Origin of the sequence: Nostoc sp. PA-18-2419, assembly GCF_005869855.1 — a bacterium.
Lineage (GTDB): Bacteria > Cyanobacteriota > Cyanobacteriia > Cyanobacteriales > Nostocaceae > Nostoc.
In genome coordinates this window covers 57,672-165,642 of the sequence record NZ_SZNH01000013.1, presented here as the reverse complement: position 1 = coordinate 165,642, position 107,971 = coordinate 57,672, and the positions used below count along the sequence as shown (strand labels likewise).

The 107,971-nt window shown below is 40.2% G+C and carries 96 protein-coding genes, 5 tRNA genes and 3 pseudogenes (1 of these 104 running past the window's edge); 59 read left to right on the top strand and 45 right to left on the bottom strand.

All coding sequences use genetic code 11. The annotated features are described in order from the left end of the window. A partial coding sequence (locus FCR06_RS15925; RefSeq protein ID WP_317616825.1) for a CARDB domain-containing protein occupies positions 1-744 on the bottom strand: 744 nt, incomplete at its 3' end. A gap of 429 nt (positions 745-1,173) precedes the next feature. Further along, complete coding sequence (locus FCR06_RS15920) at positions 1,174-1,779, bottom strand: metal-binding protein (protein ID WP_138501302.1); 606 nt, start codon at positions 1,777-1,779, stop codon at positions 1,174-1,176. 503 nt (positions 1,780-2,282) lie between these two features. On the opposite strand from FCR06_RS15920, the gene FCR06_RS15915 reads away from it, so the two are divergent. Together FCR06_RS15915 and FCR06_RS15910 are read left to right on the top strand one after the other, a co-directional pair. After that, positions 2,283-2,355: transfer RNA gene (locus tag FCR06_RS15915), tRNA-Val, on the top strand. Between the two features lie 130 nt (positions 2,356-2,485). Then, complete coding sequence (locus tag FCR06_RS15910; RefSeq protein ID WP_138501300.1) at positions 2,486-4,546, top strand: potassium channel family protein; 2,061 nt, start codon at positions 2,486-2,488, stop codon at positions 4,544-4,546. Between the two features lie 41 nt (positions 4,547-4,587). Here FCR06_RS15910 and FCR06_RS15905 read toward each other — a convergent pair whose 3' ends face one another. Beyond that, a complete protein-coding gene (locus FCR06_RS15905) occupies positions 4,588-5,031 on the bottom strand; it encodes a hypothetical protein (RefSeq protein ID WP_138501298.1) in 444 nt (147 codons plus the stop codon). A gap of 10 nt (positions 5,032-5,041) precedes the next feature. Between FCR06_RS15905 and leuC the strand changes: the two genes are divergently transcribed. From leuC to FCR06_RS15890, 3 genes are all read left to right on the top strand, one after another. Further along, positions 5,042-6,445: a 3-isopropylmalate dehydratase large subunit gene (gene leuC, locus FCR06_RS15900; protein ID WP_138501296.1), complete on the top strand. Its 1,404-nt coding sequence runs from the start codon at positions 5,042-5,044 to the stop codon at positions 6,443-6,445. Positions 6,446-6,602: 157 nt separating this feature from the next. Continuing rightward, positions 6,603-7,211 (top strand): 3-isopropylmalate dehydratase small subunit, encoded by a 609-nt coding sequence (leuD, locus tag FCR06_RS15895; RefSeq protein ID WP_138501294.1) that lies wholly within the window; start codon positions 6,603-6,605, stop codon positions 7,209-7,211. A gap of 104 nt (positions 7,212-7,315) precedes the next feature. Further along, positions 7,316-7,666, top strand: coding sequence for a hypothetical protein (locus FCR06_RS15890; RefSeq protein ID WP_138501292.1), 351 nt, complete (start codon positions 7,316-7,318; stop codon positions 7,664-7,666). Positions 7,667-7,861: 195 nt separating this feature from the next. On the opposite strand, the gene FCR06_RS15885 is transcribed toward FCR06_RS15890, so the two are convergent. Further along, positions 7,862-8,920, bottom strand: a complete 1,059-nt coding sequence (locus FCR06_RS15885; RefSeq protein WP_138501290.1) for a serine/threonine protein kinase — start codon at positions 8,918-8,920, stop codon at positions 7,862-7,864. Between the two features lie 213 nt (positions 8,921-9,133). Continuing rightward, positions 9,134-10,024 (bottom strand): alpha/beta fold hydrolase, encoded by an 891-nt coding sequence (locus FCR06_RS15880; protein WP_138501288.1) that lies wholly within the window; start codon positions 10,022-10,024, stop codon positions 9,134-9,136. A gap of 286 nt (positions 10,025-10,310) precedes the next feature. Here FCR06_RS15880 and FCR06_RS15875 point away from each other — a divergent pair, with 286 nt between their 5' ends. Further along, positions 10,311-11,225, top strand: coding sequence for a hypothetical protein (locus FCR06_RS15875; RefSeq protein WP_189523446.1), 915 nt, complete (start codon positions 10,311-10,313; stop codon positions 11,223-11,225). Positions 11,226-11,421: 196 nt separating this feature from the next. After that, positions 11,422-12,201 carry an MBL fold metallo-hydrolase gene (locus FCR06_RS15870; RefSeq protein WP_138501286.1) on the top strand — a complete coding sequence of 260 codons (780 nt, stop codon included), beginning with the start codon at positions 11,422-11,424 and terminating at the stop codon, positions 12,199-12,201. Between the two features lie 383 nt (positions 12,202-12,584). On the opposite strand, the gene FCR06_RS15865 is transcribed toward FCR06_RS15870, so the two are convergent. Continuing rightward, positions 12,585-13,622: a mechanosensitive ion channel family protein gene (locus FCR06_RS15865; protein WP_138501319.1), complete on the bottom strand. Its 1,038-nt coding sequence runs from the start codon at positions 13,620-13,622 to the stop codon at positions 12,585-12,587. Between the two features lie 352 nt (positions 13,623-13,974). Beyond that, on the bottom strand, positions 13,975-14,124 hold the full coding sequence (locus tag FCR06_RS32690; RefSeq protein WP_189523445.1) for a hypothetical protein: 150 nt from the start codon (positions 14,122-14,124) through the stop codon (positions 13,975-13,977). A gap of 104 nt (positions 14,125-14,228) precedes the next feature. Between FCR06_RS32690 and FCR06_RS15860 the strand changes: the two genes are divergently transcribed. The 5 genes from FCR06_RS15860 to FCR06_RS15840 all read left to right on the top strand — a co-directional run bounded on the left by FCR06_RS15860 (position 14,229) and on the right by FCR06_RS15840 (position 23,907). Further along, a complete protein-coding gene (locus FCR06_RS15860) occupies positions 14,229-15,146 on the top strand; it encodes a histone deacetylase (RefSeq protein WP_138501285.1) in 918 nt (305 codons plus the stop codon). Positions 15,147-15,189: 43 nt separating this feature from the next. Beyond that, positions 15,190-19,671, top strand: coding sequence for a translation initiation factor IF-2 N-terminal domain-containing protein (locus FCR06_RS15855; protein ID WP_138501283.1), 4,482 nt, complete (start codon positions 15,190-15,192; stop codon positions 19,669-19,671). A 953-nt stretch (positions 19,672-20,624) separates the two neighbouring features. Continuing rightward, on the top strand, positions 20,625-21,854 hold the full coding sequence (locus FCR06_RS15850; RefSeq protein WP_138501281.1) for a trypsin-like serine peptidase: 1,230 nt from the start codon (positions 20,625-20,627) through the stop codon (positions 21,852-21,854). Positions 21,855-22,141: 287 nt separating this feature from the next. Continuing rightward, positions 22,142-22,663, top strand: a complete 522-nt coding sequence (locus tag FCR06_RS15845; RefSeq protein WP_138501279.1) for an META domain-containing protein — start codon at positions 22,142-22,144, stop codon at positions 22,661-22,663. A 377-nt stretch (positions 22,664-23,040) separates the two neighbouring features. Continuing rightward, the gene (locus tag FCR06_RS15840; protein ID WP_189523444.1) at positions 23,041-23,907 is read left to right on the top strand and encodes a hypothetical protein; all 867 of its coding nucleotides are present in this window, start codon (positions 23,041-23,043) and stop codon (positions 23,905-23,907) included. A gap of 231 nt (positions 23,908-24,138) precedes the next feature. Here FCR06_RS15840 and FCR06_RS15835 read toward each other — a convergent pair. Next, a tRNA-Arg gene (locus FCR06_RS15835) sits at positions 24,139-24,211 on the bottom strand. 360 nt (positions 24,212-24,571) lie between these two features. Between FCR06_RS15835 and FCR06_RS15830 the strand changes: the two genes are divergently transcribed. The 3 genes from FCR06_RS15830 (at position 24,572) to FCR06_RS32685 (ending at position 27,243) form a co-directional block, all read left to right on the top strand. After that, complete coding sequence (locus FCR06_RS15830; RefSeq protein ID WP_138501277.1) at positions 24,572-25,234, top strand: Npun_F0813 family protein; 663 nt, start codon at positions 24,572-24,574, stop codon at positions 25,232-25,234. Between the two features lie 137 nt (positions 25,235-25,371). Next, on the top strand, positions 25,372-26,223 hold the full coding sequence (locus FCR06_RS15825; RefSeq protein ID WP_138501275.1) for a hypothetical protein: 852 nt from the start codon (positions 25,372-25,374) through the stop codon (positions 26,221-26,223). A gap of 21 nt (positions 26,224-26,244) precedes the next feature. Next, entirely contained in the window at positions 26,245-27,243 is a 999-nt protein-coding gene (locus FCR06_RS32685; protein ID WP_189523443.1) for a transposase, read from the top strand. Positions 27,244-27,347: 104 nt separating this feature from the next. On the opposite strand, the gene FCR06_RS15810 is transcribed toward FCR06_RS32685, so the two are convergent. Next, entirely contained in the window at positions 27,348-28,295 is a 948-nt protein-coding gene (locus FCR06_RS15810; RefSeq protein WP_138501270.1) for an ADP-ribosylglycohydrolase family protein, read from the bottom strand. 388 nt (positions 28,296-28,683) lie between these two features. Here FCR06_RS15810 and FCR06_RS15805 point away from each other — a divergent pair, with 388 nt between their 5' ends. From FCR06_RS15805 to FCR06_RS34795, 8 genes and pseudogenes are all read left to right on the top strand, one after another. Then, complete coding sequence (locus tag FCR06_RS15805; protein WP_138501268.1) at positions 28,684-29,223, top strand: porin family protein; 540 nt, start codon at positions 28,684-28,686, stop codon at positions 29,221-29,223. A gap of 465 nt (positions 29,224-29,688) precedes the next feature. Beyond that, positions 29,689-31,605 carry a sulfite reductase, ferredoxin dependent gene (gene sir, locus FCR06_RS15800; protein ID WP_138501266.1) on the top strand — a complete coding sequence of 639 codons (1,917 nt, stop codon included), beginning with the start codon at positions 29,689-29,691 and terminating at the stop codon, positions 31,603-31,605. Between the two features lie 84 nt (positions 31,606-31,689). Next, a pseudogene (locus tag FCR06_RS15795) lies at positions 31,690-31,998 on the top strand (Uma2 family endonuclease); the annotation flags it as partial. A gap of 30 nt (positions 31,999-32,028) precedes the next feature. Next, a complete protein-coding gene (locus FCR06_RS15790; RefSeq protein ID WP_138501264.1) occupies positions 32,029-32,214 on the top strand; it encodes a hypothetical protein in 186 nt (61 codons plus the stop codon). Positions 32,215-32,251: 37 nt separating this feature from the next. Continuing rightward, positions 32,252-32,980, top strand: a complete 729-nt coding sequence (locus FCR06_RS15785; protein ID WP_138501262.1) for a 16S rRNA (uracil(1498)-N(3))-methyltransferase — start codon at positions 32,252-32,254, stop codon at positions 32,978-32,980. Between the two features lie 53 nt (positions 32,981-33,033). Then, on the top strand, positions 33,034-34,098 hold the full coding sequence (locus FCR06_RS15780) for a tetratricopeptide repeat protein (RefSeq protein ID WP_138501260.1): 1,065 nt from the start codon (positions 33,034-33,036) through the stop codon (positions 34,096-34,098). Positions 34,099-34,116: 18 nt separating this feature from the next. Further along, positions 34,117-34,323 carry a hypothetical protein gene (locus FCR06_RS15775; protein WP_138501258.1) on the top strand — a complete coding sequence of 69 codons (207 nt, stop codon included), beginning with the start codon at positions 34,117-34,119 and terminating at the stop codon, positions 34,321-34,323. 91 nt (positions 34,324-34,414) lie between these two features. Next, positions 34,415-34,531: pseudogene (locus tag FCR06_RS34795) on the top strand (hypothetical protein); the annotation flags it as partial. A gap of 32 nt (positions 34,532-34,563) precedes the next feature. Here FCR06_RS34795 and FCR06_RS15770 read toward each other — a convergent pair. Next, on the bottom strand, positions 34,564-35,136 hold the full coding sequence (locus tag FCR06_RS15770; RefSeq protein WP_138501256.1) for a hypothetical protein: 573 nt from the start codon (positions 35,134-35,136) through the stop codon (positions 34,564-34,566). Positions 35,137-35,632: 496 nt separating this feature from the next. Between FCR06_RS15770 and FCR06_RS15765 the strand changes: the two genes are divergently transcribed. Then, positions 35,633-36,268 carry an esterase/lipase family protein gene (locus FCR06_RS15765; RefSeq protein ID WP_138501254.1) on the top strand — a complete coding sequence of 212 codons (636 nt, stop codon included), beginning with the start codon at positions 35,633-35,635 and terminating at the stop codon, positions 36,266-36,268. A gap of 90 nt (positions 36,269-36,358) precedes the next feature. Here FCR06_RS15765 and FCR06_RS15760 read toward each other — a convergent pair whose 3' ends face one another. Continuing rightward, on the bottom strand, positions 36,359-36,790 hold the full coding sequence (locus tag FCR06_RS15760; RefSeq protein WP_138501252.1) for a VOC family protein: 432 nt from the start codon (positions 36,788-36,790) through the stop codon (positions 36,359-36,361). 336 nt (positions 36,791-37,126) lie between these two features. Between FCR06_RS15760 and FCR06_RS15755 the strand changes: the two genes are divergently transcribed. Continuing rightward, positions 37,127-37,921 carry a TIGR00297 family protein gene (locus FCR06_RS15755; protein WP_138501250.1) on the top strand — a complete coding sequence of 265 codons (795 nt, stop codon included), beginning with the start codon at positions 37,127-37,129 and terminating at the stop codon, positions 37,919-37,921. A gap of 109 nt (positions 37,922-38,030) precedes the next feature. Here the strand turns inward: FCR06_RS15755 and FCR06_RS32680 are convergent, their stop codons facing one another. Next, positions 38,031-38,192, bottom strand: coding sequence for a hypothetical protein (locus tag FCR06_RS32680; protein WP_189523442.1), 162 nt, complete (start codon positions 38,190-38,192; stop codon positions 38,031-38,033). A gap of 296 nt (positions 38,193-38,488) precedes the next feature. Here FCR06_RS32680 and FCR06_RS15750 point away from each other — a divergent pair, with 296 nt between their 5' ends. From FCR06_RS15750 to mazG, 3 genes are all read left to right on the top strand, one after another. After that, positions 38,489-39,271, top strand: a complete 783-nt coding sequence (locus FCR06_RS15750) for a peptidylprolyl isomerase (RefSeq protein ID WP_138501248.1) — start codon at positions 38,489-38,491, stop codon at positions 39,269-39,271. Next, a complete protein-coding gene (locus tag FCR06_RS15745; RefSeq protein ID WP_138501246.1) occupies positions 39,220-41,949 on the top strand; it encodes a peptidase domain-containing ABC transporter in 2,730 nt (909 codons plus the stop codon). The genes FCR06_RS15750 and FCR06_RS15745 overlap by 52 nt, the downstream gene beginning before the upstream one ends. Positions 41,950-42,414: 465 nt before the next feature. Continuing rightward, positions 42,415-43,248: a nucleoside triphosphate pyrophosphohydrolase gene (gene mazG, locus FCR06_RS15740; protein WP_138501244.1), complete on the top strand. Its 834-nt coding sequence runs from the start codon at positions 42,415-42,417 to the stop codon at positions 43,246-43,248. Positions 43,249-43,321: 73 nt separating this feature from the next. Here the strand turns inward: mazG and FCR06_RS15735 are convergent, their stop codons facing one another. Continuing rightward, the gene (locus FCR06_RS15735; protein WP_138501242.1) at positions 43,322-44,521 is read right to left on the bottom strand and encodes a transporter substrate-binding domain-containing protein; all 1,200 of its coding nucleotides are present in this window, start codon (positions 44,519-44,521) and stop codon (positions 43,322-43,324) included. Between FCR06_RS15735 and FCR06_RS32675 the strand changes: the two genes are divergently transcribed. From FCR06_RS32675 to FCR06_RS15725, 4 genes are all read left to right on the top strand, one after another. Further along, entirely contained in the window at positions 44,444-44,659 is a 216-nt protein-coding gene (locus FCR06_RS32675; protein WP_189523448.1) for a hypothetical protein, read from the top strand. The genes FCR06_RS15735 and FCR06_RS32675 overlap by 78 nt on opposite strands. Positions 44,660-44,812: 153 nt before the next feature. Then, a complete protein-coding gene (locus FCR06_RS32670; protein WP_189523441.1) occupies positions 44,813-44,956 on the top strand; it encodes a hypothetical protein in 144 nt (47 codons plus the stop codon). A 399-nt stretch (positions 44,957-45,355) separates the two neighbouring features. Beyond that, positions 45,356-47,605: a S8 family serine peptidase gene (locus tag FCR06_RS15730; protein ID WP_138501240.1), complete on the top strand. Its 2,250-nt coding sequence runs from the start codon at positions 45,356-45,358 to the stop codon at positions 47,603-47,605. A 121-nt stretch (positions 47,606-47,726) separates the two neighbouring features. Next, on the top strand, positions 47,727-49,034 hold the full coding sequence (locus FCR06_RS15725) for a glutamate-5-semialdehyde dehydrogenase (RefSeq protein WP_138501238.1): 1,308 nt from the start codon (positions 47,727-47,729) through the stop codon (positions 49,032-49,034). A gap of 19 nt (positions 49,035-49,053) precedes the next feature. On the opposite strand, the gene FCR06_RS15720 is transcribed toward FCR06_RS15725, so the two are convergent. Next, on the bottom strand, positions 49,054-50,466 hold the full coding sequence (locus FCR06_RS15720) for an isochorismate synthase MenF (RefSeq protein WP_138501236.1): 1,413 nt from the start codon (positions 50,464-50,466) through the stop codon (positions 49,054-49,056). Positions 50,467-50,829: 363 nt separating this feature from the next. Here FCR06_RS15720 and menA point away from each other — a divergent pair, with 363 nt between their 5' ends. The 3 genes from menA to FCR06_RS15705 are packed head-to-tail and all read left to right on the top strand — an operon-like array spanning position 50,830 to position 54,216. Next, positions 50,830-51,726 carry a 2-carboxy-1,4-naphthoquinone phytyltransferase gene (gene menA, locus FCR06_RS15715; protein ID WP_138501234.1) on the top strand — a complete coding sequence of 299 codons (897 nt, stop codon included), beginning with the start codon at positions 50,830-50,832 and terminating at the stop codon, positions 51,724-51,726. 31 nt (positions 51,727-51,757) lie between these two features. Further along, complete coding sequence (locus FCR06_RS15710; RefSeq protein ID WP_223280159.1) at positions 51,758-52,780, top strand: o-succinylbenzoate synthase; 1,023 nt, start codon at positions 51,758-51,760, stop codon at positions 52,778-52,780. Beyond that, complete coding sequence (locus FCR06_RS15705) at positions 52,765-54,216, top strand: 2-succinylbenzoate--CoA ligase (RefSeq protein ID WP_138501232.1); 1,452 nt, start codon at positions 52,765-52,767, stop codon at positions 54,214-54,216. The genes FCR06_RS15710 and FCR06_RS15705 overlap by 16 nt, the downstream gene beginning before the upstream one ends. Here FCR06_RS15705 and FCR06_RS15700 read toward each other — a convergent pair. The 3 genes from FCR06_RS15700 to FCR06_RS15690 all read right to left on the bottom strand — a co-directional run bounded on the left by FCR06_RS15700 (position 54,209) and on the right by FCR06_RS15690 (position 55,363). Further along, positions 54,209-54,655: an acyl-CoA thioesterase gene (locus FCR06_RS15700; protein WP_138501230.1), complete on the bottom strand. Its 447-nt coding sequence runs from the start codon at positions 54,653-54,655 to the stop codon at positions 54,209-54,211. The two genes, FCR06_RS15705 and FCR06_RS15700, sit on opposite strands and share 8 nt — an antisense overlap. Before the next feature lie 87 nt (positions 54,656-54,742). Then, complete coding sequence (locus tag FCR06_RS15695) at positions 54,743-54,895, bottom strand: type II toxin-antitoxin system VapC family toxin (protein ID WP_223280158.1); 153 nt, start codon at positions 54,893-54,895, stop codon at positions 54,743-54,745. Positions 54,896-54,982: 87 nt separating this feature from the next. Continuing rightward, on the bottom strand, positions 54,983-55,363 hold the full coding sequence (locus FCR06_RS15690) for a hypothetical protein (RefSeq protein WP_138501228.1): 381 nt from the start codon (positions 55,361-55,363) through the stop codon (positions 54,983-54,985). Between the two features lie 102 nt (positions 55,364-55,465). Between FCR06_RS15690 and FCR06_RS15685 the strand changes: the two genes are divergently transcribed. The 4 genes from FCR06_RS15685 (at position 55,466) to FCR06_RS15675 (ending at position 57,639) form a co-directional block, all read left to right on the top strand. Then, positions 55,466-55,693: a hypothetical protein gene (locus FCR06_RS15685; RefSeq protein ID WP_317616824.1), complete on the top strand. Its 228-nt coding sequence runs from the start codon at positions 55,466-55,468 to the stop codon at positions 55,691-55,693. A 249-nt stretch (positions 55,694-55,942) separates the two neighbouring features. Further along, positions 55,943-56,707 (top strand): XRE family transcriptional regulator, encoded by a 765-nt coding sequence (locus FCR06_RS15680; protein ID WP_223280157.1) that lies wholly within the window; start codon positions 55,943-55,945, stop codon positions 56,705-56,707. Between the two features lie 105 nt (positions 56,708-56,812). After that, positions 56,813-57,112: a hypothetical protein gene (locus tag FCR06_RS33580; protein WP_223280156.1), complete on the top strand. Its 300-nt coding sequence runs from the start codon at positions 56,813-56,815 to the stop codon at positions 57,110-57,112. Continuing rightward, the gene (locus FCR06_RS15675) at positions 57,109-57,639 is read left to right on the top strand and encodes a hypothetical protein (RefSeq protein ID WP_138501226.1); all 531 of its coding nucleotides are present in this window, start codon (positions 57,109-57,111) and stop codon (positions 57,637-57,639) included. The genes FCR06_RS33580 and FCR06_RS15675 overlap by 4 nt, the downstream gene beginning before the upstream one ends. A gap of 144 nt (positions 57,640-57,783) precedes the next feature. Here FCR06_RS15675 and FCR06_RS15670 read toward each other — a convergent pair whose 3' ends face one another. The 4 genes from FCR06_RS15670 to FCR06_RS15655 form a co-directional block, all read right to left on the bottom strand. Then, a complete protein-coding gene (locus tag FCR06_RS15670) occupies positions 57,784-58,002 on the bottom strand; it encodes a type II toxin-antitoxin system RelE/ParE family toxin (RefSeq protein WP_223280155.1) in 219 nt (72 codons plus the stop codon). Then, positions 57,999-58,187: a hypothetical protein gene (locus tag FCR06_RS15665; protein WP_138501225.1), complete on the bottom strand. Its 189-nt coding sequence runs from the start codon at positions 58,185-58,187 to the stop codon at positions 57,999-58,001. Before FCR06_RS15665 ends, FCR06_RS15670 begins: the two co-directional genes overlap by 4 nt. A gap of 87 nt (positions 58,188-58,274) precedes the next feature. Beyond that, positions 58,275-58,359 (bottom strand) — tRNA-Ser (locus FCR06_RS15660). Positions 58,360-58,435: 76 nt separating this feature from the next. Next, positions 58,436-59,362, bottom strand: coding sequence for a TIGR04168 family protein (locus tag FCR06_RS15655; RefSeq protein WP_138501223.1), 927 nt, complete (start codon positions 59,360-59,362; stop codon positions 58,436-58,438). Between the two features lie 149 nt (positions 59,363-59,511). On the opposite strand from FCR06_RS15655, the gene nadA reads away from it, so the two are divergent. The 3 genes from nadA (at position 59,512) to FCR06_RS15640 (ending at position 60,968) form a co-directional block, all read left to right on the top strand. Continuing rightward, on the top strand, positions 59,512-60,486 hold the full coding sequence (gene nadA / locus FCR06_RS15650; protein ID WP_138501221.1) for a quinolinate synthase NadA: 975 nt from the start codon (positions 59,512-59,514) through the stop codon (positions 60,484-60,486). Positions 60,487-60,730: 244 nt separating this feature from the next. Next, positions 60,731-60,816: transfer RNA gene (locus FCR06_RS15645), tRNA-Tyr, on the top strand. Positions 60,817-60,896: 80 nt separating this feature from the next. Then, a tRNA-Thr gene (locus FCR06_RS15640) sits at positions 60,897-60,968 on the top strand. Between the two features lie 150 nt (positions 60,969-61,118). On the opposite strand, the gene FCR06_RS15635 is transcribed toward FCR06_RS15640, so the two are convergent. Next, positions 61,119-61,496, bottom strand: a complete 378-nt coding sequence (locus tag FCR06_RS15635; protein ID WP_223280154.1) for an RNA-guided endonuclease InsQ/TnpB family protein — start codon at positions 61,494-61,496, stop codon at positions 61,119-61,121. Further along, a complete protein-coding gene (locus FCR06_RS15630) occupies positions 61,497-61,751 on the bottom strand; it encodes a transposase (RefSeq protein WP_262984676.1) in 255 nt (84 codons plus the stop codon). A gap of 417 nt (positions 61,752-62,168) precedes the next feature. Between FCR06_RS15630 and gshA the strand changes: the two genes are divergently transcribed. The 3 genes from gshA (at position 62,169) to FCR06_RS15615 (ending at position 67,216) form a co-directional block, all read left to right on the top strand. Further along, the gene (gshA, locus tag FCR06_RS15625) at positions 62,169-63,308 is read left to right on the top strand and encodes a glutamate--cysteine ligase (protein WP_138501219.1); all 1,140 of its coding nucleotides are present in this window, start codon (positions 62,169-62,171) and stop codon (positions 63,306-63,308) included. A 368-nt stretch (positions 63,309-63,676) separates the two neighbouring features. Then, entirely contained in the window at positions 63,677-64,138 is a 462-nt protein-coding gene (locus tag FCR06_RS15620; RefSeq protein ID WP_138501217.1) for a tRNA (cytidine(34)-2'-O)-methyltransferase, read from the top strand. 795 nt (positions 64,139-64,933) lie between these two features. Beyond that, positions 64,934-67,216 (top strand): peptidoglycan DD-metalloendopeptidase family protein, encoded by a 2,283-nt coding sequence (locus tag FCR06_RS15615; RefSeq protein WP_138501215.1) that lies wholly within the window; start codon positions 64,934-64,936, stop codon positions 67,214-67,216. A 369-nt stretch (positions 67,217-67,585) separates the two neighbouring features. Here the strand turns inward: FCR06_RS15615 and FCR06_RS15610 are convergent, their stop codons facing one another. Next, entirely contained in the window at positions 67,586-68,773 is a 1,188-nt protein-coding gene (locus tag FCR06_RS15610) for an FAD-dependent oxidoreductase (protein ID WP_138501213.1), read from the bottom strand. A gap of 526 nt (positions 68,774-69,299) precedes the next feature. Here FCR06_RS15610 and FCR06_RS15605 point away from each other — a divergent pair. The 4 genes from FCR06_RS15605 to FCR06_RS15590 all read left to right on the top strand — a co-directional run bounded on the left by FCR06_RS15605 (position 69,300) and on the right by FCR06_RS15590 (position 74,722). Beyond that, positions 69,300-69,848 (top strand): (2Fe-2S)-binding protein, encoded by a 549-nt coding sequence (locus FCR06_RS15605; RefSeq protein ID WP_138501211.1) that lies wholly within the window; start codon positions 69,300-69,302, stop codon positions 69,846-69,848. Beyond that, the gene (locus FCR06_RS15600; RefSeq protein WP_138501209.1) at positions 69,835-70,812 is read left to right on the top strand and encodes an FAD binding domain-containing protein; all 978 of its coding nucleotides are present in this window, start codon (positions 69,835-69,837) and stop codon (positions 70,810-70,812) included. The genes FCR06_RS15605 and FCR06_RS15600 overlap by 14 nt, the downstream gene beginning before the upstream one ends. Next, positions 70,809-72,998, top strand: a complete 2,190-nt coding sequence (locus tag FCR06_RS15595) for a xanthine dehydrogenase family protein molybdopterin-binding subunit (protein WP_138501207.1) — start codon at positions 70,809-70,811, stop codon at positions 72,996-72,998. Before FCR06_RS15600 ends, FCR06_RS15595 begins: the two co-directional genes overlap by 4 nt. A 326-nt stretch (positions 72,999-73,324) precedes the next feature. Then, entirely contained in the window at positions 73,325-74,722 is a 1,398-nt protein-coding gene (locus tag FCR06_RS15590) for a Rieske 2Fe-2S domain-containing protein (RefSeq protein WP_138501205.1), read from the top strand. A 160-nt stretch (positions 74,723-74,882) separates the two neighbouring features. Here the strand turns inward: FCR06_RS15590 and FCR06_RS32665 are convergent, their stop codons facing one another. Then, entirely contained in the window at positions 74,883-75,053 is a 171-nt protein-coding gene (locus FCR06_RS32665) for a hypothetical protein (RefSeq protein WP_189523440.1), read from the bottom strand. A 334-nt stretch (positions 75,054-75,387) separates the two neighbouring features. On the opposite strand from FCR06_RS32665, the gene FCR06_RS15585 reads away from it, so the two are divergent. Next, on the top strand, positions 75,388-75,612 hold the full coding sequence (locus FCR06_RS15585) for a hypothetical protein (protein WP_138501203.1): 225 nt from the start codon (positions 75,388-75,390) through the stop codon (positions 75,610-75,612). Between the two features lie 358 nt (positions 75,613-75,970). Here FCR06_RS15585 and FCR06_RS15580 read toward each other — a convergent pair whose 3' ends face one another. The 7 genes from FCR06_RS15580 to ureC form a co-directional block, all read right to left on the bottom strand. Continuing rightward, a complete protein-coding gene (locus FCR06_RS15580; protein WP_138501201.1) occupies positions 75,971-77,326 on the bottom strand; it encodes a (Fe-S)-binding protein in 1,356 nt (451 codons plus the stop codon). Between the two features lie 76 nt (positions 77,327-77,402). Then, positions 77,403-78,761 carry an FAD-binding oxidoreductase gene (locus FCR06_RS15575; protein ID WP_138501199.1) on the bottom strand — a complete coding sequence of 453 codons (1,359 nt, stop codon included), beginning with the start codon at positions 78,759-78,761 and terminating at the stop codon, positions 77,403-77,405. A gap of 405 nt (positions 78,762-79,166) precedes the next feature. After that, positions 79,167-80,948 (bottom strand): P-loop NTPase fold protein, encoded by a 1,782-nt coding sequence (locus FCR06_RS15570; protein ID WP_138501197.1) that lies wholly within the window; start codon positions 80,946-80,948, stop codon positions 79,167-79,169. A gap of 686 nt (positions 80,949-81,634) precedes the next feature. After that, the gene (gene ssuE / locus FCR06_RS15565; RefSeq protein ID WP_138501195.1) at positions 81,635-82,201 is read right to left on the bottom strand and encodes an NADPH-dependent FMN reductase; all 567 of its coding nucleotides are present in this window, start codon (positions 82,199-82,201) and stop codon (positions 81,635-81,637) included. Between the two features lie 115 nt (positions 82,202-82,316). Further along, positions 82,317-83,477, bottom strand: a complete 1,161-nt coding sequence (gene ssuD, locus FCR06_RS15560; protein WP_138501193.1) for an FMNH2-dependent alkanesulfonate monooxygenase — start codon at positions 83,475-83,477, stop codon at positions 82,317-82,319. 172 nt (positions 83,478-83,649) lie between these two features. Next, the gene (locus FCR06_RS15555; protein ID WP_138501191.1) at positions 83,650-83,838 is read right to left on the bottom strand and encodes a hypothetical protein; all 189 of its coding nucleotides are present in this window, start codon (positions 83,836-83,838) and stop codon (positions 83,650-83,652) included. 22 nt (positions 83,839-83,860) lie between these two features. After that, a complete protein-coding gene (gene ureC / locus FCR06_RS15550; RefSeq protein WP_138501189.1) occupies positions 83,861-85,576 on the bottom strand; it encodes an urease subunit alpha in 1,716 nt (571 codons plus the stop codon). A 121-nt stretch (positions 85,577-85,697) separates the two neighbouring features. Here ureC and FCR06_RS15545 point away from each other — a divergent pair, with 121 nt between their 5' ends. Further along, complete coding sequence (locus FCR06_RS15545) at positions 85,698-86,075, top strand: GxxExxY protein (RefSeq protein ID WP_138501187.1); 378 nt, start codon at positions 85,698-85,700, stop codon at positions 86,073-86,075. A 96-nt stretch (positions 86,076-86,171) separates the two neighbouring features. Here the strand turns inward: FCR06_RS15545 and FCR06_RS15540 are convergent, their stop codons facing one another. The 4 genes from FCR06_RS15540 to FCR06_RS15525 form a co-directional block, all read right to left on the bottom strand. Then, a complete protein-coding gene (locus tag FCR06_RS15540) occupies positions 86,172-86,477 on the bottom strand; it encodes an urease subunit beta (protein WP_138501185.1) in 306 nt (101 codons plus the stop codon). A gap of 194 nt (positions 86,478-86,671) precedes the next feature. After that, on the bottom strand, positions 86,672-86,974 hold the full coding sequence (gene ureA, locus FCR06_RS15535; RefSeq protein ID WP_138501183.1) for an urease subunit gamma: 303 nt from the start codon (positions 86,972-86,974) through the stop codon (positions 86,672-86,674). 22 nt (positions 86,975-86,996) lie between these two features. After that, positions 86,997-87,836 (bottom strand): urease accessory protein UreD, encoded by an 840-nt coding sequence (locus FCR06_RS15530; RefSeq protein WP_138501181.1) that lies wholly within the window; start codon positions 87,834-87,836, stop codon positions 86,997-86,999. Next, a complete protein-coding gene (locus tag FCR06_RS15525) occupies positions 87,837-88,619 on the bottom strand; it encodes a class I SAM-dependent methyltransferase (protein ID WP_138501179.1) in 783 nt (260 codons plus the stop codon). Positions 88,620-88,753: 134 nt separating this feature from the next. On the opposite strand from FCR06_RS15525, the gene FCR06_RS34275 reads away from it, so the two are divergent. Then, positions 88,754-88,876: a hypothetical protein gene (locus FCR06_RS34275; protein WP_262984674.1), complete on the top strand. Its 123-nt coding sequence runs from the start codon at positions 88,754-88,756 to the stop codon at positions 88,874-88,876. Positions 88,877-89,324: 448 nt separating this feature from the next. Here the strand turns inward: FCR06_RS34275 and groL are convergent, their stop codons facing one another. After that, positions 89,325-90,959 (bottom strand): chaperonin GroEL, encoded by a 1,635-nt coding sequence (gene groL / locus FCR06_RS15520; RefSeq protein ID WP_138501177.1) that lies wholly within the window; start codon positions 90,957-90,959, stop codon positions 89,325-89,327. 125 nt (positions 90,960-91,084) lie between these two features. After that, positions 91,085-91,396, bottom strand: a complete 312-nt coding sequence (gene groES, locus FCR06_RS15515; RefSeq protein WP_138501175.1) for a co-chaperone GroES — start codon at positions 91,394-91,396, stop codon at positions 91,085-91,087. A 398-nt stretch (positions 91,397-91,794) separates the two neighbouring features. Here groES and FCR06_RS15510 point away from each other — a divergent pair, with 398 nt between their 5' ends. Continuing rightward, positions 91,795-92,268, top strand: coding sequence for a (2Fe-2S) ferredoxin domain-containing protein (locus FCR06_RS15510; RefSeq protein WP_223280153.1), 474 nt, complete (start codon positions 91,795-91,797; stop codon positions 92,266-92,268). Positions 92,269-92,596: 328 nt separating this feature from the next. Then, positions 92,597-93,274, top strand: coding sequence for a response regulator transcription factor (locus tag FCR06_RS15505; RefSeq protein ID WP_012407592.1), 678 nt, complete (start codon positions 92,597-92,599; stop codon positions 93,272-93,274). A gap of 811 nt (positions 93,275-94,085) precedes the next feature. Here the strand turns inward: FCR06_RS15505 and asnS are convergent. Beyond that, positions 94,086-95,477, bottom strand: a complete 1,392-nt coding sequence (gene asnS, locus FCR06_RS15495) for an asparagine--tRNA ligase (protein WP_138501173.1) — start codon at positions 95,475-95,477, stop codon at positions 94,086-94,088. A 2-nt stretch (positions 95,478-95,479) separates the two neighbouring features. Beyond that, positions 95,480-95,842 carry a hypothetical protein gene (locus tag FCR06_RS15490; protein ID WP_138501171.1) on the bottom strand — a complete coding sequence of 121 codons (363 nt, stop codon included), beginning with the start codon at positions 95,840-95,842 and terminating at the stop codon, positions 95,480-95,482. A 267-nt stretch (positions 95,843-96,109) separates the two neighbouring features. Here FCR06_RS15490 and FCR06_RS15485 point away from each other — a divergent pair, with 267 nt between their 5' ends. After that, the gene (locus FCR06_RS15485) at positions 96,110-96,391 is read left to right on the top strand and encodes a DUF6439 family protein (protein ID WP_138501169.1); all 282 of its coding nucleotides are present in this window, start codon (positions 96,110-96,112) and stop codon (positions 96,389-96,391) included. A gap of 91 nt (positions 96,392-96,482) precedes the next feature. Here FCR06_RS15485 and FCR06_RS15480 read toward each other — a convergent pair whose 3' ends face one another. Together FCR06_RS15480 and rlmD are read right to left on the bottom strand one after the other, a co-directional pair. Further along, complete coding sequence (locus tag FCR06_RS15480) at positions 96,483-96,932, bottom strand: ATP-binding protein (RefSeq protein ID WP_138501167.1); 450 nt, start codon at positions 96,930-96,932, stop codon at positions 96,483-96,485. Positions 96,933-97,356: 424 nt separating this feature from the next. Further along, entirely contained in the window at positions 97,357-98,730 is a 1,374-nt protein-coding gene (gene rlmD / locus FCR06_RS15475) for a 23S rRNA (uracil(1939)-C(5))-methyltransferase RlmD (protein WP_138501165.1), read from the bottom strand. Between the two features lie 253 nt (positions 98,731-98,983). Here rlmD and FCR06_RS15470 point away from each other — a divergent pair, with 253 nt between their 5' ends. Then, entirely contained in the window at positions 98,984-99,469 is a 486-nt protein-coding gene (locus FCR06_RS15470; RefSeq protein ID WP_138501163.1) for an allophycocyanin subunit alpha-B, read from the top strand. 546 nt (positions 99,470-100,015) lie between these two features. Here FCR06_RS15470 and FCR06_RS15465 read toward each other — a convergent pair. Beyond that, complete coding sequence (locus FCR06_RS15465; protein ID WP_138501161.1) at positions 100,016-101,746, bottom strand: hypothetical protein; 1,731 nt, start codon at positions 101,744-101,746, stop codon at positions 100,016-100,018. A gap of 276 nt (positions 101,747-102,022) precedes the next feature. On the opposite strand from FCR06_RS15465, the gene purL reads away from it, so the two are divergent. From purL to FCR06_RS15450, 3 genes and pseudogenes are all read left to right on the top strand, one after another. After that, complete coding sequence (gene purL, locus FCR06_RS15460; RefSeq protein WP_138501159.1) at positions 102,023-104,395, top strand: phosphoribosylformylglycinamidine synthase subunit PurL; 2,373 nt, start codon at positions 102,023-102,025, stop codon at positions 104,393-104,395. A gap of 436 nt (positions 104,396-104,831) precedes the next feature. Then, the gene (gene purF / locus FCR06_RS15455; protein ID WP_138501157.1) at positions 104,832-106,337 is read left to right on the top strand and encodes an amidophosphoribosyltransferase; all 1,506 of its coding nucleotides are present in this window, start codon (positions 104,832-104,834) and stop codon (positions 106,335-106,337) included. A 124-nt stretch (positions 106,338-106,461) separates the two neighbouring features. Beyond that, positions 106,462-107,028 (top strand): annotated as a pseudogene (locus tag FCR06_RS15450) (Uma2 family endonuclease). A 204-nt stretch (positions 107,029-107,232) separates the two neighbouring features. Here the strand turns inward: FCR06_RS15450 and FCR06_RS15445 are convergent. Both FCR06_RS15445 and FCR06_RS15440 read right to left on the bottom strand, forming a co-directional pair. Continuing rightward, positions 107,233-107,514 carry a hypothetical protein gene (locus FCR06_RS15445; RefSeq protein WP_138501155.1) on the bottom strand — a complete coding sequence of 94 codons (282 nt, stop codon included), beginning with the start codon at positions 107,512-107,514 and terminating at the stop codon, positions 107,233-107,235. A 234-nt stretch (positions 107,515-107,748) separates the two neighbouring features. Next, positions 107,749-107,971: the 3' portion of an ABC transporter permease gene (locus FCR06_RS15440; protein ID WP_223280152.1), read on the bottom strand. 830 nt of this gene lie beyond the right edge of the window; the window shows 223 of its 1,053 coding nt (coding positions 831-1,053); its start codon lies beyond the right edge, outside the window; the stop codon is at positions 107,749-107,751.

The window sequence follows — 107,971 nt, the reverse complement described above, 5'->3', positions numbered from 1 at the left end:
ACCTTGATTTTTGACTTGATAGCTGACTTGAATGCTACCACCCACTGACCCAACACTGGGATTGACGGCATTTTGAATAATTAAATCAGCTTTATTAATGGTTATCGCTTTGGCAAAAACATTGTTAGTTTCATTACTTTCGACAATATCCCCATCGCCATCAGCTTGATACAGTAGGTAATAATTACCTGTGGCAATGCTATTGCTGATGCTGAGTGTGGTGGACTCAGAACTATAAGCACCCGCAGCAATGCCACTGATGTATTCATAACCTAAATAAGTGTCTTCATCACTGAGGGTTGTATTTTTTGACAGAAAAAACTTAGTTTGTTGATAGCCAGCACTACCTGTACCTTGATTYTTRACTTGATAGCTGACTTGAATGCTACCACCCACTGACCCAACACTGGGATTGACGGCATTTTGGATTATTAGGTCTGGTTGAACAGCACCAGCAACAGCGTTCGTCCTTGACGTTGCTGGAGGCATCGCTTGTGTAACACTTTTGTTGCTTTCATTACTGTTATTAACATAGTTATACGTTTTATTTTTTACTTCATAAGTAGAATTTTTTTGAGAATTATAATTACTGCGATCGCTGGCTTTAAAAGTATTGCCACTACTCAAACTAGAACTATAGTAATTATTAGCATCATCAAAAATATTAGAGGTTTTTGATAATATTAAATTAACTTTTATATCAGTAGTTTTATTAATTGAGTTCTGGTCTTTGGTAAAAAGCATGAGTAATTTCACCTCTTAGTATTCAAGTAAATTTGCACAATAACAAGTACTCAACTCATAGAGATATAAGAATTGAGCTAAAATATATTTAGTTGTAATATAGTGCTGCAAATATACTTAACTATAAAATCATTCAATTAGCAAGCAATATTACAGTTTTGTACACACTTATAAAAAATTGTTTTATACCAGACTATTTTCTGCTATTGTTTTTTGGAAAAATCATTAGCAGTCTTACCTCACATATTCAAGAAAATTTACATTATTTAACTACTCGAATCCTTTTATTTTAAGAACTTTAAACTGAAAAGTGTATTAGTACAAAACAGTTACTACAAATACATTTGACTATAAAATAATATAACTTTGTTATTAATATCGCAGGTTACTAAATTCATGATTCAGATTAAAATTGGGGGTAAAACTCAATTAAGAACGGCTTTTAGTATTTCTGGGTTTAGACCGACGCTTAGGACGACTTGTAACTTGACGCTTCTTAATTTTGGTGGTGGGAAGCAACCCACGAATTCCCTGTTTTTGAAACCGTTTGTATGCCGAACCGCTCCAATCGCTAAGAGAATGACTCATGGCGCCGAGTTCTAAACCCAAGTAAAGAGCAACATATTCACTATCGTAATCAATGAGCGATCGCCCCACAGTTCTCCCCAAATCTTGCCAAGTGAAACTAAGATTGCAGAGCTTTTGGGCAATTGCCAAAGTGAAAATTGCCAAAATAGCTAACAAGCATCCCAAATAAAGCACGCGTAGCGTCGTACCAATAATCGGCCCGTGGGATAAAAAAGAGCGATGACGCAGACTTTTTTGATAAGGTAACCAAATCCAGCGTAAGAAACCCCAACGTTGGTATTGCACAGAATAAATATCTAAATCCGGGCCAAACATCAATCCGCCGAAGAGAAAGCCGCCTGCAACCAACAAAGTCGCATTGCTACTGCCAGTCTGCCAAAAAGTTATACCCGCCACGAACGGCAGAGCATATAGAGTAATGCGATCGTGCGTCCGACCAGAGGGCATTTTGAGTCCTGTTAACGATAGCGGCGCGTTGAGCCAGTGCTGAATACTGAGAGATTATAAGCTAATACTGTTGGGTTAAACATTTTTGCTTTTGTGCGTATCCTCTAACTTGAAAATAAAAACTGAAGACAAGGCAGACAAAGAACATGCAAAAAACCATTACAGCAGTTTTCGTCTATTTAGACTACATACTTATCTTCCTCTGTGTGACTTTGTCTTAGAAAGTTCTGCTCGAAGGAAACCTCTGCTCAGACTTTCCGCTGCACCTGGAGCGTGATCAAAAAAGCCGTGGTTGATTTACCTGAAAATAGCTGTAAATATTATCTTTGTGTATCCGTGTCATCTTTTCTATGCTCTTGTCATGTGATTTATCATATCAGTGTCTAGTTTGAAAACTTTTAATACTTGCGGTAAGGCGCAAAGCGTTGATATAAAAAAATATTTTTTTTAAACACTAGCCCAATCAGAAATCTTTTGCTATACTAAATAATTGTGAGACAAAAGGGCGGTTAGCTCAGTTGGTAGAGCGCCTGCCTTACAAGCAGGATGTCATCAGTTCGAGTCTGGTACTGCCCATATATCAAAAAACACGGAAAGCTGTCTTAAGTAGGCGGCTTTTTTAATGGAGCTGTAACCAGCGTAAAATGAAATTTTAAGTACTGGCTACAATGCCGTAAGCAGTATCGAGTACTGCTATCAACAGAAAGTGAATACATCTAGCCCCACTAGTCAAGATAAAAAGCAAGACCTTTTCTTAGTGTGCGGACTCACAAGTTTAGGGCAACATTGTGTTGAAGTCTTGAAGGAGTATGATGTTAAAGTCAGCGCTATTGACAATGTGCAGCCTGAATATTGGGAAGTCCCAGAATTACCTAGCTTATTAGAAAAGTTAATTATCGGAGACTGCCGCCAGCCAAATATTTTAGAACAAGCAGATATTCGCCAGTGTCGGTCAATACTGATAGTCACTAGAAATGAACGATTGAATATAGAAGCCGCCTTCGCAGCACGGCGTCTGAATCCGCAGGTTCGCTTGATTGTACGTTCTGACAAACAAAATTTGAACGAACTGTTATACGAAAATCTCGGTAATTTTGTTGCTTTTGAGCCTACCCATCTCTCGGCTTATGCCTTTGCGCTCACAGCTCTCGGTTCTGAAGCGATTGGATATTTTAGCTTAGAGGGGCACTTGTTGCGAGTAATTCAGCATCAGGTACAACAGAAGGATAGTTGGTGCAATGGCAAAGCAGTACATAGACTGAATTTAACAACTCGCCGCGTCTTGAGTCACATAGCTGCTTCATCTCAAGCGCCAAAAGAATTTTATGAGTGGAATCCAGAGGCAATTGTGCAGACAGGAGACACACTTGTTTACATTGAAGTTGCTCAAGACCTAGCTTTATCTGAGGAATATACCAGCGAATCTCAGGACTCTTGGTGGCAATGGCAAGAGTTTCTGCAAGCGATCGCCCCGAAGAATCTCAAGCAGAAAATTATCCGATTTTGGCAATCTTACTACCAAAGCCAAAATCAAATCCGGCGAATTGCCACAATTTATGCAATTACCGTACTTCTACTCTGGCTAGTTGGTATTATTCTTTTTTGCTTGTACTATCCTCACATTACTGTCCAAGAAGCCTTCTATGCCACAGCAGTCTTGCTCTTGGGAGGATACGGAGATTTATTTGGCGGCGTTAAGTTTGCATCGCAACCACAACCCTCAGACAATATATCTTGGTGGTTGCGGTTATTCAGCTTGGGACTGACATTAACAGGTCAAGCTTTTGTAGGAATATTATATGCATTGCTGACTGATGCTCTTGTTACTTCTAAATTTCAGTTTTTCAAAAGACATCCTGCTGTACCACAAGAAAACCATGTGGTACTTATTGGCTTAAATCGTCTGGGGCAAAGAGTGGCTGCTGTTTTGCAAGAACTCAATCAGCCGTTCGTGGGAGTTCATACTACCACTATCGACGATCGCCTTTTACCCAAGATGCCTCTGATTATTGACAATCCTACCGAAGCACTAGCTGTGGTAAATCTCTCCCATGCTAAAAGTATCGTTTTAGTCGGGGACGATCAGATGGAAAATTTGGAAATTGGTCTGATGGCTCATACCATTAACCCTGCCAGTCGCTTAATTATCCGCTCTCAAGACCGCCAGTTTAGTGAGAATATCGCCTCTCTATTTCCCTACGCTCAAGTTCTGTGTGGGGCGGCTTTGTCAGCAGAAGTTTTTGCTTGTGCTGCCTTTGGGGAAAACGTTTTGAGCTTGTTTCATTTGAACGCTCAAATAGTCATGGTCACAGAATACAAAATTGAAGCAGGCGATACACTCAATGGCTCGCTTTTATCGGAAATCGCTCATGGCTACGGCGTCGTGCCGATTCTGTATCAGAAAGCTCACCAAGATAATTATTTGTTAATGCCTTGGAATGATATTAATCTTTGTGCTGGCGATCGCTTGATTGTTTTAGCTGCTAGCAGCAGTTTGCAGCGCATTGAATGGGGTGAAATGTTACCTCGTCTTTGGCAAGTACAAATTGAAAAAGCTCCGCTCAAAAGTGCAATTGCTCAAGCCACACAGAAAATTGCTTTGATTACAGGATGTAGTTTGACCGATGCTAAGCAATTAATGAATAATTTACCCAGCTTGCTGCCAACACCACTTTATAAACATCAAGCTCAGGGTCTTGTCCGCGAACTCAAAAAATTACAAGTTTTGGCAACTGTTATCTTTATCGGACAATCGTCAAATAGCTAGGGGCATTGAGCAGGGGGTAATACCAATTCAAAATTCACGCATTAAGAAAGCCAGACAGAACAAAAGTATGTCCTGTATCTATCTGTCTGTTTTTTCAAATTGGTATAAGTTCTGAGGTTTATTAATGGAGTTGCAACACTCATTAATGAGTATCTAAGACTGATTAATGGAGTTCCAAGGCTTATTAATGGAGTTCCAAAGCTCATTAATGGAGTTATAAGACTCATTAATGGAGTTCCAAGACTGATTAATGGAGTTCTAAAGCTCATTAATGGAGTTCCAAGACTGATTAATGGAGTTCTAAAGCTCATTAATGGAGTTCCAAGGCTCATTAATGGAGTTCCAAGGCTCATTAACGGAGTTCCAAGGCTCATTCTTACTTCTAAAATATATCTCTCCTGCCCCCTGCCTCCTATGGTCAATAAATCGTATAGAAAAAGTATGACTTTTTTTTGATACCATGAGAAATCTGACTCATTAAACACCGATTGACGTATGAGCAAAGGTACCTTATTCGATAAAGTTTGGGACTTACACACCGTTGGTACACTTCCCTCAGGACTGACACAACTCTTTATTGGACTTCACCTCGTTCATGAAGTTACCAGTCCCCAAGCCTTTGCTATGTTACGTGAGAGAAATTTAAAAGTACTTTTTCCTGAGCGTACCGTCGCCACCGTAGACCACATTGTACCTACAGAAAATCAGGCGCGTCCTTTTGTCGATCCCTTGGCAGAGGAAATGATTAAGGCGTTAGAGCAGAATTGTCAAGAAAATAACATAACTTTTTACAATATTGGTTCTGGCAGTCAAGGTATAGTTCATGTGATCGCCCCCGAACAGGGACTGACCCAGCCAGGAATGACGATCGCTTGTGGAGATAGCCACACATCAAGTCATGGTGCATTTGGGGCGATCGCATTTGGTATTGGTACTAGCCAAGTCCGGGATGTTCTCGCTTCTCAAACCCTGGCCCTCTCGAAACTAAAAGTCCGCAAAATCGAAGTTAACGGCACTCTCAACTCTGGCGTTTACGCCAAAGATGTGATTTTACATATCATTCATACCCTTGGTGTTAAAGGTGGTGTGGGCTATGCCTACGAATTTGCAGGTACTACCTTTGAACAAATGAACATGGAAGAACGGATGACAGTCTGCAATATGGCGATCGAAGGTGGTGCCAGATGCGGCTACGTCAATCCGGATCGAGTCACGTACGATTACTTGCAAGGTAGAGATTTTGCCCCCAAAGGTGCAGATTGGGACGAAGCAGTGGCTTGGTGGGAATCTATCAAAAGTGATGCTGATGCCCAATACGACGATGTAGTTGTATTTGAGGCTGCCCAAATTCCTCCCACCGTCACCTGGGGAATTACTCCCGGTCAAGGTATTGGTGTTAACCAGTTTGTTCCTCAGCCAGAAGAACTGCCGGAAGAAGATCGCTTTGTTGCCGAAGAAGCTTACCGCTACATGGATTTATACCCCGGTCAACCCATCAAAGGCACGAAAATCGATGTCTGCTTCATTGGCAGTTGCACCAACGGCAGAATTAGCGATTTGCGGGAAGCTGCTAAAATCGCTCAGGGTCGCCACGTTGCCGAGGGTGTGAAAGCTTTTGTTGTTCCTGGTTCGGAACGGGTGAAGCAAGAAGCGGAAGCTGAAGGACTAGACAAAATCTTCACCGAAGCCGGATTTGAATGGCGCGAACCTGGATGTTCCATGTGTCTGGCAATGAACCCCGACAAATTACAGGGAAGACAAATCAGCGCCTCTTCTTCTAACCGCAACTTTAAAGGAAGGCAAGGTTCCTCTTCCGGTCGCACATTATTGATGAGTCCGGCGATGGTAGTTAGCGCTGCCATTAAAGGCGAAGTCTCTGACGTGCGTGAGTTGTTGTAATTTGGGAAATTGGGTATGGGGCATTGGGTATTGGAGAGACGCGATTTATCGCGTCTGTACAAGAATTAAGAGTTATTATTCTCTTCACCCGATTATCCAGTTTCCATTACCCAGTCCCCATTACCCAGTCCCCAGTTCCCAATCCCCAATCACTAATATGGTAAGTGAAGTTAAAACAGTTTCAGGGCGCGGTATACCTTTAGTAGGCAATGATATAGATACCGATCGCATTATTCCCGCACGATATTTGAAAGCCGTTACCTTTGATGGGTTAGGCGAAGGCGCGTTTATCGACGACAGGACAGCACTTAAAGGCGAACATCCCTTTGATCAACCCCAGTACCAAGGCGCGAATATTTTAATAGTCAATAGAAACTTTGGTTGCGGTTCATCACGAGAACACGCACCACAAGCGATCGCTAAATGGGGAATTCAAGCTTTAATAGGTGAAAGCTTTGCCGAAATCTTTTTCGGGAACTGTGTGGCGATGGGGATACCTTGTGTGACAGCCGATGCTGCTAAAGTTAAACAATTGCAAGAGTTAGTAACTGCCGATCCACAAGCAACTGTAACAGTGAACTTAGAAGCTTTGCAAGTGCAAATTGCTAATTACACTACCCCAGTTTTCATTGGTGAAGGTACAAGAAGCGCTTTCATTTCTGGGACTTGGGATGCTTGCGGTCAGTTAGTAGCTAACGCTGACCAAGTTCGGGCAACGGCTGCAAAATTACCTTACGTGAGTTGGGGAAATTTAGCTGCAAGTTAATATTTTCTCGTTCCCTGGCTCTGCTGGGGAATGTTAATTTATAGATTTTATCTACATTATTTCAGATTTGGCATAGTAGGCATATAGCTCAGTAATTCTAGACTATGCCATTAATAAACCCTCCTCTCACTAAAGAAGATTTTATTAACTCTCGCTGGCAGGACGTGGTTAATAGCAGCGAGAGAAAAGAGTGTAGTGCTTATAACAGAGTCTTCTGGAATAAGGCACAGGAAGCAAAAGAGGCAGGAAATCTCAGAGAACAGTCTCTTTTTAAGATTCTGGTGTTAGTGACTGGTAATGGAATCAAGCCAAAATTAACAGAAGAGTTGTTGGCTAAATTTGTACATAGTCTGACAGATGAAGATCTAGATTTTTTGGCTGAGATTGTGAGTGAAGTCTTGGACCTAGAGCTTCAAGCACGAATTGCAGATATTCTCTGGACTAGCAAACATTGAAATTGGGTAGATGCAATGCCAACTCTTCTAGTTTACGTCCTAACCTTGATGGCTATAGCTATATGTCTTGAAGATTGGACTATGGATGAGTATTCTTAAAAACTGAATCAAGTTATATTAATTACAACAAATGGATTCACTATATCAAGATTTGATCGAGGTTATTCCCAATCTAAAATCCCAAATTGTATAAGTTTAATCTTGAGTTTTTTGTTGACAACTTCCATTAAAGTTAAAATCTCGACATTCTTTGCTTTCCAGCAATTGCCTGACTGTAATACCAGGCTGACAACTCATCAAAGTTGCCCCTAAAGTAGCTAGGGCGATCGCAGTAGCAATTCCCAGTATAGTAGCTCGTTTTGAAGGTTTAATTATCCTGACTAAATTTTCTATTCCTGTATCACTATTAACAACCTCAATTGGCTTAAGTGCTGCCAAAGCAATAGTCGCATTGGCATAGCGACGTTTGTGATTGCGTTCCACCATTTTCATTAACCACGACTCAAAACGCGGACTGATTTGAGGCACTAATTTTTGAAAATTAAAGCGATATTTATCATTAATTAACTTTCCAATATCAACAGAACGAGTATTAGTAAGTAAGCAAATCAACGTTACTCCTAAACTATATAAGTCTGAGGCTTCAGTTAGCAGATGACCAAATTGTTCTTCTGGTGGCATGAAGCCTGGAGTTCCCGTTACAAAGCTGCTAAGAATTATTTTTGTATCCTGTATCTTAGCTAATCCGAAATCAACTAGGTAAGCATTTAATTGCTCATCAATTAAAATATTCTCTGGTTTGATATCCCGATGGATAATTGGTGGAACTTGCTTTTGCAGGTAAACCAAAATTTCTAATATTGATAGAGCAATTTGCTTAATTTTTTCCGGATGAAAGCTGCGTTTTGAACTTAAGGACGGGGCATTTTTATATTCCTGTACTAGATAAAAAATCCCAGGGATTTCAAACGAATCTAGATACCGAGGGATGCGCGAGTGATTCAGTTGTTGCAAGATTTCAATTTCGCGCTCATAGGCTTTCACACCCGACCAGTCAGCACTCACATTAGCGAAACAAAACTCTTTAATTACGACTTGTTGATTAGAGTTGAGAACTTTAGCTAAGTAAGTAACGCGTCCCCCTTGTGTGTTGCGTCCTAATTCCCTGATAACTTGATAACCTTGTTTGGAAAAATCTGGATGGTGACTTAAGGGAATTAACTGTTTATGTCCATTACACACATCAAGCTCCATTACATTTACCAAATGAGTTTGATTTTGTCAAGGTTAAATTTAAAATAAAAAGTGACTCACCCAGATTGTTAACCGGATTTCTAGGCTACTTGCCCTGCATAGACACAAACTGATTGTTGGTGATGAATAAATACTTTGCCCTATCTTGATAATGCCAGGTGTTTCTATTTTGGGAAAGCTAGTAAGGCAGTAGCTTGTCTATGGGCGAAGTGACTAAATTTGCCCTAACCAATCGACAACCTGGGCGTTAACAATATCTGGAACTTCATCGTGGGGACAATGACCGGCATTGGGAATGGGAACTATTTTGATGTCTTTGCCATTCTGACGCGCCTTTTCGTAAATCTTTGCCCCACTAATTGGTGTCCAGGGATCGTCAGCACCCCAAATTATCAATAGAGGACGTTCCACTTTGGGTAATAGTTCCTCTGGACCTGGGCCAGGTGGTGCTGTGAGAATAGAGGCGAAAACTTGTTGCGCTCCGGGATCGCAAGAAGGAGTATAAAGTAAATCGACTAATTCATCGGTGACAGCTTGGCGATCGCGGTAAACTTGGTAAAGCGTACGGCGAATTTGCGCTTTTTGGCGGATACGATTGTAAACATATTTGCCTGTAATTGGCGATCGCACAACCCGATTAAAAGCTGCCATTACAATTCGTAGCGGCGGATTTAATTCGTGGGGACGATGACTCAACCCACCCGCAGAGTTAATTAAAACACCGCCAGCAGCAATTTGTGGATGTTCTACCAGTGCTATCAAACTCAATAGTGCGCCAATGGAGTTACCAATAAATACAGCAGGTTCGTGGATGTGTGCTTTGCAAAAATCTTTGAGTAGTTCTACCCAAATTTCCACATTGTAATCAATCGGCGCTTTATCGGAACCACCAAAACCCAAAAGGTCTAAAGCAAAAACTTGGTAGCCAGCATTTGCTAAAACTGGGATATTTTTCCGCCAGTGTCCAATGGAAGCACCAAAGCCATGAACTAATACCAAAGGGCGTCCTGTACCCATGACGGTATACTGAATTTTATAGCCCTGCCAAGTCCAAAAGAATTTTTCTAATGTAGTAGTTGTTACTTGCTGTGCATTTTCAGTCATTAGAAATATTTATAAACTACTCTTAAATATAGTAATGTTCTCTGGCATCACATCTTGCACCTTGCCAACAGAATTTATGGCAGAGAGATGATATTTGATTTTTGCTCTTGCTAGGTATAACTTAAACCTTCATGTTACTTATTGCTTGCTAAATCAAATCCATTCTTTCAAATCAAAGCGGATTCCTAGATAAAAAATTTGAGATGTTAGTTTTATCTGTTCCCAGGGATTAATAAGCCAAAGGATATCAAATACTCTTTGGCTTATAGACGAATGGTAGTGTGAGATGAAATACATCAATCAAAGTAAGTTTACTCTTTTGAGCAAATTTGTAATTGCTGCAAGTTCTGTAGCAATATTTTCACCGATAGCTTCTGCCTACGTAACTTTAGGATTTTCTCCCATCATCTCTCAAACATATGATAATTCCAGAGAACAGCAAATTTTAGTTGATAATCAAGTACAAATAAAAACTCATACTACTATTCAACAGCAAAATATAACTAGAAAAAACCGTACTCAAGTAAATACTAGTAGTGTTTCATTAAAAGCGCAAAAAATAGGTTTAAGTCTGGCAATTTGGGAACCATCTGGTAATTTGTCACAAGTAATTGCCCGTGTTTCTATTAAGAGTAAACGTGAGAATGACTATTTAAAAGAGCGGTTTGTGGGTGATTACAAGTATAAAATTAAGCAAAAAGCAAAATTTGTTAAAGGGTTAAAAGCTAGCGATCGCATTGTTGTACGATTATACGATTTGCAAAACCGCTTTCTTGGCTATAGTGAATTTGAATGTTTATCAAAAAATACCGCAGTTAACCTGATTCTGTCAGGTAAGCCTCTGGAATATCGAGTCCTCCGCACTGTTTATGGTATTGATGCTAACCAAGATGGTGCGATTGATGCACGTACTACTACTTACGACTACTTTACCCAAGTCAGCAAGCAAGGGGTTATTTTTTTAAGTGGTTCCCAAACCTTCCAAGCTAATCAATTTCAAGTAGAAGGTTTGTCAAAAGTTCCAGCAACTAGTGTTTATCCTGCATCTTTCACCCAAGGTGAATTCGCCTTGGTGCGCCAGTCGTTCATTACCGTCTTTAGTTCCGACTTACCAAAGGTTTTGCAAGTTACTCCTGGTAGTTTGGTACAGGTAACTCAAATCAGCGATAACTCTAGCTACGATATCAGCCAACGCGATTAGTTGCGTCTCTAGCTTGTTCGAGTGTCAAATTAACTTTCTGACCATCATAAATTTCCAAGATGTGACCATCTGAGTCTCAAAGATAAGCCCAGTAACCCCTCAGTCATTGTATAGACTCGAAGTGAGTTGTCGGAAGTACCTGCAAGAAAGCTGACACCATTGATAATGAAGATAGGCGTCATCTTCATAAAATTTTATGTTCTTAACTTGGTTCGACAGCAATAGTTGGCTCTTGGAAATCGGTGGTAAACGGATATTAATCGACCCTTGGCTAGTTGATTCCTTAATTTTCAGTAATTTGGATTGGTTTTTTAAAGGGTCGCGATCGCAAAATCGCCCAATACCTGAGAATATCGATTTAATTGTGCTATCTCAGGGTTTAGAAGACCATGCTCATCCACCAACGCTCAAGCAGATCGACCATAATATCAAGGTTGTAGCTTCTCCCAACGCAGCCAAGGTAGTAGAGCAATTAGGTTATACCCAAGTAACCACTCTTGCTCATGGTGAAAGTTTCACCTTAAATAATCAAATTGAAATCAAAGCCCTTCCTGGTTCACCCATCGGCCCGACTTTGGTGGAAAATAGTTATCTAATTAAAGAATTACCAACTGGCTTAAGTTTATACTACGAGCCTCACGGTTATCATTCTCCAGAAGTTAAGCAAGCTGCACCAATTGATGTAGTAATTACACCATTTGTTGATATGACATTACTTTTGCTTGGGCCGATTATTAAAGGAAAAAATAGTGCTTTAGAAATTGTAAAGTCATTAAAACCTCAAGTAATATTACCCACAGCTGCTGGTGGTGATGTAATATTTGAGGGATTACTGATGAAATTGATTCAGACGAAAGGAACTGCTGCGGAATTTAGTTCGCTGTTAGAGAAAAACAATCTTTCGACGCAGGTAATTCAACCGACACCAGGCGATCGCTTTGAATTACCATTAGAAAAGCGAGCATTAGTAATTTAACTCTCATACCCATTTGGGATTTTAAATTTTGGATTTTGGCTAGACTCAGTTGAAGGATTTTAGATTCAAGGTGTTTATACAATTTCCTATCCCAATTTGCTATTAAATGTAACAAAAAATGCCCTGTTGTCACCAATTACTTAGAGGATATTTGAAAAGTTCTCTTGTTGGTATCAAAAGTTTTAGAACCCTCTAAATCTCTCTTAAAAAGGGACATTTTAATTCCGGTTTCCCCTTTTTAAAGAGGGTTAAGGGGAATCTAAAAGTTTCTCAAGTGATAGCGAAACACTTTTAAAACAACCTCTTACAGGGGTTGATGTCTTTTTATTTCACTTGTTACCTGTGTTTCTCCCTTTGCTACAAAACACCTGTCTTTGCAAGAGTTAATCTGAATTTAAGGCAGAATTTTCATTGATATCAGATTGCACATAAACTTCTTTGATGGGAAAAGGAATTATAATCCCTACTTCCTGATAGCGTTTATGCAATTTTTTTATAAATACATGTTTGCCAATTCGCTGATCAAAAAATTCACTGACTCGCATATAAAGTGTGAAATCTATACTAAAATTTCCAAACGTGTGAAATCTAATATATGGTTCATTGGTAATTAACTTTGGTGCAATTTCTTGCATCACTTCTTTAGCAACTTCCACAGTTACTCTTTCAACTTCATCCAAGTCACTATCATAACTAACACCGACATTCATTGTTAAAGTTATTTCTTTGGCGGGTAAATGATAGTTGGTAAAAATTGCTGATGCTAATTTAGAATTTGGGACAATGACAACGTTATTGGAAATTTCTTTAATTGTCGTATTGCGCCATGTGATGTCTGTAACGTAACCTTCATGTCCAGCATCTAATTTTACATAGTCTCCAGTTCTGACTTGCTTAGAAATAATTAAGTAAAAACCAGAAAATAAATTCGCTAGAGTGTCTTGAAGCGCCAAACCAACTGCTAAACCACCAATGCCTAAAGTTGTAACTATTGGCGTAATTTGCACGCCGACAGTTTGCAATAAAATTAATGTTCCTAAAACTAAAACAACAGCTTTAGCAAGATTAGAAACTAGTGAAGTGGGAACTCCTTCTGTTCTGCGAACCAATAAGTTAACAAAACCAGCAGCTAGTCTTGCCAAGACTAAAGTCACTGAATACAGAAATGCGATGGTGAGAATTTTGTGTAGTACATTAACAACATCTGGTCTCAGCGGAGAACTAAGGACTGCCCAAAAAAAACCGCCAATGACAAACCAAATAAAGGTCATGCGGTGCAGGGCACGAAATATAATACCACCCCCAGCAATGCGTTTCTTATGAACAAATCTTTCGATTTTTTTAACGATAACTTTTTCACCAATAATTCCAGCTAGAAAACCAGCTAAAATAAAGGCGATCGGCAGAATCCATTGCATCATAATAAGTTTCATTTTTTCATTCTTAATGAAATTAATTTACAGTTTTTCTCAGTATAATTAAATTTATATGTATTTTTTAAACATAGTTGTATTCATATATTGCTAACCTTTTACTAATTTAATATTGTTAGTGATTGACGAAAATAAAAAATCTCAAATCTGTTTACTTTATTAGTTGCAAAATTAGCGATTAAAAGTTTTATAATTACATGATATTTTTAACTTATACCGATTGCATCATTTTCTGGAAATTGAGAATGTAGTTTTTAGTAAATGAATTTTTTGGGTACTCAGGGTTGATTATGAAAATTGTCTCATAAAATCTGAAAATTCAATAAACTGGGATAACAAATTATTCGGTGTTGGCAAATAATTTGTTGACCGTTGAATTTTTCTGCCCACCATTAGTCGATGGGACAAAATAATTGGGATTTTCTCTATTGCTGTGACGTTGTTGCCAGAAAATTTTCATAACTGCTAAGTAAGTACCGTTTAGCTGCATTTAAACTACTTTTAAATGAATATTATTACATAAATATAGTGTAATAATTAGTGTAAAAAATTCTAAGTGTATTTAGTAGCCGACTATGGTTCAAAATTAATAATATGGACTTACCAATTATTTACCACTCAGATTACGTTGCGCCATTGCCTGAAGGGCATCGCTTCCCGATGTTCAAATTCCGGCAACTCTACGAATTGTTATTAGGTGATGGTGTCGCAAATCAAGAACAATTTTATACGCCTGAACATCCCCTCACAGAGTTAATAGAGTTAGTCCACACCTCAAACTACGTTCAAGCTTATTGTCAAGGCACTCTAGAACCCAAAGTACAGCGTCGCATTGGTTTGCCTTGGAGTCCAGCACTAGCAAATCGTACTTGTGTAGCGGTTGGTGGTACAATCCTCACAGCTAAATTGGCACTGAGGCAGGGTTTAGCTTGTAATACCGCTGGTGGAACTCATCATGCCTTTCCCAGTTATGGATCTGGTTTTTGTATTTTCAATGATTTAGCGATCGCTTGTCGCGTTTTACAAAAATTCGGACTTGTACAAAAAATTCTGATTGTAGATTTAGATGTGCATCAAGGAGACGGTACCGCTTTTATCTTTCAAGACGATGAGAGTGTTTTTACTTTCTCTATGCACTGCGAAGTCAATTTCCCAGGCACTAAACAAAACAGCGATTTGGATGTTCCTTTAGCCATAGGAATGGAAGATGACGCTTATTTGCAAACTTTAGCAAATTACTTACCAGATTTATTATCTCAAGTCAAGCCAGATATAGTATTTTATGATGCAGGTGTAGATCCTCATGTAGGCGATCGCTTAGGAAAATTAGCTTTAACAGATACTGGCATTTTCCGCCGAGAAATGCAAGTTTTAGGTACTTGTATGAGTGGTGGCTATCCTGTCGCTTGCGTCATTGGTGGAGGCTATGCTGATGATATGAAATCCCTCGTTTGGCGACACTCCTTACTGCATCGTGCTGCAAGTCAAGTTTATCAACAGTACAGACTTTAATGCAGCCTCTTGATAAAAATTTTGTGTGCAAAGGCAGCAGTGGATGAACAAAGTAAAACTCAGAATCTACGAATTATCAAAAGAATTAAATTTAGATAGTAAAAAGCTATTAGCAATTTGTGAAAAACTCGAAATTGTAGTTAAAAATCATACAAGTTCCATATCTGAATCTGAAGCAGAACGCATTCGTTTAGCGGTAAATAAACTAATAGCAAAATCCTCAAAAACTAAAATATCCTCCGAAGATTGGGGTTATACATTCGTAGGTTCAACAATTGATAGATTAATTCGCAATCTTGAAGGAGAAAGTGCCCTACAAGCATATCCAGAATTTCGGCAACGACGCGAACACGCCAATGAGTTAATGTTTGAATGCATCGGTAAAAAGCCTTGTCTGTTTTATGTACGTCGTAAAGGTACAGGCAAAGAGGCAGGAGAAGAAATTTGGGATTTAACAATAGCAACAGACTCGGATCAATTTAAATTACCTGCAAGACTCGAAAACCTAAAAAAAACATTAGGATTTACAGTAGCTGTACAAAAAGATGGACGCGATGGTTTAAAGATACTTTCGGCTCAGTTATTACAACTATCACGAGGGAATGCTGATAGTTATTCTGTAGCTTGCTGCTTGCGTTTGTTACCTAATCATCAGCATCACCTTAACATTCTATCGGCAACATTGACACGTATTAAAGCCACCCCAGTTTGCGGCGATAATGTACCTACAGAAGAACAATTGAAAGCTTGGAAAGCATTTTTACAAATTGAGGAAAAAATTGCTAAAGCACGTCAATTTTGCGTGCGTTATGTAAGTCATAAGTATAACTTCAAAAGGCTGATTAATTTTGAAATTGATGTAACCTCAGCGACCCTTGACGGCTTTTATCAAAATTCCCTGGACTTAGAGAATTTTTGGCAACGAGCAAAACAAGCAAAAAACGAAGATTTAAAACTTTTTGAAACTGCTCCCATCGGTAAAAATTGGCTTAGCGGTCGCCAATTAGGGACTCTTGAAGAAGTTGATCCCAACCGTTGCCTTATCAGCGTCAGATTAGAACGTGACTTAGCTGAATATATGGTAACAGAGCGTTATAAGTTACCAGCTACCGGGTTTTTGTGTTTTGAAGCAGTAGGTGATATTCAGCAAATTCAGCGTAAGAAAAAAGCTTTAGACGATTTGAATAATGGTTACACTCAAAATCAATATTTGGGTAACTTTTTATTCGATGCTTCCCAGGCTAAAAAAATCAAAACAGCTATCGAACTGCAACCACAAGATTTGTTATTATCTGCTGCTAATCCAGGTCAAAAAGCCGCAGTTGAAAAGGTACTTGCTGCCAAGGATCTTGTTTTGATTCAAGGGCCACCAGGTACAGGAAAAACTACCGTAATTGCCGAAATTTGCTATCAAATTGCCCTGCGTGGTGGACGCACTTTAATCGCTTCTCAAGCCAATTTAGCAGTAGATAACGCCTTGAGTCGATTGGTTCATAATCCTGTGATTCGGGCTGTACGCAAGGGAAAAGCAGAAAAAGTTGGGGAGGAAGGACAGCCATTTTTAGAAGACCAGGTAATTGAGAGATGGCTGAATAATACTGCAAGTTATTGTGAAAATAATCTCAATCAACGAACCAGAAATATTCAATTTTTTTATAAAATACTCTCATCATCACAAAGATTTATAACTTACCTAAAAGTAGAAGAAGAATTCCAACAACAACAAAGCAAATTCTCTAAAAATAAGTTAAAGCTAGAGATAAACTCTAAAAATCAAGAAAAGTCTTACAATAATTCATTACTACAGCAAAATGAGGTTATATCTTTAATTTCTGAATTAGATAACTTACTTAGTACTGCTCCTGATATCAACTGGGAATCTTCAGAAATTACAAATTTTTTATCACTTCTTAAGCCTTACACAGAAGGTAATAGTTTAGTAGAAGAATTTTTAGTAAATGTTCGTAAATCTATCAAATATAGTGATGAGCTTGGTTTTGTGTGTCCAGCGCTTGGTGCTTTTGGCTTAGCAGTTTGGTTGCGTGAAACTGTATCAACTGAAATTTTGGGATTTAAAGCTCCTTTGAACTCTGCTCAAAATGCTAGTGAAATCATGTCAGCAGTTGCAGCCTTAGCACAGACTATTAAACAGAATTTTGACTCGTTAAATCAGCTGCAACTAGATTCTCAAAAGTTTATTACTAAGCAACAAAACATACAGCAGACAATCCAGATATGGCAAAATCGTCAGAGAGAAATTGATTATATTATTTCAGCAGTCAAAGAATGGAAGTCTACAGCATATTCTCATCTTTATCAAACTTTGAAAGATTGCCAGCAATCAGGTTTACCATTAACAGATAATTTAGTAGACCTACCACTAGGTTTATTAATGTTTGCTAATACATTAAAATTATCAATATTACCAAAAAATTATAAAATTAGCTTACCAGATTGGGACTTATTGACAAAAGCGATCGCTTATGAAATAGACGGTAACTTTACTGATCGCCGAGGCAAACAGCATAATTTTAGTTATTTTTTACAACAAAATTTTAGTCAGATTCCAATGGTGTTGTCACAAAGCGATCGCACTCAATGGCAAGAAACTTATCAACAATTTAATAATTATCAATTACTTAACCCAAAACAGCGAAAGTTACTAGTTGAAAATACCCAGTTTTTCTTAATAAGAATCCAAAAAACTTATGGCATATCCTGGGAATGGGATAATATCGACTCGACTCTTACTCGAATTACACAAGAATTACTAGATACTATCCTGGCAAATGCACGTCAATGCGTTTTAAAAGTCAAAACTGAAGCAGAACAACAGCTTCATCATCTACGCCAACAATTAAATGAACTGCAAAAAAGTGAAATCATCCAACAGCAAGTCTCTACTACTCAATATCAGTTACAAAAAATGCAGCAAGATGCTAATTCTCAATTTGGACAAGTTATTAATATCTTGCAAGAACTTAACCGACAGCCAAATGCACCTACTCAATTACGCATTTTAGTTGAACAATATCTCACAACACAATCAAAGATTTGGGAACAACCCCAACAATTCGCAAAGCAAGTACATTCCTGGATAAATTGTATCAATCAGCTTGAAACTTTGATTTCATTAATAGAACCTTTTGCTGTGCTAGAGGTAATTAAAACTTCTCTAGATGAACATTTAGCAAAATTAAAACAAGAAACTGAAACTTCTCTACAGCAATTTCAAAAATTACAAATTAATCTTAATAAATTGGAACAACAATTACAACCACAGCCATCAGAAAGTTTAATAAAAGAAAGAAACTGGTGGTTCACAGAATGGGAAACAATACCTGAGAAATTTAAGCCAGTAAATTTTACTGGTGATTTATTGAATATAGAGTTTTTGCAGAGTTTAAATATTCAATTTGAATCTTGGCAGCAGCAACTACAGAGAGAAGAAGCCTATCTGAAAAAATATCAGAATTTTGTGCAAGATTGGATAGAAAAAATCAGACAGCCAACGGAAAGCGATAGCGACGATTTAAGACGTATATATTTAGATAATGCCAACGTCGTTGGTATCACCTGCGTTCAAGCTGCAAACAGAGGTTTTTCTGAAGAATTTAAATCTTTTGATATCGTTATCATTGACGAAGTTAGTAAGTGTACTCCACCAGAGTTACTAATCCCAGCTTTAAAAGCTAAAAAGTTAGTCCTGGTAGGTGACCATCGACAATTACCACCCATGCTTGATACTAACACTTTAGAAGAAGTTGCTCAAACAATTGGAAATACGCGAGATGAACTTCAATTTTTAGAAGAATCACTATTTAAAAGTCAGTTTGAATCTGCTGATGAAAGCATTAAGGAAATGCTGACTATACAGTATCGAATGCACCCTTATATTATGGGCGCAATCAATCAGTTTTATGAAGGCAAACTAGAATCTGGTATTTTAGAACCTGATAAAAAACGCGCACATAATTTAACAGGCGAAATTATCCAAGAATCTCACCATATTTTATGGGTAAAAACACCTATGGAGAAGAAATTTTTAGAAGAACGTAGTGGAACTTCTTATTTTAATACTTCAGAAATTGATGTGATTGAGCGTTTATGTCAGCAGTTTGAGAAGACTTGGGCTTCTCAAGTTGCCAATGGTGAACTAAAAAAAGAAATTGCTGTAATTACATTTTATGGCGCTCAATTAAGAAAAATTGACGAACGCTTGCAATCTGAACTTTTCCCTTCGCTAGAAATTCGTACTGGTACGGTAGACAGATTTCAAGGAATGGAAAGACCCATTGTAATTGTAAGTATGGTTCGCAACAATAATAAAGGAGATGTGGGATTTGCTAAGAAATCAGAACGGGTAAATGTTGCGTTTTCTCGCGCTCAAGAACTCCTGATAATTGTCGGTTGTCATGATTTATTTACCCATCAACCGGGTAAAGTTGGAAGTATGTATTCTGAAGTTTCAAATATTGTTAATCTTCATAGAGGATTTGTTGATGTTTCTCGTATCTTTTGTTAAACCTATTGATGACCGAATAAAATAAAGATACAAGCCCTATTATTTATTTATAGAGAAGAAAAAAGTGAAACAATATTAATTCAATCTCCCGCAACTTCTGTGGTGTGATGAATTTTGAATGCAAAAATTTTGAGATAAGTCATAGCGTTGGTTTTTACTGCTCTGAACTTCGGTAATTTTGAATTTGGAGCGTACTTTTTTGGAGAAATAACGTGACAATCTCAAAAATTTTGTAGAGAAAGTTGAAGATATTGTTATTTGTCAGTATTAGGTAATATTAGAGAGTCTTTCAGTAGTGCTGGATGGTTTGGCTGAAGTTCCTATTTGTACCTTATAGCAAAGCGGGAAATTGAAATAAGAACTGGAGATAAAGTATCTTCGGCTTTGTACATTATTTTAAAAAACTACAGCTAAGGAAGCCTTGGCTATAATTTTCTGCTTTTTCTTATACTATATATCTCAAAACAAATATTTGTTAAATTTTCATAAATAAACAATAGTAATTTAAACCTTATTGTGCTGAGAGTTTAGTCATTTTTAACTTAGTACTTATGCAAGAGTAGTATTTTGGTCAAGCAATATAGAGACGCTTGATTGAGGAATAAATTTATTGAGTAGCTTGTACATTTTAAAATCTGCAATTGAACATCAAAAATAGTTTTTTTATTTTTTATAAAAAAAAATTGATTAATATAATTTAACCAAAAATTACCTCAAATCTTAAACTTACTTCATTGTTAATCTGCATAAAAACCTACATACTATTTGAAACTACAAGTATAAGACAGCTTGTTTTAACAGATAGATTTCCTGTATGCACTAGTCTGTTTGTGTGTTATGGGTCTCTGTTTTAACTGCTTGTTTAGCCATCTTGCAAAAATCTGTATTGGTGTATTTGCAAAATTTATAGCAAGCAGATAACCAAAAAATTTGACACACTCAGGAGGAATTAAATGCAAGTATTTGTTAGACAGTCATTAGCTATTGTCTCGACTGGATTGCTACTTAGCTTACAAAGTTATGCAGCGAGCGCTCAAAATCGGTCTTCAACTGTCTCATCTGATCGCGCTAATCAATCATATAGAACAGGGCAATTCAATACTTTACCTGAAAGCCAGCTAAAATCGCGGATGCCAAGAGATTCAGTTAAAGCTTCAGCCAACGCTGCTTTGAGCGCGAGTATTATCAGTGGTACGCCGGGTGCAGTCAGGTCTTCAAATGGTAACTCCAACAAAAATGAGCAATTAGATTTACCAATAGATTCCCCATTATCTTTTGGAACTTCTAAAGTACCTTACTCTACTTCCCGTGTTTTAGGCGGCAATACTAATCCTGCCCAGGCCGATACATACCGTCGAGCCGGAAAGTTGTATATGGCTTTTGGGGGAACCACTTACAACTTTATTTGTTCAGCCTCAATGATTGGTAAAAGTCTTCTGATTACGGCTGCACACTGTGTCCATGATTATGGAAAAGGAGACAATGGCTGGGCGACAAAGGTGAAGTTTGTTCCTGCAAAAAACAACTCTAGTGAACCCTATCTATCATTTGAAAGCACGCTGTTCTTGATTCCTAACGTCTACTTTAACGGAACTGATACCTGCACACAAACCGGCGTTGTTTGCAACAACGATATTGCGCTTGTGGCGCTAAACAATAATAGTTCAGGCCAACAGGCAGGCGATGTTGCCGGCTACTTTGGTTATGCCTGGAATGGCTATAGTTACGCTATTCCAAGCTCATCCTATCAAGGCGTCTTCGGCAATAAGCTATTTGCATCTATTACTCAGCTGGGATATCCCGGCTCTTTTGACTCAGGTTTGAGGATGCAAATCAACACTGCATATGGCGCATACTACGCTACCGGCAATCTCAAGAATACTTGGTTAGGCTCAGCTATGACTGGCGGATCTAGCGGCGGTCCCTGGCTTATCAACTTTGGCCAGGATGCCTCAGGAGGAAGCTATGGCTCTGATAATCTTCGTAATCTTGTTATCGGAGTCACAAGCTATGGTAGTAGTGACCAGCGAATGGGTTCGTCTTGGTTCGGACAAAACAAAGAATTTCCCGACGCTGCTTATGGGAATCGTGGGGCAGGCAACATTGGCAAACTTGTCTATGACGCTTGCGATAACTCTGCACTCACCGCTTGGAAGCTTCAAAGTAAGGGGCGTTGCAGATAAGTAATTAGGCTATCGTTGTTAACAAGAATAGAAAGCTAACTCAAGTTGTAGCAGATAAAGCTATTTCCGCCTTGATGTCTGAGTGGTGAATAAATAATTTTTTTATTATTAAGGCACAAAGGCATCAAGGTAAATCGATTTCTAAAAAGCTATCAATTACTGAGTGGAAAACTCAACAGACGCAAGCCAACAAGCACTCAATTATGCAAACACTGCAATAGTTAATTTATTTTTTATAATAATGTTCATAATACTTCCGATCCATCTAAAGTAAGTGGTTAAAAATTATGCAAACAAAGATGGTGTCGCTTAAAGTTATCTTGATTCAGGTGGGTTTTATTTCAAGTATTATGGGGGTTGCCCTAACCTTCAGTCTTGCTTTATTAGCTTGTACAAAGTCTTCTTCAACTCAATTACCTACTACTATGTCCTCCGAACGCCCTCCACAATCTCGTATTGCTCTGGAAAATTCTTCTTGGCGGCTTGAGCGTTGGGAGCGTAAAGGCTCTACTGTTGCACTTGTACCGCAAACAGAGTTGTCTGTGGATTTTAAGGGCAATCAGGTGAATGGATCTGGGGGGTGTAATCGTTTCAGTGGCTACTTTAAGCTAGTTGATGATCGACTTTCCTTGGGAACATTGGATGCAACTCAAAAGGGTTGCGATCCAGTTGTGATGAATCAGGAAGTTCAATTCTTATCCGCCCTCCAATTAGTATCTCGCATTGGCTCAGATGCTTCTGGTCGTCTGGTATTGTTTTATGCAGTGAATGCAGATGAGGGAGTACTGTACTTTGTCCCTACAGAATAGACTCGCGACACTTTAATTGGCATTTGTCACAAGTATTGGGATCGCTATGCCCACCGTAGGCATCGCATTCATCACCTTTACTTAGCAACCCTTGAGGCGTTTCACTATGAAAACGTTTCCAGTAGTGAAACACGTCAAAGGAATCGATTTGGATTTGTTGCTACGCTGTATTAATATGGTGAATCATGCAATACCTCTTGGTTAATGGGAAAAGGTGAAAGGGAAAAGGGATGAAAACCAAGCTATTTCTCCTTTGCCCTTTACCCGTTGCCCTTTAACCGAAAAGTATTGGTGCATGTTGATGTCATTAAAACTTTTCAGCAAGCGGTTCAGAAATAGCGTTTCTAAAATCGTCCGTCCACATAGAGGTTTTGTTGATGTCTCTTACTTCTTCTACTAAACCAATTGATGATAACCTGAAAAATTTGGTCGAGGAAATTGAAGTACAAAGCCCTAATTTATCAGTTTTAGCAGCACGCCAATTTCGCTATACCTTGCTTCAAACTCTAGTAGAAGTAAACATTAAAGAACCCCGTCCATTTAACGTACTCGAAGAATTTATCATCCGTGCTGCGATTGAATTCCAACCTCCACCAACAGAAGACGAATTAGCCTCTGTACTTGGGCTTGATTCTGTGTTTATCCGCAGTACTACTGCAAATCTCCGCTCATTACAAACTCTCTCAGCAACATCGCCACTAACAGTTACTCCTGAAGGACGTTCATTTTATGAAAAAGGGTCTGTACCACAACCCGCATATCCAGTACAGCTTAACGCTATTACAGATCCTTTGAGCAACAAGCTAACCTTTCAGTTTGAATCGTTAAATGAAACAGTAATAAATTTACCTGATATCGCAGATTTTATAACTATTGATAACATAATTGATATTTCTCTGTTACCGTTGGAGGAAATCCAAAAAACTATTCAGGCTTCAGATTTAGCACTTCATGTACCACAACAAGGAAAAATCGTTACTTCCTTGAAGGTGCTAGCTTCAACTCAAAAAATTTGGCAAAAGATATCACTTTTCGTTATTTTTGATGCAATTGAAGATAAGTTGAGTCTTCAAATCAGAAGTGGTAAGCAAATTTTAGAGTCAGCTTCAAGTTTATTAGAAGTTTTACATACTGAAAATAAAATTAACTTCCAAGGATTATGTAATTTGTCAGCCGAAGCTATCAATTTTGAATGTGAAGCGATTCTGAAGCAAAAAACATCGAAAAATTTACCAAGTGATTGAAATTAATTTTTTATAAGCCGCTGGCATAATAGGGTCTAGATATTTAACCATACAAGTACTCCAAGATCTAATAAGTGCTAAGGGCAAACCGAATGCTTTTAGCTACTCCGTCAATCATTTGAAATCTAAACCAGAAATAGCGTAAAGTTAGTGACGCGATCGCATTAACCATCCTCAGCAATTCCTGTATAGACGCCGATTATCGCGTCTGTTGCCTTAATTAAATTCAAACGAGCGCGGCAGGACTCGAACCTGCGACCGATTGCTTAGAAGGCAATTGCTCTATCCACTGAGCTACGCGCCCAAAACAAAATAGTGGCTCCCAAAAGGAGTCATCTAAATTATTATATCGTTTTGTGCGACCAAGAAGCAATCGAAAATTGCAGATTTATCACTAGCAAGGCTAAGATCCAAGTCGCTAGTTATCAATCTACCCTAAAAACGAAACAGATGGCGTATTGGTTAGATATATTGTGTTCTCAAGGGGTTGTTTACCCTCAGCCAAGTCCTTTTAGGCAGCTTAGTCTGATGAAGTATGTAATAATCGCTCGGTTTCTACCCATTTTTACAGCACACTAGGTAATTTCAGCCTTGGCGATGCTGCCAAATGCCATCATATATTCCATATTAAAAATGCCCCTGTGAGGAGTTATTTGCGAGTGCCATGTTTATTCTCAAACGGCAGGATGTTGAAATATCAAGCATTCAGCACCCAAAACGGGATCAGCAGGTGCCGATCCTAGATTATCAAGGGCAAACTTTTCGCTTGATTAGTGTCTTTAAAGCTAGTCAAGAAGAAGAAGCTAGAGCCTTATGGAGAGAATTAACGGATAACCGGGGTAAAGCCTGTGTCTTGCTCGAAGAACCGGAACGTTTTACTGTTTGGGGTAAAATCCGTTTAGAACAGTTGGGGAATGACACAGGTGGTAGTCATGGCAAGACGGGGATTTTGATCCAAGCAAGTATTTTACTGCTGCAAGGTGTTTATATCGACATTGAAGAGTTTTTGGGTGCTAGGCAAGCTGCATTATTTGAGAAAGATGTTGCGGAGGTATTCCAGCAAAAGCAATTTCCCTCAGCATCCCCTTCAGATACAGTTAAATCTTTGGTATCTACTAACCCTTTGCTTGCAGCCAAACTGCCTCCTTGGCAAGAAAATCACGTAGTTATCCTTTTGCAAGAATTGCATCGATTAGGAAAGGCGCATTTTGGCAATGCCAACTTTACTAAACAAGTAATTTATAAGTTAGAAGATATGCCACAAGCCGAGCGATCGCTGTTTATCACTTGGCTAAATCAATCAGCAGTGGCTAAACTATGGCAGTAGTCTGGATTTTTCAAAAATTTCTTACTTTTGGTACTTGCTTTTGGTGTTTAATTGTGTGTTATTTGCTAGATAAACTGCTAATCATACAATCTTTTAACTCAAAATACTGCCAGAGTGCATCTACATAGTCAAGCCTTATGAATAACTCTTACAACAATTCCTTGGTTTTTAAATCTATTTTCACCACTCAGAACATAGTTTTGGCTAATATTGGTTGGGGCGTACTGGCACTGTTATACTTTTTATTGTTTAGTGCCAAAATTCCCGCAGCAGATGGCATAGAAAGTCGAGCCGAGTGGTATGTGATTGGCACAAATATTTTTGAAGCCATAGCTTATTTGAGTGCCGGTATCTTATGCTTGAGGAACTGGCTGAGTCCACAAATCGTTAGTGGTCGGAATGTTTGGCTCTCAATTGGCTTAGGTATGCTTTCCTATTTCCTGGGAGGGATAATTTTTGGGTATACCGAAATCGTTTTAAAAGAAGAACCGGATGTGTCTTTAGGCGATATATTTTTTGTATTGACTTATCTATTCCTTGGCACAGGCATGATTTTAGCTGTGGCTTCCAGGCGAATCAATCTAGAGAAATGGCAGTGGCTAATTGTGTTAGCAATTGCTCTATTCGGTAGTTTGTTGGCATGGTGGATTTCTATGCAACAGGAAACGCCCTCAGAACTGTTAGTCGCTATTTTGAATTGGTTTTACGTAGTTAGCGATGTAGTTTTGTTAATTATTGCTACCACTCTGCTGTTAGCCTTTTGGGGAGGAAGAGTTTCCCAATCTTGGAGAATGATTGCCGCAGCGGCCTTTTCGCTCTACATTGCAGATATGTGGTTTAAATACGCCCAAGGTCCAAATTATCAAAGTGGGGAAATACTAGAAGTGTTTTGGGTATTTAGTGGAATGTTATTTGGTATGGGCGCTGCCCTTGAATATGACGCTTCACTGAGACGAACGCGGCGTACCAGCACACGAAAACGAGCTTAGCAAAGATTTTTGGTATCTACCGTGAGAAAATTAACAGATTCTGACAAACAAGAAATTCTCAAATTATATCGAGAAAGTGCCGAAACTACCTCAACTTTGGCAGACCGCTATGGTGTGAGTAACTCGACAATAAGTCGTTTACTCAAAAGCACTTTACCAGAAGATGAGTATGAATACTTAGTATCTTTAAAGCGGGCTGCAAGAACTCCTGAGGGTAGGGCACAGGTAAGCTATGAGCAGTTACCACTGCTGAGTCAACCACAGCCAGAAATCGAAATTCCACCTAGCGATAGCCAGCCCAAAGTGGTAGAGATTGAGCCACAGGTGCAGCGTGTAGTAGAGGAAGAGGAACAACCCTACTCCGAAGACACGGGCGAGTCAACTGCTGCTAGCAGATGGGTGCGGCGACGTTCCTCAGCCACGGAAAAACCGAAGCTACGAGTCACAGAGAAATCAGAAACTCCAGAACCAAAGCCGGTGGAAATAGCGAGTATCCCTAGTCCGATACTCAAGGATGAACGTCCAGAAGCGACTGTCATAGCACAGATGCTAGGAGAAGACTTGCTAGACGAATCAGAGGATTTGGACGACTTAGAAGATGACGATTTAGAAGATGACGATTTTGAAGAGGAAGATGACGATTTAGAAGATGACTTTGATGAGCCAAGACCTTTAGTCACAAGACGTAGACCAGGTGAAGCATCAGTTCAAGTTTTACCACTATCAGCAGCCCATTTGCCAAAAACTTGCTACTTAGTAATTGACCGTTCCTCGGAATTAATTACGCGACCTCTAAAGGACTTTGGAGACTTAGGACAAATTCCCAACCTGGAAACCCAGCAAAGAACTCTACCAGTGTTTGATAATCATCGTATAGCCAAGCGTTTCTCAACAAAACGCGATCGCGTGATTAAAGTCCCCGATAGTAAAATGCTCCATAAAGCCCGTACTCATCTCCAAGCCAAGGGAATCACACGACTGTTAATTGATGGTCAAGTCTACTCTTTATCCACTGTTTAATGGGTATGGGGAAACAGGGAGTGTCGAAGTTGTGCGAGGTGTGGGAGGATGGGGAAGAAATCTTGCCCCCCTCTGTCTCTACAATCCCCATCTTCCCACTCCCTTCAACTATAAACAGCCCTGCTAAAACGCTCTGCCAAGTAAACAATGTCCTGTTTGCGGGCAATTAGATTCATCCATTGTCGGGGAATATTTTCCACACCGTAGTAAATTCCTGCTAACCCACCGGTAACGGCGGCGGTTGTATCTGTATCTCCGCCTAAGTTAATAGCTTTCAGTACTGCTTCAGAGTAAGACGAGCTATTTAATAAACACCACAGGGATGACTCTAAAGTATCAATCACGTAGCCACCAGAATTAATCTCTTCTACTGGTAATTTGGCAATCTCGCCACTGAAAACTCTACCAAAATGGGGCTTTTCTAACAAAAATTCCCGCAGCGAATAAATTGTTTGGGTTTGGATATCTTGTAATCCTTGGAGATAAGCGGTTTGGGGGTCAGCACCTTCGAGCAAGGACACTGCAATACTAATATAAATGGCACAGGCCATTTGCGATCGCGCATGGGCATGAGTAATCGCGGAAACATCATGCACTCGTGCTAGCAATTCGCCTAAAGTTAAGTTTCTGTGACAATAAGCCATCGGCAAGATTCGCATCAATGAACCATTGCCATTACTATTTTCAACTTTGCCACCCGCCTGATGGGGTACAACTCCCTGTTTCAGGCGCATTAATGCTGTATGAGTAGTTTGACCAATATCAAATACATCACCACGGGGAGTCCAATAAGCTTCCTTGTACCACCGCCAAAAGGAATTAGCTATGGCCTCCAGTSAATACCCTCTACAAAGACTTTCTGCCAAGCAAAAGCTCAACGAACTGTCATCTGACCAAGTTCCTGGCGGTTGATTCCATGTGCCATAACCTAACATTGTTGTCACTGGAGATTTTATTCGTTCTGCGCGGCTAGTAAACTCCACTGGCACACCCAATGCATCACCGACACATAAACCCATCAAACCAGACAACGTTTTTGCAGCGGTTAGCATTATTCAATCTCCAAGAATTGCTAAAGATTAACTTTATAGATTTACTTGATAGCTTGTTGCCACAGATGCTACAGGCTACTTTTTTATCCTATGTAAAATGCATAGTTAGACTCAGTTAACTGTGTATTGTTGGATCAGATTTAGACTTATTTTTAGTTCCCCTAACTATGCCACTTTCATAAGCGTCTCTATTTTTAGCTAAAAAACTCTTGATTCAAAAAATGTAAGTCTAATTATAACACTTTTTAAAATTTCGAGTTCCTTGATCTGATTTTTTCTGCATTAATCACAACAACTAATAAAGAAAATTCCAGAATCAATCGGAACATTTTTACTGAGTTTTCGACTGAGAGTATAACAGTAAAAAATACAAAACTTGGTTAAAATTATGCAACGTTTGCTTAAATCTTTTCTGACAATTTCTGCATTATCTTCTTTAATAGTTGCTCCTATTTTTCTATCAAATGGTCAAGCTTATGCGGAAACCCAAAAGGGTACTGATGCTAGTTATGTCGGTGCTGGTATTGCAGCTGGCGTTACCAGCGGTGGACAAGGCATCAACGATGATGCCACATTTGGTGGTAATGTCACAGGTCGCTTGAAATTAGGAAATACACCGTTTTCTGCACGCGGTAATGTTCTTTGGAGTGATAAAACTAGTGCTATTATCCCAGAACTTTCTTTCGATGTACCCATCGCTAATAGAACTAATGCTTATTTAACTGGTGGTTATTCTTTTGTAGAAAAAGATGGTTCACCAACTCCTATAGGCAACAAAGATGCAGTAGTAGTAGGTGCTGGTGTTGAATCAGAAATTGCTAACAATTTTCTTCTCTATACTAATACCAAAGTAGGAATTAGTGCTTATCAAAATAGCAATACTCCTGCTGTTAGTATCAATGCTGGTATTGGCTACAGTTTTAAATAAAAGATGAGCAAAAAAATTATGAGTTTCCCAAGTTGAGATTTGAGAAAATCTTAGCTACGAATTATGGCTGAGTGCAGAATCAAAAAACTTTCTTAGAGTCAAATATTGAGAGTGCAAGGTAGGGTGACACAGCAGTGCAACCCTACTTTTTGTGCGTACTTCAGGCAATTTAAAAGCACTATAGTTGTAGATAAAAATTCCTTATTTAGTTGAATTAATTAATTTTAATCATTGACTCGAACTTAGGAGTCTTGACTCGCTCTATACTTTACTCAACACTAAGCACTCTCAAGAACTGATTTTGAAGTGTTAGATCACTGAGAAAGCCTGGTTTTGCCGTGTTAAAATTAAAAAATTCCTCATTATTCCGGCCGGATTACCGGGGATCTAATAGCCGAAAAGATATTTACATCTTTTTACTTCGGCGTCCACGAATGCTTTATTGAGAACACTATAACAACTCTCATGGTTAAATCTGCTCCTCCCCCCATCGCTAGCCGTAAGCCTTCTAAAGTAGAAGTAATCAAAGAAAATAGTAATTTTTTGCGTGAGCCTGTAGCAACTGAGATTCTTGAAGATACTACTCATTTTACTGAAAATGCTGTGCAACTGTTGAAGTTTCACGGCTCTTATCAACAGGATAACCGCGACAACCGCGCCAAGGGACAGGAGAAAGATTACCAGTTTATGCTGCGGACAAAAAATCCGGGTGGTTTGGTGCCACCCCAGCTGTATCTGGCTCTAGATAAATTGGCAGATGAGTATGGTAACCACACATTACGAGCAACTACCCGTCAAGGTTTCCAACTGCACGGAATTTTAAAGAAGAATCTGAAGATAGCAATTGCTACCATTGTCAACAACTTGGGTTCGACTCTCGGAGCTTGCGGCGACATCAACCGCAATGTGATGGCACCACCAGCGCCGTTTAAAAATCGCCCAGAGTACCAGTATGCTTGGGAATATGCCCAGAATATTGCTGACTTGCTTTCACCACAAACAGGCGCTTATTACGAAATTTGGTTAGATGGTGAAAAGGCAATTAGCGGGGAAGAAAATCCAGAGGTAACAGCAGCACGATCGCGCAATGGTAATGGCACAATCATTCATAACAACCAAGAACCGATTTACGGCACGCACTATATGCCGCGCAAGTTCAAAGTTTGCGTGACGATACCAGGAGATAATTCTGTTGATTTATATTCCCAAGACCTGACGTTAGTGGTAATTACCAATAAGAAACAAGAATTAGAAGGATTTAATCTCTTTGCTGGTGGTGGTTTAGGTAGAACACACAATAAAGAAGAAACTTTCGCTCGGTTAGCAGATCCAATTTGTTATGTAGCCAAAGAAGATGTTTACGACATAGTAAAAGCGATTGTAGCTACCCAACGAGATTATGGCGATCGCACTGACCGCCGTCACGCCAGATTAAAATATCTCATCAACGATTGGGGTGTAGATAAATTTCGTACCCAAGTTGAGGAATACTTTGGCAAACCAGTTGCACCCTTCAAACCACTGCCAGAGTTTAAATATTACGACTTCCTTGGCTGGAACGAACAAGGCGATGGCAAGCTATTTTTAGGAATTTCCATTGACAACGGTCGGATTAAAGATGAAGGTTCTCTGCAACTGAAAACAGCTTTGCGAGAAATTGTCGAGCAATTTAACTTGCACATCCGTTTAACACCTAATCATAACCTGATTTTTTACGATATCGAACCAGATAGCAAACAAGCTATTCAAGAAATTCTCAATCGTTACGGTGTCGTTTCTGACCCTAATCAAATTGAACCTTTAGAACGGTATGCAATGGCTTGTCCTGCTTTGCCTACCTGCGGCTTAGCAATTACTGAATCAGAACGGGCAATACCGGGGATTTTGGAGCGAATTCGCGCTTTATTGGATAAATTAGGTTTACAAAAGGACCATTTTGTGATCAGGATGACAGGTTGTCCTAACGGCTGCGCTCGTCCTTACATGGCGGAATTAGGCTTTGTGGGTAGCGCTCCAGAAAGTTACCAATTATGGTTAGGGGGTTCACCAAATCAGACACGATTGGCGCAACCTTACATTGATAAGCTGCACCATAATGACTTAGAAAGCTTCCTAGAGCCAATTTTTGTTTACTTTAAGAAATCAAAGAAATCTAAAGAAAGCTTTGGTGATTTTTGTGATCGCGTTGGTTTTGATGCCATCCGCGAATTTAGCGCCACCTATGAACCTGGCACAGCTAATGGTGCAAACAAATCACGCCATCGGGTAAATTTGAAAGCTGAGATCTACGGCAAGTTGAAGGAAGTATCCGAAAGCCAAGGTAAGCCAATGACTCAGTTGGTGACCGAAGCCTTAGAAATTTACTTCCAGAATCTTTCCTAAGCTGGAAAATTGAAGATAATGAAATCAAATAGAGACACAGATAAATTCATCTGTGTCTTTGTTGTGTACTCCTAATACTCAACTATGGTAACCACAGCAAAATTTGCAGAAACTAGGGATATGCTGCAAAACATTAGCTGGCAAACATTCAAAGCTATGCTGGCAGATATGGGATGCGAGCGGAATAAAAGGCTAGCTTATGACAACGGAATAGTAGAAATTATGACGCCGTTGATGCCACACGAGAACTCAAACCGTCTAATTGAGGGTTTTATTCTTGTGCTATGTGAAGAATTTGATTTAGAAGTTAAAAGTGCTGATTCGTTGACTATGACGCGCGATGATTTGGAGCAAGGAGCCGAGCCGGACAGTAGTTACTATATTCAAAACGAATTTTGGCGTTGCTGAATTGAAGTATGAAATTTGAAAACTCAATATCTCAAACTCTTGCTCTGTGCGCCTCTGTCTTGGAAAGTTCTGAAGCCTGCGGCAAGCCCTACGGGTTCGGGGGATCGCAATCGACGGAAACCGCCAAGACTGCGACCCCCTCACCGCAAAGCGTCTACGCCGGAAGCCTCCGTTCAGACTTTCCGCTGCGTCTGTGCGTGAAATAAATTCATACCTGAATTCAACAACGCCTAGAAAAATGTCTCAACTGCAAAGAATTGCGATCGCACCCTCTCAACTCCAGCAACAGCAAATTTTGCTCAGCAAAGAACAGCAACATTATCTAGTGCGAGTTTTGCGCTTGCATGAAGGCGATCGCTTTATTGCAATGGACGGTAAAGGAAAATCTTGGTTAGTACAGCTTGCAGGAGAACAAGCGCAAGTTTTAGAACCCATCTCAGTAGAAACTGAATTACCTGTAACAATTACGCTGATAGTGGCGTTACCCAAAGGCAATGGATTCGATGAAGTCGTGCGTTGTTGTACGGAATTGGGAGTAACTAGTATTGCGCCAGTATTGAGCGATCGCGCTTTGCTTCATCCTAGTCCCCAAAAACTCGAACGCTGGCGGCGCATCGCAGCAGAAGCTGCCGAGCAATCAGAACGCTCATTCGTACCCACAATTTTAGAACCTGTTACTTTTAACACGGGTTTGTCATCAGTCATTGATCCTTTGTCATTGGCGAATAGCCAACAATATATTTGTGTGGCGCGTGGTGAGTTCCCCCATTTAAGAGATTGCTTACACTATAAGGAGCAAGAAACAATTGTCATCGCCACTGGTCCAGAAGGCGGATGGACAAAACAAGAAATTGAAAATGCGATCGCAGTTGGATTTCAACCTGTTTCCCTTGGTCGTCGCATCCTCAGAGCAGTGACAGCGCCAGTAGTAGCATTATCCCTGATTACCGCAGCTTGTGAAGTATAAATGAGTTATGGCTCACGCAGAGGCGTGAGATATTTCTTAGCGTGGATTGAAACATGATTGAGCAAGTTGCGATCGCCTTTGACAATAAAGACTATCAAAAAGCTGCTAAATTACTCAAACAGCTGCAAAAAGAATCACCAGAACATCCTTGGGTACAATTTTATCTGGCTCGGCTGCATGAAGTATCTCAAAAGTATCAAGATGCAGAAAAAATTTATCGGCACCTGCTGCGAGATACGAGGAATAGTAGAATAGTGACGCTAGCACGGCAAGGTTTAGCACGGTTGCAAGAAATTGAGCAAGAACAAAGACAACGAGCTATTGCTAAAGCAACATCACAACCTAGTAACACTGAACTTGGCGTACTAATCTTAGAACCTTTGAGTAACGAACTCAAAACAGAAGTATCTCGAAAATTTGCCCAGATAATGCAAATAGATCCCTACAGTGCACGGCTAACGCTACCGAGTCGTGGCTGGAGACTATATCGCACCGGACAAGTAGGAGAACTAAAATTTTACGGAGAACAACTACAACAAGCTAATATTCCCTGTTTCTGGACAACAATAACTGCCATTCAAGAAATTCAAGTTTTTCAAGTCAAGTATTTTTCTGAATCTCAACTAAAAGCTACCGTTGTTTGCCGCAACCAAGCGAACCAACTCGGTTCTTTAACTTTTGATTGGTCAGAAGTCACAGCACGAGTAGTAGGACTTTTGCCGATTTTTGAACAAGTTGTAGATATTGACGCTCATCGGAAACTGGAACGGAAAACTCAAACACAAGACTATGCTCAGTTTTGTGATTTACACCTACCTGGTAGACGTTGTATTCTACGACTTTCTGATAATAGCTATGAATTTCAGCAAGGTTTAGAAATTATTGCTCAAGCTAGCCAAAATACAATCAGAATTAATTGGAATAGTTTATCAAAYTGGATTAACCAGCAACTACCTCATGTCAAAAATTGGTCAGATTTCACACCCTTTGCAGATACAGCATTAGAGCAAACAGAAATGCTGGGTAAAATTCAATCTCATATTTACCTATTTCGTAGGGAACAAACTAATTGGGATTCAGCTTTTCATTTGTACAGTGGATTAGTGTTTGTTAAATAATTGGTAAAAAAGTATAAAATGACACATCAGATAACGTTCCCGATGACAGCAGCCCTAGCTTTTCGACAGCCTCTACAGCCGTTTGCTGATTCTCTGAGCCGCCAAAGACCGATGAGGCAAAAGCTAGAAGAATCAGTCTCAGCCAGCAACAATCAGTTAGAAATCATCAGCACCACTGGCTTGGATGAAGCAGCAATTACCGAACTAACCCAACACTTAGAATAAATAAGCTTACCTTCAAGCTTTGGTGGTGAAATCGTCTTCGAGTTCACTATTAAAAAAGATCGGGTAGCAGCAATAATGATTAGATGAAGAAGCCTCAACTCAAAAAGATGCAGCTGTAGTGGAGAAAATTAAGCGATCACTCCTAACTTGGAGACTTCCCCAATCTACAACTGCTAAAGTAGTCTTGATATTGTGTATTCAGACTTAATTTGTAGAGACCATATTATGGTCTCTTGAGATTTAATTACGAGTTTTAACTTGGCGTGCCATGTCTAAATAAGCACTCATATTCGCTCCTGGACGCCGACGCCCATTAGAGATATTACTCGAAGGAGCAAGATACTTGGGTGCAAAGGTGGTTTCGGTTGGCTGCTCTTTTAGGACTTTTGCTGCCGCAGCTTTTTCATTATTGCCAGGTTGAACTTTTAGACCCTCAGCAGTTTGGACTAACTCAACATCAGCTGGTTTTGGATTTTTAGATGATTTTGCTTCTTTAGTTGATTTAGTTGATTTTGCTTTACCATTATTTGTCTCGGCTTTTGCTCCGTTCAATGAAGCTGGCTTGGATGCATCTGGTGTATCTGATGTAATTGCTTCTGTTACTTTTTTCGCGCTGGATGCAACCGTCTCTACTACTTTGATCGCATTCGACGCTACCTCTTTAGCTGCCTCTTTAGCAGTATCCTTAGCCTCGTCCAATTCTAAGAAGTAGCCGTTGCTTTTTTTCTTCCCTGGTAACAAGCTCGTCACAAAACCTAAAATACCGCCAACAAAACCTTGAATACCTGAAATCAACTTTTTGATAAAATCCATTACAATTACTCCTGCCTTTTATATTTGAAATTCGACCGTAATTGTTAATAATTACGATAAAATGTTACATTTTTTTGCTTTGCGTCACCCTATTCTGGTAACAACCCTTATAGGTTTGTGTTTAATGAACATTGTAGTAAAACGACAGGATAAATGCTTTATTGCAAGTATCTGCCAAGCTATATACCGAGAACTAATTATTAAATTTTACTGTAACTTAGAGCAAGATTCTGAAAGCCAGCTTCATAAAAATTAATATTTCTTAGTTTAATAATTTAGGCAAGCTCTTTGGTTTCAACTAGTAAAAGGAGTGTCATAGCCTGTCAGCAGATAGCTACGATATTAAGTTACATTTATTACAAGCTTGCTCCTAAAGTATCTGAAGTTTTGCTAAGATATCTCAATCAAAAATCCGAAAAGCAAGAACTTGAGTTTGTAGAGCAGTATGTACTTACAAAAGTTAAATACACCACCTAAATTTAGCTAGATTTTGTAAATGAACATTGAAAATCAGCAACGCAATCCCGTTTTATTAATACACGGAATTGACGATACAGAGGCAGTTTTTCGGAAGATGAGACCGTATCTTATACAACAATGTCTTCCCGTACATGCCCTGAATTTAGTACCTAATAATGGCGATTTGGGTCTTGATGAGTTGGCAAAGCAAGTAGCCGATTATATCACAACTAACTTTGGCTGGGAACAACCACTGGATTTGGTAGGCTTCAGCATGGGAGGAATTGTCAGCCGTTACTATGTCCAGCGGTTAGGAGGAATTAACCGCGTGCAGAGGTTTATTACAATCGCTTCGCCCCATCATGGAACTGTAGTTGCTTACGGTTCTCGGCGTCCAGGTTGCATACAAATGCGCCCCGATAGCCTTTTTCTCAAGGATTTAAATTCTGATGCTGTAATGTTGAAGCAACTAAATTTTACATCTATCTGGACACCTTATGATTTAATGATTGTCCCTGCAAATAGTTCGCAAATGCCCGTTGGACAGCAAGTAATAGTACCAGTTGCTCTACACCCTTGGATGCTGACAGACTCCGGAAGTTTAGCAGCAGTAACAGCAGCTTTAGCACAGCCTATTAAGCTACCCCTACTGAAGAAAAAATCCAGTCAGTAATTAGCACACTTGCCAAGCTTGATTTATTTTTAATTACGAATTATGAGTTGCATATTTTGCTTCTCGCCAAAAGCAAGTATTAGGAATTATTTAAGTTCTATCCCCAATTTGGGCATGTTCGTAACTTCCAAAAATCGCTTCTGGATAACGATAATACTTAAACTCCATTAGGTTATAAAAAGGATCTTCTAAAAAGAAAGTGCGATGCTCAAGTAGAGAATTGACAAAGCGACTTTTACTTTCTTCGCGAAAAATTAGCTGTTGCTGTTGCGCCCTTTCTAGTAAGTCCTCCCAGTCACGTTCTTGGGTAAAAATTAGTCCAAAGTGTCTGGGATATATGGTCTGTTGGGCTGTCAAAAGTTCTTTGGTGACATGAGCTACTAATTGATGACCGTAGAGATTGAGAATTAGGGCATGGCGGTTTTCACGACCGGGAATACAGCCCAAACCATCTACATAATATGTTTTTGTCTGGGCAATGTTAGTTACAGGAAAAGCAAGATGGAATAAAGTTTGACTCATAGCTTGTATAAAAAACTAATAGTTGATGATATTTACAATTTCTGCTGTCAAGTTTTGATTGTGGTCAACTGGAACACAGTTTTAATTGACATTAACTTATATCCTTTGTTCTATAGTAATCTGCTTTGATTTTTGAACTTATTTGCTACACAGGGGGTAGCGAATAGGAAATCAGCCTTTTTGAGGTGAGAGCGAGTTTTTTGTTGCAATCAAATAGGAGTTTTCTAATACAAATATATTACTTGGTCTGGAAAGGTGTCATAAATAAAACAGTAAATGAAAGAAATTGGTTATCCTATTGATATTCAGATAAAAATGACTCTTGATTAATTACTGATGTCACCCTCAATTGATTCTGTAAATCCCTGGTTGGTGGGAATAGGATTAAACACAATTTTATTGGGTTTAGCTGGGATTGCACCGAAAAAGCTGCTCACAAGAACTGGATTATTCCACGCCTGGTTACTGGCCATAATAATTTGGGGAACTTTAGGCTGGCAAGGTTATGCAGTAGTAATGTTCTATTTTCTAGTTGGTTCTGGCGTTACTCGCATTGGAATGGCACAGAAGGAGGCAGAAGGAATTGCCGAAAAGCGTTCTGGGGCAAGAGGCCCAGAAAACGTCTGGGGTTCTGCTTTGACTGGGGCGCTGTGTGCTTTGGCAGTAGGGCTACTCAATTCGGGATTGATTATACCATTACCCCAATCCCTAGTCCCCAGTCCCCAGTCCCTTTTATTATTAGGCTATGTAGCGAGTTTTAGTACCAAGCTTGCTGACACCACTGCCAGCGAAGTTGGTAAAGCATACGGTAAAAGCACCTTTTTAATTACCACCTTCCAACCAGTGCCCCGTGGCACCGAAGGAGCGGTAAGCTTAGAGGGAACTTTAGCTGGTGTTGTGGCTTCTGTAGCGATCGCCCTTGTTGGTTGGGGAGTTGGTTTAATTGATATATTGGGCATAGCTTGGTGTGTGCTAGCAGCATTTATTGCCACCAATTTAGAAAGTGTAATTGGGGCAACACTGCAATCAAAATATACCTGGATGACCAATGAAGTGGTAAATATTTTTAATACATTAATTGGTGCGATCGCAGCTGTAATATTTGCTTGGGTATGGGTAATTTGGCATTGATAAACCAAGACTTTGCTTAATTGAAGCAAGTAGTCCAGAGAATAAGCGATGAATTATTTTTCAGCTTTTTTGGTTGATTTTACTTAATTATCTAATTATTTGTCCAAATTTATCCAGTCTTTTTCAGAGAATTTGCTTCGGCTTGCTTGTGGGCGATCGCTGAAATTTTCAATCCTGTTTTATCTTCCCAAGAGCGTATAACTATATTGTGGAAAGCTATATTATCAAAAAGGCGTTCTGATACAAACAGAATTTTCAATCGCTTTCTCACCTCAGACCTTCTCCTCTTCAATTAGCAGTTATATATTTTTTGGTAATTTCCATGCAAGTAAGTTGGCACAATAAAACTAAACTGTGTCAATAAAAGTAAATAACGGCTCAAACGCTTTTCCTGCCTACTAAACAGTCCCTTATTTTCTGCTTTATACAAACAATAATTATTTATGCCGACATACTAGATTAATTTATAAAATCTTTATCATAATAATTCATCAATGACAAGATGATTTCTATATGATTTAATTTGAAAGTCCTATGAGTGTTTAACCATTTTTACATAATTAGTTCATGGAATCTTTACCATTTTTGACAGTCAATGACCAACCTATTTCTATTGAGGAAGCAGTAAAATATCTGCAAGCCTCAGGAAAATTGGGACAGTACATTGGGGATATTCTCCGCCAGCACGTAATTGAGCAAGAAATACGAACGCGAGATGATATCCAGATTGGTACAGCAATCACAGAGCAGGCAATTATTGACTTTAGACTCAATAATCAATTGACTGACCCCCAAAGCTTTCAAGAATGGTTAAAGAGGAATAACACAGATTACATAACATTTCATACATCTGTTACTTTTGGTTACAAGCTAGAAAAACTCAAAGCCGTAGTGACAGAATCAAAACTTCCAGAATATTTTATTGAACGCAAAATTTTTTTAGACCGAATGGTACTTTCTCGGATTGTTGTTGATAATCGGGAACTGGCAGATGAACTACAAATCCAAATTGAAGAAGGAGGTAGCTTTGAGCAACTAGCTAGAGAGTATTCACTTGCAGATGACCGACTTTTGAACGGCATGATGGGAATAATTAGCCGAGGAAGTCTGCCAGATCCACTACGGGCAGCTATTGATGTAGCAAGTCCCGGACAAGTCGTAGGACCAATAGAAATGGTTGGCGGAACCTCCTTGCAAGGAGAAGTACCTTATGGTTTGTTTCGAGTAGAACAATTTCTGCCAGCATCTTTAGAAGATACTCAACTAAAGCAAGCACTACAAAATGAATTGTTTGAGAAATGGCTAGCAGAGAAAATTCAAAAACTGACAGTCAAATTACAAGTGAGTTAAAAATTCTGGATAATGAATCTCTACGATTAGAAGTGCTAGCTTCTTTACCTTGGAATCAACCGCCCCTATGTTGGTTGACTCCCGAACAACAATCCAGATTGCAAGATGAATCTCAAGCCCGTCAGTATCGTTTAGGAGATAAAATCTGGTCAAGCGATATCGGCGGTTACCAATTCTTGATTGTCACTGGGAAAGTGCGTTTGCGAGATGGCAGAACAAACCCATCTAAGGGGCTGTCTCAAGAACGTGTTGGTAAACCTATACCTGCACTAGGTGCAGGGGATTGGTTTGGCGATTTACAAAAGCTGCCTGGGGATTTTAAAGCTGTAGCTGCTAGCAAAGAAGTGATAGTAGTGTGTTGGGCTACAGCACTATGGGCAGAATTTTATCACCCACAAATTCACGAGTTTTGGCAAGCATTACCAGTGGAGAGGGAAGTAGAAAAAGAGACATTTTCTTTTTCTTCCACAACAATTCCCCTACCCCCAGCTGCGGAGGATACTCCCCCACTCCAACTGCAAAAAGGACTTCCAGCCGCCAATCTAATTATTCCGAATTATCCTTTTGTTGGCAGTTGGAATACTGCTGCTGCATGTTTAACCATGGTGGCGCAACAATTAGAAAATTCTGTGCAACTAGAATGGGTGCAACGCCAACTCAGAGGACAACGCCCTAAAAATGTTGTAGAAGCAGCAGAAAAAATGGGTTTAGTGTTGCGGCGCTTACGTGTGAGTTGGGGTGAGTTGCGGCAAATATCATTTCCAGCTTTATTGTTGTGGAATTCCGACTTACCTCAGAGTCCCTCTTGGGTGGTAGCCTATGGAGTTAGAGGCGATCGCCTGATTATCGCTAATCCTCTAAATCCGGATCGTGTTTGTGAAGGCTTACCCCAGTCAGTGGTTGAAGCGTCTTGGGATGGACAACTCTGGCAAGTAGAACTAATATCCCGACAAGAAAAATTTAACCTTAGTTGGTTTACCCCAGCAGTTTGGAAGTATAAGAAACTGCTGGGCGAAGTATTGTTAGCATCTTTTACCTTGCAGCTTTTAGGGTTAACAACACCCTTAATTACGCAAGTCGTTATTGATAAAGTGATGGTGCAGGAGAGTTTGCCGACTCTTGATGTCATGGCGCTGGCGCTGTTTTTCGTCGCCATATTTGAGTCTATACTCGGTATTTTGCGCTTATTTATCTTTACTCATACAGCTCGCCGCTTAGATTTGAGTTTATCAGCACAACTGTTTCGCCATCTGATGCGTTTGCCTTTGGCTTATTTTGAGTCGCGGCGTGTAGGAGACACAGTAGCACGAGTCCAAGAACTCGAACAAATCCGGCAGTTTCTCACAGGTACAGCATTAACTGTGATTTTAGATAGCATCTTTGCTGTGGTCTACCTAGCATTGATGTTTTACTATAGTATCCCGCTCACCTTTGTGGCATTAGCTGTATTGCCACTATTTGCTACATTGACAATAGTTGCAACACCAATTCTGCGTAACTGGCTCAATGAAACTTTTAACCGGAGTGCTGATAGTCAATCCTTTTTAGTCGAGACAGTAACGGGGATTCACTCCGTTAAAGCTCATGCAGCCGAACCAGTAGCACGCGATCGTTGGGAAGGCTTATTTGCTCGCTTTATCCGCACAGGTTTTAAAGCCTCTACTACCTCTAATATCAGTAGCAATATTGGTGACTTTCTCACCAATTTTTCCACCTTGCTGATTCTCTGGTTTGGAGCCAAGTTAGTCATCGAACAAAAGCTCACAGTTGGACAGCTTGTCGCCTTTCAAATGTTGTCCGGTAGAGTCACAGGGCCGCTTTTGCGCTTAGTACAATTGTGGCAAAACCTCCAACAAGTCCTACTTTCCGTAGACCGTATTGGTGACATTCTCAACGTCTCTCCAGAAGCCGAACAGGGAACTGGGTTAGTTTTACCACCCCTCAAAGGTCAAGTCAGCTTCGAGCAAGTATTTTTTCGCTACCGACCGAACTTTGAACCAGTTTTGCGGGGAATATCTTTCAATGCCGAACCAGGGCAATTTGTCGGCATTGTTGGACGCAGCGGTTCTGGTAAAAGTACCCTTTCAAAGCTATTGCAACGCCTCTATCAAATTGAATCAGGACGCATCCTGATCGATGGTTTTGATATTAAAAGTTCTGATTTAGCATCACTGCGGCAACAAATTAGTGTAGTTCTCCAAGAAGACTTTTTATTTAACGGTTCTATTTTGGAAAATATCACTCTCGGCAATCCTGACATTAGTGCAGAGCAAGTGGTAGAGGCAGCAAGACTAGCCGTAGCACACGACTTCATCAGTCAATTACCCTACGGTTACGAAACCAATGTGGGCGAACGTGGCACCGCTTTATCTGGTGGACAGAGACAACGCATTGCCCTAGCAAGGTTATTCCTTTCCCAAGCGCCGATTTTAGTTTTGGATGAAGCTACCAGTGCTTTAGATAGTGAAACTGAACAACAAGTACTACAAAACCTACAAAGAATTTCTGCTAATCGTACCGTCTTTTTGATTGCTCACCGCTTTGCTCCCCTCAAACGTGCCGATTTGATTTTAGTGTTAGAGCAAGGTGTGATTGCCGAACGTGGTACTCACTCACAGTTATTGCAACAAAAAGGTTTGTACTGGTCACTATATCAACGGCAGCAAGCAAATATATAGTAGATTAAATTAGTTCAAAGCTTGTAGCTAGATAAAATATAAACGCTTCGAGAGTAGCTTAAAGATATTTTTGGCGAATGGAGTTATGCTCTATTCGCCTTTTGAATTTGGTTACAAACTCGGATGACAAAGCCAGACGCTCTTTACAAGAAGCAAGCTACGCAAAACTTCTGTGTCGGAGTATGCTGACTAGGCTTAGCTTTGCTACTAAAATCTAAAATCCCAAATGGTAAGCTATTCCACATTTAACTTGCATAATTAGAGCGGGCAAGATGCCCACTCCACAAGAGTTATATAAACTTTAGATATGCAAACTAGATGTGGTTTAGCTTATTAGCTGATATAGTGTCAGCCTGGAAAAATGAGAAAGCTCTAAACTGTAGTAAAGAAATGCAATTGCTGGGGTAAAAATTTACACTGCATGTTTAATCATTTATATCAAGAATAATTTTGATAAATTAACTTATGAAATTAAATCAAAAGCATAGTGATACTTTGGCGGCGTTAGAAGAATTAATCGAGGTGGTAGCGAAATTGCGATCGCCTGATGGTGGTTGTCCTTGGGATTTGGCACAAACTCCCCAAACGCTGACACCATATGTCATCGAAGAAGCTTATGAAGTAGTAGATGCAATTAAAAGTGGAGATCAGGAAGCGATCGCTGAAGAGTTAGGCGATTTATTATTACAAGTGGTATTGCAAGCCCAAATTGCCAGCGAATCTGGGCAATTTTCTCTTAAAGAAATCACTCAAGGTATTTCTCAAAAATTGATTCGTCGCCATCCCCATGTGTTTGGTGATGTGTCAGTCCAAAGTGTGGATGAGGTACGGCAAAACTGGGAACAAATTAAAGCTGCGGAAAAAGGCGAATCGTCCCCAGAAACCCAAAAACTCACTACAAAACTCAGTCGTTACCGACGCACTCTTCCACCGTTAACAGCAGCAATGAAGATTTCCCAAAAAGCGGCGGCTGTGGGGTTTGAATGGGAAAACATTGATGGAGTTTGGAACAAATTTTATGAAGAATTAGCAGAATTTCGAGAGGCTTTAGCCAAGGAAACACCAGCACGACAACAAGCAGAATTAGGTGATTTACTATTTGCAGTAATTCAGCTAGCGCGTTGGCATCAGCTTGACCCCAGCGATGCTTTGGAAGGCACAAATCAGCGATTTGTCCAACGGTTAGAAAAAATGGAGGCAGTTGTTGACCGTCCTCTAAGTGATTACAGTTTGGATGAGTTAGAAAAATTGTGGCAACGGGCAAAAGCCCAACTTGCCGAAGAAACTAGTGGAGAGTAAGAGTAAGGAGTTAGGAGTTATTTTACCTGTGCCTTCCCTGCTTCCTCATCTCCCTCATTCTCCACCTCCTTCTTCAAAATTCTTTAACATCAAACCATTTATCATATAACGATTGATAAGTGCCGTTTTCCTTAAGGCTCAGCAGGGCTTTATTAACTGGTTTGCGGTAGGGACTGTTATTGGGTAGAACGATACCGTAACTTTCTTCGCGCAAAATACTGCCAACAACTTGTACCTTGCCTTTGCCTTCATTGGCAGCATAAAAGAGGAGTACAGGTGCATCAAATACCACAGCATCAGCTTTCTTTGTCGTCAGGGCATTGTAAGCTTGCTCAATTTTCGCAACTTCTAGAACTGAAATATGATGTTCTCGCAGGTATGTGGCTGCTGTGCTACCTGCAGTTGTGGCTACTAGCTTACCGGGTAAATCGTCGATACTCTTGATATCGCCTTGAAGTTGCTGGACTGTCAATGAGGTAGTAGCGGTAGCTGTAAAGTAGGCAGCAAAAAGTACTCCAATGAACATCCAGACAATACCTACTAGACGCCCTACTACTCCCTTGGGCATCTCATCAGCTTGAGTAGCTAATGTGGCAGCTGCCCACCAACAAGCTTTGAAAATCCCAGGAAAGTATGATTGGGAAACTATCCCTTGTTGATGATGGCGTTCAGATAACCAAATAATGTGGGCTGCAATGGCAATTAACACTAGGGCAATGCCTATTACTTGCAAGAGGCTAGTGGAAAAAAACAATTGTAAAATATTTGGAAAGGTACTACTGTTGCTCTCTGGGTTTCTGACCAAAATTTGCAGCCCTCCGGCAAAAATTGGTAACGAAAAGTCAAAGTTCTGCTCGCGTTCGGCTGTAATAGAGATAGCTGCAATTCCTAAGTTGGCTTTATTGCCTCGAATGGCAGAAAGCAGTTCCGGTACAGTGGAATATTGAATAAATTTAAACTCTACACCTATTTCGTTAGCGATGCTTTGCCAGAGGTCAATACTGAATCCCGATAGCTGACCTTTGTCTGCTAGCACAAAGGGTGGTATCACTCGAGTAGCTACTAATAATGGTTGTTGAGTTAGTGGTTTTTGCGCTAGTCCTGAGGAAGCGATTAACGACAATGCCAGAATTGTACTTAGTAATCCTATACAGATATACAGTGCAAAGGAACACCTAGTTTGGTTTTTGCAGTAATGTCTGTAAAAATAGACAATCGGGCTTTTCCTCCCAGCCATTATTTGGCGAAATCTAATAGCGATCGCATTTATCATCAGAGTTTTCTTGGGGTTGTGTGCTATGTCTATTTATCATGCCCACCCCATATTAAATATCAAGTTGTTCATCGCCAAACACCGTTTTTTTCAGATTTCGGGGAATTAACAACACTTAAACTAGACTACAGTACATAGCTGCAAGCCATATTCACCGAGTTTTTGAGCAATACCCGATTAGTTGAATTACTGAAGGAAGCAGCATCAAATACGTCGTAGTCGTGAAGACGCTACGGACTACTTATGCTAATTTATTCACATCTGTAGCGTTTTATTGTGGAGACTTCGTAGATGACCTCGTCTGTAGTTGGATTAATTGCTGCAAATTGGCGATCGTTGATACTGTCTAGCTACTCATTGTTAATCAGCAGTCGGGTTGACCTAATTTTGACCTGTTGTCCAGGTACTATTGCTGTGACCATCAGGTCTGATTAAGCTTTCAAAAAATTTGCTTAAATTTGCTTAAATATAATTATATTTGTTACTATGTAGCCATTTCCTAAGTTTACTTAGAAAATTTTTGGCTTTGCTTTACAATATATTTAGATTTAAATGTTATACCAATTTGAAATAAGAGTGCGACATCTCTATGAGTAGGGGTGTACAACTGTACGCTCTTAAAGCCGATTATTTGTTGCAAACATTTTTCTAAATGGTATTACATACCTATTTGAAAACTCAAATTTCAGATGGTAAATATATAGAAAAAATCTTTTAAAAAAAGATTTTTTCAGCGAGTTAGTGTGTTCAATCGATGGCTAGTTTCAGTTGTTTATGATTTTTCAGCAATGACAAATTTAACTTAATTAAGAATTTCTTAGGGGAATACGCTAGATGTCCGACCCTGCCTTATTGGATACCAACTCCTTGAGCTTGTTACCTATTGAACCTGTTGTCAATTCTCATACTGTTATTTGTAGCGGAATGGCAGATTTAGATTTATTATCTACTTTGACAACACCACAATCCCAATCTCTCAATTACGGCTTCGATGTTCATGCCATTGACCAAGCACTAGATGCCTTGAGTTCTCAGAATATTTCTGCTCAAACATACAATGCAATAGTAGGAATTGATTCTTTAACTGGACTTCCAAAAGACTATCTTAGCCCTTCAAGTATTAGTAGTTTGAGTACAGAGTCCGTTTCTGACTCTATGACTTCAGCAAGTGTTTCTGTTGCCAGCAGTTTTATAAATGGACAGTGGGCAACTGCACAAGGTGAATTTGAAAATGAGCAAAAATGGTTAGCTGGTGATTTCAATGGCGATGGGCGAGACGATCTAGCAAAAGTTTTTAATGACGCTGGTCGAAGCAGTATTGATGTTTATCTCTCTAGTKGTAGTGGCTTTACAGTTGAGCGATGGGCAACTACACAAGGTGGATTTTGGAATAATCAAAAATGGGTAGTTGGTGACTTTAATGGCGATGGACGAGACGATTTAGCAAAAGTCTTCAATGGCGCTAATCAAGCCAATATTGATGTTCATCTTTCTACTGGTAGCAGCTTTAATATTCAGCGGTGGGCAACTACACAAGGTGGATTTAACAATGACCAAAAATGGGTAGTTGGTGACTTCAATGGCGATGGACGAGATGATTTGGCCAATGTCTTCAATGATGCCAATCAAGCCAGTATTGATGTTCATCTCTCCAGTGGTAGCAGCTTTAATATTCAGCGGTGGGCAACTGCACAAGGTGGATTTGCCAATGAGCAAAAATGGTTAGCTGGTGATTTTAATGGCGATGGACGAGATGATTTGGTCAATGTTTTCAATGATGCCAATCAAGCCAGTATTGATGTTCATCTCTCCAGTGGTAGCAGCTTCACAAATGGGCGGTGGGCAACTGCACAAGGTGGATTTGCCAATGAGCAAAAATGGTTAACTGGTGATTTCAATGACGATGGGCGAGATGATTTAGCCAATGTCTTCAATGATGCCAATCAAGCCAGTGTTGATGTTTATCTCTCCAGTGGTAGCAGCTTCACAAATGGACGGTGGGCAACTGCACAAGGTGGATTTGCCAATGAGCAAAAATGGTTAGCTGGTGACTTTAATGGCGACGGGGAAGATGATTTGGCTAATGTCTTCAATGAGGCTAATCAAGCCAGCATTGATGTTCATTCTGCCAACAGCTTACCGAATTATAGCTCTATCGATGGTTACGGCTTAGTCAATGCTTCTGCTGCTGTCGCTAAAGCTATTGGTCAACCTACCTTTTCAGGAATTCCTGATTTAGGTGGTAATAATTGGGGAGCAGATTTGATCAAAGCTCCAGAAGTCTGGACGAAAGGCTATACAGGTCAAGGAGTTGTTGTTGCTGTATTAGATACTGGCGTTGACCATAATCACCCAGATTTAAGCACAAATATCTGGACAAATAGCCGAGAAATTCCTGACAATGGCATCGATGATGATGGTAATGGATACATTGATGATTTCTACGGCTGGAACTTTATTAATAACAATAACAATACTTTAGATGTTTATGGTCACGGAACTCATGTGGCTGGTACGATCGCAGGAGTTAACAATGATTTTGGCGTTACAGGTATTGCTTATAATGCCAAAATCATGCCTGTAAAAGTTTTGGGTGATGATAATCAAGGCACTTATCCTGCTATTACTCAAGGAGTTTACTACGCTGTCAACAACGGGGCGAAAGTCATCAACATGAGTATATCTGCAACAGTTGGTGACACTGACTTAGAAACAGCGATTCAATACGCTACCAGTCATGGTGTGATTGTAGTCATGGCAGCAGCTAATTCAGGAGATTCAACCCCCTTATATCCGGCTTACTACGCTCTCAACTGGGGTTTAGCTGCTGGAGCTGTTGATAGCAATAACAATTTAGCTGATTTCTCTAACCGAGCAGGCAGTGATTCCAACATGGCTTATGTGACAGCACCAGGTGTTAGTGTTTACTCTACGCTACCGAATGGAACCTACGGTTATTATAATGGCACTTCTATGGCTGCTCCCCATGTAGCAGGAGTAGCTGCTTTAATGCTTAGTGCCAATAGCAGTTTAACTGCTAGTCAAGTGCGGGAAATTATCACTCAAACTGCGGTTAACGTTTAGGGAGATGGGGAGATGGGGTAGGGAGAAAGGGGGGTAAGATTTGTTGCCCATGCTCCCACCCCTCCCAATACCCAATCACCATTGTTGATAGGATCAGGAAAAGGTAAAGTTCTTTTGTAATATGACTATTTTTCAGGTTGCTTCTCCCCTAATTACGATCGCAGCACAAACCCGTCAAGCTGCAAGTAAGCTGGCGATTCTCTCGACTGAAGCAAAAAATCAAGCAATTGCTGCGATCGCAGAAGCTTTAGAATTAGCTCAAGATGAAATTCTCGAAGCAAACATTGCTGATTGTGAAGCGGCTACTGCGGCTGGAATTGCTAAACCGCTTTATAAGCGCTTGCAATTAGATGAACATAAATTAAGAGATGCGATCGCTGGGGTACGAGATGTTGGTAAACTAGCCGATCCAGTCGGGAAAGTACAGATTCACCGCGAACTCGACACTGGTTTAATTCTCAAGCGGATTACTTGTCCTTTGGGTGTTTTGGGAATTATTTTTGAAGCCCGTCCAGAGGCAGCAATTCAGATTGTTTCTTTAGCGATTAAATCTGGAAACGGCGTTATCCTTAAAGGCGGAAAAGAAGCTGTACTATCTTGCGAAGCGATAGTTAAAGCAATTAAACAAGGATTATCGCATACTGCTGTTAACCCTGATGCAGTACAGTTGCTCACAACAAGAGAGCAAACTCTAGAACTTTTAAAGTTAGATAAATATGTAGATTTAATTATTCCCAGAGGTTCTAATTCTTTTGTCAGGTTTGTGCAAGAAAATACGCGCATTCCAGTACTAGGTCACGCTGATGGAATTTGTCATTTATATATAGATAAAGCTGCTGATATTTCTGTTGCAGTTCCTATTACAGTGGATGCCAAAGCCCAATATCCTGCTGTTTGTAATGCGATTGAAACTTTACTGGTTCACTCGGCGATTGCTAAAGAGTTTTTACCAAAAGTAGCTCAGGCTTTAGCAGAACGTCATGTAGAATTAAGAGGTGATGCAAGTACTTTAGAAATTTTACCTCATATTAAAACTGCAACAGAAATTGATTGGGAAACAGAATATAGCGATTTTATTTTGTCTATTAAGATTGTAGAATCTATAGAAGATGCGATCGCTCATATTAACGAATATGGTTCTCGCCATACAGATGCAATTATTTCTGAAGATTTAGTGGCAGTAGAAACTTTCTTCGGGCTAGTGAATTCAGCTAATTTATTCCACAATTGTTCCACTAGATTTGCTGATGGTTTCCGCTATGGTTTCGGTGCAGAAGTCGGAATTAGTACTCAACAAATGCCTCCGCGTGGCCCTGTTGGCTTAGAAGGATTGGTAACATATAAATATCAAATGACTGGTGATGGTCATATTGTCGCTACATATACTGGTGCAAATGCAAAACCCTTTACTCATCGGGATTTAGGATAAACTTCCTAAGTAAATAGCTTTAAACTAATGCTTTCAACAAAGCCTGAAGTTTAAGTTGCACTTCTGCAAATTCCTTCTCAGGATCGGAGCCAGCCACAATACCAGCACCAGCATACAATCTTGCGCGATCGCCATCTATCAATGCCGAACGAATTCCCACAATAAACTCGCAGTTTCCCTGGGAATCTATCCAACCCAAAGGCGCAGCATATAAACCTCTTTCAAAGCTTTCATAACGACGAATTTCGGCACAAGCAATATCTCGTGCTGCACCGGCAACAGCTGGTGTAGGATGCAATTGGGCAACAATTTTTAATGGATGAATGTTAGCTGGAACTATAGCACTAATTGGTGTCCATAAATGCTGGATATTGGATAATTGTCGCAGACGAGGTGCTAATATTTGCGGTAACAAACCTAGCTGGCATAAGCGTTGAGTTATAAAATTGAGTACCAGCGAATGTTCGTGTCTTTCTTTTTCACTATTAAGTAACTGATTGGCATTAGCCGCATCTTCAGCAGGAGTTTTACCTCTTGGTGCAGAACCAGCTAAAGCATCAGTGATTAACTGCTGATTATTAATACTAATTAATCGTTCCGGACTGGCACCAATAAAGTTTTGCCCTTTGCCATTGCTTGTAGAGAAAATATAACAATTAGGATGTATTTTTCTAAGATTATTTAATGATTTAACTAAATCGAAACGATTGCTGGACTTGACATCTAGTACATCTGCTAAAACAATTTTACTTAGATGACTAGACTGGATTTTTTCTAAGGCAGAAGCCACTGAATATTTAAATTTATCGGCATTTGTAAGAGATTTCTGATAATATTTTGTCGAAAAATCGATATTTGGAGAATAATGTTTTAAAGATTGGAGAAATTCAATTTTTGTTTGGACAGTGTGCAACAACTTTTGAATATTGACATCAGCATTTAGCGCAACATTTGTTACTAATATACAACTCTGATTTTTTACAGCTACTTGCCAACGGGGCAAAAAAATGGTAGCTGATGGAAATGGATAATCTACTTCGGAATTTTTCTCAAAAAAGCTGAAATAACAAAAAAAATGAGGCCCAGAAAAAGGTTGGTCAGAGTCACCAAAATTAATTATATTTTTTAGACAAGATTTGATAAAATACTCAGCTTTAGTAAAACGAGCTGTGCCATCAATTTGTAATTTTGCGACAGCATCAATCGCGGCGATCGCTTCTCCTTTGCCTTTATCCTCAAAGTAAAAATTTATTTCATTTGCTTGTGTAAATTGATCCAATACAAGTAAAGGGTCAACTAAATCGATTTCTTGGGAGATACTAACAATTTGCTTACAATTATTTTTAATGCACTTTTTTTGCACTGTTAAGAGAAATTGATATAAATCTTTGTGCTGTACAAACAAGTTGCTACGACATGGTAAAACTGTCATGGATCTATCGATAGTAAATTTTTTTTAAGTTAACTTCCTAAAGTGTAATTAATCGTGGTCGTATTTTTACAGGTAACATATTAAGTTGTCATTTCACCAGCGTAAGATTAGCCTAATGGTGGTGTTCCTAGATCCTGAGAAGCTAGTTGTAGTCTAGACTGCAACTTTAGTATCAGAGTTATGAAGTCCAACCCAACGACCAAAAACTAAGAATTTAGCACCCAACAATCAAAAGTCAGAATTTATCAGGAGCCTAGTATGATTAGTATATTCATTGATGAAATGTTTTTCTGAATTTGAGAAAATTGACAATAAAAATCTTTTGTGTAATTGAGATTTTGAGAATTTAATTAATCACGACTGATGACTACCAAGCAGATTTTATATCCCAACACTAAGTTATGGATGGCAGCGATTAAACCGCCGATGTATAGCGTTGCCATTATGCCAATTTGGATAGGAACAGCAGTAGCATATGCCCAAACAAAAGTTTTCAATGGGGCAATATTTTCTATTTTTGTAGCTGCGGCAATATTGATTCTTGCCTGGGAAAATATCAGTAATGATGTCTTTGATTCAGAAACAGGTATCGATAAAAACAAACAGCATTCTCTGGTGAATTTAACTGGCAATAAACCATTAATATTTTGGTTAGGAAATTTGTCTTTAGGCTTGGGATTGCTGGGGATAGTAGCGATCGCTCTTTGGCAACAAGACCTAACTGTTATCGGTATAATTCTGCTGTGCTGTGGTTTGGGCTATATGTACCAAGGGCCTCCCTTTCGCTTAGGATATCAGGGTTTAGGGGAAATTATTTGCTTTTTTGCCTTTGGTCCCTTAGCAGTGGAAGCAGCATACTACAGCCAAACTCAAACTTGGTCAATGACGAGTTTAGCAGCCTCAGTCATTGTTGGTATTGCCACAACCTTAATTTTGTTCTGTTCGCACTTTCACCAAGTTAAAGATGACATAGCGGCAGGGAAGCGATCGCCTATCGTTCGTCTTGGAACTGAAAAAGGTGCCCAACTTCTAGTTTGGTTTACTGGCAGTATTTATCCCCTCACCTTATTGTTTGTACTGTGGGGAATTTTTCCAGCTTGGACACTGCTGAGTTGGCTGAGTTTACCCTTTGCCGTCAAATTATGTCGCCATGTTCTAGAAAATCACCATCAGCCAGACAAAGTTAGTAACTGTAAATTTATCGCCGTCGCCGTGCATTTCTGGAGTTGCTTGCTGTTGGGCTTGGGATTTGTGTTTTAGTCATTAGTCACTTGTCCTTTGGAAATGACTAATGACAACTCTGATGGAGTTTAATTTTCCGATAGTGATTTACAGATTCAAATTTCGTCCTTATCGGCGAAGATTTGTGCGAACAGTTACTACCAATCATGGTAAATGGGATATTCGGGATGGGATTATTCTGCGTCTTGGCGACGAATCAGGAAGAGTTGGCTGGGGAGAAGTCGCGCCCATTAGCTGGTTTGGTTCGGAAACCATAGAACAAGCTTTAGATTTTTGTCGCCAACTCCCAGCAGAAATCACAGAGGAAACGATTTTCTCCATTCCAGATGAGTTACCTGCTTGTCAATTTGGCTTTGAGTCCGCGTGGGAGATGTGTAAAAAGGACGCGAAAAATGAAATCGATGAATTTCCCGCGTCCTTTTCTCCGTCCTACAGCGCCTTACTATCTGCTGGAGAAGCAGCTTTAAATCAATGGCAAAGTTTATGGCAGCAGGGATATCGCACATTTAAATGGAAAATCGGTGTAGATGCGATCGCCCATGAACTCAAAATTTTTGAGTTATTGACACACACATTACCAACTCAAGGCAAACTGCGATTAGATGCCAACGGTGGACTCAGCTATGAAGAAGCTAATTTATGGCTATGGACTTGCGACAATCTTAAAGCAAATCGAGAACTAACTCCAGAAATTGAATTTATCGAACAACCTTTACCCGTTGAACAATTTCAGGGGATGTTGGAATTGAGTATGTTTTATGCAACTGCGATCGCTTTAGATGAATCTGTCGCCACACTAAGGCAATTGATTGCTTGTTATCAACAAGGTTGGCGAGGAATTTTTGTGATTAAACCTGGAATAATCGGCTTCCCATCTCGGCTGAGAAAATTTTGCCAACAGCATAATATTGATACTGTATTTTCATCAGTTTTTGAAACTGACATTGGTAAACAAACAGCACTCCAACTAGCAGCTGAATTATCTCAAAATAACAGAGCAGTTGGTTTTGGTATCGACCATTTTTTTGAACAAGAAGACACCTGGCTTCAAAGTCTATGGAAAAACCTTTAGACTACGTTAATCACCTAACTGCAAATGATTGGTTAATTGCTTCCGACAGCCATCAATTTAACCAAATAGCTCAAGAATTGTATTTAGAGCTAACACAATTATCAGCCTGTACAAGACCACCAAAAATTATCTTAGCTGAACGCGAACCAGTCAAGTTTTTAGCAAGTTTTCTTGCCGCTTGTGCAGCTAATTGTCCAGTTTTTCTTTGTAACCCCGACTGGGGAACACAAGAATGGCAACAAGTCTTTAATTTAGTACAGCCAGATATTATTTTGGGAGTAATCAAAGAAGACACAGAGACAAGGAGACGCGGAGACACGGAGACAAGGAAAATTTCTAAATTTTATTCATCGCCTCACCCTACCCTTGAGGAACGCTTTCCGTCATCGCGTCTCGCCGACTCTCCACTAATCATGATTCCCACTGGTGGTTCATCAGGACAAATTAAATTTGCTATCCACACTTGGGAAACTCTCATAGCATCTGTACAAGGATTTACAAAATACTTTCAACTAAACCAAGTTAATTCGTTTTGTGTATTGCCGCTATATCACGTCAGTGGTTTAATGCAATTTATGCGCTCTTTCACCAGTGCAGGAAAACTAGTTATTCAACCATTCAAAGCTTTAGAATCTGGCCAAATATTGAATATTCAACCTTCAGAATTTTTTATATCTTTAGTACCAACTCAATTACAAAGACTTCTACAAAACCCTGAATTAACAGAATGGCTAACTCAATTTCATACTGTACTTTTGGGAGGTGCGCCTGCATGGAGCGAACTATTAGAAAAAGCTATATTTCATCGTATCCGATTAGCACCAACCTATGGCATGACAGAAACCGCCTCTCAAATTGCTACCCTCAAACCAGATGATTTTCTAAATGGTAAAATTAGTAGCGGTCAAATTCTTCCCCATGCCCAGGTAACTATTCATAATCAGCAAGGCGAAATTTTAAATTCCAATCAAATAGGAAATATCACCATTCAAGCTCAATCTCTAGCGCTTGGTTATTATCCGATAACTAAAGAAAGTCAGAATAATTTCCAAGTAGATGATTTAGGCTTTTTAGATGACCAAGGTTATTTAAATATTGTCGGACGAAACAGCGATAAAATTATTACAGGTGGAGAAAATATTTACCCGGCAGAAATCGAATCAGCCATCCGAGCAACTCAAATGGTTACTGATATTTGCGTGATTGGCATTCCAGATCAACACTGGGGACAAGCCTTAGCAGCAATTTATATTCCCCAAAAATCAAATACTTCTACCTTAAAAATTCAAACTTTACTCAAAGACAAACTCAGCAAATTTAAAATCCCTAAATATTGGATTCCCAAACCAAACCTACCCCGTAACTCCCAAGGTAAAATTAACCGCCAACAGCTACAACAAATAGCCATTGAATTCCTACAAAATACCCTCAAATAACTTCTCTCGACCTTCTTCTTTCTGCATTTTCTGCACCTCTGCGGTTTGTTTCCAACCACTGAATTATCTCATCGGGTAATTCCTGCTTAATTCTACTACTCACATCAATACAAACATGCCGAGTAATAGCCTTAGCAACTATTACCTCACCTACAGTAATTTCATAAGTAATTTCAAACTTATCAACAGTTAGTTTTTGGGGAATTAAACTAATCAACAACCTATCCCCCACAAACATAGGACGTAAAAAATCCACACTAGCGTGAACTATTGGGAAAGCCACAGATGGATTATTAAAAAAATCTTTGAGATTAATACTCGATGCTTCTAGAGATTCTTCATAAGTTTCATGACAAATCCCCAAGACATTAGCAAAATAAACAACTCCAGCAGCATCAGTATCTTGAAAGCGAACCGTGCGGTTATAAGTAAAAGACATTGTTAATAATTTGATATTCAAAAAGAAAAACACTAGCCAATAAGCCTGCTTTGCTTAATTTGGCGATCGCTTCTATATTAACCGCAACTATGGAACCTGAAAATCATTAAACAGGCACAAATTATAAGACGAAGTACTTAAAGCTTTCACCAGCTTACCGTCGAGAGTTAGCAAAGTAGCACCTACCTGCTGTGAAAGTGCGACATAAGAACCATCGTAGGCAGAGATTTTATCAGTCAAGGCAATACAACAGCATCGGCCGATGCAAGTAAGGAGAGACTTTAGCTGTTGACTATTAACCGTCAACAGTCAATAGTCAACAGTTATCTATTTATTGAGTGTTTCAATCGCTTCTTGAATTAATTGCTTAGTCTTATGAAGATTTAGCAGCCTAGTTTGATCGTAGCGTTCAGGCAGAGGAAGTAATTTACCCTCTAGCGTTGCCCGAATTAGCGCAGCTTGTTCATCAGTAGGTTCTCCCATTTCATAAAGCATCGTGCCCAGCGCTTCAGTACTTCTCCAACTAGGATTCCTTAAACCCATTTTGTGGTCTTGGAACTGCCTAATAGCTTGCACAGCAAAAGCCAATAACGGAGTAATCCAGCTTGTTTTATACCCTGGATTCCCTACTGGCTTGACTCCGTACCGTGCAGCTAAATCTTTCAATTCTTTAAGGGTTTTGCTTTCAAGTTCAGAACGTGTAAACATAGAAATGCCTAATTTTGTAATTGGGTTTGGCAGCTACTCTAACTTGCGAGGTCTGGCTAGCTGCCAATTAAATTATCGCATGAAGTCTAGCGATAATATAATATGCAAGAAAATATTTTTATGCCTAATTACGAAGAAAAACCTTATTTAAAAAAGCATCAATTTACTACTAACAGGGAAGAACCATTGACCGCAAAAATAACTCTCAGACTTCCCCCATCGATGCTAGAAAAATTAAAAAGTCTAGATAACTACCCAGAATTTATCAGACAAGCAATTTCGGATGCGTTAAATAAGCTAGAAAATTTAAACGATGCTAAAGAAGATTGATTATCTATAACAATCCTGCATGATTTGTAAAAAGTACTTTTTTAACGTACCGCATTTTGCGAAGCAGTTGCCGCAGGCTATGACGCAAATAATATGTTCCGCAAAGCCATTCCCCAGAAGTAGCAGATAGATATAGAAAATTTGACAAATAGTTTGGGCTACTTTGAAAATATGTGTGTTATATAAACACAAGATACAGTTTCCGTCTTGTAAATATAAAATGCTTACTAGCTAATGAGGAAGTAGTCTATGGCATTCGACTATGTATTGCTAGGTAAAAAACTACGAGAAGCACGTGAAACTTTATTAATTAATACTCAAGAAGCAGCAGCTAGACTTCAAATGAGTGTTGAAGATTATTTAAAGTTGGAATTAGGACACAAGAAAATAACCGGAGATCAACTTGTCATACTAGCATCTCTATATCAACGCGATTTTCGCTATTTTGTTACAGGTGATTATCCTTCAGCAGAATCCCAAATACAAGAAATGTTCCGTCTCAATTCATCACTTTCTAAAAATGATCGAATAGCAATTCAACAGTTTATAAGATTATGCGAATATGAAAGTTTTTTGGAACAAGAAGTTTTACAAAGGAGTTATAAACATCTTCCAAATTATAGTCAATACCAATTTAATCATAATAATTTCAAGAGACAAGGTACACAAGCTGCTTGGTTTGAAAGAGAGCGTATGAATATAGAGACCTTACCAATTTTAGATATCTTCGAGTTAATGCGAAGTCAAGGCATTCATGTGTTTAAACGTCAATTAGAAGACCGCAATATTTCAGGTTTATACATACATCATCCCACTGTAGGTCATTGCATATTAATTAACTATCTTGATGACTTATACCGACAGAATTTTTCTGCTGCTCATGAATACTGCCATGCTTTGTTTGATTCATCTGTTGGTCAGGAAATTACTTATTTCAATAAAAATAATAATGGATGTGAATGGCGAGCAAATAGCTTTGCAGGTAATTTTTTGGTTCCTCAAAAATGGATATAAAAAAATATACAAATAACAGATAATACTAATTTAGTAGATATAATTCGCACCGTTGCTGAACAATTTAAAGTTAATTCACAAGTTGTAATTATTCGTCTTCTTGAAATGAATCGGATTAGTGAAGAATTATATAATAATCTAAAGAATGATAAGAGGTTGATTATTAAATCAAAAGAAAAATTTGATCCTGAACTCCCACCAAGTTTATCTAGAGGACAAAAAGAAAGATTAACACAAGTGATTCGTCATGGTCTTTCTTGGTATTTTATTGAGTTATGTACAGAAGCATATAGGCAAGGAGGAATAACTTACCACAGATTATTAAAAATGTTGTTATTACCATTAGAGCAAGGATACGAAATATTAAATGATTTTAGAACATTTTTAAAGGTGGTTGCGCTGTGAAATTTAACATTGCTATTGATACCTGTGCGATTATTCACTTGATGTATATTAAGCGCTTCTATCTTCTTAAAGAACTTGGTTATTCTGTTTTAACCACTATCTATGTACAATTAGAATTTGAAAAAGGACATTTTAATAGCAAGGAATATTTTTTCAACTTGCTTAATAAAGGTGAAATTTACTGTTATCCTTTGGAGATTGATGACCTAGTTGAAATGGCAAATATTCCTCAATCAAGACAAGCAAGTGATGCAGAACTCTCTTGTTTTGTACTAGCAAAACGTCTTGGAGGGAAGGCTATGACTGATGATGGAAATGCTATTGATTATATTCAACGTTATTTTTCAATGCCCCCAGAAAGTGTAATTACTTTGTTTGATGTTTTGTTTGAAGCATATTTAACTTATTGGTTATTAGATCATGAGCTTCGATCTATACAGTCAACCCTGGGAGACAAAAAATTTAACTTTCAATACGAAGATTTAGCAAGCGAGTGTGCAAGAAGACGGTTGATGATAAAAGCTTGATGTTTAACAGCCAAATAAGCTGACAGCCAGCTTGTAAGTTGGGTCGAACAAAGTGACATTTAACATTACTCATTTTCAGAATTCAATTTAATTTGCTGTGAACCATGTACCACAGCTAGTACTTCAATTTGTTCAGGTTTAATATTAATAAATAATTCTATATGAACCTTCAATCACTTCTCTGATTTGCTCAGTTTCAAACTCGGATACAATTCGACCTGACAAAGGAAAATTCGTAATTTGTTCAGAACGTCTAGTTATACGGTCAACTATCCTCACTGCATATTGTGGAGAAGTTTGGGCAATATAAGTATAAATTGCAGAGAAATTTTCTACTGCTGTTTCTGTCCAGTAAACTTTCACTCTGGTATTGCAAACTTTTTCCGCACTTCTTGTACAGAAATCACATTACTAGCTTTGCTATCTGCTAGGCCAGCTTCAACAGTTTGCCGAACATAAATTTGATACATCAAATCATCCCATGTGGAATTCTCTGGCAATCTATCAATTAATTTATGGGCTTCTTCTTTAATGTTGAGATTTTTCATTACTTGCTAAGTAAATATTTTTTCATCCATTTGAATATATTGTAGATGCAAAAAATCTAGTTAGATTTTATAACAACATTTATCCAACGGAGARGGGGAGATTCGAACTCCCGGAACCTTTCGGTTCATCCGATTTCAAGTCGGACGCAATCGACCACTCTGCCASCTCTCCAATAAACTGTCGAGCTAGTAGCTAACCACATTTATTGGTTAGCACCAAAGCTGACAGATCATACTATATCTTATCACTAGGCAGGTTGCACTACTGAAGGCGATCGCTGGTACAAAATTTCCTCTGAAGCCACTTGGAAATCATTGCCTACCCAAACTAAGGAAGCTTGCGTGACTACACCCGCCTCTAAAGAAACTAAGGAAAAATTACGCAACTTCTGTCCGTCATTCTCCACAATCCTTGGCACAGTGGCTGCATTTAAGTAAATAATCCCCTCTGGACTTTTAAAAATACGCTTTCGCAGCACCTTGGTGTGCCTTAAAGCATGGTGCATATGACCGAATGTCACCAGGGGAATATTTTTCCCAGCTGCGATCGTCCGAGAAATCGCCTCACCAAAATCTGGGTCGCCAAAGTCGCCGCCAATTGGATGCCAATCTTTGCCGCAGGGGTCTTCTGGCCGATCGCCTAATCCACTAGGCCCGTTATGACCGAGAAAAATAATCGTCTGGTAAGCGGCGCTTTTCACTGCTTTGACGATGCGATCGGCAGATTCTTCCAAATCTGTGACACCGTAACGTTGTTTACAGATTTCCGCAAATTTCCATTCCGGGCCACCCCAAGTAAAGGGACGACCCCCGACTACAGTTAATTCCCAAGCCGGAAAATCCAATTTGCCGTAACCAACATGGGCAGGCCCTAATAAATCGAGTTGTTCCTGTACCCAATCTTCCTGGGAGCGATCGTAGGGACACTTTTTACGTCCCCATTCGGTGGCACTATACCAAGCATCGTGGTTGCCCATTACTGCTGCTTTGGGAATATCAACAGAAGCGATCGCTTTTACCACTTCTACGGACTCGTTGCCAAAATCGCCAACAAACAGCACTAAATCAACACCCAGATGCTTAAGTGCAATGCCATCTTCTAGTTCCCATTGGTCGTGAACATCTCCAACTACAGCAATTTTGAGGGTTTTCGAATGAGTTTTCTGACTGGTCATGCCACTTTCCTTGCCGCCTATCTCCAGGATAGGAAACTCAGCCCGATTTGGACATAATCTATAGAAAATCAACTGCCCACTATTTTTGGTAAAAACTACTATAATTAATCAACAAGATAAAAAATTGCAATTTAGAGCAACCCCTAACTGTGTTTACGACTGCACTAGCTCAACGAGAAAAAACCCAACCGGGCGAACTACCATTGGATTTGTTTACTGCGATTGAGAGTCTAAAAAAAGAACTTAACGCAGTGATTCTGGCACATTACTATCAAGAGCCAGATATACAAGATATTGCAGACTTTATTGGCGATTCATTACAACTAGCGAAAGCAGCTCAAAACACCAGTGCAGATGTGATCGTCTTTGCTGGTGTTCACTTCATGGCAGAAACAGCAAAAATACTTAATCCCGATAAATTAGTACTTTTACCAGATTTGAATGCTGGTTGTTCTTTAGCAGATAGTTGTCCGCCTGAAACATTTGCAGCTTTTAAGGCGGCGCATCCAGACCATTTGGTGGTATCTTACATCAACTGCTCTGCTGAGATAAAGGCAATGAGCGATATTATTTGCACTAGTTCTAATGCTGTGAAGATAGTGCAGCAAATACCCAAAGAGCAACCGATTATTTTTGCGCCAGATCGGAATTTGGGGCGCTATGTCATGGAACAGACTGGGCGAGATTTGCTGCTGTGGCAAGGTAGCTGTATTGTTCATGAAACCTTTTCTGAAAAGAAAATTGTCGAGTTAAAAATTGCCCACCCACAAGCAGAGGCGATCGCCCACCCAGAATGTGAAACTAGTGTGTTGCGCCATGCCAGCTTTATTGGTTCTACAGCAGCTTTACTCAAACACTGTCAAAACAGCAACGCCAAAGAATTTATCGTCGCAACTGAGCCTGGGATTATTCACCAAATGCAAAAACTAGCTCCCCAAAAGCGCTTTATTCCGGCTCCACCGATGAATAACTGTGCTTGCAACGAGTGTCCATTTATGCGGTTAAATACCCTAGAAAAACTCTATTGGGCAATGAAAAATCGCACTCCCGAAATCACCATGTCAGAAGATATTCGCCTTGCTGCACTGCGACCAATGCAACGAATGCTCGAGATGAGTGTGTAATTAGGGACTGACAAATAAAAAAATATCCCATTGCTTTTAGGGCAGGGGGCTCTTAGCAGTAGGGAGAGAAAGTCGTTTTGATGGGCGTGATAATTGGATAATTTATTTCTTGGAAGTCCCTTAGAACAAATTTGTCCAACTAACTTGTAGAGACGCAACTTTCTTGCGTCTTTACCAATTTATTTTTTATAAGCACTTGAATTCTATAAAATCTAATGCTATTATTTAAAATCGTGAGACAAATGGGTCGGTGTCCGAGTGGTTAATGGRGACGGACTGTAAATCCGTTGGCTAGCGCCTACGCTGGTTCAAATCCAGCCCGGCCCACCACTTACGAAGCAGAAAGTTATAATGTCTGGGTGATAGAAAAACTGCCCAGCATTGTAACTCAAAAAGAAAAAATATCTTTTGCCCGTGTGGCTCAGTGGTAGAGCACACCCTTGGTAAGGGTGAGGTCACGAGTTCAATCCTCGTCACGGGCTTTATGTTTTAAATTTGAAATTGCTGATTGATAATTTATGACTATTGATTGTGAACGGTAAGATATTTTTTATTGGAAGTTCATAATATTAAGCCCCATAGTTTGAGATGTGTTTGGTCTTAACTAATTAATTGAATTGATACTCCCCACTCTAAAGAGACGGGGATTCTGATTTTACTCTAGATACTTGCGCTAACAAGTTTTCACCAATTAGCGTAGAGGTTGTTAGTCCATTAGCGTTACTTCGGGACTGCCCATCCCTAGCTTTTGCAAGATTCAACATATTAATAGCTGCATTAATATCTCTGTCTAACTCACATCCACAGCTACAAACGTGTGTGCGAGTCGATAGAGATTTTTTTACAATCGCATTGCAGCTACTACACTTTTGACTTGTATAGTGAGGTGCTACAGCAATAGCTTGTTTACCAAATTTACTAGTAAAATACTCTAGCCATTGTCGAAACAATGACCAGCTAACATCACTAATTGATTTAGCCAAATAATGATTTTTAAGCAGATTACGCACTTATAGATTTTCATAGGCTACTAAGTCATTAGACTTGTTTAAGTTACGTGCTAGTCTCTTAGCGTGTTCATTTCTTTGCCTACTTATTATTAAATGCTTTCTAGAATATCTAGAACGTGCTGTTTTTCTACCTGTAGAACCTTTAACTTTTTTGTAAATTAATTTTTGAGCGTGTTTAACTGACTTTTCAGCTTTTTTAAAAAACCTAGGATTGGGTTCTTGATACCCATTTGAAGCAGTATAAAAGCTTTCTATTCCAACATCTAGACCTATTTGATTACCTGTTGCTGGATGAACGTCTAAAATCTTATTGAAGAATTAAGAAATCAGAATTCAGTAGTAAAGTTGGAGATAATCCGCCGAGGCATGAAAATCAAGCAGTAGGTTAAAGAGACTCACTATCTAGAAGCATCACAAAATCGGAGATTTATAGGGGGTCTTAAACCCGTCAATTCATCCGCAAGTTATACATAATTCATGCTCAATTCTGACTTTTGAGTCCACATATTGCTGTTTGTATAATCTTTCGGCTCACAACCCAGAAACCTGTCATCCTGATTTCGGATGAATTAGCACTTGAATGATTCCAACCTTTAATTAACTTAAAGATAGAGCGATAGAGTTCGTCTAATTCGATACAATTTATAGGCAGAGAGAGCCAAGGAGAACAAGGTGGTCTTATTAAAAGGCTTTGAGATTGAAATGTATACCGGCACACCTCAAGGTGAAATCGTTGGTCTCTCGGATAAGATTGTTGCAGCTTTGGATGGATTTGTTCGAGAGCCAGATAGCCGCAACGTGGAATACATCACTCAGCCATCAACCAGATACGAGAATTTATTATGTGCCCTACTGCGTCCGAGACGGATGTTGCGAAATTACCTCAATCAGTTGGGCAATTACACTTTGATACCCGGGAGTACTCTGTCTTTGGGTGGAAGTGATCGCTTTATGCGTTCTGATCCAACTAACACATATCATGACTACATTGAGCAAACCTATGGTACCAAAGTAGTTACTGCTAGCGTACATATCAATATAGGCATTAGCGACCCAGAAATATTAATGCGGGCATGTCGGGTGATTCGTTTAGAAGCACCTTTATTTTTAGCCCTAAGTGCCTCATCTCCCTTCTTAGATGGCAAAACAACTGGTTATCACTCCACGCGCTGGGGTTTGTTCCCGCAAACCCCTAGCCATGTGCCGTTATTTGCCAGTCACGCCCATCATATCCAGTGGGTGGAAAATCAACTAGCTGCTGGGACAATGCAAAATGTGCGCCATTTATGGGTATCGGTGCGACCAAATGGCGATCGCCGTCCCTATGACTTAAATCGGCTAGAACTGAGAATTTGCGATTTAGTCACAGATCCTATTTCCTTACTAGCCATTACCGCCTTATTAGAAGCGCGTTTGTTACAAATAATCGAAAATCCCAGCATCGATCCATTAACCCAAAGTACTTTTTCTGCCGAAGAACTCATCACTTTGACTGCTGATAACGAGATTGCTGCTGCGACTACTAGTCTTGATGCTCAGCTAACCCATTGGCAAGATGGCAGAAGCATCACAGCCAGAGATTGGATTAATGAAATTTACCACGACATTTGGGCGATCGCTAAAAAACAAGGCTTTAGCTGTTTCCTTTCACCTTTGCACAAAATCCTCCGCGAAGGTAATGAAGCTCAACAGTGGTTGCAGTTACATGCAGTCGGTGTTGACAGCCAACGCGTCATTACCCAAGTTATTACTGCTACTCAAGAACGGGAAATCGAACTCGAAAATAAATTGTGCTCATCTATGCTGTATTAGCCCAAGAAGCTACAGTCTAGAGGGGTAGAGAAGGATGAGGGAGTGTGGGGAGATGATAAAAAAGTTTCCTGCACTCTATATTTTGCTGATGACTAATTGTCTTCAAACAAAAGGTAGATTTTTGTAGAGACAATACTCAGTTCAAAAGACACAACTAACTACCTCGTCTATATAAAACTTAATATTTCCTGATTTTCGCCTAGTATGGTCTCAGACAATATTCTGAGATGATCTGGGCTTCGTTTTAAATATCTAATCGATGGTGAATGCTTGATTATTATTAAGAAAACCTATGAATAGCTTCTACCTTTTGGTAGATTTTACATGAGCTATAGATTATTTTATACAATACGTAAATTATACGGACAATGCCTCAGGTAGTTTTAGTTAGCCCGCAAATTCCTCCTAATACAGGTAACATTGCTCGTACTTGTGCAGCTACAGATACAGAGTTACATTTAGTGGGCCCTTTAGGGTTTGAAATTAGCGATCGCTACCTCAAAAGAGCTGGCTTAGATTATTGGCCTTATGTCAAGCTGCACTATCACGAATCGTTAGAAGCCTTTAAAAACGTACATCATGAGCGCGGAGGCAGATGGTTGGGTTATAGCGTTGGCGGAAATATTAATTATGTCAGCTTTCAGTTTCAAGCCGATGATTGGTTGCTATTTGGTAGTGAAACTACTGGCTTACCACCAACAGTTCTGTCAGATTGTGATGCTACTCTGTATATTCCGATGAGCCAACCTGGGGTTCGCAGCTTGAATCTGTCAGTGAGTGTGGCAATCGGTTTATTTGAAACCCGTCGTCAGTTAGGCTATTTACAATAGTTGTTTAGTTAAATTATTATAAGTAGATATACTTAAGTTTTTTGCCAGACCAATCAGATGAATGATTTGGGATAGCAAAAATTTGTGAAGTCAGATAAAAATCATGTTAAAAAATACACCTAATAATATGTTTTTGAGCAAATTGTAGTGGAAGATACTTACAAGAGGGACCAGGTTATTATAAGAAATTTGTATATTAAATCTGGGATAATGCCAAATTTGAATGATAGATTTTGATGAATTTGCAGCATTCCATGGTTGGAAGACAAAAGGGTTAAAACTCAGTCAATTAGAGCATTTGAGCTATTTTGACTCTGATGACCCTGAGATTACTCTCCAAACTAGCCGATAGTTAATACGGTTGTTTTTTAGGGAATAATCAACGTAAAGTCTCGTGTTAGGAATACGGATTATGTAGAAATTTCTTGAAGATATCTACAGTAGGGGCCATCGCTTTTCCAGAAGTCGCAGCAATTTAATTCTCGGTAGCGGCTATGGACTTGACAAACTATTTGCCATTAGCGCGATTGACGCAAGACAGGCTCGCTAATGTCAAAAAGGAAAACGTCCTAAATGGTGGGTGTGAGGAGTGGTTAAGACAAGTAAACATCGCAAGTTTTAAATTTTGTTAAAACATGTGAACTTGTCTAAATCAGAGAAGCAGGTTAATCTTGCGTAAGCATCTCTGGTGAATGCGATCTCGATCTATCGTTCGTTGCGATCTAAATCATTGACTGGTATCCAACTGAAAAATCGAGGTCAGTTAAGCGCTAGCGATCGTTAAGGAGGTCGTGTTTGAAACGAGCATTGAAAAAGAGAGTAAAAGCTGTGTTGAAAAATAACCCCAGCAGCGATGATGCCCCGGTAGAACAGCTAAATCAGATGAATCCAAAAGTTGACCGTCGGGTGCGGACAAAAGCCGCCATGATTGGCCTGGCAATCTCTATGGGAGCAACCAGTCTTTTGGTGACTCGACAAAGCGATCAAGCCCAAGCAGCGGTACCTGTAGGCAGCCAAAAGGCAACCTCAACTATTCCTGCTGTTCGTGATACTGAGATGAAATTCGCCCCCACCAAGCCGGAGTCCCAAGCAGTCTCATTACCGAGCGTGCTAGAAAATCCTGTGATCGTGGAACCAACAGCAGTTTCACAGTTGCCAGGGTTTGAGGCTAAATGGCAAGTTGCCGCCAGTAGAACGTCTTTGCAATTTCCTGCATCACAAACCTTTTCCCAAGCAACACCAGTTGATAAAAATGTCACTGAATCGAAGCCCCAGGTGGCAGAGGGGTTGAACAAAACTTTAGCTGAGACTAGTTTCCCAACAGTCAACAAGCTATCTGATCCTAGTGCTGAAGGTGTTTATGACAGTACAAACCTGTTGCCCTCCGTCGTACCACAAACAGTGGCAACATCTGGGACAGCAAACACTGAAATAAATGCACAACTTAAGGCGCAACAAGAGTTTGCCCTCAATCGCTTACAAGAAAAATCAAATCGTTTAAGAAACAGTCTGGCACAATTGCGCTCTGGGGAGAGCAAAAATTTATCAGAAATTGGTATTGGCAATACTGTAGTTGAGAAGACAGTATTAGCACAGTTAGCGACTTCTAGCGATGCTAGCAAAGCCAAGCTGAGATCGAGATTAAAGCAGAAGACACAGAGCAATGGAGTGGCATCAGCTAAACCAACAACATTGATTGCGTCCTCGACTAAAGCAGCCTACGAAGTCAAGCCAGGAGATACGCTAGCTGCGATCGCTAGCAAATACAATACATCAGTATCAGAATTAGTTAAGGTAAATAACCTTAGTAATCCCAATCAACTGCAAATTAGTCAAAAACTGATTATTCCAGTAGCTCAAACTCAGGCAACTGTAGCAATAAAACCCAGTTTTGTAGACTCAATTAATACTCCCAAAGCCACCTCTTCTGTGAGCATTGGTAGTGCTAACTCATATTTACCTAGTTCACCGCCAACTATTGCTGACAACAGTAGCGTTACTGTCCCTACACCAGTAATTGCGAACAATCAGATTCAAGTAAATAGTGCAACTGACTTACAAACAGCTCCTATTACTCCTAGAGCTTATGGCGTGGGTGGTGAAATTCCAGTACCAACAGCTTTTGCCGAAATCCAGCAACCTAAAAAACCAACAAATAGGGTAGCAAGGGTAAGCAATAACAATAATGACCGTTTGCGGGGCTTACAAGCAGAAATCCAGAGGTTACAGCAGAAATATCGTGCTCAACAGTCTGGCAATTTAGTAATGTCAGCCACAACTACTCAAACTGATAGTGCTGCAACACTGACTCCTGTTTCTATCCCCAATAATATTACTGTACGTAAGTCGGTGTCTCAAGCGAGTAACGTCGCCATTCCAATTGCGGTTCCGACACCTATTAGAGCTAATTATAACGCTCAACTAATTAAGCCTCAATTGCGTGCGACTGTACCTGCTGACGAACCAATAAATCCAGAGTTCTTACCAAATTTAGGAACTGCTAGTCAGTGGACTCCTCCTCGCAATCCATCTGGCATAAAAGTTGCAACACCTTTAAGAGGTGTAAATGCTTCGGATTCCTTAGGAAAGATGCGGGGAACCACAGTTTCTCCACAGGCAATACCACCTTTAGCAGCAGTAGATCAATATCTGCCCAGAGCAATTGATGAAACTACACCTCCTCCGTCTACTTCAACCTTAGCTTATATCTGGCCGACAAAGGGCACTCTCACTTCTGGCTTTGGTATGCGCTGGGGAAGACCGCACAAGGGGATTGATATTGCTAACTCTACTGGTACGCCAGTTACGGCTTCAGCTGAAGGTACGGTAGAAAAAGCTGGCTGGAACAGCGGCGGCTACGGTAATGTTGTCGATATTCGCCATCCGGATGGCAGCCTGACTCGCTATGCTCATAACAGCAAGGTTCTGGTGCAACCTGGTCAGCAGGTGAATCAGGGAGAAACAATTGCTCTAATGGGTAGCACTGGTCACAGTACTGGTCCACACAGCCACTTTGAAATTCATCCATCAGGCAAGGGTGCTGTTAACCCAATAGCTTTCCTACCAGCACGTCTGTAATTCTTGGCTATCTGTAACTAAATCATTGCCTTTTTATTTGAGGGAGTTTATCTCCCTCTTTTGCTTTTTATTTAAAAACTGCTTTATTAGTACATTAATACTATCTAGTGTCTTAATAAATGCGAGTTCGATAGATTCTGAAAAACCGCTCGCCAAGCGTCTATCCGTTTCGGGTAGACGCTTAAAAATTCTATTCTTTGTACCAAGTTGGAGATTTTTTGTCCCAACCTTACAAGGGTTAAGGTTTGAAGTCACTGGTGGTCGTAATAACATCTTTAATGTCAACGACCTTACAGGAACCGGAGTTGATGCAGTACAGTTTACTGATGATCCTGGCAAGACTTGCTTGATGGTAGTGGCACATAAAATTTACCTGACTACAGATGGCTTGTAACTATACACCCATTTGTGAAAATCATTATTGAGCGTCATTTGCTGCTGCTGTGTATGGTTAGAAGATGTAAAGTCGTCGTAGTAGCGTATCTCACCCACAGCACTACGAGCCTGGATGAGTTTTGTGCGCTCAATACGGCGCTGTTCATAGCTAGTTAAGGCTGCTTCAATAGTAGCTGAGTCGGAAAAACACTCAGCCAGTTCGTAGGCATCTTCAAAAGTAGTATTAGCTCCTTGTCCCATTGCAGGTGCCATTGGATGGGCAGCATCACCTAATAGACTAACTCTGGCTTGGCTCCAGTGGGTTAAAGGTGGACGATCGCAAATTGGCCCTTCCCAAATTTGCTCGGCTGGTGTCGCTTCCACCACTGCTCGAAAGGATTTGTCCCAATCGGCTAATTCTTGAAGAATGCGAGATTTGACCTCATCGGCGTTTTGAGAAAGAGAGTAATCCGGCGAAAACTTGCGACTAATCCAACTGGTATAGCCACCTCCCACATTCAGAATGTACATGAACTGTTTATCACCTTTGACGAAAACGAGTTGATAGTCATTAAAAAGCTCGTGGTGATACTCGATTACGGCACGCCAGCACATACTACCAATATAATTAGGCTGACCCTCGCCAAATAAAGTTTCTCTGATGACAGAGTTGACACCATCAGCCCCAATTAGCAAATCTGCATGTACTGGTTTTTGACCATCAAAATACACTTCCACACCGTTTTCATCTTGGTGAAAGCCGATGCAGCGATGATTCAGGTGAATAATCTCAGATGGCAATCTGGATGCCAAGACTTGCTGCAAACGATACCACCAAACAGTCAATAATGGCTGTCCGTATTGCTCTAAATATTTAGTTTGATTAGTGCGGATTGTTTCTCCCTGAATATTCTTTAAAACCGTGTGGTTAACTTCGCATCCTGAGCTTTTAAGGGTTTCGACTATTCCCGGTACGATCGCATTTAAAGCATTTAGGCCATTAGGAGCTAGTCCTAGTCCAGTTCCAGCCGGACGAAATTGTTGTGCCCTCTCGTACACTTGAACGTCAACACCCTGACTTTTGAGTGCAATGGCAGTAGCCAAACCACCTGGGCCAGCACCGATGATCGCAACTTTCTTTATTATCGGTTTAGATAATTTCTGAGTTAGATTTTTGTTCATATATTATTAAGTCAGAATTCAAAATTTAAAATATCCCCACCGATAAGTCTGGTGCTGTGCAAGCTTCACGTTTGAGCCAGACCTACAGTCGTTAATTCTGACTCTTGAGTATTTTTTAGTCAATCTTCCTGAAGAATCAACCTTGAATTAGTGTTTTAGCAGGTTGTCATCAACCCTGCGGTTACAGGTGGTAAGAAAAACTGACATTTGAAGATTTTTCCCATACGTGCGTCGTTTCAGCAGTAAATTCCCCAACTTCGACTTTCATTACTCAAAAAGCCTAATATTTAGCTACAAAATTTGGTGTAATATGTTTGTGTTCCAAAAAGGTTATAAATAGGAGTTTGTATGAAATTGAAGCCGGCTTTCATATAAGCTAATCTGCTTTTAAATTGCATGATTTTTTGCCTCAGAAAGACACTTTGATGTAAATTGATTGATTATTAGTTTACTATATATAATTGACAAGCAAAAATCTAAAATCTAAAATTCTGTAATTATGTAATTATTAGTATTTGGATAAAAAATGGAAGAAAATTCATTAGCTGTAATCACTTCAAACTCTCTTAGCCAGGAATTGAAAATATTGAGTTCACAGGAAGCAGAGTTATCATTGAATGTGAATAATGTATCTTACTCACTCAAGCTAGAACCTCGTGTGACTTTACTTGATGCTTTACGGGAAAAGCTGGGTTTGATGGGTACTAAAAAAGCTTGCGATCGCGGTGAATGTGGTGCATGTACTGTATTAGTTAATAATCGGCGAATTAATTCCTGTATGACTTTAGCTGTAATGCACGTTGGGGCTGCAATTACTACCATTGAGGGATTAGCAGCAGATGACAAACTCCACCCTCTACAAACAGCTTTTATTACTCACGATGCTTTTCAATGTGGATACTGCACATCTGGACAAATTGTATCTGCTGTAGGGATGATATTGGAAGAAATACCAAAATCGGAAGCAGAAATTCGCGAAAAAATGAGTGGCAACCTTTGTCGCTGTGGAGCGTATCCTAATATTATTGCCGCGATTCAAGATGTCCTAGAGGAAAGGGAAGATGCAGCCATTTAGTTATGCTAAAGTTACTTCTCAAGAAGTTGCGATCGCTACAATTGAGGAAGATAAAAATGCGGCATTTATTGCAGGTGGAACTGATTTATTGGGATTGATGAAGGATGGGGTACAACTAGCGAATACATTAATAGATATTAATAGTTTACCCCTAGCAGATATTGAATTAAAAAGTAATGGAATTCGTATCGGTGCAATTTCCCGAATGAGCGATGTAGCTTTTCATCCCCAAGTTAAAGAGTGTTATCCAGTAATTAGTCAGGCTTTGCTCCAAAGTGCTTCCCCACAGCTGCGAAATATGGCAACTGTGGCTGGTAATTTATTGCAACGAGTCCGTTGTGGGTACTTTCGCGACCCGGTTTTTCCTTGTAATAAACGCATTCCAGGTATAGGTTGTGCCGCAATTACAGGTCACAATCGGATGCACGCAATTTTTGGAGGTAGCAAAGATTGTATTGCCGTTCATCCATCAGATTTAGCTGTAGCTTTGACTGCATTAGATGCGATCATTTGCATTCAAAGTGCAGAAAAAACACGGCGAATTTCAATTCATGGTTTTTATCTATTACCAGATGAAACACCAGAAAAAGAAACTTTATTAGAACCGGGAGAATTAATAGTCGCTATTGAAATTCCCGATTTTGCATATAAATCTCATTATTTAAAAGTTAGAGATAGAGCTAGTTATGAATTCGCTCTGGTTTCCGTAGCTATTGCTTTAGAAATAGAAGAAAATATTATCAAATCAGCACGCATTGCTTTTGGAGGAGTAGCGCCTAAACCTTGGCGTGGATGGGAAGTTGAGGAATTCCTCAAAGGAAAAGCAATTAATCCAACTACATTTGCGACCGCCGCCGAACTTGCGATCAAAGAAGCGAAACCGCAAACACATAATGAATTCAAAATTGAATTAGTCAAACGCGTTTTAATCCGCGCCCTCTCAGTTGTGGCAGAAAAATTATGAATAAAATTATTGGTAAACCAGTAGATCGCGTTGATGGTAAGGTGAAAGTAACGGGACAAGCAGCATATACAGCCGATGTGCCCATAGAGAATTTGACTTATGGCGTGATTTTTCAAAGTGCGATCACCAGTGGGAAAATTATTGAAATAGACACATCAAAAGCTGCGGCAGCCCCTGGTGTAGTAGATATCATTACTTATGACCAGACACCATCTTTAGTTAAAGTACCATCCTTTTCTCGCCCCCAAACTCAACCAAGCGAGAAAGATGACAACATCTACTATAATGGTCAACACCTGGGGATTGTAATTGCCCAAACTTTAGAACAAGCCCAAACCGCCGCTGCTTTAGTCAAAGTTATCTTTGAAGAAGCACCGCCAACAATGACAATGGCACAGGCAGAAATATTTGAGCCAGAAACAATATATTTTGGCATGATGCCAGGTAAAATCACTAGAGGCAATATCGAAGCTGGCAAAGCAGAAGCAGATATTCTTGTGGAACAAGTTTATTCCACGCCAATGGAACATCATAATCCCCTAGAACCTTCTGGAACCATAGCGATATGGGAGGGGGATAATTTGACATTGTATGAAACTACCCAAGGGGTTTCTGCAACCCAGCGAAACATCGCATCTGTTTTAAACATTCCTCAACAAAATGTCCGCGTCATCTCCAAATATTTAGGCGGAGGATTTGGTTGTAAAGCACTGCTTAGGTCTCATACTATTCTCTGTGCGATCGCTGCCAAACGAGTCAAGCGACCGGTGAAAGTTGTATTAACGCGATCGCAAATGTACACTAGCTGCGGCTACCGTTCCCAAACTCACCAGCATTTAACACTAGGTGCAACCAAGCAAGGGAAGCTAACCCTGATCGATCACATTGGTACATCTTTAACTTCCTTGTTTGATGACTTTGTGGAACCCGTGGGTACAGCCACAACAATGATGTACGCCTGTGAGAATTTGCAAATCAAATATCGTTTGGCACGTATCAACGCTGGGACGCCAACCTTTATGCGCGGCCCCGGAGAAGCAACAGGGATGTTTGCCCTAGAATCAGCAATCGATGAACTCGCCTTTGCCTTAAATATTGACCCCATTGAACTGAGACTGAAAAATCATGCAGATGTCGATCCCCATACAGGATTGCCTTGGTCGAGTAAATCCCTCAAACAATGTTACCAAAAAGGGGCAGAGATTTTTGGCTGGTCAAAACGCAACCCAGTTCCTTGTTCGATGCAAGAAGGTGATTTTTTGATTGGTTGGGGAATGGCAAGTGCGACATTTCCCAGCAACTCTGGTTCAGCATCAGTGAAAGTGGAAATTTTTGCCACTGGAGAGGTAAAAGTCCAAACTGGTACTCAAGACATCGGTACAGGAACTTATACAGTAATGACTCAAGTAGCTGCTGAGGTATTAGGCTTACCAGTGCAGTTTGAACTAGGTGATAGTAATTTTCCTCAAGCCCCGATTACCGGCAATTCAATTACAGTCGGCAGTGTTTCTCCGGCAGTGCATAAAGCAGCCAGTGCCGCACGAGGTAGAATAATTGAAATGGCGATCGCTGATCTAAATTCCCCTGTTTATGGATCTCAAGTAGAAGATATTACAGTCGAGTCAGGGCAAATATTCTTAAAACAAAACCCATCCCAGCGAGATATCTACAGCGATATTCTGCGCCGTCAGGGGTTAGAAAGTCTAGAAGTTACAGAACAAACCTCACCCAATCCAGAGAGTAAAAACTATGCCAAACACTCTTTTGGTGCCATCTTTGTGGAAGTCGCCGTTGATGAACTTTTAGGAGAAATTAAAGTCAGACGTTGCGTAGGCGTTTATGATGCAGGACGAATTCTCAACTTGAAGACAGCACGCAGTCAAGTTGTTGGTGGGATTACTTGGGGAATCGGCATGGCATTGATGGAAAAAACCGTAATGGATGCTAATCAAGGCAGAATAGTTGGTGCCAATCTTTCAGACTACTTGATTCCCGTTCATGCAGATATTCCAAATATGGAAGTGCAATTTGTTGAAGAACAAGATTCTTATGTGAATGCACTAGGAACTAAGAGCCTGGGAGAACTTCCCATCGTTGGCGTAGCTGCTGCCATATCTAATGCAGTTTATCATGCCACAGGTAAACGAATTCGTGACCTGCCAATTACACCAGATAAGTTGTTGTAATATTAAGTCCAGCTAAGTTAGTTATAATTTCTGAATTTATGTAGATAAGCAATAGAAACCCCTCCCCAAAGTATTGCGAGGGTGCGCGACAGCGCGGGTGAGGTATTTTATATGCCTTACCAACTTGAAATCTAATATAAATTCTAAAAAGAAACTACCAGAAAAAATCAAGATAATCTGTAAAAAATAATCATAGTTGCTCATATTATATCCGGTTAAACACTTATTAGTGCGTACTCATTTGGAGAACCCGTAGAGTACGAAGTGAAGCAATCACAAGACCTCTATGATTAGGCTAGTAAACTTCAATTACCCGATTACCTTTTATGACAACTCAGTTTTCATGGACTAAGCAGTGGTATCCAATTAGTCCGTTAAGCTATTTGGATATTTATAATCTCACCCCGGTCACTATTCTAGGGAAAAAGTTAGTGATTTGGAGAGACAAAAATCAAAAATGGATAGTAATGAATGATGTTTGTCCTCACAAGTTGGCGCGGCTATCTATGGGAAGTATCACTGAAGATGGAACCGTGATGTGTAGACATCATGGTTGGTGTTTTGATGGGGACGGAAAATGCACTCTTATTCCCATGTTGGCTGGTAATGAAGCAGAAATAACTGCTTGCAATAGTTTAAGATCGAGAATTACTACATATCCCACACAAATAATCCAAGGATTACTTTGGGTCTGGCCAGATGATAGTTCTACAGCCTTTGAAGATTGTAATTTCAAGCAACCTGCTACCATACCTGAGTGCGAACTAGATATATCTTCCACGCCCTGGCACATGACAGAAGTTCCAGTTGGATATACGGTGTCTGTTGAAAGTACCTTTGACCCTTCTCATGCAGAATTTCTTCATCAAGGAATAGGTTTATTTTCACCTCAAACAGCTCTGCCTATGAAAGATTTTGAAGCTATTGGAGAAATATCGGCTGAAGGAGGTTTTACTCTTAAACATCAAGGTTACAATCTTTTCAACATGGATATGGAAGCTATGCGGAAGTTTACTCCACCTTGCTGTAACACTACAATATACCGCTATCCTAACGGGAAAACTAATTTATTTCAGTTGTATTTTGTACCCGTACAACCAGGGGTTTGTAGGTACATTGGCAAGTTTATTTCTGATGTAAATTCCCTAAAAAAGAACTTTTTATTTGAGATTCTGCCCAAGGATTTACAAACTGGATTACAGCACTTATCTACATACAAGTTAAATGATCAAGATTTATCAGCTATGTACTCCCAAGAAGTAAATCAGTCATCATTAGACAAAAAATGGCAACGGGCATACTTTATGCCTTCTCCTGCTGATATAGGCATTATAACTTTTAGAAAATGGCTAGATGAATTTGCTGGAGGTAATCCTGCATGGCAAGGGTGTGTAGAAGGGAGTGTAAAACAATTAAATGATGAACAACTATACGATCGATGGCATAGACATACAAAGCATTGTCCTAGTTGTCGCAATTCTATGATTTTTATTGAAAAAGTCCGAAATTTTTGTAATATTTGCAGTCTAATATTTACGCTTTTAACATTGGTCTTTATCTTAGTAAGTTTTCCTCTGAAACTGGTACTGATATCAACAATTATTGGAGTCTTGAGTTCTTTGTTATCCTATATGTCAGACGAGAGCAGGCAACTTTTTATTAGCAGTATTCCAAAAAGAGGTTTACCTTTGGTCAAACTTTATGGAAACAAAGCAAAGAAGTGAAATAAAGTGTCTTATTATAGTTTGAGTAAATGTTGAAGGTATTTGAATGATTGCTACCAAAACACTTCTATATCGAAATTCAAGACTTGATTTTATGCGACCTTCTTGTTCTGTATTGGTTTGACAGATCTTTTGCAAAAGTTACTTAGGTAAATTTGGTTTAGGGGAAATCAAGCTTGTAATTGTAGAGAGCGGTATTCTCCAAAGGCGGAGCGTCTCCACCTGCACTCGAATATTCTAGTGTGATTAACAATTGGTCTTCCAAGCTTGATTTACCTAGTCGTCCTATTTTTTGTTTCAGCTGATTGTGCGATCGCACTATCTCTAACATCTCGTTAAAAGTCTCTGTAAGTACACTACACAAGCGTTTAAAATCTTCTGATTTCAGGCTCTTTACCTGGAAATTAGGTCATTTATGCTACCCAACTCTAACCTACTTGTCCCACGCATCTAGGACTTTTGCAAGAGGTCTATTGAATAGAATTGTTGTTATAAAAACTTGGGTATCTTTACTGTCAATTTACAGTCAAGAAAATACAGAGTAAATAACTGTTAGAAAATAATGTGGTTTTAACTACGTTATTGAGTTGAATTAGTAAGATAAACTTGTCGAATGAATTTCATCAATGTACGGAATATTATTTAGTAACAAAAAAGGATAACCAATGAGTAGAGAAGTAGTCAAAGTAATTTTATGGGAACAAAATCAAAAAGATTTTCTAAAAAAGTTCTATGATTTACAATTTGTTCCCAGAATAGGTGAGGAAATTTACCTAAAAAAGGAGAAATGGAAAGTAATTAAAGTTGAACATGATTTAGAAGTAAATGAGATTAATATCTCCATAGAATTAATCAAAAAAGTGAAGCAGGATAAACCATCTAATTTATAGATATAGCAGGAGGTAGGGGGCAGTTCTTGCTGAAGGCAGGAGGTAAAAACATTACTCTTGCTGACATTCACGCTTGTTATTATGTCCTAACCTATATAACTACAGCTATAAAATTGACGTTAGACACGAGAATCACGTCTTTGCACTCTATAATTTTGTCAAAAAACTTAGCCTAACTGTGTTGACACAGCTAGCTGTACTACCCTATGGGAAATCTATATTTATCAAGATTTTCGTAAACTGGTATCAGTCTTAACGAAAAGTCTTCGAGCAAACCTGATATGACTTCTAAATATTACTGTATTTAAAAGTCATATCAAAGTTTATATTTCTACTTCTAAACGCTAGTTTTTATTTTTCAAACTCCCAACTTCACACCCCGAATCGAATAATCCAGCAATTCCATCGGGTGAATAACTGAAATCTTCTTTCCCTGCAACTGCAAATGCTTAGTAATTTGCAAAGTACACCCCGGATTAGCAGAAGCAATTAATTCAGCACCAGTATTCAACAAATTCTCTACTTTTTGCTGACCTAATTCCTCAGAAACCTCTGGTTGCAACATATTATAAACCCCAGCACTGCCACAACACAAAGCCGCATCTATGGGTTCTCTCAACTTCACCCCTGGAATTTGCCGCAACAACTGACGCGGTTGCACGCTAATTTTTTGTCCATGCAATAAATGACAAGCATCTTGATAAACTAAATTCAGAGTTTTATCAGTTAACGGTGAAAGTTTCGCTGTTAATCCAACAGTTGCTAAAAACTCTTGAGCATCTTTCACCTTAGCTGCAAAATCCTTTGCCTTTTCTCGATATTCTGAGTCATCTTCTAAAATATGACCATACTCTTTTAAAGTATGACCACAACCAGCAGCATTAATAATTACAAAATCTACATCACTCTTAGCAAAACTATCAATCATCTGCCTTGCTAAAGCCTTTGCCTGTTCTGTTTGTCCTTGGTGTTCAGGAAGCGCCGCACAACAACCTTGAGATTTGGGAATAACGACTTCACAACCATTCGCCGTTAAAACACGCACTGTCGCTTCATTTACTGGAGAGAAAAATAATCGTTGTACGCATCCCAAAATTACCCCAACCCGGTAGCGCTTTTCACCTTTAGCACGAATCACAGTAGGCAAATTATCTTGAAAAGATTTGAGAGTAATTTCTGGCAGAACAGATTCCATTGCTGCCAAACGAGGAGATATTTTCTTGAGTATACCTGTAACCCGGACTAACTTACTAAAACCCAACTTTTGATAAGCTAATAACGGCACTAATAAAACCCGTAAAAGATGAGGATAAGGAAACAGAGAAAATATTAATTGACGAAATAACTTATCTGGTAAACTGCGGGGATAATTGCGTTCAACTTGGTGACGAGTTGCCGAAATCAACTTATCATACTGTACGCCAGAAGGACAAGTAGTCACACAAGCAAGACAGCCCAAACAAGAATCAAAATGTTCTACTGTTGCCGTATTGAGAGGAATTTTACCTTCATTAATTGCATCCATTAAATAGACACGTCCTCTAGGAGAATCCATCTCCTTACCCAATACCCGATAACTCGGACAAGTCGAAAGACAAAATCCACAATGAACACAACTATCAATCAGCTTTGGTTCAGGTGGGTGATTAACATCAAACCCCTGCAAATTATTTAAACTAGCCGGATGATTAATAGAATTTTCTGAAACTTGCATAATTATTTTTTCTCCCCTCTTCTTTTGTGTTCTCGGTGGTAGCCGATGGCAAGCCTCTGTCTACGTTTTCTGCCAATTAAATCCCACCCACAAACCGACCAGGACTTAAAATATTCTTACTATCAAACTGTTCCTTAATACGACGCATCAACGGCAAACCATTGCCCGTATAACCCCAAACATCTATTTGTTCTTTAACCGCCACTGGTGCTTCCAGAATTGTTAAAAAACCACTATGAGCTTGAGTGCGTAAGCGCAGCCCGCCGTAGGCATCGCTTCCACCGGAGCGTAGCCCATCGCGCATTTGCAAAACCTGATTTTTATCCTCTAATTGTAACAAACCCAAACCACTACTAAGATGAATTAGACCCAACTCCACCTTAGATAAAATCTCTACCGCAGCAGTAGGTAACACTCCTATTTTGCAAGTAATTACAGATTCTTTAACAGGATAATGTATTCGTTGTTGCAATCTTTTCCATAAATTAGCTTCATCGCTATCTATATAAATTGTCCCAACCAAACTCAACTTTTGCCCTACTTCCAAAACTCGGTTTGACTGTTCCTTAACACTTTCACTAATACTTTGAAAGCGCGCAATTAAGCCCAACCCTTCACCCAAACCTAAGCTAGACACCAATTTAGTTGATAGCAAATCAGCCTGGACTGGTGTTAACGCCGAACCTCGCAAAGTATCAGCTGCTTGAGATACAGCCTCAACTTTCCCAGTCAGTACCACCGTTGCCGATGCCTCTTGTAACGGGTAGAGTCGAAAAGTTACTTGACTAATAACTCCTAATGTGCCGTAAGACCCAGTAAACAACTTCATCAAATCATATCCGGCAACATTTTTGACTACTCTTCCCCCAGCTTTGGCGATTTCTCCGTCAGCACGCACAAAAGTAATACCTAGTAACTGGTCGCGCACACTACCATAGCGTTGTCGAAGAGAACCTGTATCACCCGTGGCGACGATACCGCCGATAGTTGCTGATTGTGGCGCTGTAGGGTCAAGGGCGAGAAATTGCCGTGAGTTTGCCAAAAGTGCTTCCAGCTTTGAAAACTTCATCCCAGCTTCGACAGTGACAGTCAAATCACCCACAGCGTGTTCAATCAATCGGTTGATGCGTTCTGTACTGACTACAACATCAACGCCTTTGGCTAAACCACCCCAAGAGAGTTTACTACCACTACCACAGGGGAGGACGCGCCAACTGTTTTTAGCAGCTGTGGCGATGACTGCGGCTAGCTGTTCTTGGGTATGGGGATAAACGATACAACTAGGAAGCTTTCCAGGAACTATGGCCTGTTGAATACCTTTTTGCTGAGCTAGTTCGATATTTTGCCAAAGGCAAACAGCATTTTCTTCGCCAACGATAGATGTAAGAGCAGAAGCGCAGACGCCTTGCGGCTTGTCGTTAGACATCGCTTTCATTAAGTTTATTTTTTTACGCCCTACATTTAATTTACTGGGTAAGCTGACCAAAAAAGTGCATTGTCATTAATAGATGGTGGCTAATTCAATAGCGAGTTTCTCTTCATACGTCTTTTTATCGGCGCTGGAGATTTAATCTCTTAGCTTGACTTAAAATAGAGTATACAGCAAATATCAGGTTTATTAGATATGCAACCTCACTCTCAAAGTTAAGCATAGAGCTTGTTTTACTTTCGAGTTCTGACGTTTGGACAAGTATCTCACCTCGAGCGAACCAATGTCCTATTCAACGAGCTTGCTGGCAATACACTCCTGGCTGACAAGGGATAGAATGCTGATAAGTGTGGCAAGAGAGCGACTTGAACAACAGGGTAAACGCTACTATAAATAATTGCAGATTATATATTATTTATAGGTAGTGTCACTTTCTAGTTGTATTCTGGCAGTCATTTTTTCTAGTTCTTTGAGGTGTTGTACATTCACAAGCCAGCCCTCTTCATAATTAGATTTATCAGTATTATATTGACTGTGTTGCTCTTTTAAAGTTGCAATCTCATAATTAATTATTGATAATGCTTTCCCTTGAATAATTATTTTTTTTAGCAACTCAAACCGTAATGTTTCATCCATTTGAAGCAAGAGTTGTGAAATGCAACGACTGATGATAACTTCATTGCCAAAATTAAGAATACCATTAGATTCATCATCTCGAGACAGTAAAAGTTCCTCACTAACATCAAACAAAGCTTCCACAATTGAAGGTATGTAATCCAGAGGGATTTCTTGTTTATTTGAATTTTCTAGTTGTTCTAGAAATACCCTAACTTGTGTTGTACCGCCTGGAAGTTTTTGTTTAGCAAGTTCTGTGAGATGGGTTTTAAATTTGTCTGTGTCTCCAATCAAATCAAAGATAAGTTTTCTCGGAGTGTTGGATAATTCACCTACTAAGAACGACAAACGAAAGTAAATAGGAAATATTTTTAAACTACACACACGTAGTTGTTCGCGCCATTCTAACTCTTTATTTTCATCTAGATAGCTATCACCCAAAATATATTTTAACTTAGGAAAAAGGTGCATGAGTAGATTTTTAATAGGCTGCTTATCTTCATCTTGTAGTTGAGCAATCCAGGTATTAAGCAGACTTTTGAGTTCATCTATTGAAGAGTTTAACTCCCCCACAAAAATATTAGGATTTTGAGAGACTATCCGATATATTTTTGGAGAAAACACTCGCAATGATTCAATAGCAATGAAATCAACTGGGTTGACTTCATCTTTTACTGCTGGATAGGTTACTGTTAAAGTATTAATTAAACGAACAATATCGCGGTTGCTATTAATGAAGCAATCTATTCCTTGAAAGTAGATCTCAGCCCAACGAGCTTGGTTTATTTGTTGCTTTTGTGTTTCAAAAAATATATTGTTAAGCTTTGCAAAAAGCAGCCTACGAAGTGACGTCTTCTGAGGAATAGGTAGCTGAAAACTCATTTGAATAATTTTTTCTAAATCTACTTCTCCAGATATTTGTTCTGATTCTGCAATTGTTTTGATTACAACTTCTTTATCAAAAACTAGAAGATAGACAACGTCAGTAAAATTCCGCATTGCTTTGAAAATACGAAATAGCTGCTTGATATCGTCAGCAGGCAATCGGTCGATATCGTCAATTGTTATGACTATTCGCCGCTGCTGCTGTAGTAGCTTGTCTTCCACTTCCTCTTTAAATTCCACAGCTTCTTTGTCCCTGTCGTCTAATAATGTTGCTAATGCCTTGCCAGTTTGAGCATAAGGTAGAGGAATGTCTGAAATAACGTTGGCAAAATCAGCTAGTCTTTCTTTCAAACCTTTTGAGACAGATGATTTTTGAGTTAAAACGTTTTGTAATTGCTCAAAAAAGCGTCTTGTAATATTTTGGTGTCCAGACAATAGCCAAGGATTAAAAGGAACGATGATTGGTTGCTCCTCGTCTGGCTTTTGCTGAAGATAGTGAACTACAAAGTTTAATAGTGTGGATTTGCCAGAGTTCCAAGAACCGTAAACTGCAATAACAAAACCTTCAGGAGAAGTCATTTTGCAAATGCTATCTGCTAAATACTTGGCGAAACCCGCGTGTCCTAGCAGGTCTTTTTCAGGATCGACTAAGGAACTATCTACTGATATATCTTTAATTTCTGTCTGTTGCATAAAATCAACATTTGTTCGCTGCTTAGAAACAGAGTATCTCACATATTACACATTTTAAAATACTGATAAGCTGTAAAACATCTAGTTTGCATGTGTTTTAGCTGATGAGGAGACGGGGAGATTAGGAAATGGGGAGAGTAATTGAGCAATTAAGCAACAATCCAATCAGGTGCAAGTTAAATGTGGAACAGCCTACGACTAGCTAGAAACTTTTTAATAAACCTCCACTGACGTTAGGAATCCAATATGCAAATTTAATATCTATGTTTTTACACTTCTTGTATGTGATATGAGCCTGTCAGTTATCTGTTAGGGTTTAAAGATGCTACTGAGAAAAAATCAGATTGCTGATTTAGAGAATTTTAGATTTATTAACTAATAACAATTCGGAAAATTTATTATATATAATTGCAACATAAAAATTTCAGCAAAAAAGTAGTAGATTAGTGAATTTTAATAATCTACTACAGGTATAGTTAGGAGATAATTTTAATATTTGTAGTATTTTTTATTGGTGAATGTTATAACTTAAAATCTTTAATATATTATCTATTAATTTAAATTTTACAATAAAATTGCAATTATGACATTAAATTTATTTTAGTAGGATTAAATTTTAGAAAAAGGTAGCAGATGGGTATGAATTATCCCACTGCTACAAAAAACGGAGGTATAAACTTGATTATTTAATTGGCATGAACCAATTCTTGAGGGGCTGCCGCATCATATTCTACAGCTTTGACAAATTCCTTAATAACGTCTTTGAGTCTTTGGTCAATTTCCTCATCTAACAGAACACTATTATCAGGTTGTCGTTGAATTTGTTTATCTACTGCATAAACAGTAGCTAAAATATGCCGCGCTCCTAATTCAGATAACACAGGTTTGAGAGCATATTCTATTGCCAATAAATGAGCGATCGTCCCACCAAGGGCAATTGGTAATACAGGTTTACCTGTTAATGATTTTTGCGGCAGCAAATCGAGAAATGTTTTGAGTACTCCTGTATAAGCAGCTTTATAAATTGGGGTGGCAATAATCACACCATTTGCGTTTGCTAATAAAGCTTTTGACTGTTCTAAAGCGGGGCTGTCATACCGTCCAAAAACTAAATCTTCAGCAGGCAAATCCCGAACTGAAATGATATCTACATGCAAGCCTTCTTGTTGTAAAAGCTTGGTGGTGTATTCGACAAAACCGTAAGTTCTAGATGGATGGGTTGGACTACCAGCGATCGCTAGAATATTTGTCATTAAATTAAACTCCTAATGTATTAATGGGGAATCAGGGATTGGATATTGGGGATTGGGTTAGGAAAACTCTCCCCTAGTCACTAGTTCCTAGTCTCCAGTCCCCAGTCCCTAATTACTAGGATATGGATGTAGCTTTCTGTTTTTGCTGCTGCCCAGGAAAATCTTCATTTGCTATAATCTCACCAAACGGACTCAAGACATGTTGCTTCTCTACTGTGGGTAGATTTTCCAAAGGCAAATGGGGAAAGACAAGTTCTGCGACTCGATAAGCTTCCTCTAGATGGGGATAGCCAGAAAGGATAAAGGATTCAATACCCAAATCAGCGTATTCCAATATCCTGGCTGCTACGGTTTGCGGATCGCCTACTAGGGCTGTTCCAGCACCACCCCGTACCAAACCAACTCCTGCCCACAGGTTCGGACTAATCTCTAATGCCTCCTGACTACCGTGGTGTAGTTGAGTCATCCGCCGCTGTCCAACTGAATCCATGCGTGCGTAAGCTTTTTGGGCTTTAGCGATCGCTTCCTCATCTACATATTTAATTAATTGATTTGCTGCATCCCAAGCTTCGCTCTCGGTTTCTCGCACAATCACATGTAGGCGAATGCCAAACCGCAAAGTTCTTCCTTGAGCCTCTGCTAGTTTACGAACTGATGCAATCTTTTCGGCTACTTGCGCCGGTGGTTCGCCCCAAGTTAAATAAACATCTACGTGCTTGGCAGCAATTTTTTGAGCAATCTCAGAGGAACCGCCAAACCACAAGGGCGGATATGGCTTTTGTACTGGTGGAAACAGCAGTTTGCCATCTTGAATGTTGAAATAATCGCCTTCAAAATTGGCTTGTTCGCTGCTAGCGATCGCTCGCCATACTGTCAAAAATTCATCTGTTAATTCATAACGCTGGTCGTGACCCAAATGCAAGCCATCTCCCGCTAACTCTACCGGATCGCCCCCTGTGACTACATTAATCAGCAAGCGTCCACCAGAAAGGCGATCAAAGGTCGCCGCCATCCTGGCTGCTACTCCAGGTGATACCAAGCCAGGACGAATCGCCACTAAAAAACGCATCTGCCGCGTCAGTGATACCAGTGTTGATGCTACAATCCAAGCGTCTTCGCAAGAGCGACCCGTCGGTAGCAAAGCCCCTGTGTAGCCTAGGTCATCCACCGCTTGGGCAATCTGCCGCAGATAGGCAAAGCTAACTGCCCTTGAGCCTGTAGCAGTTGCAAGATACCGTCCGTCGCCGTGGGTTGGGATGAACCATAGTAGCTGCATGAATTCTGTCCTTTTAAAATACGGTAAGTTGATATTAATACCGTACTTTGCTTACAGCTTTAGAGTATTACATATTCAAATTAACTAAGCAAGAAGTTTTTTAATAAACATCTGAAGTTATGTTTCATATCAAACTGTGACTTAACATTGAGGACTTGACTATAAAACAGAGTTATGCTATTTGTGCTAAATCAAGTGGATTAACAAGCGATCGCATCTCAATTTCTATAAAGATTCTTGTCATGGGTAAATGACATTTGTATCCATCGTTTAATCTGATTTTTCCATCACCTTTATACTGAATCTTATTTTGAAAGCTACTCTCACCTGAAGATAGACGATTTTCAAGGACTATTGTCATTAGTAAATTGCTGAATCAGGAACTAAAACAAAAAGTACCTTTGGGTCATTGGCAAAACTGTTGCAGGTTCACAAATTAGCAACTGACCATCTGCCCTGACTTCATAGGTTTCTGGGTCAACTTCTATATGGGGTAGTGCATCATTCAATTTCATATCCTGCTTAGTTAATTGGCGCGTCCGAGAAACTGCAACTGCTGTCTTTCCTAAACCAAGCTGCGTAGGAATTTCTTTTTCCAAAGCTGCTTGGGAAACAAAAGTTAATGATGTGGCATGACGCGCCCCTGCAAAACTACCAAACATCGGTCGCATATGTACTGGTTGGGGTGTGGGAATACTAGCGTTAGCATCGCCCATTTGCGACCATGCAATCATTCCGCCTTTAATGACTATTTCTGGCTTGACGCCAAAAAATGCCGGACGCCATAAGCACAAGTCTGCTAGTTTTCCCTGTTCAACTGAACCCACATAATCAGCAATTCCGTGAGCGATCGCCGGATTGATAGTATATTTAGCAACATATCTTTTTGCACGAAAATTATCTGCTGGTTGGTCAGTTCCTTGTGGGTTAATAATTCCTCGTTGTACCTTCATTTTGTGAGATGTCTGCCAAGTGCGAATTATCACTTCGCCTACTCGTCCCATTGCCTGGGAATCGGAAGAAATCATGCTAAATGCCCCTAAGTCGTGCAAAATGTCTTCAGCAGCAATAGTTTCCCGGCGAATGCGGGACTCAGCAAAAGCGACATCTTCGGCGATCGCCGGATCGAGGTGATGGCATACCATCAACATATCTAAGTGTTCATCTAAGGTGTTGAGGGTGTAAGGACGTGTGGGGTTGGTGGAAGACGGTAAGACATTGGCTTGGCCGCAAACTTTGATAATATCTGGTGCGTGTCCGCCGCCTGCACCTTCGGTGTGGTAAGTGTGGATGACACGGTTTTTGAAAGCGGCGATGGTATCTTCCACAAATCCAGCTTCGTTCAGAGTATCAGTATGAATCGCTACTTGCACATCATATTCATCGGCAACGCTAAGGCAAGTATCAATTGCTGCGGGGGTAGTTCCCCAGTCTTCATGTAGTTTTAACCCCATTGCGCCAGCGGCTACTTGTTCTACAAGTCCTTGGGGTTGACTGGCATTACCTTTACCCAAAAATCCTAAGTTGACGGGAAAGGCATCAGCGGCTTGCAACATCCGATAAATATTCCAAGGCCCTGGGGTGCAGGTAGTAGCATTTGTACCCGTAGCCGGGCCAGTACCGCCGCCAATCATCGTGGTGATACCAGAAGCGATCGCCACTTCAATTTGTTGGGGACAAATAAAATGAATATGGGCATCGATACCGCCAGCAGTGAGAATCATTCCTTCACCGGCTAAGGCTTCGGTTCCGGGGCCGATAATAATATCTACATTATTTTGAATATAAGGATTTCCGGCTTTCCCAATTTTGAAAATCTTACCATCTTTAATGCCGATATCTGCTTTGACAACACCCCACCAATCAAGGATTAAAGCATTAGTAATTACTAAATCTACAGCACCATCAGCGTTAGAAATGGGAGATTGTCCCATACCATCTCTGATAACTTTACCGCCACCAAATTTCACTTCATCGCCGTAGGTAGTGAAATCTTGTTCAACTTCAATAAATAATTCTGTATCTGCAAGTCGGACTTTATCTCCGACAGTGGGGCCGAAAGTTTCAGCGTAGGCGCGGCGGGACATTCTGTAAGGCATAACTTATTAGTAATCGAGGTTAAAATTGAGTTTAAACGCAAAGGAGAGGCAGCGCGTTGCGGGGGTTCCCCCGTTGTAGCGACTGCCGTCGCGCAAAGGTAAGCGCAGGGGTTCGCAGAGGATGGATGAGAATAATTTGAGTGGGGTGATAATTGGCTGTGGGATGCGAGTGCATACAGCGTTAGGGCCGGGTTTGTTAGAGTCAGCTTATGAGAAGTGTTTGTATTACGAATTGAGAAAGAAGGGATTAAATGTTGGAAAACAAGTTCCATTACCGCTTATTTACGAAGAGGTGAAATTAGATTACGTTTATCAATTAGACTTAATAGTTGAAAATCAAGTAATTATTGAAGTTAAATCTGTAGAATCCATCAACCCAATTCATTCCGTACAACTTTTAACTTATCTGAAATTAACTAATTGCAAATTAGGTCTTATTCTCAACTTTAACGTTCTCCACCTCAGAGAAGGCATTAAACGTGTGGCAAACAAACTCTAACTCAGCGTACCTCAGCGTCCCTTTGCGCTAAAAAATAAATATACCGTACATTTTTAATATTTGAATGGGCAAAATACAGAGTGACACTGAGGTTTTCTAAAGGTTTGCATTAATTTTACCGTTGAAACCATGGACTTGACGGCTACCAACCAAAGGCACTAAAATCACTTCTTTATCATCGCCTGGTTCAAAGCGGACTGCGGTGCCTGCGGGGATATCGAGGCGCATTCCTCGTGCTTGTTCTCTGTCAAAATTTAAGGCAGTGTTAACTTCATAAAAGTGAAAATGAGAACCAACTTGTATGGGGCGATCGCCTGTATTTGACACTCGCAATCTGATAGTTGAACGACCAGTATTTAGTTCAATTTCACCTTCTGATGTAATAATTTCTCCAGGAATCATATTCTCCTTTTTACGCTCCTATAAATATAGACAAAGTATTTCGAGAGTTACTACCGATTGGAAGTTTAGTAAAATTCTGTGATGGATAAATCTGTTTTAAAATACTTTCTAATTTATTTGCTTCTTCCTCTTCGTTTCCTAAATCATATCGAATTTCGTAACCCTTAGGCTTTCCTAATCGATTAAAAGATGAATTAACGAATTGGATTATGTACAGTCACTAACTTTGTACCATCAGGAAAAGTTGCTTCTACTTGCACTTCATGTACCATTTCTGGTATTCCTTCCATGACATCATCCCGTGTTAATAGAGTTGTTCCGTAACTCATCAACTCGGCTACAGTTTGCCCATCTCTTGCACCTTCTAAAATAGCAGCAGAAATATAGGCAACTGCTTCGGGATAATTTAATTTTAAACCTCTTTCTCTACGTCTTTCTGCTAATAAAGCAGCAGTAAAAATTAATAGTTTATCTTTTTCTTGCGGTGTCAATTGCATTCTTGTCTCTACTCTTAACGGTTCAAACCTGCCACACTCTTGGTATACAATTACCACAATTTAAAAAAGAAACTCGCAGCAGCTGCCAGATATCAGTAAACCAGTTTCTCACCTCAGATGTAGAATCACCGCGATATCGACACAATAATCCATGTTGCAATCGGCTAACACCTGTTTCACCAACACCATTGCCTAAAATTCGGATTTTTTCCACAATTTCTGCTGAAACTGCATCACCAAGCCAAACTAGACTACCTGTTATTGGTTTTCCAGCCAAGCCGTAGGGACTGTGGAAAATTTCTTCGCTAGCTGGTAACCATTGCCGATCAATCCATAAAGGAACACCTTGTTGCCAAATTTCAGTATGCGATCGCCATTCTCCTTGTAAAAATTTCTCTCCCCTAGCACTGCGACCAAAACGGGTAATTTCCCAGCCTAAGAAGCTAGCCCCGGTTGTTAATTCTACCCGTAAATCTTGTTGATAAATTGCACTGTTAAATAAAATTGTTTCTTGGGGTAACCATTCTAAACAAGCACCAGCATCAACTTGTATTTGGAGGGTTTGTCTAGCTTGCAAGCCATTACTGCGATATATCTTAGTAGCGGCTGCTGTAGTGATTAAGGCGTGTGTATGGGGTTGGAGGTGGATATTAGAGGATAAGCGATCGCCCCCCACAACTCCCCCAGCCGTGTGTAAAATTACGCTATGGCAAACTTTTTGCCCTTCTGGATAAAATGGTCGTTGCACCTTCAACGGTGCTTGTTGGTGGCTGTAAATTAATTGCGTTGTGTTGTGGCGATCGGCGTAAACTAAATTCAGTTTGCCATGCCAACCTTCTGTAGTTTCTGAGTTGCAAGTCATTTAATTAATTGGTTCGGCAAGGTGTACGCTAGTGCGGTAGACCAAGTACACAAAACCATTCTCATCACAAAAACGCTGATACAATTCTTGAAAATTATCAATAAGTTTTTTGTCAGCTAAACCTTCACTAGGTAGATAAGAAACACTTTTTGCTCGTCCAATAAGCCCAGTTAAATCTAACTGTTGTCTATAAGTAAAAGTGTATTCACGGATATTAATAAAATTAGGAGTAGCTAAAAGTGGCTCTACTGACTGCATCCTTGATTCTGCTGGGTGATTGTTAGATGCTTCACGGACTATTCGACTATATTCTGCTGTTAAATCATCTTTTTTATCTCGATTATTCCATACTACAGCTAAGCGTCCTGACGGTTTTAAAATCCGATGAAATTCTGATAACGCTGGTTCTGGATTGAACCAATGGAAAGCTTGAAAACAAGTAACTAAATCAATAGATTTATCCCCAAATTTAGTAAATTCTGCTGTTCCTTCACGAAACTCTACTAAAGGATGCCCTTGGGCAGCTTCTCTCATCGCCAAATTTGGTTCTATGGCGATGACATTAACTCCGCGTTCAGCTAATAGTCTTGAACTAATTCCTGTACCAGCACCAATATCTGCTGCTACAATTTGTGAATTTTTATCTAATCCTTCCAAAATAATATCAATTACAGCTGCGGGGTAGCTTGGTCGGTATTTAACGTAATCTTCTGCTTTATCGGAAAATCGGTTGAGTGGGTTTAGGGTATGTAGGAGAGTGGTTTCAGAATTAGATTGACTCATCAATTTTTATCGAAAAGTAAAAAAATTAGTTAACTATTTCTATTTTGAATAGAATAGTTAGAAAGCTGCATTTTATAAAAGCGATACTATATAAATTAAACTAGACATAATAACCGTGTACAACAATATAAAAATTGCTGAATATCCACATTGATAAATTATCAGAAGGTATTTATTTGGCAACATCTGATAAACTTCAAGGTTTAGTTGCTCAAGGACGGGCGGTTGCTGAAACTTTAGAAATTGCACAAAAATAAAGTATTAACATTCAATATTTTTGCCCAATTTTGGATACATATGTCCAAAAAAAGTATTGTTCTTTGCACTTCAGCATGTATATAGGGAGTTATTGATAGTTGTTATCTAAACTTAATTGTAATAGATGTTAATTCACACGCATTACTATATCTTAAATAAATAAGCTAATCTTTTATCATTAACAACTGCATCAACAAAATCTTCTAGTCTTTGAGTCATATCTTTATTAAGATAACTTGCTTGTGTTTTTAATATGTAATTCATATCAAATCTCCTTAAATATATAGTGTTATAACTGTTTTTTCTATACTGTTTATCCACTACAAGAATATTTGTACTATTATTTCTGCATCATTTGTGTCTTACCATGCAGAAGCAGTTTAGACGAAAAATAGCCGCCTCCACAAGGGAAGCAGCTATTTTTACAAATATACGGACTAGAGAATATTAGTAATCGAAGTCGCCACCAGCACCAGCACCAGCAGCAGGAGCACCGTCTTTCGGCTCAGGCTTGTCAACTACGATACATTCGGTTGTCAACACCATACCAGCGATGGAAGCAGCGTTTTGCAGAGCAGAACGAGTCACTTTGGCAGGGTCAACAATCCCAGCACTTAACAAATCGACAAATTCGTTAGTTGCAGCATTGTAACCAACGCTAAATTCCTTCTCTTTGACGCGCTCAGCAATCACAGCACCATTTTGACCAGCGTTTTCAGCAATTCGCTTCAAAGGCGCAGGTAAAGCACGAGCAACAATCAACGCACCAATCAACTCTTCACCAGTAAGGTTGCCGTTTGCCCAAGTTTCTAAATCAGGAGCTAGGTGAGCTAGGGTTGTACCACCGCCAGGAACAATACCTTCTTCCACAGCAGCTTTGGTAGCGTTGATAGCGTCTTCTAAGCGCAATTTCTTGTCTTTCATTTCGGTTTCTGTGGCTGCACCCACTTTCACCACGGCGACACCGCCGGAGAGTTTAGCAAGACGCTCTTGCAGTTTTTCTTTGTCGTAGGAAGATTCAGTTTCTTCGATTTGACGACGAATTTGTTCTACACGACCCTTAACCGCAGCTTCGTTACCTTCGGCAACAATTGTAGTGTTGTCCTTGGTGATGGTGATACGGCGAGCTTTACCCAGGCTATCGAGCTTGGTGTTATCGAGCTTCAAACCAGCATCTTCAGTGATTAATTGACCGCCAGTCAAAACGGCGATATCTTCTAGCATAGCTTTGCGGCGATCGCCAAAGCCAGGAGCCTTGACTGCAGCAACGTTTAGTACACCGCGCAAACGATTGACTACTAAGGTTGCCAAAGCTTCTTTTTCAATATCTTCGGCAATAATCACTAAAGGACGACCAGCACGAGCTACTTGCTCTAAAACTGGTACAAGGTCTTGTACCAGAGCAATTTTCTTATCGGTTAGCAGCAGGAAAGGCTCATCAAAAACCGCTTCCATCCGCTCAGGGTCGGTGGCAAAATAAGGAGAGATGTAGCCTTTATCAAAGCGCATCCCTTCAGTAATTTCCAACTCGGTGAACATAGATTTCCCTTCTTCTAAGGAAATTACGCCTTCCTTGCCCACCTTATCCATAGCTTGAGCAATCATTTGACCGACTTCTTCGTCATTACCAGCGGAGATTGCACCAACTTGGGCAATAGCTTTGGAATCTTCCACCTGACGAGCATGTTCGGCAATTTTATCTACCAGGAAGCTGGTAGCTTTGTCAATACCACGCTTCAACAAAATCGCGTTAGCACCAGCTGCAACGTTCCGCAAGCCTTCTTTGACAATTGCATGAGCTAAAACGGTAGCAGTAGTGGTGCCATCGCCTGCAGCGTCGTTGGTCTTAGAAGCAGCTTGACGAATCAGAGCTACACCAGTGTTTTCAATGTGGTCTTCTAATTCGATTTCTTTGGCGATGGTTACACCATCATTGACGATTTGCGGTGCGCCAAATTTCTTTTCTAGGACTACGTTACGACCTTTGGGACCAAGGGTAACAGCTACAGCCTCAGCCAGAATGTCCATGCCTCGCTCTAGGGCACGACGGGCGTTCTCGTTGTAGATAATGCGCTTTGCCATAAATGTCTAAATTCAGTCTAAATTCAAGGAGTAAGTCAGTTTTTTTCAATTGGGCATTGGCTAAACAGGGCACTGGGCATGGGAAAAACTCTTTATTTTTCTTACTCCCGATTCCCCATTTCCAACTAAATAACAACTGCTAAAATATCTTTTTCAGAAAGCAGTACAAATTCTTCAGTCCCAAGTTTGATATCAGTACCAGCGTACTTAGAGTACAGCACCTTATCACCGACTTTAATTTCCAATTCTTGACGGCTACCGTCATCATTACGCTTGCCAGGACCAAGGGCAACTACTTCCCCTACCTGGGGTTTTTCCTTAGCGGTATCGGGCAAATACAGACCACCTGCGGTCTTTTCTTCAGAGGCGCTCACTTTCACGAAAACGCGATCGCCTAATGGTTTTACTGTAGAAACGGTTAGAGATATTGCTGCCATATCATTTTCTCCAGAGTTTAGCACTCTCAACTCCTGAGTGCTAATCTATCGAAAAGGAGCATCTAATGGCAAGAATTTCTTAAGTACGGGTTCCCGAACTAGAATCTCTTCGGTGTACTTAAGTATAAATGCCTAATTATTTTTACTTTTCAGGTTTCGTTCCGGAAGTTACGAATATTTTTATAGGAACTGGGGAAGGTGGGGTCCCCTGTGGGGATAACGGGTAATGGAGACTGGAGATTGGGAACTAGGAAAGAGTTTTTCTAACCTTATCCGCAATACTTAATCCCTAATGCTCAATACCTAATACCCAATCCTCAGTCCCTATTGCCCTTCTCAGTAAACTTTATTTGCAAAGCTTAGAAATTGTTATAGAACTGTAATCAGGGAGCCGCTCGATGAGTAACAATAAGGTGATCCAGACAAGCTATCAAATCCCCAAAACCACAAAGTCTCTTGAATATAAAGCCCTGAGTAATTGTGTTAAAAGTTTAGGATTGGCAAAAATTCAGCCACATATTTTTATTTGTGCTGATCAAACAATTGCTAACTGCTGCTCAAAACGAGCTAGTCTGGAATCTTGGGAATACTTAAAAAAGCGACTTCAAGAGTTCAAACTCCCTAAGCTGCAAGAAAGTCATCCCATTTGCGTCTTTAAAACTAAAGCCAATTGCTTGCAGGTTTATTGTTCTAGACCCATAATGGTGGTCTACCGTGATGGAGTCTGGTATCGCCAAGCAAACCCGGAAGTTATTGAGCAGCTCGTCCAAGAACACTCAATAGGCAATAAGGTGATAGAAAAATATGCATTTTTAACCCATCCTTTGCCAGAAACTTCCCTGGTTTCTTGTGAACATCTCATAGAGGCTTAACAACCGAAGGATATGTTATGGCAGTAAGCTTTATGAAAGTGCGGGTTGGTTTTGAGGTAGGGTCATCTTTAAGCCGATACTTAACTAGTGAGTCAGAAGGATTATTATTTAATCAGTGTTTTTTAACTCGCCACTTTCAAAGCGATATATAATAGCGCATTATAGATACTACTGCTATACGTATCCTTGCTGGACTTTTGCTATCGAGCTAGTAGTCTCTTGAAAGTGCTCGGCATTTTTGAGACTTTGAGACAGCAAAGGCAAGTTAAGTAGGAAAAAGGACACATCTCACATTACCCACCATAGAGGATAAATATTCAAGACCTTGATAGACCGAAGCGCGACAAGTGCCACTGCTATGAAAGAGCCCAGCATGAAAGATCACAAACGACTTCTATTGATTGATGATGACCCTAACCTCATCTTGCTGGTGAAGGATTACTTAGAATTCCGGGGATACGAAGTCATCACCGCCGAAAATGGACGTGAAGCTCTGGAAATTTTAGAGCAAGATGTTCCAGACATGATTATCTGCGATGTGATGATGCCGGAAATGGACGGATATACTTTTGTGGAACAAGTCCGGCAAAACGAACGCACCAGCTGGATTCCGGTTCTTTTCCTTTCAGCTAAGGGACAAAGTGCAGACCGAGTTAAGGGTCTGAATAAAGGAGCTGATGTTTATATGGTCAAGCCCTTTGAACCAGAAGAACTCGTAGCGCAAGTTGAATCCTCACTGAAACAAACTATCCGTTGGAAAGAACACCAAGCAAAAGGAGGCGAAAACGGTTCCCGTATCCAGGTTCCCTTCGATGTGCAGTTAACCCCAACCGAACTCAAAGTAGTCCAGTTTGTAGCTAGGGGTTTAGCTAACCGAGAAATTGCTGAAGAACTAAACGTTAGTCAGCGCACGGTTGAAAGCCATGTGTCCAATATGTTGGGCAAAACCAATCTCCATAACCGCACTGAACTAGCGCGGTGGGCAATTGAAAATCAAATGGCTTAAATCCAGTTAGGAGTTAAAAGTTAAGAGTTATGAATTTTTTAACTCCTAACTCATAACTAAATTTAACAACCATCTTCTTCAAGATTGGATTGCTACAAAACTTCTAAATCCAGTTCATTCGGGTAGGTTAAAGCGTTTTCAATCTGAGAAGTTGTTTTTCTAGTTCCAAGTTTAAACAGCTATATTCTGACACATTTACGCTTACCAGAGCATCAGTAATGATGGCCGTGACAAATAGTAACAAACCAGTCATTTCATGACTGGTTCTTTATGTAAATCTTTGGGAATGCGAACCTAAATAGAAGTTGGGGTGCATCTATTATTTAAACTATCTGTAATTGCCATGTAAGTTTCTATTTGATACTCAATGCAAACCAGGAATTTAGATAAAGATGAAGAATTGTCTATAATCTAGTAGCAACTAGGTAAATAGTTATTTTATATTCATTTTAAATCTAGTTAAATATAAACAATCTTGAGGGGTACAACGATGAGTGTGCCTCTACTTTTTTATATAGATTTGGGAACTGATAAATTTTCTTTCCAAACTTTAAAATATCAAATGTAAAGTGTTTGGGGGTGATAGTTCAGTTACCTTACCAGTTATAGATATTGTATTTTTTTCAATATCATTACTCCTTTGTTGCAACTGATTCTGCGACCATCTATTTCAACTCAATTAATTAAGATTAAAGTTTATGTGCTATACAAGCAAAACCCGCATTTGCGGGTTTCAAAGTTTTTATTAGTCCATCTAAACGGACTTTGTTCGTGTAGAAACAATTATAATCACCTTGGTTTTCAACTCAAACTAAAACTCAGCACTTTGTGGTGTACGCGGGAAGGGTATTACATCACGAATATTTGTCATTCCGGTGATGAATTGCACGAGTCGTTCAAAACCCAAACCGAAACCAGCGTGAGGAACAGTACCGTAACGACGCAAATCGAGATACCACCATAAATCCTCTGGCTTCATTCCTTGCGCTATTACGCGACGTTCTAGAACTTCTAAACGTTCTTCGCGCTGGGAACCACCAATAATTTCGCCAATTTTTGGTGCAAGAATATCCATTGCACGGACAGTTTTTTCATCGTCGTTTAACCGCATATAAAAAGCTTTAATTTTCGCTGGATAATCTGTGACGATTACTGGCTTTTTAAATAGTTGTTCAGCCAGGTAACGTTCGTGTTCTGATTGTAAATCCAAGCCCCAGGTTACAGGATATTCAAATTTGACATCGGCTTTTTCTAAAAGTGCGATCGCTTCTGTATAAGTTAAGCGTTCAAATTGATTATTAATAATATTATCGGCAGTTGCCAGCACAGAATTATCTATGCGCTGATTAAAAAATTCCATATCTTCCGGACAAGTTTCCAACACATATTTAAAAATATGTTTGAGAAACGCCTCAGCTAAATCCATATCACCTTCTAAATTACAAAAAGCCATTTCTGGCTCAACCATCCAAAACTCTGCTAGGTGACGCGAAGTATTGGAATTTTCTGCACGGAAGGTAGGGCCAAATGTGTAGACATTGCTAAACGCCATCGCCATGATTTCCGCTTCCAACTGACCGCTAACTGTTAAGTATGTCGGTTTAGCAAAAAAGTCTTGGCTGTAATCTACTGCTTGGTTTTCTGTGCGCGGAATATTTTTTAAATCAAAACTTGTAACGCTAAAAAGTTCGCCTGCGCCTTCACAGTCGCTAGCAGTAATAATGGGTGTGTGTACCCATAAAAAACCTCTCTGTTGAAAGAATTGGTGAATTGCTGTTGAGCAAGCATTTCTCACGCGGAAAACGGCACCAAAAGAATTAGTACGCGCTCGCAAATGTCCAATAGTTCGCAAAAACTCAAAGGAATGACGCTTCTTTTGCAGGGGATACGTATCCGGATCGGCTTCTCCGTAAACTTCTAGTGTCTCGGCTTTCAACTCAATTCGCTGTCCTTTGCCAAGAGAAGCTACCAGTATCCCTGTCACTTCAACAGCAGCACCCGTATTCAATTTTTTTAATATAGTCTCGTAATCTGGCAAATCCTGATTGATGACGACTTGCAAATTAGCTAACGATGAGCCGTCATTAACTTCAATAAAAGCAAACCCTTTCGATTCACGCTTTGTCCGTACCCAGCCTTGCACTTCGAGGGACTCATCAGGTTGACCACTTCGCAATATTTCTCCAATCCGTCGATTTACCATATTTACCCAGCATAAGACTTTAATATCCAGCCTATGATAACGCCCATTCCACCAAAGCGTACGACTTGCCAGAAAGGTTTTTTGAGGCTACGCCAAGAAAATAATTGGCTTTCTAATTTCAGTTCTAGCATTTCTAACTGCTGTTGAATTTGCTTTAACTCTGCTTTGATTTCGGCTGTCTGAGATTTATTGTGCTTGAGTCGATCCCGGCGCTGTTGCCATTGTGCCTGTTGTTGGCGATCGCCTTCCACTTGATGGTAACGTTCTTTTAATGATAAGAGCGATCGCTCTACTTGTTCGATTTCTTGTGACAAATCTGGTTCGGGATTTTCCCCTGATGGTTGCGATTTTTGATCCGGCTTCATTTACAAGTAGTAAACTAAGATTAAAAGTCAATTGTCATTTGTCATTGGTCATTTGTCATTAGTCAATTAGCAAATGACAAAGCTAACAAAGCACAAAATCTCTTGCCAGCTTTGGGACTATCAAAGGTTACTCAAGGGGCAGAAAGACTTTAGTCGAGCAGTGGCTCAACGGCAGTTCCTTTAACTAGGCGAAAAGAGCCAACCCACTGCCTCAACTTTGTAAAATCGGATAAATGACAATTTATAAAGGACAAAGGACTTCAAATTATGTCTCAATCTACCCAGCTGCCGAAAACCACTCAACTGAATGATTTTAGTACTTTAGAACTAGCCCAAGCCCTAATGCAAAGACTGAGTATCTCTCCTGACGATTGGCATCGCCTCAAGTCTAACCGGAATTCTCGCGCCAATGAACAAATAGCAGCAGCTCTTGTTTATCTTTTGAACAATCAGCCACAAGAAGCTCAACCTAGATTAGAACAAGCAGTTGGTTGGCTAGATCGTTCTATTTCTGCTCCTCCATGTCCAACTCACGGTAACAATAAATGAAGAAGACGCACTGATGGGGAGACATAGGGACGCGGGGAATGTCCTTAACAATTTTTTGCGTCTTCTATTGTTTGCCTCAGAGCGTCTTTTTTCAACGTCGCAGAGATAGTCCTCGACGATTTTCCATTTGTTTACAAAGCCTTAATTCTGTGCCCTTGCGATTCCACTCTACCTGATCAAAAATTTGATGGAGAAGACATAAACCCCGGCCACTTTCTGCTTCATCTGGTGGCAAATAGTCAGTTGGTTCTTCATCGCTAATCTGTGAGGGAGTAAAGCCGCTACCCTGGTCTGAAATTATCCACCAATATTGATTATCTATTAAGGAAAAACGGACTATAACCGTTTTACTCGGATCAAGATTATTGCCATGCTTAGCTGCATTCACTAAGGCTTCTTGAAGCCCTAAACGTAGTTCTGATTGTAGCTTTGCTGGAATTTCTGCCAACAATAAATCTAATATTGGACAAAGATAGAGGGTTGAGGCAAAACTAATGGTGCCCCAATAACGTCCAACTGGACGGAGCGAAATTGTAATCACTAGAGAAACCCCATAGCTTTTAGTTAGCTAGACATCAGTTTGGTGTCACAGGCACCCTGATAAAAATTGAGGTGGTCATGCTGCCTTCAAACTTGCGTCTTTAAAACTAAATTTTGAAAATGCTAGGGAGCATTGACTCTATAAATGAGTTAGGATTGCTTGGATATATAATGGCCAAAATAGATTTGCTAATGGAATTAGCAACTTAAAAAGCTGCTATGAATTTTATAGAATATTAGGATACTCTAAATTTATTGCCGATTTTTAATTTACACAATCCCATTCATATTTTTAAGAGCCTATGCAACTTGAATTTCTTTAAACAAAATCAATTTCTATTTTTATCCTAATTCGATTTTAGCATTGTTAATATGCACTAAACTACAAATTTCAAATTTCAGTTTTTTTAAAGGAGTCAGCATTCTTAGTCCAAATGCGATCGCACAAGAAAGGCGGCAGCTTCCACATGAGCAGTCTGAGGAAAAAAATCAGCAGGTTGTACCCGTGCTATTTTATATTGCCCATCTTGAGAAAGTAATTTCAGGTCGCGGGCGAGGGTGGCTACTTTACAGCTGACGTAAACAATCCGAGATGGTTTCAACTGCCGTAAAGTGTCTATAACAGCGCGAGCACATCCTTTACGTGGCGGATCGAGTATTACGACTTCCGGTATTGTGCCCATTTTCGGCAGCAATTTCTCAACTGCGCCGACTTGGAATGTCACATTGTTAATTTCATTGCGCTGGGCATTGAAAATAGCTTGTTCCACGGCTGCTTGTTGCACTTCTAAACCTATAGCTTGTCGTACTTGTTTGGCGAGGGGCAAAGTTAAAGTGCCGATACCACAGTAGGCATCAACTAAGAATTCATCCCCTTGAAGATTGAGTTCTGATTGAATTACCTGCAATAGTGCCTCTGCTGTTTGTGTATAAACTTGGAAAAATGTATCTGGGCGGACTTGAAATTCCAGTCCAGCAAATTTTTCACGCAGGTGGGGGACTCCAGCGATGCAACGGGTTTCTAATCCAAAGATAGCATTTGTGCGATCAGAGTTGCGATTCAAACAGACTCCCATTAGCTGGGGATAACGGTTTAACCATTCGTGGGCTTGGCTTTCAATTCCTGGTAAATTCCAATCCTTGACCACCAAAGTCAGCAACATTTCTCCAGTGTGGCGGCCAATGCGTAAACTTAAATGGCGAATTTGCCCAAGGTGGCGCTGTTCGTTATAAATTTGCCAACTTCGCTGTTGAATATCTTGCTTAACTTCGGCAAGCATGGGATTTAAGCGCGGGTCTTGGACTGGACATTGATTTAAGTTAATTAATTGATGACTACCTTTTTGGTAGTAACCAGCTTGTACCTGTCCTGTTGCCGATTTGCCCAGAGGATAGGTAGATTTATTCCGATAGCCAAAAACAGAAGCAGCAGCCAGTACCGGATCTACTGGTGGTTGGGTAAAACCACCAATGCGTTCCAAAGCTTGGATAACTTGATTTTGCTTAGCTGTTAGCTGGTAATCATAATTAATGTGCTGCCATTGGCAACCACCACATTTATCCGCCACAATACAACCAGGGCGGATGCGATGGGGAGATGGTTGCAATAGCTGCTGGAGCTTAGCATAGGCATATTTTGATTTAACGTGTACTAAGCGGACAAGAGCGCGATCGCCTGGTACAGTATCAGGGACAAACACTACACGTTCGTTACCACGTCCCACACCATCGCCAGTATCAGTTAAATCAGCGATGGTCACTTCAATTAATTCACCTTGTTGCCAAATTATTTTCGTCATTTGTCACTTGTACTGAACGTTCGCGTAGTATCTCGTAGAGAAGCCATTGGCGCAGCCTCTGGTAGAGAAGTATCTGTTATTGGTCATTGATCTGTTAGTTATTTTCCCTATCTCCCCATCTTTCCACACTCCTCATCTCCCTCATCCTTTACCCAAACGTGTAAATTCAATACATAACTAGCTCCCATCCCTTCACTTGTGTACCTCAGACTCGCTAAACTAGCAAATAATATTTAAGTTGATTTCAATCATCATGACTGTAATTAGCCAAGTTATTCTCAGAGCCGACGACGAACTGCGTTATCCCAGCAGTGGCGAACTTAAAAATATCAAAGACTTTTTTCAAACAGGTGTCCAACGGACACGCATTGCTGCTACCTTAGCTGAAAATGAAAAAAAAATAGTTCAGGAAGCAACCAAACAACTTTGGCAAAAGCGTCCTGACTTTATTTCTCCCGGTGGTAATGCTTATGGGGAACGTCAACGTTCTCTGTGTATCCGTGATTTTGGCTGGTACTTACGCCTAATCACTTATGGTGTACTTGCTGGTGACAAAGAGCCAATTGAAAAAATCGGTTTGATTGGTGTGCGGGAAATGTACAACTCATTGGGCGTTCCTGTACCTGGAATGGTAGAAGCGATTAATTCGCTTAAAACAGCCGCTCTTGACTTACTGAGTGCAGAAGATGTGACTCAAGCTTCACCATACTTTGATTACATCATTCAAGCGATGTCTTAGTACAAAGTACGTGCTAATTCTATGAGTATACTTTTGCTCTACTAGGGTGAGTGTCAAGTTTTAGCACTCAATAGGTATAAGATTATCAACTCGATCTTAACTTCCCCACATTTTGATAGTGACTATGGCTAAATCTTTGTCAAGTTACTAACCAGTTGTGGGGAAATTTTATTTGGACATCAGGTATGGAAAGATGAAGTAAAAAACTAATGCCCAATGACCAACGACAAAAAACCGACAGTCCTTGATGAAGGCTGTCGGTAACTAGTGTGTTCCCTATTAATGACTCGGCTAGAGTTCAGTTGTCTTTAATTATGCCAACCTGGCACTTGCAGCKAGACGATCTTAATCATACGTAAGTGTGATTGTCGTCACTTGATTGTTAGAGCTAAACTGCATATATCCGAATAATCTCTGAGCTCCAGTAAATTTATGCAAGTTAGTAGCTAAGAGTATATGTTCTGGTAAATCCTTTTTCAGCTTAAGAGCAAACAACAGCAATTAGACACTCAGGGTTTAAAACACGAGATCAAAGAATTAACAAACCTATGCCTCGTTTGCCAAAGTGCTGTAGCACAAAGAGCTATCTGCAAAGATAAATTTCTCAAAGCCAGTGGTAGACAAGCTAATGGAGTTTCCATTGTTGTTGAAAGTGATATTGGCAGATTTTAGGGCATTGCCAGAAACAACACTAGACACTATGAGTTGAGAGCGCTTGAAAGCCCTGAGATCGAGGGTGTCAAAACCGTCCCCGCCATCAACAGTTGCTTCCCCGAAACCTTTGAAGTAATCATCTCCACAGCCCAGAGCAATGTTGATACCGCCACCAATAGAGACTTTCTGTTGAACTCCATCTAGGGTACTGGTGGCGATAATTTTGTCATTGCCATTGCCAGTCTTAATGATTCCTTGTCCATAAATGCCATAAGCAGTACCACCAATTGTTGCAGTAGCCTGTCCAGTAAGGATATCAGAACCCTTGTCAGTATCAATCACTCCATCGTTGACGATGCCATAGGCGGTGGAGTTTGTTGCAGAACTGTTCCCATAACCGATAATCGTGTCGTTGCCGCATCTTGTAGTAATGGTGGCATTTTTAGTATTTTGGATGCCGATTCCAGCACCACCATCGCCGAGGCCACTAGGACTGATGCCACTATTGCCGCCGTTCCCTGTGCCGATGATCGTGTCGTTTGCGTCTCCTGTATTCAAGCTACCACTATTGGCGATGCCTGTCCCAGTACCACCGTTGGCGCCATTGCCGAATTCCTCATTATTGCCCTTTTCGCCACCGCTGCCGCCAGTACCGATGCCAGTGATCGTGTCTTCTCCGTCTCCAGTATCCAGTTTCTTACTGTTAGTGATACCAGTTCCAGTACCGCCATCACCGCCGTTGAAAAATCCTCTGCCGCCTTCGCCGCCCTTTCCTATGCCAGTGATCGCGTCTTTTCCGGAGCCTGTATTAATACTGCCACTGTTAGCGATGCCGATTCCAGTAGCGCCGTTCCTGCCGCCCTCGCCAGCGGCACCGMTGCCGCCAGTACCTGTGCCAGTGATCGTGTCATCTCCGTCTCCAGTATCCAGTTGCTTACTGTTAGTGATACCAGTTCCAATACCGGTACCGCCGCCGTCTCTGCCGCCGTCGCCGCCCTTTCCTGTGCCAGTGATCGTGTCTTTTCCTGAGCCTGTATTAATATTGCTACTGTTAACGATGCCTGTCCCAGTACCACCATCACCGCCCACGTAACCCCCACCACCTGTGCCAGCGTTGCCTGTGCCGGCGATCGCGTCGTTTCCATCTCCTACATTAATATTGCCAGTGTTAGCGATACCGATTGCATTACCGCCATTGCCGCCGAAGTCACCCGAACCACCTGTACCACCGTTGCCTGTGCCAGCGATCGCGTCGTTTCCATTTCCTGCATTAATATTGCCACTGTTAGCGATGCCTGTCCCTAAAGCACCATTGCCGCTGTCGTTGAGACCGCCACTGCCACTGCCACCGTTACCTGTGCCAGCGATCGCATCGTTTCCGTCTCCTGCATTAATACTGCCACTGTTAGCAATGCCTGTCCCAGAAGCACCGTCGCTGCTCTCTTCAGGGCCGTTATCGCCAGTAGCGATGCCAGCGATCGTGTCTATTCCCGAAAGTGTACGAATGTAACCTCCAGTTAAAATATCAATACCAATTGCGGGTGATGTATTTAACTGTTCTCCGATTAAAGTATCGGCATTGGCGGTGCCAATGAAATTAGGTGGAACGGTAAGTCTAGGCATGATTAAAATTCTTGCAACTAAGTTAGTATGGTCGGTTTTATGCACGTTACAAGAAAAGAAAATTTTCTTACTTTATAAGTAACAGCACACAAATAAGGGCATACTAGCAGCATTTGAGAATTTCTCATCTAGATTTTAGATGTTTACAATACTTATTTAAGTAAGTAGATTTATTTAGCTCAACTGTACCGTATAGCCATGAACTATCCTAAAGTTGCGCCCACAGGTTAAGTAAATCGATAGAATAATGCTCTGTACAATTGGTGCATTATTTCCATGACTGCCACATCTCCTGCTCCCTTTTCCCCCGAAGAAATTACTGCTGAAGGTATAAAGCCAGAAGAATACGCAGAAATTGTCCGTCGTTTAGGACGTCATCCCAACAAAGCCGAACTGGGAATGTTTGGGGTAATGTGGTCGGAGCATTGCTGTTATAAAAATTCTCGACCTTTGCTCAAACAGTTTCCTACCGAAGGCGATCGCATTCTCGTGGGGCCTGGTGAAAATGCTGGTGTTGTAGATTTGGGTGACGGACTGCAACTAGCCTTTAAGATTGAATCCCACAATCACCCTTCAGCTGTCGAACCCTTTCAGGGAGCTGCTACAGGAGTAGGAGGTATTCTCAGGGATATTTTTACAATGGGTGCGCGTCCCATTGCCATCTTAAACTCGCTGCGCTTTGGTTCCCTAGAAGATGCCAAAACTCAAAGGTTATTTACTGGTGTAGTAGCAGGAATCTCTCATTATGGTAATTGTGTAGGAGTACCCACTGTTGGCGGCGAAGTTTACTTTGACCCTGCTTACTCTGGTAATCCCTTGGTGAATGTCATGGCGCTGGGGTTGATGGAAACGCCAGAAATTGTCAAATCAGGGGCATCTGGTTTAGGAAATCCTGTATTGTATGTTGGTTCGACCACCGGGCGCGATGGTATGGGAGGTGCGAGTTTTGCCAGTGCAGAATTGACCCAACAGTCAATGGATGACCGTCCTGCGGTGCAAGTGGGCGATCCCTTTTTGGAAAAGTCGTTAATTGAAGCTTGTTTGGAGGCTTTTAAAACAGGTGCAGTTGTCGCCGCCCAGGATATGGGAGCAGCCGGAATCACTTGTTCGACATCAGAGATGGCGGCAAAAGGTGGTGTAGGAATTGAACTAGATTTAGATAAAATTCCTGTACGGGAGCTAGGAATGGTTCCCTATGAATACCTACTTTCAGAATCTCAAGAACGGATGCTGTTCGTTGCCCACAAGGGGCGTGAGCAGGAGTTAATCAACATTTTTCATCGCTGGGGACTTCATGCTGTTGTCGCTGGTTCAGTGATTGCTCAACCCATCGTGCGGATTCTTTTCCAGGGTAAAATAGCAGCAGAGATTCCGGCTGAGGCTTTGGCGGAAAATACCCCGCTTTATCAGCGGGACTTGTTAACAGAACCACCGGAATATGCCCGTCAAGCTTGGGAATGGACTGCTGATTCCTTACCTAGTTGTACAATTGCTGGCATCGAACTCCAAGGAAACCTACAAAGTTGGAATGATATTTTGTTAACTTTGCTCGATACACCAGCGATCGCTTCTAAAAGCTGGGTATATCGTCAATATGACCATCAAGTACAAAACAATACCGTAATTCTACCAGGTGGTGCAGATGCGGCAGTAGTACGCTTACGCCCACTCGAAGAAATCCTCAATCCAAAATTCCCAAACCCAAATCTTAAATCAGCAGTTGCAGCTACTGTAGATTGCAATTCTCGTTATGTTTATCTTGATCCCTATGAAGGAGCTAAGGCAGTGGTGGCAGAAGCCGCACGCAATCTTAGCTGTGTAGGTGCAGAACCTCTAGCAGTAACAGATAACCTAAATTTTGGCTCTCCAGAAAAACCAATTGGTTACTGGCAATTGGCACAAGCTTGTCGCGGCTTAGCAGAAGGTTGTCGAGAATTGGCAACACCAGTCACAGGTGGAAATGTCTCTCTATATAATGAAACCCTTGATTCCCAAGGTACTCCCCAACCAATTTATCCTACTCCTGTTGTTGGTATGGTGGGCTTGATTCCCGATTTCACTAAAGTTTGTGGTCAAGCTTGGCAAACAGCAGGCGATGTCATTTATCTTCTCGGATTGCCTTTAGGATCACAACTGAGTTTGGGAGCATCGGAGTATTTAGCTACTATTCACGGTACTGTTGCTGGAAAACCACCACAGGTAGATTTTGACTTGGAACGTCGCGTACAGCTAGTTTGTCGTCAGGGAATTCGTAATGGTTGGGTACGTTCTGCCCATGATTGTGCTGAGGGGGGGATAGTGATCGCACTATCAGAATGTTGCATTGCTGGCAATCGTGGTGCCCAAATCAATTTAGAAATTACACCAACACAGTTAAACCGACTAGATGAGGTGCTGTTTGCTGAAGGTGGTGCCAGAATCGTAGTTTCTATCGCACCAGAACAACAAGAAATTTGGGAATCCTACTTACAGGAACATCTGGCTCAACATTGGCAAAAACTGGGTATAGTTGGTAACTCCAACACTGATTTGGGGGTTTTAACTACTGACAACCAAGCCTTAATAAAAGTTAATATTGAACAGATGAAAGCTCGTTATTCTCAGGCGATCGTCAGGCGTCTCTCCCTCAAAACTACTACTCCTAGTTGAGAAGTGAGGAGTTGAGAGTCACAAGTTAAGAATCAAGAGGATAACTCCTCACTCCTGACTTTGAAATTATTAAACTTTGTGAACAAAATTACGGTACTGTTTTAATAGACGGTTAAAGATTTATTAAGAATTCTGCGACTATCTATCGATATAATCCCAGTGACTCGACCACCAAATTCTAGATTTTGGATTTGAGATTTTGCATCAAGTTTGAGCCTCAGTTTCTGGCAAACAGAACTTTCCAAGACGGATTGAGGGTACTTTTTCTGGTTCATGTACCATCCGTCTTTAGCAGGTTAAACAAATCTCAAATTATCAAGCCGCATTCGTTCTAGGGTGCGGTCAATCCAAAAGACACTTGCAGTCCGACTAACGCTACGCGATCAGAAATCTAAAATCCAAAATTGATTGACCCCCCACCAGGAGCAAAGCTAGCATGATTTCTATTCATTCTGTCACTTCGGATGAATACCCCAACCAGACCAACAACCCAATTGATAGTTATGAAAATCATCCAGACAAGCCAGAAGAAGCCTGCGGCGTTTTTGGTGTTTATGCACCAGGAGAAAACGTTGCGAAACTAAGCTATTTTGGATTGTATGCCCTCCAGCACCGGGGTCAAGAATCAGCTGGTATTGCTACCTTCGAGGGTACGAAAGTCCACCTCCACAAAGATATGGGCTTAGTATCTCAAGTCTTTAACGAATCGATTTTGGAACAGTTGCCTGGTAGTCTTGCTGTTGGTCATACTCGTTATTCCACTACTGGTTCTAGCCGCAAAGTTAATGCTCAACCTGCTGTGATYGAAACTCGCTTAGGTTCATTAGCATTAGCACATAATGGTAATTTAGTCAATACGGTGCAATTGCGTCAAGAGTTGTTGGAGAATAAATGCAACTTAATCACCACAACAGATTCAGAAATGATCGCTTTTGCGATCGCCCAAGCTATCAGTGCAGGTGCAGATTGGCTAGAAGGTGCGATTAAGGCGTTTCATCGTTGCCAAGGAGCCTTTAGTTTAGTTATCGGCACACCCAATGGTCTAATGGGTGTCCGTGACTCCAACGGTATTCGCCCTTTAGTCATCGGCACTTTGCCTGGTAATCCCATACGTTACGTTTTGGCTTCCGAGACTTGTGGTTTAGACATAATTGGAGCTGAATACCTGCGGGATGTAGAACCTGGTGAATTAGTTTGGATTACCGAAGAAGGTTTGGCTTCCTATCACTGGAGTCAACACCCCCAACGCAAATTGTGCGTCTTTGAAATGATTTACTTTGCCCGCCCTGATAGCATTATGCACAACGAGAGTTTGTATAGCTACCGGATGCGATTAGGGCGGCAACTAGCTAAAGAATCCTTTGTAGATGCCGATATAGTCTTTGGTGTTCCTGATTCAGGTATCCCTGCTGCCATTGGATTTTCTCAAGCTTCTGGTGTCACCTACATGGAAGGACTGATTAAAAATCGCTACGTCGGGCGAACCTTTATTCAACCAACTCAAACCATGCGTGAATCGGGCATCCGCATGAAACTTAACCCTCTTAAAGATGTGCTACGTGGTAAAAGAGCGATCATCGTAGACGACTCGATTGTGCGCGGTACTACTAGCCGGAAACTGGTGAAAACTTTGCGTGAGGCGGGTGCTGCGGAAGTACATATGCGAATTTCTTCTCCGCCAGTGACTCACCCATGTTTTTATGGTATCGATACCGATTCTCAAGACCAGCTAATTGCTGCCACCAAATCAGTAGAAGAAATTGCCAAGCAACTCGAAGTAGATAGCCTTGCTTATCTCAGTTGGGAGGGAATGCTAATAGCCACAGGAGAAGATACTAACAGTTTTTGTTCCGCCTGCTTTACTGGAGATTATCCAGTGACGATTCCCGAACAAGTGAAGCGTTCTAAGTTGATTTTGGAAAAAGAAAAGGTAGTGGTGTAGGGAGATGAGGTAATGGGGAGATGAGGGCACAGCAGGAGAACAACTCTTAACTCAGTCTGCACACTCCCAATGCCCCATACCCACTCTGGCTAAAATAGGTAAATACATTAACAAATAATAATTTATGAACCAGCCGATATCTGAGAGAGTGTGCTGGACTACCGCTGACTTAGAGTTATTTGCGGATAACGGGAACCGTTATGAAATTATTGACGGGGAATTATTTGTGACTAGAGCGCTTCACTGGAATCATCAAAAAGCCTCTGCAAGAATTATTGCTCTTTTGGATACCTGATCACAAGTTACTTCATTGGGACAGGTTGTACCTGCTCCAGGAGTGATTTTTGGGGAGAATGATAATGTGATTCCTAATGTTGTCTGGGTTAGTAATGAGAGATTGCCTCTAATTTTAGACGAGGTGGGGCATTTAACTGGTGCGCCAGAACTAGTGGTAGAGGTGCTATCTCTTAGTAATGAGAACTAAAAGCGGGACAAGGAACTTAAACTGAAGCTCTACTCTTTACGGGGGGTAAAAGAATATTGGGTTGTGGATTGGCACAAACAACAAGTAGAAGTTTATCGGCGCGAACAAGGAAGTTTGAAGTTAGTTGCTACCTTGTTCAATGGTGATGAGTTAAGTTCACCCATATTGCCTAATTTTAGTTGTGCGATCGCACCCTTATTTACTTAATATATTCCTTCTTTTTTCTGACATTCAGCGTCCAAAGGTGACTATACAAAAAACTCCCGTTTATGCTGATGGACAGATTGCAGCGCTCGCAAAAATTAATCCTCTGATTTTAGAAAAAATATTTCAACCTATACCAATTTTCTAGAACTTGAACTGAGTAACTAGTTTTCCTCAAGATGGAAGAACTCGTTTTCAATTATGTTTTCAATTATGGTGTAAAAACTCGACTTTGGGCACTAACGGGTCAGTTACAATGCCCACACCAGTAAAACCCCAACGTTTGAGCAAACTTCCTAACTGTGTACCAGGAATCAATTCTATAGCAAACCGATTTGCTACTTCTGCTGCATGGGTGTTGAGATAACTAAGAGCATCAAAGTTTTCCCGAAACAATAACAGATAACTTGATGCATCTACATTGGGATGAGCTGTCAGGTAACGACCATCACTTTTTGAGCGCACCAGATAATAGACTTCGGACAACATGGGAGGAGTGGGGGATGAGGAAGATGTGATTCGACTTCTCTAGGAGACGCTACCCCCAGCCTTGTTTAAGAGCAGGGGTACGTTCATCAACTGGGAAATGAGGAAGCGTGGAAAGACAAGGTGAGATAAGGACAACTTGGAACAAGTCTTTTCCCTTATCCTCAATTCTCCCTGTCCCCCATCGTCTTAACATACTCAATGCTCACCCGATGACAAATTACCAATGACTAATAACTAATTCAGATTTTCCAAACGAATACGCGGATCGGCAACTTTAAGCATTAAGTCAGCAATTAAATTACCAATAATTAGCAAAACTGCACTCATTACTAAACTGGCCATGACTAAATATAAATCTTGAGCCATTACAGCTTGTAAAGTCAATCTTCCCAAACCAGGCCAGTTGAAGAATTGTTCGGCAATGAATGCACCGCCTAATAAACTAGCTAACTCGAAA

Coding starts and splice junctions, on each gene's coding strand:
- FCR06_RS15920 (WP_138501302.1), bottom strand. CDS start 1,779: ATGCCCTCTGGTCGGACGCACGATCGCATTACTCTATATGCTCTGCCG.
- leuC (WP_138501296.1), top strand. CDS start 5,042: ATGAGCAAAGGTACCTTATTCGATAAAGTTTGGGACTTACACACCGTT.
- leuD (WP_138501294.1), top strand. CDS start 6,603: ATGGTAAGTGAAGTTAAAACAGTTTCAGGGCGCGGTATACCTTTAGTA.
- FCR06_RS15890 (WP_138501292.1), top strand. CDS start 7,316: ATGCCATTAATAAACCCTCCTCTCACTAAAGAAGATTTTATTAACTCT.
- FCR06_RS15885 (WP_138501290.1), bottom strand. CDS start 8,920: ATGGAGCTTGATGTGTGTAATGGACATAAACAGTTAATTCCCTTAAGT.
- FCR06_RS15880 (WP_138501288.1), bottom strand. CDS start 10,024: ATGACTGAAAATGCACAGCAAGTAACAACTACTACATTAGAAAAATTC.
- FCR06_RS15875 (WP_189523446.1), top strand. CDS start 10,311: ATGAAATACATCAATCAAAGTAAGTTTACTCTTTTGAGCAAATTTGTA.
- FCR06_RS15870 (WP_138501286.1), top strand. CDS start 11,422: ATGTTCTTAACTTGGTTCGACAGCAATAGTTGGCTCTTGGAAATCGGT.
- FCR06_RS15865 (WP_138501319.1), bottom strand. CDS start 13,622: ATGATGCAATGGATTCTGCCGATCGCCTTTATTTTAGCTGGTTTTCTA.
- FCR06_RS32690 (WP_189523445.1), bottom strand. CDS start 14,124: ATGCAGCTAAACGGTACTTACTTAGCAGTTATGAAAATTTTCTGGCAA.
- FCR06_RS15860 (WP_138501285.1), top strand. CDS start 14,229: ATGGACTTACCAATTATTTACCACTCAGATTACGTTGCGCCATTGCCT.
- FCR06_RS15855 (WP_138501283.1), top strand. CDS start 15,190: ATGAACAAAGTAAAACTCAGAATCTACGAATTATCAAAAGAATTAAAT.
- FCR06_RS15850 (WP_138501281.1), top strand. CDS start 20,625: ATGCAAGTATTTGTTAGACAGTCATTAGCTATTGTCTCGACTGGATTG.
- FCR06_RS15845 (WP_138501279.1), top strand. CDS start 22,142: ATGCAAACAAAGATGGTGTCGCTTAAAGTTATCTTGATTCAGGTGGGT.
- FCR06_RS15840 (WP_189523444.1), top strand. CDS start 23,041: ATGTCTCTTACTTCTTCTACTAAACCAATTGATGATAACCTGAAAAAT.
- FCR06_RS15830 (WP_138501277.1), top strand. CDS start 24,572: ATGTTTATTCTCAAACGGCAGGATGTTGAAATATCAAGCATTCAGCAC.
- FCR06_RS15825 (WP_138501275.1), top strand. CDS start 25,372: ATGAATAACTCTTACAACAATTCCTTGGTTTTTAAATCTATTTTCACC.
- FCR06_RS15805 (WP_138501268.1), top strand. CDS start 28,684: ATGCAACGTTTGCTTAAATCTTTTCTGACAATTTCTGCATTATCTTCT.
- sir (WP_138501266.1), top strand. CDS start 29,689: ATGGTTAAATCTGCTCCTCCCCCCATCGCTAGCCGTAAGCCTTCTAAA.
- FCR06_RS15785 (WP_138501262.1), top strand. CDS start 32,252: ATGTCTCAACTGCAAAGAATTGCGATCGCACCCTCTCAACTCCAGCAA.
- FCR06_RS15775 (WP_138501258.1), top strand. CDS start 34,117: ATGACACATCAGATAACGTTCCCGATGACAGCAGCCCTAGCTTTTCGA.
- FCR06_RS15770 (WP_138501256.1), bottom strand. CDS start 35,136: ATGGATTTTATCAAAAAGTTGATTTCAGGTATTCAAGGTTTTGTTGGC.
- FCR06_RS15765 (WP_138501254.1), top strand. CDS start 35,633: ATGAACATTGAAAATCAGCAACGCAATCCCGTTTTATTAATACACGGA.
- FCR06_RS15760 (WP_138501252.1), bottom strand. CDS start 36,790: ATGAGTCAAACTTTATTCCATCTTGCTTTTCCTGTAACTAACATTGCC.
- FCR06_RS15755 (WP_138501250.1), top strand. CDS start 37,127: ATGTCACCCTCAATTGATTCTGTAAATCCCTGGTTGGTGGGAATAGGA.
- FCR06_RS15750 (WP_138501248.1), top strand. CDS start 38,489: ATGGAATCTTTACCATTTTTGACAGTCAATGACCAACCTATTTCTATT.
- FCR06_RS15745 (WP_138501246.1), top strand. CDS start 39,220: ATGGCTAGCAGAGAAAATTCAAAAACTGACAGTCAAATTACAAGTGAG.
- mazG (WP_138501244.1), top strand. CDS start 42,415: ATGAAATTAAATCAAAAGCATAGTGATACTTTGGCGGCGTTAGAAGAA.
- FCR06_RS32675 (WP_189523448.1), top strand. CDS start 44,444: ATGTCTGTAAAAATAGACAATCGGGCTTTTCCTCCCAGCCATTATTTG.
- FCR06_RS15735 (WP_138501242.1), bottom strand. CDS start 44,521: ATGATAAATGCGATCGCTATTAGATTTCGCCAAATAATGGCTGGGAGG.
- FCR06_RS32670 (WP_189523441.1), top strand. CDS start 44,813: ATGACCTCGTCTGTAGTTGGATTAATTGCTGCAAATTGGCGATCGTTG.
- FCR06_RS15725 (WP_138501238.1), top strand. CDS start 47,727: ATGACTATTTTTCAGGTTGCTTCTCCCCTAATTACGATCGCAGCACAA.
- FCR06_RS15720 (WP_138501236.1), bottom strand. CDS start 50,466: ATGACAGTTTTACCATGTCGTAGCAACTTGTTTGTACAGCACAAAGAT.
- menA (WP_138501234.1), top strand. CDS start 50,830: ATGACTACCAAGCAGATTTTATATCCCAACACTAAGTTATGGATGGCA.
- FCR06_RS15710 (WP_223280159.1), top strand. CDS start 51,758: ATGACAACTCTGATGGAGTTTAATTTTCCGATAGTGATTTACAGATTC.
- FCR06_RS15705 (WP_138501232.1), top strand. CDS start 52,765: ATGGAAAAACCTTTAGACTACGTTAATCACCTAACTGCAAATGATTGG.
- FCR06_RS15700 (WP_138501230.1), bottom strand. CDS start 54,655: ATGTCTTTTACTTATAACCGCACGGTTCGCTTTCAAGATACTGATGCT.
- FCR06_RS15690 (WP_138501228.1), bottom strand. CDS start 55,363: ATGTTTACACGTTCTGAACTTGAAAGCAAAACCCTTAAAGAATTGAAA.
- FCR06_RS15685 (WP_317616824.1), top strand. CDS start 55,466: ATGCAAGAAAATATTTTTATGCCTAATTACGAAGAAAAACCTTATTTA.
- FCR06_RS15680 (WP_223280157.1), top strand. CDS start 55,943: ATGGCATTCGACTATGTATTGCTAGGTAAAAAACTACGAGAAGCACGT.
- FCR06_RS33580 (WP_223280156.1), top strand. CDS start 56,813: ATGAATCGGATTAGTGAAGAATTATATAATAATCTAAAGAATGATAAG.
- FCR06_RS15665 (WP_138501225.1), bottom strand. CDS start 58,187: ATGAAAAATCTCAACATTAAAGAAGAAGCCCATAAATTAATTGATAGA.
- FCR06_RS15655 (WP_138501223.1), bottom strand. CDS start 59,362: ATGACCAGTCAGAAAACTCATTCGAAAACCCTCAAAATTGCTGTAGTT.
- FCR06_RS15620 (WP_138501217.1), top strand. CDS start 63,677: ATGCCTCAGGTAGTTTTAGTTAGCCCGCAAATTCCTCCTAATACAGGT.
- FCR06_RS15610 (WP_138501213.1), bottom strand. CDS start 68,773: ATGAACAAAAATCTAACTCAGAAATTATCTAAACCGATAATAAAGAAA.
- FCR06_RS15605 (WP_138501211.1), top strand. CDS start 69,300: ATGGAAGAAAATTCATTAGCTGTAATCACTTCAAACTCTCTTAGCCAG.
- FCR06_RS15600 (WP_138501209.1), top strand. CDS start 69,835: ATGCAGCCATTTAGTTATGCTAAAGTTACTTCTCAAGAAGTTGCGATC.
- FCR06_RS15595 (WP_138501207.1), top strand. CDS start 70,809: ATGAATAAAATTATTGGTAAACCAGTAGATCGCGTTGATGGTAAGGTG.
- FCR06_RS15590 (WP_138501205.1), top strand. CDS start 73,325: ATGACAACTCAGTTTTCATGGACTAAGCAGTGGTATCCAATTAGTCCG.
- FCR06_RS32665 (WP_189523440.1), bottom strand. CDS start 75,053: ATGTTAGAGATAGTGCGATCGCACAATCAGCTGAAACAAAAAATAGGA.
- FCR06_RS15585 (WP_138501203.1), top strand. CDS start 75,388: ATGAGTAGAGAAGTAGTCAAAGTAATTTTATGGGAACAAAATCAAAAA.
- FCR06_RS15580 (WP_138501201.1), bottom strand. CDS start 77,326: ATGCAAGTTTCAGAAAATTCTATTAATCATCCGGCTAGTTTAAATAAT.
- FCR06_RS15575 (WP_138501199.1), bottom strand. CDS start 78,761: ATGAAAGCGATGTCTAACGACAAGCCGCAAGGCGTCTGCGCTTCTGCT.
- FCR06_RS15570 (WP_138501197.1), bottom strand. CDS start 80,948: ATGCAACAGACAGAAATTAAAGATATATCAGTAGATAGTTCCTTAGTC.
- ssuE (WP_138501195.1), bottom strand. CDS start 82,201: ATGACAAATATTCTAGCGATCGCTGGTAGTCCAACCCATCCATCTAGA.
- ssuD (WP_138501193.1), bottom strand. CDS start 83,477: ATGCAGCTACTATGGTTCATCCCAACCCACGGCGACGGACGGTATCTT.
- FCR06_RS15555 (WP_138501191.1), bottom strand. CDS start 83,838: ATGACAATAGTCCTTGAAAATCGTCTATCTTCAGGTGAGAGTAGCTTT.
- ureC (WP_138501189.1), bottom strand. CDS start 85,576: ATGCCTTACAGAATGTCCCGCCGCGCCTACGCTGAAACTTTCGGCCCC.
- FCR06_RS15545 (WP_138501187.1), top strand. CDS start 85,698: ATGGATGAGAATAATTTGAGTGGGGTGATAATTGGCTGTGGGATGCGA.
- FCR06_RS15540 (WP_138501185.1), bottom strand. CDS start 86,477: ATGATTCCTGGAGAAATTATTACATCAGAAGGTGAAATTGAACTAAAT.
- ureA (WP_138501183.1), bottom strand. CDS start 86,974: ATGCAATTGACACCGCAAGAAAAAGATAAACTATTAATTTTTACTGCT.
- FCR06_RS15530 (WP_138501181.1), bottom strand. CDS start 87,836: ATGACTTGCAACTCAGAAACTACAGAAGGTTGGCATGGCAAACTGAAT.
- FCR06_RS15525 (WP_138501179.1), bottom strand. CDS start 88,619: ATGAGTCAATCTAATTCTGAAACCACTCTCCTACATACCCTAAACCCA.
- groL (WP_138501177.1), bottom strand. CDS start 90,959: ATGGCAAAGCGCATTATCTACAACGAGAACGCCCGTCGTGCCCTAGAG.
- groES (WP_138501175.1), bottom strand. CDS start 91,396: ATGGCAGCAATATCTCTAACCGTTTCTACAGTAAAACCATTAGGCGAT.
- FCR06_RS15510 (WP_223280153.1), top strand. CDS start 91,795: ATGAGTAACAATAAGGTGATCCAGACAAGCTATCAAATCCCCAAAACC.
- asnS (WP_138501173.1), bottom strand. CDS start 95,477: ATGGTAAATCGACGGATTGGAGAAATATTGCGAAGTGGTCAACCTGAT.
- FCR06_RS15490 (WP_138501171.1), bottom strand. CDS start 95,842: ATGAAGCCGGATCAAAAATCGCAACCATCAGGGGAAAATCCCGAACCA.
- FCR06_RS15485 (WP_138501169.1), top strand. CDS start 96,110: ATGTCTCAATCTACCCAGCTGCCGAAAACCACTCAACTGAATGATTTT.
- rlmD (WP_138501165.1), bottom strand. CDS start 98,730: ATGACGAAAATAATTTGGCAACAAGGTGAATTAATTGAAGTGACCATC.
- FCR06_RS15470 (WP_138501163.1), top strand. CDS start 98,984: ATGACTGTAATTAGCCAAGTTATTCTCAGAGCCGACGACGAACTGCGT.
- purL (WP_138501159.1), top strand. CDS start 102,023: ATGACTGCCACATCTCCTGCTCCCTTTTCCCCCGAAGAAATTACTGCT.
- FCR06_RS15445 (WP_138501155.1), bottom strand. CDS start 107,514: ATGTTGTCCGAAGTCTATTATCTGGTGCGCTCAAAAAGTGATGGTCGT.